This is a genomic window from candidate division TA06 bacterium, from assembly GCA_016235665.1.
In the GTDB taxonomy this organism is placed as follows: domain Bacteria; phylum Edwardsbacteria; class AC1; order AC1; family EtOH8; genus UBA5202.
This window is the reverse complement of sequence record JACRJI010000008.1, coordinates 1-115343: the sequence shown is the minus strand read 5'-3', so window position 1 is coordinate 115343 and position 115343 is coordinate 1. Positions and strand designations below refer to the sequence as shown.

The 115343-nt window shown below is 53.2% G+C and carries 101 protein-coding genes, 4 tRNA genes and 1 pseudogene (1 of these 106 running past the window's edge); 18 read left to right on the top strand and 88 right to left on the bottom strand.

What is annotated here, in order from left to right; translation table 11 throughout:
* The 69 genes and pseudogenes from HZA73_03215 to purF form a co-directional block, all read right to left on the bottom strand.
* A protein-coding gene (locus tag HZA73_03215) for a CehA/McbA family metallohydrolase (GenBank protein ID MBI5805035.1) crosses the window boundary here: on the bottom strand, positions 1-1049 show its 5' portion. The gene continues 313 nt to the left of window position 1, outside the view; the window shows 1049 of its 1362 coding nt (coding positions 1-1049); its start codon is at positions 1047-1049; its stop codon lies beyond the left edge, outside the window.
* Entirely contained in the window at positions 1046-2596 is a 1551-nt protein-coding gene (locus tag HZA73_03210; GenBank protein MBI5805034.1) for a 5'-nucleotidase C-terminal domain-containing protein, read from the bottom strand. The genes HZA73_03215 and HZA73_03210 overlap by 4 nt, the downstream gene beginning before the upstream one ends.
* A 4-nt stretch (positions 2597-2600) precedes the next feature.
* On the bottom strand, positions 2601-3818 hold the full coding sequence (locus tag HZA73_03205; GenBank protein ID MBI5805033.1) for a hypothetical protein: 1218 nt from the start codon (positions 3816-3818) through the stop codon (positions 2601-2603).
* A 31-nt stretch (positions 3819-3849) separates the two neighbouring features.
* Positions 3850-6384, bottom strand: a complete 2535-nt coding sequence (locus tag HZA73_03200; protein ID MBI5805032.1) for a helix-hairpin-helix domain-containing protein — start codon at positions 6382-6384, stop codon at positions 3850-3852.
* Positions 6385-6389: 5 nt separating this feature from the next.
* Complete coding sequence (locus HZA73_03195; GenBank protein MBI5805031.1) at positions 6390-7220, bottom strand: hypothetical protein; 831 nt, start codon at positions 7218-7220, stop codon at positions 6390-6392.
* A gap of 12 nt (positions 7221-7232) precedes the next feature.
* Complete coding sequence (locus HZA73_03190; protein ID MBI5805030.1) at positions 7233-10529, bottom strand: Ig-like domain-containing protein; 3297 nt, start codon at positions 10527-10529, stop codon at positions 7233-7235.
* 70 nt (positions 10530-10599) lie between these two features.
* Positions 10600-11964 (bottom strand): ABC transporter substrate-binding protein, encoded by a 1365-nt coding sequence (locus HZA73_03185; GenBank protein ID MBI5805029.1) that lies wholly within the window; start codon positions 11962-11964, stop codon positions 10600-10602.
* Positions 11965-12088: 124 nt separating this feature from the next.
* A complete protein-coding gene (locus HZA73_03180) occupies positions 12089-12910 on the bottom strand; it encodes a carbohydrate ABC transporter permease (protein MBI5805028.1) in 822 nt (273 codons plus the stop codon).
* A 64-nt stretch (positions 12911-12974) separates the two neighbouring features.
* On the bottom strand, positions 12975-13928 hold the full coding sequence (locus tag HZA73_03175; protein ID MBI5805027.1) for a sugar ABC transporter permease: 954 nt from the start codon (positions 13926-13928) through the stop codon (positions 12975-12977).
* Positions 13929-14056: 128 nt separating this feature from the next.
* Positions 14057-15532 (bottom strand): lamin tail domain-containing protein, encoded by a 1476-nt coding sequence (locus tag HZA73_03170; GenBank protein MBI5805026.1) that lies wholly within the window; start codon positions 15530-15532, stop codon positions 14057-14059.
* Positions 15533-15590: 58 nt separating this feature from the next.
* Positions 15591-15667, bottom strand: a tRNA-Arg gene (locus HZA73_03165).
* A gap of 60 nt (positions 15668-15727) precedes the next feature.
* The gene (locus HZA73_03160) at positions 15728-19900 is read right to left on the bottom strand and encodes an Ig-like domain-containing protein (protein MBI5805025.1); all 4173 of its coding nucleotides are present in this window, start codon (positions 19898-19900) and stop codon (positions 15728-15730) included.
* A 289-nt stretch (positions 19901-20189) separates the two neighbouring features.
* Positions 20190-21875, bottom strand: coding sequence for a BamA/TamA family outer membrane protein (locus tag HZA73_03155; protein ID MBI5805024.1), 1686 nt, complete (start codon positions 21873-21875; stop codon positions 20190-20192).
* Between the two features lies 1 nt (position 21876).
* A complete protein-coding gene (locus HZA73_03150) occupies positions 21877-25236 on the bottom strand; it encodes a hypothetical protein (protein ID MBI5805023.1) in 3360 nt (1119 codons plus the stop codon).
* A 35-nt stretch (positions 25237-25271) separates the two neighbouring features.
* A complete protein-coding gene (locus HZA73_03145) occupies positions 25272-26129 on the bottom strand; it encodes a hypothetical protein (protein ID MBI5805022.1) in 858 nt (285 codons plus the stop codon).
* A gap of 103 nt (positions 26130-26232) precedes the next feature.
* Complete coding sequence (locus tag HZA73_03140) at positions 26233-26892, bottom strand: hypothetical protein (GenBank protein MBI5805021.1); 660 nt, start codon at positions 26890-26892, stop codon at positions 26233-26235.
* 140 nt (positions 26893-27032) lie between these two features.
* A complete protein-coding gene (locus HZA73_03135) occupies positions 27033-30389 on the bottom strand; it encodes a VCBS repeat-containing protein (GenBank protein MBI5805020.1) in 3357 nt (1118 codons plus the stop codon).
* Entirely contained in the window at positions 30283-32796 is a 2514-nt protein-coding gene (locus HZA73_03130) for a PorV/PorQ family protein (protein ID MBI5805019.1), read from the bottom strand. Before HZA73_03130 ends, HZA73_03135 begins: the two co-directional genes overlap by 107 nt.
* A 31-nt stretch (positions 32797-32827) precedes the next feature.
* On the bottom strand, positions 32828-36829 hold the full coding sequence (gene porU, locus HZA73_03125; protein ID MBI5805018.1) for a type IX secretion system sortase PorU: 4002 nt from the start codon (positions 36827-36829) through the stop codon (positions 32828-32830).
* Between the two features lie 215 nt (positions 36830-37044).
* Positions 37045-37905 (bottom strand): prepilin peptidase, encoded by an 861-nt coding sequence (locus HZA73_03120; GenBank protein MBI5805017.1) that lies wholly within the window; start codon positions 37903-37905, stop codon positions 37045-37047.
* Positions 37899-39290 carry a 30S ribosomal protein S12 methylthiotransferase RimO gene (gene rimO, locus HZA73_03115; GenBank protein MBI5805016.1) on the bottom strand — a complete coding sequence of 464 codons (1392 nt, stop codon included), beginning with the start codon at positions 39288-39290 and terminating at the stop codon, positions 37899-37901. The genes HZA73_03120 and rimO overlap by 7 nt, the downstream gene beginning before the upstream one ends.
* Before the next feature lie 6 nt (positions 39291-39296).
* Positions 39297-39824 (bottom strand): phospholipase, encoded by a 528-nt coding sequence (locus tag HZA73_03110; GenBank protein MBI5805015.1) that lies wholly within the window; start codon positions 39822-39824, stop codon positions 39297-39299.
* Complete coding sequence (locus HZA73_03105; protein MBI5805014.1) at positions 39821-40186, bottom strand: DUF3795 domain-containing protein; 366 nt, start codon at positions 40184-40186, stop codon at positions 39821-39823. Before HZA73_03105 ends, HZA73_03110 begins: the two co-directional genes overlap by 4 nt.
* A gap of 18 nt (positions 40187-40204) precedes the next feature.
* On the bottom strand, positions 40205-40627 hold the full coding sequence (locus tag HZA73_03100) for a PaaI family thioesterase (GenBank protein ID MBI5805013.1): 423 nt from the start codon (positions 40625-40627) through the stop codon (positions 40205-40207).
* A gap of 8 nt (positions 40628-40635) precedes the next feature.
* Positions 40636-40893: a hypothetical protein gene (locus HZA73_03095; protein MBI5805012.1), complete on the bottom strand. Its 258-nt coding sequence runs from the start codon at positions 40891-40893 to the stop codon at positions 40636-40638.
* 29 nt (positions 40894-40922) lie between these two features.
* Entirely contained in the window at positions 40923-42716 is a 1794-nt protein-coding gene (locus HZA73_03090) for a type II/IV secretion system protein (GenBank protein ID MBI5805011.1), read from the bottom strand.
* Positions 42717-42736: 20 nt separating this feature from the next.
* Entirely contained in the window at positions 42737-43861 is a 1125-nt protein-coding gene (locus HZA73_03085) for an HD domain-containing protein (GenBank protein ID MBI5805010.1), read from the bottom strand.
* Between the two features lie 29 nt (positions 43862-43890).
* Positions 43891-44784, bottom strand: coding sequence for a lysophospholipid acyltransferase family protein (locus HZA73_03080; protein MBI5805009.1), 894 nt, complete (start codon positions 44782-44784; stop codon positions 43891-43893).
* A gap of 430 nt (positions 44785-45214) precedes the next feature.
* Complete coding sequence (locus HZA73_03075) at positions 45215-46330, bottom strand: DUF362 domain-containing protein (protein MBI5805008.1); 1116 nt, start codon at positions 46328-46330, stop codon at positions 45215-45217.
* 28 nt (positions 46331-46358) lie between these two features.
* On the bottom strand, positions 46359-47123 hold the full coding sequence (locus HZA73_03070) for a GGDEF domain-containing protein (GenBank protein MBI5805007.1): 765 nt from the start codon (positions 47121-47123) through the stop codon (positions 46359-46361).
* A gap of 16 nt (positions 47124-47139) precedes the next feature.
* Positions 47140-48252, bottom strand: coding sequence for a DNA-protecting protein DprA (dprA, locus tag HZA73_03065; GenBank protein MBI5805006.1), 1113 nt, complete (start codon positions 48250-48252; stop codon positions 47140-47142).
* Positions 48242-48874: a hypothetical protein gene (locus HZA73_03060; GenBank protein ID MBI5805005.1), complete on the bottom strand. Its 633-nt coding sequence runs from the start codon at positions 48872-48874 to the stop codon at positions 48242-48244. Before HZA73_03060 ends, dprA begins: the two co-directional genes overlap by 11 nt.
* Entirely contained in the window at positions 48871-49839 is a 969-nt protein-coding gene (obgE, locus tag HZA73_03055) for a GTPase ObgE (GenBank protein ID MBI5805004.1), read from the bottom strand. The genes HZA73_03060 and obgE overlap by 4 nt, the downstream gene beginning before the upstream one ends.
* 3 nt (positions 49840-49842) lie before the next feature.
* Positions 49843-50343 carry a pantetheine-phosphate adenylyltransferase gene (gene coaD / locus HZA73_03050; protein MBI5805003.1) on the bottom strand — a complete coding sequence of 167 codons (501 nt, stop codon included), beginning with the start codon at positions 50341-50343 and terminating at the stop codon, positions 49843-49845.
* Positions 50344-50374: 31 nt separating this feature from the next.
* The gene (rsmD, locus tag HZA73_03045) at positions 50375-50944 is read right to left on the bottom strand and encodes a 16S rRNA (guanine(966)-N(2))-methyltransferase RsmD (GenBank protein MBI5805002.1); all 570 of its coding nucleotides are present in this window, start codon (positions 50942-50944) and stop codon (positions 50375-50377) included.
* A 2-nt stretch (positions 50945-50946) separates the two neighbouring features.
* A complete protein-coding gene (locus tag HZA73_03040; GenBank protein ID MBI5805001.1) occupies positions 50947-53823 on the bottom strand; it encodes a PD40 domain-containing protein in 2877 nt (958 codons plus the stop codon).
* Positions 53824-53889: 66 nt separating this feature from the next.
* The gene (locus tag HZA73_03035; GenBank protein ID MBI5805000.1) at positions 53890-54255 is read right to left on the bottom strand and encodes a hypothetical protein; all 366 of its coding nucleotides are present in this window, start codon (positions 54253-54255) and stop codon (positions 53890-53892) included.
* Positions 54256-54292: 37 nt separating this feature from the next.
* Positions 54293-54820, bottom strand: coding sequence for an adenine phosphoribosyltransferase (locus HZA73_03030; GenBank protein ID MBI5804999.1), 528 nt, complete (start codon positions 54818-54820; stop codon positions 54293-54295).
* An 86-nt stretch (positions 54821-54906) separates the two neighbouring features.
* Entirely contained in the window at positions 54907-55737 is an 831-nt protein-coding gene (locus HZA73_03025) for a hypothetical protein (protein ID MBI5804998.1), read from the bottom strand.
* A 185-nt stretch (positions 55738-55922) separates the two neighbouring features.
* Positions 55923-56198 carry an acylphosphatase gene (locus HZA73_03020; GenBank protein ID MBI5804997.1) on the bottom strand — a complete coding sequence of 92 codons (276 nt, stop codon included), beginning with the start codon at positions 56196-56198 and terminating at the stop codon, positions 55923-55925.
* Positions 56199-56299: 101 nt separating this feature from the next.
* Complete coding sequence (locus HZA73_03015; protein ID MBI5804996.1) at positions 56300-56761, bottom strand: TIGR00725 family protein; 462 nt, start codon at positions 56759-56761, stop codon at positions 56300-56302.
* Positions 56751-57392 (bottom strand): protein-L-isoaspartate(D-aspartate) O-methyltransferase, encoded by a 642-nt coding sequence (locus tag HZA73_03010; protein ID MBI5804995.1) that lies wholly within the window; start codon positions 57390-57392, stop codon positions 56751-56753. The genes HZA73_03015 and HZA73_03010 overlap by 11 nt, the downstream gene beginning before the upstream one ends.
* A gap of 32 nt (positions 57393-57424) precedes the next feature.
* Positions 57425-58185: pseudogene (gene surE, locus HZA73_03005) on the bottom strand (5'/3'-nucleotidase SurE).
* A gap of 105 nt (positions 58186-58290) precedes the next feature.
* A complete protein-coding gene (locus HZA73_03000; protein MBI5804994.1) occupies positions 58291-58956 on the bottom strand; it encodes a glycosyltransferase family 2 protein in 666 nt (221 codons plus the stop codon).
* Between the two features lie 415 nt (positions 58957-59371).
* Positions 59372-59884 carry a methylated-DNA--[protein]-cysteine S-methyltransferase gene (locus HZA73_02995; GenBank protein ID MBI5804993.1) on the bottom strand — a complete coding sequence of 171 codons (513 nt, stop codon included), beginning with the start codon at positions 59882-59884 and terminating at the stop codon, positions 59372-59374.
* 65 nt (positions 59885-59949) lie between these two features.
* Positions 59950-61743 (bottom strand): excinuclease ABC subunit UvrC, encoded by a 1794-nt coding sequence (uvrC, locus tag HZA73_02990; GenBank protein MBI5804992.1) that lies wholly within the window; start codon positions 61741-61743, stop codon positions 59950-59952.
* 46 nt (positions 61744-61789) lie between these two features.
* On the bottom strand, positions 61790-62431 hold the full coding sequence (deoC, locus tag HZA73_02985; protein ID MBI5804991.1) for a deoxyribose-phosphate aldolase: 642 nt from the start codon (positions 62429-62431) through the stop codon (positions 61790-61792).
* Between the two features lie 279 nt (positions 62432-62710).
* Positions 62711-64516, bottom strand: coding sequence for a BamA/TamA family outer membrane protein (locus HZA73_02980; protein MBI5804990.1), 1806 nt, complete (start codon positions 64514-64516; stop codon positions 62711-62713).
* The gene (locus tag HZA73_02975) at positions 64513-67341 is read right to left on the bottom strand and encodes a PD40 domain-containing protein (GenBank protein ID MBI5804989.1); all 2829 of its coding nucleotides are present in this window, start codon (positions 67339-67341) and stop codon (positions 64513-64515) included. Before HZA73_02975 ends, HZA73_02980 begins: the two co-directional genes overlap by 4 nt.
* Positions 67342-67444: 103 nt before the next feature.
* Positions 67445-68545, bottom strand: a complete 1101-nt coding sequence (locus HZA73_02970; GenBank protein ID MBI5804988.1) for an aminopeptidase — start codon at positions 68543-68545, stop codon at positions 67445-67447.
* Between the two features lie 127 nt (positions 68546-68672).
* Entirely contained in the window at positions 68673-70655 is a 1983-nt protein-coding gene (locus HZA73_02965) for an amino acid permease (GenBank protein ID MBI5804987.1), read from the bottom strand.
* Between the two features lie 151 nt (positions 70656-70806).
* Positions 70807-70883: transfer RNA gene (locus tag HZA73_02960), tRNA-Pro, on the bottom strand.
* 109 nt (positions 70884-70992) lie between these two features.
* Positions 70993-71070: transfer RNA gene (locus tag HZA73_02955), tRNA-Pro, on the bottom strand.
* A 52-nt stretch (positions 71071-71122) separates the two neighbouring features.
* The gene (locus tag HZA73_02950) at positions 71123-71548 is read right to left on the bottom strand and encodes a MerR family transcriptional regulator (GenBank protein MBI5804986.1); all 426 of its coding nucleotides are present in this window, start codon (positions 71546-71548) and stop codon (positions 71123-71125) included.
* Between the two features lie 3 nt (positions 71549-71551).
* Positions 71552-72265, bottom strand: coding sequence for a peptidoglycan editing factor PgeF (gene pgeF / locus HZA73_02945; protein ID MBI5804985.1), 714 nt, complete (start codon positions 72263-72265; stop codon positions 71552-71554).
* Positions 72262-73272, bottom strand: a complete 1011-nt coding sequence (locus HZA73_02940) for an NAD(P)-dependent glycerol-3-phosphate dehydrogenase (GenBank protein MBI5804984.1) — start codon at positions 73270-73272, stop codon at positions 72262-72264. The genes pgeF and HZA73_02940 overlap by 4 nt, the downstream gene beginning before the upstream one ends.
* A gap of 95 nt (positions 73273-73367) precedes the next feature.
* The gene (gene plsY / locus HZA73_02935; GenBank protein MBI5804983.1) at positions 73368-74009 is read right to left on the bottom strand and encodes a glycerol-3-phosphate 1-O-acyltransferase PlsY; all 642 of its coding nucleotides are present in this window, start codon (positions 74007-74009) and stop codon (positions 73368-73370) included.
* 525 nt (positions 74010-74534) lie between these two features.
* Entirely contained in the window at positions 74535-75923 is a 1389-nt protein-coding gene (gene der, locus HZA73_02930; GenBank protein ID MBI5804982.1) for a ribosome biogenesis GTPase Der, read from the bottom strand.
* Between the two features lie 167 nt (positions 75924-76090).
* Positions 76091-76513 carry an acyl-CoA thioesterase gene (locus HZA73_02925; GenBank protein ID MBI5804981.1) on the bottom strand — a complete coding sequence of 141 codons (423 nt, stop codon included), beginning with the start codon at positions 76511-76513 and terminating at the stop codon, positions 76091-76093.
* 56 nt (positions 76514-76569) lie between these two features.
* The gene (locus HZA73_02920; GenBank protein ID MBI5804980.1) at positions 76570-77097 is read right to left on the bottom strand and encodes a DUF4337 domain-containing protein; all 528 of its coding nucleotides are present in this window, start codon (positions 77095-77097) and stop codon (positions 76570-76572) included.
* Positions 77098-77110: 13 nt separating this feature from the next.
* The gene (locus HZA73_02915) at positions 77111-77755 is read right to left on the bottom strand and encodes a DedA family protein (protein MBI5804979.1); all 645 of its coding nucleotides are present in this window, start codon (positions 77753-77755) and stop codon (positions 77111-77113) included.
* Complete coding sequence (locus HZA73_02910) at positions 77752-78519, bottom strand: YdcF family protein (GenBank protein MBI5804978.1); 768 nt, start codon at positions 78517-78519, stop codon at positions 77752-77754. The genes HZA73_02915 and HZA73_02910 overlap by 4 nt, the downstream gene beginning before the upstream one ends.
* Before the next feature lie 165 nt (positions 78520-78684).
* Positions 78685-79686 (bottom strand): tetratricopeptide repeat protein, encoded by a 1002-nt coding sequence (locus HZA73_02905; GenBank protein ID MBI5804977.1) that lies wholly within the window; start codon positions 79684-79686, stop codon positions 78685-78687.
* 87 nt (positions 79687-79773) lie between these two features.
* Complete coding sequence (locus HZA73_02900; protein ID MBI5804976.1) at positions 79774-80550, bottom strand: FecR domain-containing protein; 777 nt, start codon at positions 80548-80550, stop codon at positions 79774-79776.
* Positions 80551-80562: 12 nt separating this feature from the next.
* On the bottom strand, positions 80563-81738 hold the full coding sequence (locus HZA73_02895) for a flagellar assembly protein T N-terminal domain-containing protein (GenBank protein ID MBI5804975.1): 1176 nt from the start codon (positions 81736-81738) through the stop codon (positions 80563-80565).
* 156 nt (positions 81739-81894) lie between these two features.
* Positions 81895-82728: an LPP20 family lipoprotein gene (locus tag HZA73_02890; GenBank protein ID MBI5804974.1), complete on the bottom strand. Its 834-nt coding sequence runs from the start codon at positions 82726-82728 to the stop codon at positions 81895-81897.
* 124 nt (positions 82729-82852) lie between these two features.
* The gene (locus tag HZA73_02885) at positions 82853-84133 is read right to left on the bottom strand and encodes an outer membrane protein transport protein (GenBank protein MBI5804973.1); all 1281 of its coding nucleotides are present in this window, start codon (positions 84131-84133) and stop codon (positions 82853-82855) included.
* 83 nt (positions 84134-84216) lie between these two features.
* A complete protein-coding gene (locus HZA73_02880) occupies positions 84217-85551 on the bottom strand; it encodes a hypothetical protein (protein MBI5804972.1) in 1335 nt (444 codons plus the stop codon).
* Between the two features lie 295 nt (positions 85552-85846).
* Positions 85847-87199 (bottom strand): amidophosphoribosyltransferase, encoded by a 1353-nt coding sequence (gene purF, locus HZA73_02875; protein ID MBI5804971.1) that lies wholly within the window; start codon positions 87197-87199, stop codon positions 85847-85849.
* 176 nt (positions 87200-87375) lie between these two features.
* Between purF and HZA73_02870 the strand changes: the two genes are divergently transcribed.
* Positions 87376-88218, top strand: a complete 843-nt coding sequence (locus HZA73_02870) for a class I SAM-dependent methyltransferase (protein MBI5804970.1) — start codon at positions 87376-87378, stop codon at positions 88216-88218.
* Positions 88219-88303: 85 nt separating this feature from the next.
* Here HZA73_02870 and HZA73_02865 read toward each other — a convergent pair whose 3' ends face one another.
* The 14 genes from HZA73_02865 to HZA73_02800 all read right to left on the bottom strand — a co-directional run bounded on the left by HZA73_02865 (position 88304) and on the right by HZA73_02800 (position 100195).
* Positions 88304-88561, bottom strand: a complete 258-nt coding sequence (locus tag HZA73_02865) for a type II toxin-antitoxin system RelE/ParE family toxin (protein ID MBI5804969.1) — start codon at positions 88559-88561, stop codon at positions 88304-88306.
* A 2-nt stretch (positions 88562-88563) separates the two neighbouring features.
* Positions 88564-88788, bottom strand: a complete 225-nt coding sequence (locus tag HZA73_02860; protein ID MBI5804968.1) for a hypothetical protein — start codon at positions 88786-88788, stop codon at positions 88564-88566.
* A 44-nt stretch (positions 88789-88832) separates the two neighbouring features.
* The gene (gene purL / locus HZA73_02855) at positions 88833-91085 is read right to left on the bottom strand and encodes a phosphoribosylformylglycinamidine synthase subunit PurL (protein MBI5804967.1); all 2253 of its coding nucleotides are present in this window, start codon (positions 91083-91085) and stop codon (positions 88833-88835) included.
* A gap of 177 nt (positions 91086-91262) precedes the next feature.
* Positions 91263-92003 carry an HD domain-containing protein gene (locus HZA73_02850; GenBank protein ID MBI5804966.1) on the bottom strand — a complete coding sequence of 247 codons (741 nt, stop codon included), beginning with the start codon at positions 92001-92003 and terminating at the stop codon, positions 91263-91265.
* Positions 92000-92698: a phosphoribosylformylglycinamidine synthase subunit PurQ gene (purQ, locus tag HZA73_02845; GenBank protein ID MBI5804965.1), complete on the bottom strand. Its 699-nt coding sequence runs from the start codon at positions 92696-92698 to the stop codon at positions 92000-92002. The genes HZA73_02850 and purQ overlap by 4 nt, the downstream gene beginning before the upstream one ends.
* Positions 92695-92943, bottom strand: a complete 249-nt coding sequence (gene purS, locus HZA73_02840; protein MBI5804964.1) for a phosphoribosylformylglycinamidine synthase subunit PurS — start codon at positions 92941-92943, stop codon at positions 92695-92697. The genes purQ and purS overlap by 4 nt, the downstream gene beginning before the upstream one ends.
* Positions 92944-93058: 115 nt before the next feature.
* Entirely contained in the window at positions 93059-93799 is a 741-nt protein-coding gene (pssA, locus tag HZA73_02835) for a CDP-diacylglycerol--serine O-phosphatidyltransferase (protein MBI5804963.1), read from the bottom strand.
* Positions 93800-93940: 141 nt separating this feature from the next.
* A complete protein-coding gene (locus tag HZA73_02830; GenBank protein ID MBI5804962.1) occupies positions 93941-94603 on the bottom strand; it encodes a phosphatidylserine decarboxylase family protein in 663 nt (220 codons plus the stop codon).
* A 106-nt stretch (positions 94604-94709) separates the two neighbouring features.
* Positions 94710-95927: a diguanylate cyclase gene (locus HZA73_02825; protein MBI5804961.1), complete on the bottom strand. Its 1218-nt coding sequence runs from the start codon at positions 95925-95927 to the stop codon at positions 94710-94712.
* A 25-nt stretch (positions 95928-95952) separates the two neighbouring features.
* Positions 95953-97248 (bottom strand): adenylosuccinate lyase, encoded by a 1296-nt coding sequence (locus HZA73_02820; protein MBI5804960.1) that lies wholly within the window; start codon positions 97246-97248, stop codon positions 95953-95955.
* Between the two features lie 18 nt (positions 97249-97266).
* On the bottom strand, positions 97267-98031 hold the full coding sequence (locus HZA73_02815; protein MBI5804959.1) for a DNRLRE domain-containing protein: 765 nt from the start codon (positions 98029-98031) through the stop codon (positions 97267-97269).
* A gap of 56 nt (positions 98032-98087) precedes the next feature.
* A complete protein-coding gene (locus HZA73_02810; protein ID MBI5804958.1) occupies positions 98088-98561 on the bottom strand; it encodes a dihydrofolate reductase in 474 nt (157 codons plus the stop codon).
* The gene (gene thyA / locus HZA73_02805) at positions 98558-99421 is read right to left on the bottom strand and encodes a thymidylate synthase (GenBank protein ID MBI5804957.1); all 864 of its coding nucleotides are present in this window, start codon (positions 99419-99421) and stop codon (positions 98558-98560) included. Before thyA ends, HZA73_02810 begins: the two co-directional genes overlap by 4 nt.
* Positions 99422-99559: 138 nt before the next feature.
* A complete protein-coding gene (locus tag HZA73_02800; GenBank protein ID MBI5804956.1) occupies positions 99560-100195 on the bottom strand; it encodes a Crp/Fnr family transcriptional regulator in 636 nt (211 codons plus the stop codon).
* A gap of 186 nt (positions 100196-100381) precedes the next feature.
* On the opposite strand from HZA73_02800, the gene ispE reads away from it, so the two are divergent.
* The 17 genes from ispE (at position 100382) to mltG (ending at position 109876) form a co-directional block, all read left to right on the top strand.
* Positions 100382-101359 carry a 4-(cytidine 5'-diphospho)-2-C-methyl-D-erythritol kinase gene (ispE, locus tag HZA73_02795; protein MBI5804955.1) on the top strand — a complete coding sequence of 326 codons (978 nt, stop codon included), beginning with the start codon at positions 100382-100384 and terminating at the stop codon, positions 101357-101359.
* A 72-nt stretch (positions 101360-101431) separates the two neighbouring features.
* Entirely contained in the window at positions 101432-101740 is a 309-nt protein-coding gene (locus HZA73_02790; GenBank protein MBI5804954.1) for a septation protein SpoVG family protein, read from the top strand.
* 329 nt (positions 101741-102069) lie between these two features.
* Positions 102070-102144: transfer RNA gene (locus tag HZA73_02785), tRNA-Gln, on the top strand.
* 251 nt (positions 102145-102395) lie between these two features.
* Complete coding sequence (locus HZA73_02780) at positions 102396-103337, top strand: ribose-phosphate pyrophosphokinase (protein ID MBI5804953.1); 942 nt, start codon at positions 102396-102398, stop codon at positions 103335-103337.
* Between the two features lie 72 nt (positions 103338-103409).
* Positions 103410-104081, top strand: a complete 672-nt coding sequence (locus tag HZA73_02775; GenBank protein MBI5804952.1) for a 50S ribosomal protein L25 — start codon at positions 103410-103412, stop codon at positions 104079-104081.
* 15 nt (positions 104082-104096) lie between these two features.
* Positions 104097-104693, top strand: coding sequence for an aminoacyl-tRNA hydrolase (locus HZA73_02770; GenBank protein MBI5804951.1), 597 nt, complete (start codon positions 104097-104099; stop codon positions 104691-104693).
* 26 nt (positions 104694-104719) lie between these two features.
* Complete coding sequence (rpsF, locus tag HZA73_02765) at positions 104720-105088, top strand: 30S ribosomal protein S6 (GenBank protein MBI5804950.1); 369 nt, start codon at positions 104720-104722, stop codon at positions 105086-105088.
* 68 nt (positions 105089-105156) lie between these two features.
* On the top strand, positions 105157-105609 hold the full coding sequence (locus HZA73_02760) for a single-stranded DNA-binding protein (GenBank protein MBI5804949.1): 453 nt from the start codon (positions 105157-105159) through the stop codon (positions 105607-105609).
* 41 nt (positions 105610-105650) lie between these two features.
* Positions 105651-106052 carry a single-stranded DNA-binding protein gene (locus tag HZA73_02755; protein MBI5804948.1) on the top strand — a complete coding sequence of 134 codons (402 nt, stop codon included), beginning with the start codon at positions 105651-105653 and terminating at the stop codon, positions 106050-106052.
* A gap of 41 nt (positions 106053-106093) precedes the next feature.
* Positions 106094-106354: a 30S ribosomal protein S18 gene (locus HZA73_02750; protein ID MBI5804947.1), complete on the top strand. Its 261-nt coding sequence runs from the start codon at positions 106094-106096 to the stop codon at positions 106352-106354.
* 26 nt (positions 106355-106380) lie between these two features.
* Complete coding sequence (locus HZA73_02745) at positions 106381-106824, top strand: 50S ribosomal protein L9 (GenBank protein ID MBI5804946.1); 444 nt, start codon at positions 106381-106383, stop codon at positions 106822-106824.
* A complete protein-coding gene (locus HZA73_02740; protein MBI5804945.1) occupies positions 106806-107279 on the top strand; it encodes a PTS sugar transporter subunit IIA in 474 nt (157 codons plus the stop codon). Before HZA73_02745 ends, HZA73_02740 begins: the two co-directional genes overlap by 19 nt.
* 18 nt (positions 107280-107297) lie before the next feature.
* Complete coding sequence (locus tag HZA73_02735) at positions 107298-107651, top strand: hypothetical protein (GenBank protein ID MBI5804944.1); 354 nt, start codon at positions 107298-107300, stop codon at positions 107649-107651.
* A gap of 35 nt (positions 107652-107686) precedes the next feature.
* Positions 107687-107881 carry a 50S ribosomal protein L28 gene (locus tag HZA73_02730; GenBank protein ID MBI5804943.1) on the top strand — a complete coding sequence of 65 codons (195 nt, stop codon included), beginning with the start codon at positions 107687-107689 and terminating at the stop codon, positions 107879-107881.
* A 79-nt stretch (positions 107882-107960) separates the two neighbouring features.
* Positions 107961-108467, top strand: a complete 507-nt coding sequence (locus HZA73_02725; GenBank protein ID MBI5804942.1) for an NUDIX hydrolase — start codon at positions 107961-107963, stop codon at positions 108465-108467.
* A complete protein-coding gene (gene ruvX, locus HZA73_02720) occupies positions 108448-108885 on the top strand; it encodes a Holliday junction resolvase RuvX (protein ID MBI5804941.1) in 438 nt (145 codons plus the stop codon). Before HZA73_02725 ends, ruvX begins: the two co-directional genes overlap by 20 nt.
* Positions 108872-109876, top strand: a complete 1005-nt coding sequence (mltG, locus tag HZA73_02715; GenBank protein ID MBI5804940.1) for an endolytic transglycosylase MltG — start codon at positions 108872-108874, stop codon at positions 109874-109876. Before ruvX ends, mltG begins: the two co-directional genes overlap by 14 nt.
* A 46-nt stretch (positions 109877-109922) precedes the next feature.
* Here the strand turns inward: mltG and era are convergent, their stop codons facing one another.
* The 5 genes from era to HZA73_02690 all read right to left on the bottom strand — a co-directional run bounded on the left by era (position 109923) and on the right by HZA73_02690 (position 115181).
* Positions 109923-110801, bottom strand: a complete 879-nt coding sequence (gene era, locus HZA73_02710) for a GTPase Era (protein ID MBI5804939.1) — start codon at positions 110799-110801, stop codon at positions 109923-109925.
* A 164-nt stretch (positions 110802-110965) separates the two neighbouring features.
* The gene (locus HZA73_02705; GenBank protein MBI5804938.1) at positions 110966-111472 is read right to left on the bottom strand and encodes a DUF4833 domain-containing protein; all 507 of its coding nucleotides are present in this window, start codon (positions 111470-111472) and stop codon (positions 110966-110968) included.
* Positions 111469-112548: a 4Fe-4S binding protein gene (locus HZA73_02700; protein MBI5804937.1), complete on the bottom strand. Its 1080-nt coding sequence runs from the start codon at positions 112546-112548 to the stop codon at positions 111469-111471. The genes HZA73_02705 and HZA73_02700 overlap by 4 nt, the downstream gene beginning before the upstream one ends.
* A gap of 43 nt (positions 112549-112591) precedes the next feature.
* Complete coding sequence (locus tag HZA73_02695; protein ID MBI5804936.1) at positions 112592-114448, bottom strand: tetratricopeptide repeat protein; 1857 nt, start codon at positions 114446-114448, stop codon at positions 112592-112594.
* A gap of 19 nt (positions 114449-114467) precedes the next feature.
* The gene (locus tag HZA73_02690; GenBank protein MBI5804935.1) at positions 114468-115181 is read right to left on the bottom strand and encodes a hypothetical protein; all 714 of its coding nucleotides are present in this window, start codon (positions 115179-115181) and stop codon (positions 114468-114470) included.
* Between the last annotated feature and the right edge of the window lie 162 nt (positions 115182-115343).

Here is a 115343-nt window from a genome sequence, read left to right as displayed (position 1 = left end):
TCCACGAATACCGGGCTGGTCCAGGCCTGGTCAAGGTCGGCCTGCACCGCCTTCACGAAAAGGCGGTTGGTTCCCAATCCCAGGGTTTTGCTGAACTGCCAGGTCAATTGGTTGCCGGTTGAAAGTACATTCAACGAATCGCTGACAGCGCCGTTGGTGTAAAGGTACAGTTTTTTCAACGGACTGGAAGCCTGGTACAAAACGCTGATATCGACGACGCCCTCGCGTTTGATATAGCGGTCTCCCTGATAATGGCCGTCCACCGACAACAGCAGCTGTATCCGGTCGCCGGCCGGGCTGACCTCCATGGCCGTGGTCCGCCTGGCCTGCAGAGCATCCAGGATCGAGGCTTTGGTAAGAGTGTCGGCCCAGATGCCGGTCAATGGTATGTTGCCCGAGCTGACCCGGCTGCCCCAGTCGCGGTCATGGTTGTCCTGGTTGGCCGATGCCCCCACGTGCCAGCCCTTTCCCAGCGCCCGCAGGTATGCGTCCTCATAGACCGTGCCGCCGTTGACGACCTCGATCAGGTCCATGGCCTGGTCGTAATCCTGATAATAATACAGGTCGTTGAAATTGCTGTTCCACGAAGAATCGGGATGGCAGAACATGGCCGGACGGTTCTGGCCCAGTATCCAGGAGTAACATCCGAAAAGATCGCTGTTGATGTAGGGCCAAAGCCCCGGAGCTTCCCAGACGCAGACATGGCCGAAACCCGAGCTTCCCAGGCTGCCCAGCTCCTGCCCTGCCAGGGCCACGAATGAACCGGCCCGGGTAATGGTGTCGGCCACCAGCATCAGGTTGGAATACTGGGCCGGAGTGACGGAGTATGTGACCCCGCCAAAACTGCCGCCGTTGTTGTGCTCGGTCAGGGCCTGGACATCGATGTTCGCCACATCCCGGGCGTAAGCAAAGGCCGTGTCTGGGGTGCTTTCCCCGTCGGAATAGCCGGTGTGTGCGTGAAGGTTGCCGTAAAAGCATTTGTACTGGGCCTGGGATCTTACAGCCAGCAGGGCTGACAGGCATAAAAACAATAAACTGATCTTTTTCATTGCAGCAAAGCCCCTCCTCCTTCAGTCTTTTTGATCCGGCCCTCTATCCGGGCTTCTATGGGCGTTTTTTTCTTTATGTAATCAGACATGGCCTGGCGCAGCTGGATGTAGGTGTCCGACCGGTTGGCCCCTTCCTGAAAGATTTTATAATTCCCTCCGCCTGCGCCCAGAAAATTATTGGTGACCACTTTATACACCTTGGCCGTATCAATGGGCTGACCGTTGAACTTGACGCTTATCACCCGTTTCCAGACCGGCTGCTTCGAGTCGTAGATCATCTGAATGCCCCCAACCTGGAAGATGGCGTGATAGCCCAGAACACTGGTCTCGCAGGTTTTAATCACCTGGCTCCCGGTCATGTCCATGGTCACCAGATAATTCCCGAAGGCATCGACCTTATAGATGGCGCGGTAGGTGATGTCGCCCTTCATGAGGTCCCCCTTGATGCCGGCGGAATTCTGAAAGGCTATCTCAGCGCCGGTGGCCTCCATCATGGCGTCGCAGATGAAATTGCCGATGGAGCTTTCCTTATCTCCACCCCCACGTTTGATGTCGGTCAGGGCCTGGCCCAGCTTTTCATCAAACCCCTTCTCGGCCTGGGAAACACCCAGATCCACAATATTTACTACATTCGTGTCCTGGGGCACCGCCTCGGTGAATAGCTCCTTGAGCCCGCTTTCGTACCCCACGATCTGTTTGGTGGCCGGATCAATCAGCAGATCCAGCTTGCCAATGCTGGAGAGGTTGCCGAAGGTTTGAACGATTATCGTATGATGTTTGGGATCTTCATAGGCCTGGCGCAGGCCGGTGTGGCTGTGGGCTCCTATTATCACGTCAATGCCGGGAACGGAATCGGCTATGGCCTTATCGTGCCGGAAACCTGTATGCAGCAGGCCTATTATCAGGTCAACTTTCTGCGCTTTCAGCGAGTCCACCATTTGACGGGCAGCGGCAGTCTCCCTGATTATATCCAGTCCCTGAATGTGCTCCGGTGTGGCCATCCCCCTCAAGTAATGGGTGATCAGGCCGAATATACCTATCTTTAAACCGGCCTTCTCGACGATCACGTAGGGTTTAAGATGCTCGGCCGTTTGGCCGCTGATAGAATCTATCAGATTGGCCCCCAGCACCGGGAACTTGGCGGAGGATATCAGATCCTTCAGCACCTCCTGGCCCTTGTCGTAATCGTGGTTGCCGACGGTCATGGCGTCGTAGCCCATCAGATTCATGAAATCGATCACTGCTTGTCCTTTGGTGAACTCTCCCAAAGGTGTGCCCTGGAAGATATCTCCTCCTTCCAGCAGCAGGAAACCCCAGCCGTTCTGTCCGGCCCGCTGACGCTCTTCCTTGATGATGGTGGCCACCGCAGCGGCATTGCCGATGGGCGGCGGGAAATTGGGATTTATCCACCAGGCCTCTTCCTGCGGCAGATGACCATGGATATCGTTGGTATGCATGATGACCAGGTGCTGCCACTCCGCCGCCAGACCGGTTCCCCAGGCAAGAAAGCTTAGGGCGGCTATGATTGTCAAAATCCGTTTGCGCATAGTCTTACTTCAGGGTAAAGGTTAACATCAGATCGGCCACGGTCTCGGAAACAGTCGTTCCGCTGGAGGTATTGAAAGCCTGGCCGTAATTATAGGTCCTTCGGCCCACGCCGGCCGAGATCCCGGTTTTCATCCTGGAAACTTTGACTTCGGTGCCGAAGCCGGCCCTGGCCAGTCCGATGGAAGCTGAACGATAGGAATTGGTGAACGAGACGCCAAAATTAAGGGGCAGGCCGTTCCTCATCCGGTGGGAGATGCCAAAGCTGTAACGGTTTACGGCCACCAGATAATCGCAGATAAAAGTGTTGTCCTCAAGATTCTGCCAGGGAGTATGCTCGTATTCCAGGTTCACCGTGGCCGGGAATTCGTTGGTGGGGCGGTAGTTCAGACCTATGGCAAAACTGCTGGGCAGGCCCACCTTTTGGTCCCGGTTAAACGTGGTGTCAATGTCGCTGTAAGTGAACGTGCCCTTCACCCTGGCGCTGCTTTTCCAGCTGATTCCCAGCTTCAGACGGGGGGCAGCTTGGCCCAAAACACCGGCCGTAAAACGGTTGCCCCGGTAATTGTGCCTGTAATCATAATTTATATCAGCATAGGTGGGATCCTCGAAATCATCCCTGATGGCAAGGCTGGGATTGCCCGATAGTCTGGTCAGGCCCAAACCGATGGATATGAAATTAAGCGGCTTGACCGCCAGCGCCCCGCTGTAACCATATACTGACCCTTGAAAAGTCTGCTCGTACCTTTCGGTCACGTAATAAAAGGCATCCCTTTCCTCATATTTAAGGCGGTAGTTGAAATCATACTCACGGCTGACCGCAAATCCCAAAGCGGCCTTGGAAAAGATCCAGAGCGGCTTGGCGTACGAAACTTCGGCGCTGGCCATGATATAATCGGTCTGTTCGTTGATGGCCATTGTCCTTAAGCCCACCGAATTGGCATAGGAATCAAATACCTCCACCGAACGGTACTCCCGCCTCCAGTTGATCCCCATCGTTATCTGGGCGCTTAGGCAGTCAGTTTCGGCTATCAAGGCTGGATTGGCCAGCAATCCCTGCCCCGCCAGGGCCACGCCCTTAAGGTTCAGCGCCATTCCGGTTGAGTTGTAGGAGGAGACCGGAGCGCCATAAGGCGTGTATTCCAGCAGCCCGGCCGGGGCCGTGTTAACTGCGGCCAACAGGCACATCAATAACGCCGGTCCCGCTTGGATGATCCTTTTCATTATATAGCTCCTTTAGAATTTTCTATTTATATTACCATCTGAAATCAAGCTGAAGATCTATCCTCCAGAGATCGCGGCGGTCGGTAAAGTCCTCTACCGGAGTGGAAGGCAGCGAAGAATAATAATAGTTAAACTCCGGGCCGTAAATCCCGCTGTAGTTATAGCGGGTGTCCTTGCCCCGGACCCTGATCCGGGCCTGCATGTTGTCTGACAGACGGTCCGAGACGCTGACATAGTATTTCATGCCGTCACCCTCCAGAAAGTCGATTCCGGCATCCTCAAAGATCCATTGGGACATGGCGTCGGTCTTCCAACTGGAAATGCCGGCCTTCATGTCCCAGTCGCTGGAAAAGTTATGCTGCCAATTGGAAGCCAGGTAAACACCGCTCATCAATACATTGCTGCCGTAAGAGGCTGAGGGTGTTAGCCGTACCTCGCCGTACCTCATTTCCACGTTGAAATAATCCCTATCGGTCAAAGTGCAAAATGCTCTCAGGGTTGTCTCCCTGGTGTTCGACTTGGTGGCCTCGGCGCTTTTGGGCAGGTATTTGGTCTGATATTTCTGCTTCAGCCGGAACCGGAGCGGGAACACCGGACGGTATTCCAATTCGCCCTGAAACCTGACGTTATCCAGTCCGTAAGCCAGGTTCCGCCAGAAATCTATATAGGCCCTGGTAAGGGTGAACTGGCGGCTGATCTGCCACCGGGTCTCAATGAAAGTGCCGTCCTCGGCCTTGGGAGCCGGGTAATTGACCAGCTGCTTGTATATCGGGTCCAGCAGGCGGTATTCTTTTTCCAGGATGGTGTCGTCGAACTTCGTCTGCTCGGAAAATCCACGCGAATAAGGATTGTCGTAGTCGACATCGTAGTGGCGGCGGGACACCAGCAGGTACATGGTCTCATACTGCAGGTGGGATTTCCATAAATAGGCCCAGCCTGCTCCGTTCAAATGCGCCAGCTCTCCTTCCACCGAAAGGTTGTCCACCACCGTTCTAAAGTTCCCGGATCTGATGTTCCGGGACGTCCCCGCCCAAAGCTGGGTGAAATTGGGATCGGACAGTTCGTTCTTGTCGCCCGGCAGATCCAGTTCTAAGGCGTCGGGACGGAATGGCTTGTCGTATTTGCATTCGAAAGCTGTGAAACCGACGCTGGTACCCACTGGAAGCGGCAACAGGCCGGCCAGCTCGCAGTTCAGATTCACGCCGTAGGTCTGTTCGTTGAAAACGTCGCGGTACCAGGCATATCTTGGGTGGGGCGCAAAATAAGTGTTGACGGTCCCGTCCCGGTTGAGTATACCGTCCCGGGCGTCTGAGGAATAGAACACGGTAGGCCTGATGCTTCCCAGGCTGGCCTGGACCGCCGCCCCCCGCAAGGCGAATTCCTCATTGGAGGTAATGTCACCGTAAAGGCCCGCTCCCTGACTGAATCTCCGGACCATGGACTCATCGCTGGCCCAGCGGTTGTCCATGGCCAATCCCTGCCCAAATGTCAGGCGGTAGTTCCCCACCACCAGCTTGTCAAGGGGTTTCATGTCGTAAAGGGCAAAATACGCCTTGGAAAATCCCTTTTCTTCGTAAGGTTCTTTCTGATAATAATATCCCAGTTTGAAATCGCCGCCCAGGTCCATCCTTAAGCGATGCTGAACGGCCAATTCATTTCTGGCATATCTCAGCTGGTCGTATTCGGACTGCAGACGCTCTTTCAACAGGGCGATCTGGGATTCCGACCAGCCATACTGGGACAATTTCTTGCCGGTGGTCAGAGTGTCATAGACTGCGGCGCCGGGGATGAAAGCCAGCAATGCCGAATTCAACGTGGCAGCTTGATACCGAAAATCATCCTGGGATCCGGGATCGATCCGGTCGTCGGATGTCAGCCGCACCCGGTAGTTCCCGTCATAATAGAACTTCTCGGCCCTGGGGTTTATGGTCACATAATTCCTGAGATTGGTGAAACCGTAGTGAGAAAGGCCTTCTATGTTGCGCTGCAGAGTCCGCCAGTCTGTGATCCTGCCCGAGGACCTGATGTGTCTGACGATGGCCGCCGCGTCCACCGGCGTGACGTACTGCAAAGTCAGCAGCTGATCCACGGTGGCCTGGTTGATATCCATGGGATGGAGCAGAAGTTCCTCCCATTCGTTGATGGCCCCGCTGCCGGGAGATTCCTCGGAGGCCAGCCGATCCTGCAGTTCGGCGATATAACGGTTGACCTCGGTGGTGCCTGTGTAAGGCAAGACCGCCAGCTGGTCTCTCAATTTATAAAGATGACCGGGAGTCATTCCCTTGACATTCATCAGTTGGTAAAAACTGGTGAAGGGGCCGTGCTCGAAACGGTAGGCCAAGATGTTCTCGGCCAGTTCCGGCGGTATGCCCTTCAGCCCCATGATCTCCTGGCGGCTGATGGTATTGACGTCCAGCTGGACCCCGATACCCACTGTCAGCGTGTCCGGCGTGACCGTGGCGGCCGGCGTTTCCTGATATAGATCCACCTGCTGGGCGTCAATCCTTCCCGCAGAAAGCACCAGGACCAGGAAGACGATGTTAAGTTTCGTTCTTTTATGTTTCATAAGGGTCACCATTTGTATCCCAATCCAATCTGATGCGTGCCCGGCAAGGCCTGATGCCCGCCTTCAAAGGCATAACCTACAAGTATGCCCCCGGCATTCACTCCAAAGCCCAGATCATAAAGGGTAAGCTGTCCTTCGCTAAGGATGCCGGCCCTCAGGGCCAATTTATCCTGCCATAGTCCGTATTCAGCGCCGAATTTATACCGGGTTAATTTGCCTACGTCCTTGCCCGCCTCGGCCGAAGCGGTCACGCCGCTGAAAGGGATGCAGGAGACTCCGGCCGAGACACCGCTGGGCAGGTCGTACTGATAGATCTTGCCCAGGCTGGGATGGTTAAGGTTGTGCCCAAAGCAGCCGATCTTCCAGGTCCGGTATACCTTGGCCATCATCCCCACATCTATTCCCAGGGTCATGGCCGATCCGAAGTCCTGCTGCCAGATCCGGTAAAAATTGAAATTATAGCCGAACGACAATTGGTCATTTAGACCGAAGCCGTGGGATAAGGTGACAGCCTGGTCCGATTCCAGGTCACAGCCTACCTGCTGGACCGAGACCGCCGCCCCTCCCCATTTGCCGAAACTCCGGCCCAGGCTGGCGGTCTGGTTGGTCAATCCGGCCACTCCCCACAAACGCTTGGCATAGGCTGAAGCCTGCCAGGAATCAAGCTGGGCCAGCCCGGCCGGGTTCCAGCGTACTGCTTCGATGTCATCAGCGATTGAGGTGTACGCCCCGGACATGGCGTTGGCCCGGATGCCTACCTGCCAATCCTCAAACGCCGCCCGGGCGTTTCCCGCTGCCAGCGACAGTGTGAATATGATCGTCAGTATCTTTTTCATTTTTCAAGTCCTTTACTGCAGTTTTGTGGCCAGAACGATTACCTTGGTCTTGTCGGTGATGGATCCCTCGGCCGTAACGGTCCTGAGATGCGCTATGTACATGCCGATGCAGACCCTTCTATGGGAGTCATCGGTGCCGTCCCAATAATAATATTGATGGCCGCCTGGCACATTGTTCAGGCAGTTCTTGACCAGCCGCCCTTTGAGATCGTATATCCTTAGTGTCAGATGATCTCCGGACGGAGCGTTAAGCTCAATGATGCCGGCCTGACCGTAATCAGGGGAGAACGGATTGGGGCTGACCGACACGATCGATCCCTCGACGGCCGCCGCTATGGTATCGGTCAATACAACCATGTCCGGCGGATAATTCACCCCGTCGTACGTATATGCGGTGCCGAACCGGGGCACCAGCTGATAGCCGCTGTTGTAGGGATATTCCTTGTCGTATTGAGATACGATCCCGGTGACTCTGACCTTGGCGCCGTAGACGAACGGATTCAGGTTAAAGCCGCTGGTTTCGCTGATCCTGACCGCGATGGTGGCGTTGCCGTTGCGGATCTCCATGTTGTATCCGCCTCCGGCGTAGGCCGGAATAGCGCTGACCGTGCCTTCCACCGATACCAGCAAACCTTCAATGGATTCTCCCAAAAGCTGGTTGTAGACCATGGTTTTTGGTTCGATCAGCTCTCTGGCATAAACCAAAACACTGATATCGGCAGCAGAGCTTGACAGTTCGGTGATCCCGTTATACTCGGTAACAATTCCGGTGACCACCACCCTTCTTCCCAAAAGAAATACATCTTTCGTTCCGCCGTAAACGTTCAATCCGCCGGTGTTGTCCTGAACGTACCAACTGGCGTTTGTGGCGGTGGAACTGGAGAAATACTTGTCGGGTCCGCTGACCATACCTTCGATTGTTACTGTATTACCTTCTACGCAGGAAGCAAAACCGTTAGCACCTGGTTTTTGGACATTGGCAATTGATAACAATAAAGAAGAATTTAAATATTTGCCCATATAATCATCAGAAGGAGATCCCTCTGAAATGCGGTTTGCATTACCGTCCAAAGTTATGCCAGATATATCCTGTATTGTCCCCTTTAATGTTAATGTAAGACTTTCACCAATGGCAAATGCTGGCTGAGGCCATAGTTTCAATTCACAAAGTAAAGTATCTTCAGTAATAGTAAAAGTACGGTATCCATTTTTATTGCCCTGCAATATGACAGTAGAATCGTTTACAAAAACAGTGTTTAGTGGTTTATTCGTAAATATCAATACCGCTGCATCAGTTACTAACACTTTTTTAATATATGGCGGGAAATTATCAATTATATCATCATCGCTACGTGGCTGTATTTTAAAACTGCTAAATGTATAATCCATAACTCCGGTAATGGATTTTAAGCTGTCGCCCACCTTAGCATCATAACTATAACCAGAGGCATCATCAAACCAGCAATTGCCGCTGCCATCAGATGCTGTCCACTCACCGTACGTATTGGGGGCAGCAGTAACACCCACGTTACGCACTCTGACTAAAACACCTTCATAAGCCTCGACGTCGACGGCACCAGTGGTATTTGTACTGTCTGGGGCAGGCAGCGGGACATATGAATCAAGCATTTCAAAAGATTGAATATTTCCAATTGTTGTACGTTCATAATATTCTTGTACCTGTCCTGTAAGACGAATCCGATTGCCAACGCTAAATGATACCCCAGGATCGTATACCCAAATTCCGTTCCATGGGCCATACTCATCCTGGATGCAGAAACTTTTATCAGTACTCATTTTTGTCAGCAATTGAGAAGTTACAATCCCCTCGATTGTAACTATACTGTCTTTATAGGGTGAATCGCCGCTGGGACTAATCGTATACTGGATATCGCGGATGCTCAGGCCGGGTCGTAATTTAGTTTTAAAAGTTATACTTGTGTCGCGAACAAGGTTGCCAGAAGGATCGCTGATGACCGGTTTGATGTGTACGGTGATTGTATCGCTGTAATACAGGCTGTCAGCAAGGGTGATGGTTGCCAGGGTATTCCCGTTGCTAAGCACAGGAGCAGATATAGGATATCGGCTTCGTTTGACCCCTAAAATCTCAAACGAGCCAGTATCAATAGTGGCCGGGACCAGTGCTTCGCTGAAAGTAAGAGCAATACTGGTGTTTACCCTTACCCATTCGGTTCCATTGGCAGGATTTGATGCCACTAGGTAAGGCTTAATTGTCTCAGGTACAAAAATATAAAATTTCCAGCTATAAGGTGCCAGCAGATGGTTTCCGTCGGTATCTGCTATTGCCGTGGACAAGGTTACTGTGATGGTATCGCTTTTGCGAAGGCTGTCCTGCACGTAAAAGGTATAAATAGCGTTATTAGATGATGGTCTGATCGAATCCGGATAATAACGGGATTGTTTGATCCCAGATACGGCGAAACTGGCAGTATCTATTGTTGCTGCATTCATCAGCCGGTCAAAAGTGACCGAGATCGCACTATTCGGGCTGATATTCGCGGCATTATTGGCCGGGCTGACGTAGACCACTAACGGGTTGACTGGCAGAACGCCCCGTATATTATCCCAGGTGGTTCCGGCGCGGATCCCGTCAATGCTTGCATTTGGAGTGCCGGCACTACCCTGGCGGATGGCAATACGCCCGATGCTGTCGGGTTCGGCGGTTGACGTCGAGATCTGGCTGATGTCAGGCGTTGGTTCTGCACCTGATAGTGAGGGGTCAATAAACAGGGCGGCGTCATCATTGGCGCTGCCAGAGATCATCTGGTAGCGGACCAGCACTAAATGGGTCGTGCCGGGCGCAAGATCGACGGCAGACCATACGGCCGTGGCATTGGTCGTTGATGCCCTAAGACCCAGATTGTAGGTGTTTGTTGCCGCGCCCTTCCGGATACTTACCCGGCCAAAGTATGAAATGCTGCCCGATGGGACAATTGTTGCGAAGTAATCTCCAGTCGTGCTGCTATTTGCAGACAAGCCGATAGTGTCGGCAACATTCAACAGGAATGCAAAATAGACAGTTGAACCGACCATCTGGCTCTGGCTGAATACCCGGCCGTCATCCTCGGCAGTCGCCGTGGTGCTGATGATGTCAATTTTATTGCCGATGCCTGATGATGGATAGCCGGTATACACCAGACTGCCGCTGGAGACCAATATCGGGTTGGACCCCAACCCGGAAAAGTTTATCCAACTTCCTCCACTAACCGACATCAGCTGGCCGGTGGAGTAACTGAAGTTCTCTTCCAGCAGCAACTGGGCCTGGGCTGAATACGCCTGAAGCAGCATCAACGGGACTCCAAAGCATACCAGTTTGAACAGCCTTCTCAACATTTTCCATTCCTTTATTTAATGATTGTCATTTTTTCATTGATAGTCTATGCTTCCTGATCGCCAGCAAAGCAAGTCCTGTCATTATAACCCCAAAAACCGTCCAATTCAACCAGGGGCTGTAACTATTCACCCCGCTCTGCTGGTTCACTCTTTTGGCTGCATGATGCAGGGCCTGGGCCGGGGTCATCACGCCCTTTAAAGCCGGCTGCAGGCCTTCCTCCTCCATTATGCTGCGCCCCAGGAACCAGGCCACCTGCCGTGGTTCGGGATAGGCGAATTCCAACTGAAGATAAGCTTGTTCCATCCCGGGATACTTGGCGAACTTGTTCCTTAATACTGGCTCTTTAAATGCCGAACGCCGCACCGGGAGATAACTGGTATTAGCCGACCACCTGGCGGTCTGGGCCGGGCTTAAGAACCAGTTCATAAAATCCCAGCAGCGTTCCATTGCCTTTTGCTCCGGCTGGCGGAACATGATGACATTGGTGCCGGAAAGCACTACCGCCTTCCTCTTTTTCCCAGGCAACGGGGCGATCCCCAGATTGAACGGGATCTTCTGCTGGGCCATATAGGCCAAAGAGGCCGAGGAACTCTGGATCATGGCCACCCGGCCCGATAAGAAATCGTTTTGATGTTCAAAGCCGGTTGTCAGGTAAGCCACTTTGTATTTGTAGAGCAGGTCCACCAGGTATTGCAGAGCCTCAATCCCCTGGGGGCTGTCAAAGGCAGCGGTCTGGCTGTCCGGGCCGAAGATGTCCCCCCCGTTCTGCAGCAGCAGGCACTGGAACATCCATGAGGCCCCGCTGGGAAAGGCAGTTCCCCATTGCTCGGGGATTCCGTTGCCGTCCCTGTCAATGGTCAGTTTCCGGGCGGCGGCTATGAACTGTTCCCAGTTCTCCGGGAATTTTTCCGGGTTCAGTCCGGCCTTGGCGAACAGGTCCTTGTTGTAATAGTAGATGGGCACGCTTTTATTAAACGGCAGCGAGACTAGTTTGCCGTCCCGGGAGCATTCCTCCAGCATCACCGGATAGATGTCGGATAGCAGCAGGGAATCATCGGCCTCACCAGGTTTGATGAAATCCCCGAAGGGCTTGATAGCCCCTTTTTCCAGCAGCTGGGTGGTCCAGGCTTCGTATGACTGGGACATCTCGGGCTGGTTGCCGGCGGCCACCGAGGCCATCAGCTTCTGGGAAAGCGCGGTGTAGCTTCCCATGCTGACGCCCTTGATCCTTTGCCCAGGGTGCTCCCGTCCAAAGCCGGTGATCAGGGAATCCAGAGTCTGCCCTAGCGGTCCGCCCATCACGTGCCACAGACTGATATCCTCCTGCCGTTTGGAACCGCACCCTCCCGTCAGGATCAGTAGTAGGATTATGGAAGAAAGTCGTTTCATCTGAAATAAATATTCAAAACCAGAGCTTAGTAAAAATGTTCCTTAAAATTAAAGCATTCTTCGCAAACATCGCGTCACTTCGATCAAACTCAGTGCATCGCTTAGCGGCTTTCCCATGCAAGAGCTACTCCTTGATGCCGCTGGAGACGAAGCTCTCAGTGATCTGTTTTTGGGCGAAGATGTAGAATACGATCAGCGGCATGATCACCATGGTGGAGGCCGACATCAGCGAAGGCCAGAGCGAGCCCTGCTCCTGGGAAAAATAGGCCAGACCCACCTGCAGAGGCCGCATCTTTTCGCTGTTGGTCACGATCAGGGGCCAAAGGAAGCTGTTCCAGCTGCCGATGACGGAGAACAGGCTGATGGTGATCAGCACCGGTTTGGATACGGGCAGCAGGATATGCCAGATGAACTGCAGGTCCCCCGCCCCGTCCATCTTCGATGCTTCGTACAGGCTCAGGGGGATGGTCTTGAAGTGCTGGCGCATCAGGAAGATCGACAGGATGTTTACCACCCAGGGGACGATCATGGCGTAAAATGTGTCCAGCCAATGAAGCTTGGCCAGTATCACGTAGGCCGGGACCAGGTATACCGGCTGGGGTATCATCATCATGGCCAGCAGCGCCATGAAACTGAGGTCCCTTCCCTTGAATTCCTTGAAGGAAAAGGCGAAGGCCGCCAGGGTGGAGGTGACGATCACCCCCAACAGCGTCAGCACAGTGACGATGACGGTGTTCATGAAATAGCGCAGCAGCGGGATCTGCCGCCAGACGTTGAGATAATTCACCCACTGGGGAACCGCCGGCAGAAGTTTCGGGGGTACGGTGATGGATTCGGCCTGGGTCTTGAGCGAGGTCAAGATCATCAAGCCGAAGGGGAACACCATCGCCAGCGAGATGGCCGTCAGCAGGAGATAAACTATTATTTTGGTACCGCTTGATCTCATATTACTATTAGGTGTTTACGATTCACAATTCACTTTTCACGGTTCACAGCCTTTGATACATTGCTTACTGGTAATGGACCCTCTTCTCCACCACTTTTCTCTGGATCAAAGTCAGCCCCAAAATTATCAGGAACAGCACAAAGGCGATGGCGTTGGCGTAACCCATTTGCCAGTCGGCAAAGCCCTTTTCGTAAAGATAGTATACCAGCACCCTGGTAGTCCCCAGCGGGTTCCCTCCCACCGGGCCCTGCATGGTATATATCTGGATGAACACCTGGAATGAGGTGATGGTGGTCATGATCAGCACGTAGAATGTTATAGGGGACAGCAGGGGCCAGGTGATGTTCCGGAAGGTGGCCCACCTTCCCGCCCCGTCCAGCTGGGCGGCCTCGTAATAATCGCGGGGTATTGATTGCAGCCCGGCCAGGAAAATGATCACATTGTAGCCGATGGAATGCCAGATGCTCATGATGATGATGGCGCACATGGCCAGGCTTGGTCCGGCCAGCAATGCAGGAAGCTTGACGTGCAACGGAGCTAAAATGACGTTGAGTATCCCGGCCGGTTCCTCCAGCCACAACGCAGGTTTCATACCCAGGGCCTTCAGCGCGAAATTGGCCAGACCCATCCTGGGGTTGAAGATCCATTTCCATACCAGGGAAACGGCCACCGTGGAAGTGATCACCGGGATGAACAGCGCGGTGCGGAATACCGGGGTAAGCCTGATCTTCTGATTCAGAAGAATGGCGATGAACAGTGCGATGAACAAAGACGCCGGGACCACACCCAGCACGTAATAAAAGGTGTTGAGCAGGCTCTTGTGGAATTTCGGGTCCAGGAAAAGGTTGAAATAATTGCCAAAGGCCACAAAACGCCGGGCCCCTGCCAGCCCCCAGTCGAAGAAACTCATGAACAGCGCGTAGAGCATGGGCGCCAGCCGGAAGACGGCCACGATCACGATGGTCGGCAGCAGTATCAGCCAGGGCCAAAATTTATTTTCCTTGTAATTATTAACCATAAAAATCAGGTTGATATCAATTTTTAATAATACCCTATTAACCCGGCCAAGTCAATAGACTGCAAGAAAAAAGGGAAAAGATAAATATTTCATCTTTTCCCTTTTTGTTCAAATTGCCTTTTGCTTTTTCAATTGAGAACAACTATCTTTTGGCTGACTGGACGGCCACCGGCCTTTAACTGGTAGAAATACACTCCGTTGGGAACATTTCCCGCCTTCCATTCTACTGAATGTGCGCCGGCTGTCATGCTGCCCTGAGCCAGAGTGGCCACCTTCTGCCCGGCAATGTTGAATATGGAAAGTTCCACCACTGAAGCCGTGGGTAGACTGAATGATATCCGGGAACTCAATCCGGCCGGATTGGGTGAAGCCTTGAGCGCGAAAGTTAGCGGCAGGCTGGTAATAACCGGTTGTCCTGTTACTCCATTCGGGCCGTAGTTAATTACATCGGCCGAATCCCGGGGCATCAATTTAAAATGTGAATATGTATAATTAAGAATACCTGTCACCATTACGCTGTCAACCCCGAAAACCGGTTTTGCATAATAGATACCGTTGCTAGTGCTGGAATTATCTATTCTCAGGGTGTCTACGCCTAGGCAAACTGCCCATTCGCCGTAGGTTGGGGTCATCCAGGTAGTATCAGTGCTGAGGGCTTTGGGAACTCTGACCAACACGCCTTCGTATGATTCGGCATTGACGGCGGAGGTTTTAATGTCTGATAACTGAACATCGGTAACTGCAGGAATGGTGCCGACCCCAAGGATTGTTACCAGGGCGGCGTTGATCTGGGTACGTTCAAAATTTTCCTGCACCGTACCGTTTATTGTAATAGAATCGCCGCGGGAAACGGCAGCATTTGAACTCACAATTATTCCGTGCCACGCACCAGCTGCGTCAGCAATTACAAATCCGGGGGAATCCACCAATTTAGGGGAAGTGACAATGCCGACCACCGTAACGGATGAATCGGTTAGACCACCTCCGTTCTGAATCTCATATATTGTGTGTGGAGTGTAAACTATAGCTCCACCGTTGGAAGCTCCTGGTGTGGGAACGCTAATGTCGGCCCAGTCGGCCGCTAGGTCAGTGTCAATTCCGTTTGGACTACGACCTATGGAATGTCCCTGAGCGACATCGGTTACGGCTGGATCCCAATAACCGTATTTCACATAACTTGCCTGGGTCCACGTTCCTGCACCCCAATTGACCCTATCAACCATTGTTCCGGACGAGTTTACAATGACAACGATGTCGGCCGTGTTAGACAATGCACCGCAAAGACTGCTATCTGGCCAGTTAATGGCCGGTACCCCCGGAAAATCAAGATGAAAACTGTCTACCAAAGCCGCCAGCACTAAATATTCCCCGGCCGCCAGAACTGTACTTGGAAATACTTCTCCTATACTGTCAGTATTATCGCAAAGCCTCCAACCTGAAAGATCTATGTCGTCGCCAGTTGGATTATAGAGTTCAATCCACTCAGTCTTAGTGTCAACACCTGCCCCGATGGGGTCGTATTGCACCTCGTTGATGATGATACTCTGAGCCTGAACAGATACCGCGGCCAGCAATACCAGCAAAGCGAACAGGTTTTTTTTCATTTTTCTCTCCTTTTTATTGTTTTATAAATATTCCATAGTTTTCTTAATCAACAAAAGATGGTACCCCTGGGCCGAGTTGAACGGCCGACACACGGTTTAGGAAACCGTTGCTCTATCCATCTGAGCTACAGGGGCATTCTTTCGCATTATAGCAAAAAAGCATACTTTTTGCAAGTCAAGAATGCCCCGGCGCTGTCAGCGGATCACTGTGATCTTTTTACAGGTGCTGCGGGTCCCCAAGCTCAGGCGGTAATAATAAATTCCGCTGGCAAGCTCTCGACCTTTGTTGTCCCTCCCATCCCATTTAACAGTGAAGGATCCCTGTTCATGCTGCCGGTCAAACAAGGTTTTGATTTCCTGCCCCAGGATGTTATAAATTTTAAGGGCCGCCCGGTCGCTTTTATCGAGTGAATAGGAGATGGCCAGGCTGCCTTTTCCAAAGGGATTTGGCCGGGATTGGCTTAAGGCAAAGGAACAAGCAGAGCCTTGAACATAGTCCACGCTTACCGGGCCGTAATAAGTTGATTTCCCAGAATTATCTATCTGGAGCAAACGGTAATAGTATGTCCCGCTGGGTAAGCCGGTATCTTCAAATTCGTACTGGCTGGGATAGCTTACTGTTCCGTGCCCCGGCACCGAACCTATCCCGGAAAAACCGCGTTCCGCCCGTACGGAGCGCTCGATCTTCCAAAGATAGCACTCGTTTTCGCTTTCGGTGCGCCAGCTGATCACTATTGAATTTGACTGGCTGACCATGGCCGCGAACTGCGAAAGTTCCACCGCCAGGGCGGGGAAGATCCGCCCGTCGTTCATGATCCGGAAAACAGTGGCTGCGTTGGGAGTTACCTCAATATGAATATTTTCCCAAAGAGCCGTATCCCTTCCGGCCACGCAGGCGGCTCCGCTGCCCAGCTCGGTGCGGTAAAGACGGTTGCTGTCGCCGGCGGCTTTGCTGGACTTGGGGTCGGCCAGCAGAGAATCACGGGCCTCGACATGGACGTGTCCGTATGAATTACCGTCGCCCACCGGGATCACGGTCACCATGGGATTCAGGTCGGTTACCCACTTTAATCCGTTGGAGGTATTGCTGCCGTGATGATTGGCCTTAAGTACCGAGATCCTTCCGCCCAGGTCCGGGGAAAGCAGGCGCTCCTGGTCCCGGAAGATGTCGCCGCACATCACCATTTTGAATTTGTTGGCGTAGTTGATCAGCAGCCCCAGCGAATAGTTATTCTCGTCAGTGGGATTCACCCCGTCGCCGGACAGGGTCTTCCCGTTGAAGCAGATGACCTTGATCGATGCCCCGTAGCCCAGGTCAAATTCCTGCCCCATGGTCACCGCGTGGCGTTTGGCCGACCAGCCCTTGGCGCTTAGGGAATCCAGATAATTGGTGTAGGTGGTGCCGGTGGCATCCAGGTCGCCCCGGTCATAAGCCCCCACCCTCAGAGAATCCAGCCGGAAGATCACCTGATCCAGGCCGCCGCCGTGGTCGGAATGAAAATGGCTCATGAAAGTGTAATCGAGGAACCTGGAGTTAGGTGTGCCCAGGCTGTCTTTGATGAAATTGAAAACCGTGGTGGCATCCTCTACGTCACCGGCGTCTATCAGCACTCTTTTGCCGGTCGGGGACTGTATCACGGCGGCATCGCCCTGGCCTACATTGATGATGGTGATATACATGGGCGGAGCGGCCGGGTCTACCGCAGTCCTAAAGCTGAAGGGATTGGCGCAGGGTCCGGCCACAAAATTAAATCCCTCCAGATCACGGGCCTGGGTCAGGGTAAAGGTATAATTCGTCCAGTAGGCGAAATTGCTGTGGGTCAGGGTCACAGTGTCGTTGCGGGGGCTGTTCCAGGAGGCCGACCAGCCGCCTGGGTTGGGACTGCAGGTGTAGGTTAATGAAGCGGTGTTCATGGTATCCGAAAAACCGATCTTTATGGGAGCGTTGACCGCCACGTCCAGGGCCGTGTCATAGGGCGAGGTGTAGATTATGCGGGGAATGGTCCGCCCGTTGAACGGAATTATCGAAATGTCGTCGATGGCCAGCCCGTCATCGTAGCTGAGGGCATTGGCGTCCAGCCAGCGGATCCGGAAATCGCCGCCGTTAGGTATGCTTAAGCCCGATAGGCTGGCCCAGCAATAGTCGCGGTAAAGCCAGTTGTTGCCGTCGCGAATCCCAAAGGCGCCGGTGGTCTCCGGGGTGACAAAATTAAGCTGGGGATAAGCCGTCCATATCCCGGCCGTGGTGCTCAGCTCGAATTTTAGGCTGTCATAACGCTGCAACCCCAGTCGCCACAGCTCGCCCCAATAGCCGATATCGATAGCCGAGAGTGTTCCCCCGCTGTTGTTGGTGAACACCGCGCTGACGGTCGGCACCAGGCTGCTGGTCTGCAGGCCGCCGAAGGCTCTATCCACGCTGTCTGTCATCCCGTAGCTGTAGATGTTCCCCGTGTTCAGCGCTCCATTGTTCTCGGCATAGATATAATTGGCCGTGCTTCCCTCCTCCCGGAAATTCCAGCCCTGAGGCAGCACATCGGGGTTCGGCACCGTATCCAGCGCGTTGAAGTTCTGGGAATAAGCCGTTCCCAACGTGATCACCGATATCTTACCCGAGGCTGAATTGGTTAGCTGAAAGTTCTGAGGATAGGCTGTAGTCAGGTAATTCTCGCAGCTATCTACGCCGTTGTATTCAAAAACAGCATAATGGTAAGCAGTAATTCCATAAAGTTTTTTAACCTTGACCGATGTTCCGGTCCCTTTGTAGACCACATAATGTCCGGTACCCACAGTGGAACCCTGTCCGAAGGAATCGGCTGCCGAATAAAAATAGCCGTCAAGAGGAACATTGGCCGTGGGACTTTCGCACCGGGCCACCACCAAACAACCGGTGCCATTGCCCCTAGTCCAGTTGACCGTCATGGTGTCCACATTGACGCGGGTAAAAATGATATTTGAGGCTTGAACCGTAGGTTCTATGGCCACGCCCCGGCCGGACACCAGCAGGTAACGGCTGACGGCTCCCAGGCTGGAATGCCGGATGCTGTCGATAAAGGTGCCGGAGGCGGCCGGTGCGAACCGCGCATAGACCGTGGTGTGGGCCACCGAATCGCCGTCTATCAATAGCAGTGCCGAACTGCCAAAACCCGAGCCAGAGGTCAAGGAAACCTGAAAATTAGCGGGGGCGGTGATGGTTACGTCTTCGGTCAGGTTTTTGCCGTAGACCATGTAGGTTTGTTCCGGGGAATAGCTGCCCGCCACCACCGCGCCGAAATTCAGCGGCGCCCCGGCAACGATAATCCGCGAACCGGTGCCGCTTACCGCCACGTTTTGGGTGACTGCCCCGGCGCTGGCGTTGGTGATGTTGCCGGACCTTAATCCTTCGGTAACAGCAGGTTTGAAAATAACATAGACCGCGGTCGGCGGTACCGTGCCTCCGGTATGGGGTATGGTGACGGTGTTGGTGTATCCGGAGCCGCTGGTCAGCGATACCCTAAAATCGGTTGATGGAGCGGTTACAGTAATGCCGGCGGTCAAGTTGGAGCCCGAGACGGTATAGCTCATCTCGTCCGAGGTATCGGTCAAGGCCGTAGTGCTAAAGTTTAGCGCAGAAGGATTGACGGAGATGAACGGCGTGCTGGTGGGCGGGCAGACGTCGGCCCAGGTGGTCCCCACCCGGATGCCGTCGACAAAGTATTTCTGGGTGGCGCTGTACTGACGCAGGCAGACTGCTCCGAGCTTTGTGGCCTCTGCGAAACCAGCGTTGGTATACGGGCCGATCGTGGGCGTCGCCGGTTCCGTCAGGGGAACGCCCGTTTCAAAAACGAACAAACTTACCGTGTCGTTTAGTGTACCGGCGGTGAGATTGTATTTCAGGACCGCCAGATAGGTGCGATTGAAGGCAAAATTTGAGCTTGAATAGTTGCCTGCAGTTTCAGTGGATTTGCTGATCCCCAATCTGAAACTATCCGCAACCGAATTCTGCCCCCACACCCTTCCCCAATAACTGGTTCCAACCGTGGGGGGACCAAGATGTAAGAAATATCCGGTGGGTGCTCCATTGGTTTCGACGTTAAGCATGAAGGAGGCATAGACCGTCCCGGTCATAACGGAGTCGCTGAATTTAAAGTTGTCATCATAGCCTGTGGTGTCAACATCAGCTGAATTGCCTATGCCGGATGAGATGTAGCCGGAATATGCAAGGCCCGGAGAGGTGACAAAAATGATCCCGGTGGTGCCGCTATGGTGGGTCCAACCGTGCGCGGTTATATCGTCCCCGGCCGGATAGTCAAAGTTATCCTCCACCAACAAAGTGCCCCGGGCAACACCTGTTATAAAAACCAAAGCAATGATCAGTATTGTTTTTTTCATGGTCTTTCTCTCGACCTTTCCTGCAAGCGGTTAGCTACCAAGTGATTTTATGACTGCAATAATGAAATAATTTGACTAAACAATTATAATAATGCAATATCTATTCCTCTAATAAAACACTTGAATATGTTATTTTAACTTATTGATATTAAAGCAAAGTTAAGTCGATGTCACTGTCCTGCAAAAAAGTAACACTTTGGATTAGAAACGCAAATATTTCATTTACAATCAGATAACACCAGTATAAGTGTTTAAACAATAACAAATTGGGTCTGTGAAATTATTACCTTTAAAACTCACTTTCCAACCCAAAATGCACCTTGCCATTCAAGATAGTGTCATCCTGGCCCAAACCATACACGATGTTTATCCATCCAATCCGCGTGTCCAATTTAAAACCTAATCCGTAACCGGCCCGGTATCCCCTCAAACTTCTTTCCCGGTCAAAGAAATAACCCAGATCAATAAAAGGGAACAGAATCAAATTTTTAACTGGCTGATACCTGTATTCCAGATTGCCCCAGGCGATCTGATTGGCTATGAACTGCTCCTGATAATATCCCCTGAGCGAAGCTGTTCCTCCCATGGCAAACTGATCATATCTGGGAACCGGCTTTTCTCCTGTTATTACCGCCCTGCTCCTTACGGCAAAATATATCTCCTGCCGGGCAAAGATCTCTTTGCTGACGGCCATATCACCGGTTACCTTGCTGACAGTAAGTGATTGTGAGGGCTGGTAATAGTTTTTTTTGCCGTAATCAGCTCCCAGCTTCAGAAGCATATCGTTGAAAAACATTCCATCTTCGGACCTCCGCCATTCCAAAAGCCATTTGGTCCCGTATTTGTTGCTTCTTTGATAGATCAATGACGCGCCGGGGACTATTCTTTCGTATTCAGCCCCCACTCCGGCATTAAATCCTTCACCCACCGGCATTTTTACCATCAGACTGGCCGAGGTCTTGACATAAGCAGAATCCTCCACCATATGCTTAAGACCCGCCTGGGCTGAAGCGTCAAAACCGGACAAAAACGGCTCGGAATAATCGATCTCCAGCCGGCTGTTTTCTTTTTGCGGACGTTCCCATTTTACTGAAGCGCTGCGGGCGGTTCCGGCAATGTTGCCCAGGTAAAGGTCAACCGAACCGGCCAGCCAGCCCGATTGCTCCGCTGAGGATTGATTGTATGAGGCTGCTCCGAATATCCGGTTGAACAAAGCTTCCTTGACATTGAAAACGACCTGTTGCCGCCCCGCCTCGTCACCCTTCAACAGAACCGGCGGACCAACCTCAGCAAACAAACCGGAAACTTTTAACCGTTCAAGCGCTTTTTGCAATACCGTCCGGCTGAATGGGAAACCGGGAGCAAGGCCGGATAATTTAAGCATGGTCTGATGTTTGGTGGCCAGATTCCCCTGAAATGTTATTTTGGACAGCAAGACCCTGGAATTTTCTTCTATGCCGTAAATTATCCGCAGACGGTCGTTTTCATATCTCACTTCTCTCAGTGATATTTCCGCCTGGGGAAAACCGTTATCGGCATAGGCCAGGCTTACGGCCTGCATATCCCGGATGATGGTAGCGCTGTCCAATGGTTCATTCCTGCCGGTGAACAGCAAACCCTGAAGGTAGGCGCTGCTGAGATAGCTGTTGCCTTCAAAAACAATATCCCCAGCCAGATAGCGGCGCCCGGAGTTTATCCGGACCAAGACGGAACTGCTGTCGCCGGTGTATTCCAAAAGATACTCCGCCTGATAAAAACCGGCCCGGCGAAAACGGTTTTGTATTACATTACAGCCGGAATCGATATCCGCCGGGGAAACAGAGCGTCCCTGGGCATTCCAGACTTCCAGCAGCTGCTCCCTGGTATAAATATCCTGGCCTTCAAAACGGATGTTGTCCCTAATAACGGACAGACCGCAGAGACTGGCAACCGGCAGCAGCAGGATTAATATGATATTTGCTGTTTTTCGTCTCATCTCAAAAATTGGCCCTGATCTCGGCCCGGGCGTTGTGTACCGCTTTTTTTTGCGGCTCTTTGCGGCCATCATAAGAAACTGATGATGTCAAATAATTATTCAGCTTGTAATCGCACTGTAGCTTCCAGCCTTGGCTTTGGCCGAGCGGCCGGCTGACCGAGAACTCCATCGGTATTACATTTCCGGATTGATCGGACCGGCGGTATGTTTGGCTGATTTCGATCAGAATGCTGCCCTTAAGCCCCAGTTGGTGCCTGATAAAAGGAGACAGCACCACATCACGGTAATTTATTCTGGGAATATTGACGTAATAACTCTGTCTAAATAGTTTCTCCCAAAGCATATTGGCTTTGATCCCCGGCTCGGTCCGGTTCTTATGGAAATAGCTGGCCTCGAAACCTGCCTTGGTTCCCCGGCTTTCGCTTTCCAGTCCTGATTCCAGCGAAGAACTGGCGTTGTAATTCTGTTCGCCGTAAAACAATGCCCTGACAACAGAACCAAGCTGGGTGTCAATTTCAGCCCGCCCTTCCCGGAAATTAACTGTTAGCCTGCGGTTAAGGTACTGGCTGTCGTCATTCCGTCTGGTACGGTAATGAACCTTTAGAAAATGACTGCCGGAAGGATAATACCAAAGGTCTCCGGCCAGGTCCAGATTGGCCGAAAGATTGGCAGACCTGTCCCATAGCGCATCTGGTTCAAAGACCATCATGGCTCCGGACAATTTGCGTCCGGTTTTAAGCCCGGCCGCTCCGTTCAGGTCCAACCTTACTTTTTGATGCCAATGTCCGGTGACAGAAAGCCCTGGGGAATAACTGATATAACTTTTGGCCGATAATTCAGAAGCGATTACACCGGACGCCGCCTCTTCAACTTTTTTCAGATAGTTTCCGGCCGTATCCGGATAATACGATAGAGTTGCCGGATCATAACTGTAATCTCCGGCCCGGTCAGGAACCCGGTAATATGTCTCGCTCTTCAAGCGGGTTTCGACGCTGCTGATGGAATATTCCAAACCGGCCTTCAGCGCCTGGGCCAAACCCTGATAATTGGTTCTGAGCACGGCCAGATGAGTGTTAAGGTTTTGTCCCGGTACACCAGGCCGGTAGACCAAGCGCCGGTATTGGTGTTCAAGGCCGCCGGAAAAAGCCCGTCCGGTTAGCAAGCCCAGCTTTGTGATAAGGTCGGTGGTATATGACCTGGATTTAAAAGTTTGGCCCAGAGAATCTTTCAGAAGATCCTCCCGCCGGGATAGCGTCAACCGGCCCTCGGTGATATCACCTTTCCTCCCCATCCCCAAACCGGCCAGATAATATTTTTTTCCGTAACTGTCAGCCGTTCCGCGTTCCACCTGATCTGCGCCCGAGGAAAGATCGGCCTGATAGTTCCATCGCATATATGAGACCCCGGCCCACGCCTGGTGGACGTCCCGTTTTCCCAGGGAGGCGGTCTCCGGCCATGCTTGTCCCAGTAAATTCCGGTTAAATCCGTACTTTAACAGATACCCGGGAACGGGGCGGAATTGCAGACCGGCCTTGTAACTGCGAGCCCAGACGGACTGTTCCATTTCCAGTCGCCCCCATCCGGCTTCGGCTTTAAGCATCTCCGGACCCAGCTTAATTCCGTATTCAGTGGTTCCCCTGAGCATTCCGAGGCTAAGGGCCTTTGTTCCATTCCAGTTGTACAGTTGCCAGCGATTGATGAAATCGGGATCGAACGGAACAACGCTTTTTTCAAAATTCGGGTTCACCGCCAGCGTCCGGCCGTTGACCTCGAAACCTCCTCCCCACAGCGTATCCCGTTTCCAGAAAATATTAGTCATGCCGGAGTAACCCCGGTTATTGCCGTCGTCCCGGCCAGAAAGCAGGTTCTTGTCCAGATCGCTTCCCGCTCCCTCAAAGTCAGCGTGACCGCCCGGCCAGGTAAGATAAGCCCCCATGGTGTACAGCTTTGTTTGAGACGGGGCTGCCAGTTTTTTTATGGCCAGATAATCCCCTAAATTCCTTCCGGTATATACTATGATGCCAATACTGTCGCGGTAATCACCCCGGCCGCTGTCCACTTTGGTGAAAGAGACCAAATAATTTCCGGAATCGGTGCCGGCATAAACATAGAACGAATCGCGGAACAAATAGTTTCCCTGGCCGGCCTCAACCAAAGTGCCGCCATCGGCCCAGTATCTGGAGGTATCATCTCCGGCCAGGACCAGGACGTTCTTGTCCTGCTGGCTTAACTCTTCGGCCAAAGGACGGCTGTAATCGTCGCCTTCCTGGCGGTAACCTCCTTTGATGCTGAGGTGTCTTCCCAGCCCGGCCTTAGCGGCCGCCGAATAAAAAGGCCTCTGATAGTTTTGTCCCGAGTACTCGAACTCGGCCATGATCCTGGATTCTGAGGATATCAGCCATTGAGGATTGAAGGTCAACAAACCTGTCTCGTAGTCAAGCTGGTAATCCTGATGTTCTCCTCTTTTCAGCAATTGTCCATTGAGCCATATTCTTTCGGTGTTGGCCAGTATTTTCAAAACGGATTCGCCGGAGACGGCTGTAAGCTGATATGGCCCCTGCTTTCCATCCTGTCCGGTAAAATCTGATCTGTTTTTTTTCCCTTTGGTGACGGCGGCGGCCAGGGCCAGGTTATTCTGTTTACTATCAATCGCGGCCTTTACGCCCTGCAACTGACGTTTCATCTGAAAGTATGAAGTCCCCTTGTGATCCAGTTCATAATCACCCAAAACCGCTTCCCAGGCGTTCCCCTGAGCTTTAATATATACTTTTTCGATCTGGCTCAGGTCTTCGGTGCTGCCCGATGCTGACAAAGGCATATTCTGGTCGGAAAGAAAAGCGTTTACCTTAAGGGAAGGATTCAATTGCCCGTCTATGCTCACCTGCAGGGCCTGTTCCAAAGAGAAATCCCGGCCCGTTCCGGCTGAGATTCCCAGAGACTTGCTTCCGCCGAAACTGACCTGCCCGCTTTTTTCATTAAGCCAGCTTTTATAGGTCTGGACGGCCGACTGGTCAAAACCGGCCACGGCACCGACAGTATCCGGTATATTGGCGGCTGAAGATAACAAAGGCATATAGATAATTTTTTCTGGCAGGCTGAAGGGCAATGTCCGGTAAAAGACCGTTACCGTATCTGATATCTTAAGCCCTACCGGGAAATATATTTTTCCGGTGCGGCAATCCAGGGCATAATCCCTGTTGTGAACCAGAGGGTTGCCGTTCAAAAGGACGGAGTCGCTGTCTTTGATTATATGCCGGTGCGGCAATTGATACGAATTGCCGTCAAACCCTCCCGGTATGACGGCTTTGGTCCTCCCTGTTGTTTCCCAACCGGTCAAAGATGAAGACCAGAGCGGGATCATGAGAATCATCAGAAAATATTTTATTGCAAATGTTCTCATTCTTCGCTGACATTAAACAAATATTGCCCCGAGACTACAAAGATACTGCCAAAAGAGCTGCAGGTCACGGACAAAGGAGCGGCAATGGCGCAGCCAGCACCGGTGTTGATCCCGGAGGGTTTGATCTCAAAAGAACTGATACGGCCTTTGTCCTTTTCGCAGACCCAGAGAACTGATGTCCCCGGCTCAAAACAGATTGAGGACGGTGAAGCCGAAGGTGCGGCGTCGATCTTCCCCAGATAACTGCCATAGATGTTAAAGATCGTAATCTTGCCGGCCCGGGCATCGGCCACAGCCATCACGGTGCCGGTTCCGTCCACCGTCAGGGCGGTGAGCCACTGAAAACCTGAATTGCCGGACATCAGCCGGAATCGCCTCATTTCCTGTCCCTGATTGTCCAATACCACCACTGAGTTGGCCAGATTGTCCAGAAGATACAGGCTTCCGTCCTTAAAAACCGCACCGGAGACAAAAGAACTTCCCGCATAAGAGATGATGCTTTGCTTTTGGCCCCAGCTGTCAAAGTACTGGATATGCTTATTCAGGTCATCCACCAAATAAACCCCGTTGGCCTGGCCGTTAAGCAAAAAACTCCGGGACGAGGACAAAGCAGACTCATAGATCAAACTGCCGTCGCTTTTGTAGCTTATGATGCGCCAGCCGCCGGCGTCGGACAAATAAATGTCTTCCCGGAGACCGGAACACATGGAAGGTCTATCATCATTGATGCTCAGTTGTGCTATCTTGAAGGCTTGCACAGTTTTGCCGCCGATGCCGCCGGGGGCCGGCCTTCTTTGCTCCACAATGGCCGTACAGGAAAATAAACCCAGACAACAAGCCAGAATGCAGATCATTTGTCTCATATATTTCATCCCTTTACATTATACAGAAAATCCTCCGGCCTGATCTATTTTCAGCTGACGGAGGATAATCTGGTTTTTTTTTAAAACACCTTTCCTAAAAACTGCGTGAAAAAGTCAGGGTAATTGTTTCCGGCTGGTAGGAATAGCATTCCATGCGCCAATCCGGCCCCTGAGTCAATTTAGTCCTCTGTTTGTTGAATCTTTTGGCCAGCCTGGCGGCATTGACCGCCGAAAGCATGTGGTTAAGAAAGGAAGCGCCCACCGAATAACTGATCCGGTGCAGGTAATTACGGCTTCTGACCCTTAGACCCCGGTAATAATACCATTGGTCGTAGTTTTGCCAGGCCCATGAATCTTCTGGCGAATACAATTTATCTGACACATAAGCCTGCTGAGCAGCCGGATCGTAAGGATACAGCTCCCTGGCCTGCCGCCATTGGTCCTCGTTGTACCAGTAACTGTTGGGCCATTCATAAACGTTCTGGTAATAAAAATCGTCATCCCTTCCGGAATTGGAACCGGCTTTCTGGGCAGCATATGCAATATAGTCACGGCGCCGCATATTGCCCTGGTAGTTGTTGTACCAGGCGGCCGACCAGATCACTGCTTCGGCGGCCACAAAACCTTTGGTGTATCCTTTCTGTCCCGCATAGTACTCACCAGAACCAGGAACCAGTAAAGAAAGGAAGAAGGCCTTGCGGGCTGATTTTCTTAGTTTCCTTGAAACAATACTTTTACTGGTGGTATCTGTCACCGCAGATACAGATGTATCATTGACTGTTTTATTGATAACGGGAGCAGCACCTGCTTTTGAGTTTGCAGAAGACAGCCCCGCCTGACCATATGCCTGACAGAAGCAAAGTGAAAGCAGACCTGTTATAAATAATGTGTTTTTCATTTTATCACCGCCGCTTTGCAGGTTTTTACTATTGCATTCGTTCCGTCATTGGCCTCCACCCTGATGATGTAAACGCCGGACGCTATTTGCTCCAGGCTCCAGACAACCTCGTTTTCGGTCATGGCCTGCCCCGGCTGGCTGTACTGGCGGACCAGCTCTCCGGCCAGATTGAATATCTTGACATCTACTTCCGCGTTATTTTCCAGGAAAAACCTGATCTTTGCGTGGTCGCCCCGGGCCGGGCTGGGATAAACGTAGGCGTTCTTTATCAGTTCCCCTGACTTGGCAGACAAAGCGCGCAGAGCCGGGTCCCAGTCAATAAACCCGGTATGGGCCTGATTGCCGCAGAACATAGGCCAATGAAGGCGGGTTACAGTTACAGGCGACCCGATGCTCCAGACATACAAATTGCCGTCATCGCAACCCACGGCCAGTTCGATATCAGAACTGTCTCCGTCAAGGTCTGTCAGCAGCGGGGTGGAAAGTACTTTGCCGCCAACTGTCAAAGGAAATCCTGGGGCATCGGTACCGTTGCCTTTGAAGGCATATATCCTTCCATCTGGCGAGCCGATGACTATCTCCTGCAGATCGTCGTTGTTCACATCGGCCAACACCGGAGAAGATTGGACATTCAGGGATTCGGATATCACTTTTGGGAAACCAGAGATCAGGGTCCCGTTATAATTATAGGCGTAAAGCTTGACTCCGATGGCTACCACTATTTCCAGATAACCGTCTCCGTCTAAATCGCCCAGGGCCGGAGTGGTTATTGCAGTCTGGTCGTGGGATACCGGCCAGCCGGAAACGGTACGGCCCAGTTTATCCAAAACAGTTATTTGATTTTTAGGACAGGCCACTATCTCGGGGTTTCCGTCCCGGTTGATGTCACCAACAGCGGTGGAAGCCGACGCCCAATCCACCCATGGCGACAATGCAGGGAAACCAGACAAATCTTTTCCGCTGTCAGCCAGAGCGAAAACCCGGCTATCCCCTGAAAGGATCATTACCTCAGAACCAGGAGAATTGGCATACAACTCGGCTGCCGAAGGGGTGGCCCTGGTCTCCATTGCCAGATCTTTTGGATAACCTGACACAAGGCTTCCGTTAAAGCGCCAGGCATAAAGTTTTTTGTCATCACACGCAACCATTATTTCCAAAGTATCATCACCGTCAATATCTGCCAAAGTGGGCGATGAAAATATCGGGCCCTTGGTAAAAACGGGAAAGCTATCAAGCAGATCCGCTCTATTTAAGGTATATGAATTGGCGTTTGGTGTAATTTCCGTTTCACTATGATAGTCAAAGCTAAAACCCCAAACAGAACCCTGGGTTAACGAATCAGCCGAGGACACAAATACTTCGGGCCGGCCGTCTTTATTGACGTCTCCTATTGCAGGAGAAGAATAAATATTGCCTGACACTCTGGCATATTCAGCTCTTACTTTGACAGTATCGCTACCCAACAATACCAATATTGTATCTCTATTGAACAAACCCTGGCCGTTGGACATCACGGCATATACCCTGCCATCGTTGCCGGGTATGATTAAAACCGTGGTATCACCCAAGACCGCATAATTGGCGCTGTTCCAGTCCACCGTCTGCCCCAGATCATAAGGAAAACCCGGCAGGCTCCATCCGACCTTGACCCTGGCGCTCATGCTCACGGATGGGACAGTAATACCGGATACGGAAATATGGGTATACGAACCGTCATTGGCTATCGTGGCCGGGTCGCTGCCGTCATCCAGCCGGTCGTTGTTGCCGGCATAATATGCGTCGTAGGGGCTGGCATAGGTGGAATAAGGAGATCCGCCCCAGCGCTGCAGATCCTGAACATGGTCAGCCTCCAGCAGATAGATGGCCTTAATGTCCCCCGTCTCCAGGCTGTTGTCATACCATCTTTGGCTGATGAGATTTTCGTCCACATGATATACCAATAATCCGCCGGCGTCCAGTTCAAACGGCAGGGACATGTCGTAGTCGTTTACTTTAATCAAGACTCCGTTACGCCATACCCTGGCTCCGTTGGAATCGGCCGAGGCAGAATCGGAGATGACGCTGTTGGGATCCACCCAGGCCCGCCGGTTCTCGATCAGATAATACTCGTGGGAATTAATGGGTATTTTCACGATGGCATCCGGGTCCTTGGCCACCCAGTCAAAGGCAACCGTAGCGTCCGCGCCTGGCTCCAAGGTCTTAGGCTCAGACCACCCCAAAAATACCTTGCACCAGGCCGAAAGATGCGGCGGCACATAGGCGTTCATGTTCCACGAACCCCAGGACATCAATTCCCATTCTCCCAAGCCCACCGAGTACATGGAATAATCATAGAGATCCGGCAGGCCCAACTGATGACCGAATTCGTGAGCTATTTCGCCCTGCGAACCGAGCACCATCCCGTCCTGGCTTTGTGTCTCGGCGTCAATGATTCCTTCGTAGATGGTATCAGCCCCGGCCTTGACAATGATGGGACTGGAACTATCCATCTGCAAGAACACTGACGGGATGTCTGCACCGTACGGATCGGTCTGCCAGCAAGATCCTGCATGGAATATCATCACTGCTTTGGGGACTTTGGCTGACCCGCTTCCGGTGCTAAAACTGCAACTGTCGCTGCCGGCTGCTTCCAATGCATCCCTCAGCAGGACATACAACCCCGCTCCCCAATTCGCTCCCCCGTTGTAAAAATCACTGTAAAATGACATTTGGTGGGGTAAGATGTACGCAGATGTATCGGCTTTTGGCCATTGTTCAAACTCTATGTACAATTGTCCATCGGATACAGCCAGGTAATAGTTGCGCAAGGCCAGCATCTGATTATGGATGTACAAGCTGTCATGTGGCGGCTCATAATCCAGGTTATGTCCGTTAAGGTAGTTGCCGCCGATGTACATCGGCTGACCGTTGCCGGTGTAATCGAAATGCCCGTTACCGGCGGTGTTGGCGTCATCATCCAGCTGGAACTGGGCTTTAATTGCCAGAACGCGAATGGTGTCCTGAACCGCATGTTTGTTCAGCCCTTTTAATTTGGCAAATGCCCGACCCCGGCCCAACAGGTTCATTTTTGACACGGCATCCCGGTACTGGCGGGGCTGCTGCTTGATCTTTTCCAAAATCGGCCGGGAGGTTTTCCATTGCTGTTTTATATCCTGCAGGTCTCCGGCACCCGCAGAGGTTAATGCCGTAAGGATCAATAGACACGATAGTTCCAGCCGGCGGCGTTTAAAAAGTGCAACCGTCATATTATAACTCGACAGAAAGTGAGAATTTTTTATTGTATTTCTGCAATTCGCCTCCGGGCTCCATTCCGAAATCAAACTGGATTTTCTTGTAGCCCACCCCAAAGCCATAGGTTGAGCCTTTGATCTTGCCTGCCTCGTCATACACATACCCGGCGCGCAGTCCCAGTTCTGCCGCTCCTGTGTACTGGTATTCTATGCCGGCATGCTGGACTGACTCCTTAAGTTCTTCCTTCCAGGGACGGTCATTAACCACCAGCATCTTGGTAATGTCATACGCCGCGGTAAGCTTGGCCCAGCGGCCGTCCAGTATCTTATAGGCGGTGCCGACCCGGATGTTCCGTGAAAGCGGGTCGGCCTGTTCGGCATCTATATAGACCAGCTTAGGCCCGATGTTCTGAAGATTGCTGCCAAAGGACAATCCCTTAAAAGGCCCATGGTACAGCAGGCCAAAATCCAAAGCCCAGGTGGTGGCCACGCCCTTGCCCTGGCTTCCTTCCGCCCCGAAGGGCGCCAGATGGGAATGGATCAGTTTCAGGTTAACTCCGCCGGCCAGGTCTTTAAAAATCTCATTGCCGTATGAAAGTATCGGGGAGAATTCGTAGCTGGAGAACTCGCCATAATCTTCCCCTAAACTTCCGGTATGCTGGCTGGTTCCCTCGGATATAAAGATGACACTGCCTCCGAATACTCCCCAATCCTTGTAGGGCTGAACATAAGAGATGTATTCATAGTACATGTCGCCAACATCGGACCAGATCTCGGAAAGCCAGGGCGAATGCATAAGTGAGGCATAGCTTTTATCCTGGCCGATCTTTACCAATTCAGAAGGGTATAATGCTTCCAGCATAGTCCGGTTCAGTTTGCGCAGATCGTTCAGGTTCAAATTCCCGGTGCCTTCTGCCAATAGATCCAGCACTAGTTCCTGGGCTTCGGCTGGTACCGGATAATCTGCCCACTGTTCCTTCTGGTAAAAATCTGGTCTGGATATAATCAGATTCAGGCCGGCCAATAATAACTGCCGGCCCTCACTGGAAACTCCCTGGCCACTAAAATGGTTGTCCAATTCGGCCAGGGCGCTCGGCTCCATCAAACTTTTGATGTACTGGAAAGGATTGGATTCATTTTTAGCGGCCCCAAACCATTCCGGGTAATACCCGGCCAGCAGGGCCCGGTTTAAAACGGCTGGATTTTTTGTTGGTCCGCGTTTAATCAGGTTTTGCAGGTATTGGCCGGATTTTCGCCCCCCCGGTGCCGGCTGGTTTACCAGTTGAGTGTCAGTCAGGACATTTTTGTTGATCTCATCCAGCCAAAGTCTTTGCTCTGCTTCGGCTATGGGGCCTTCGCCTTTGTATTGTAGAAAAATCTGGTCAATGGTCTCGCCAGTTTTCTCTCTGAGATAACCTGCCAGGGTATTATTTATATTTATGCTGGGATAAGACATAATGGCACCTTCAAACATACATTCCAAAGCTTTCCGGTTAAGCAGCCGGAGATCTTCCAATGAAAGTTCGGCAGTTTGGATATGTAACAAACTGGGATAAGCCTGAAGCAACAGGTCCTGATTCCAGGAGTAAAGTGCCCCGCCGCTGAGTTTTTTGCCGGATAAGGATAAAGTCCCTGGCTTTAATTTTACATTTTTAAATCTATTGTCATTGTAAAAATCAGCCTGCCGGCAGACATTGTTTAAAGCAGCGGCTAAGATTGACTTCAGGCTATCGGAATTCTTGTCCTGATATTTCCGGGATAAAATGATCTTGTCTTTTCCCGCCATCTTGCCGTAAATATACTGGGAAACCGGATCGGCCCGACCTTTGATCTTTTGGGCCAGTCCCTGGGGGTCTGAAATGTTTGAGACCAAAAATCCCAAGCTGTCCGGGATCATCCGGTATTTGGCCAGGATGCGTGACGCTGCTTCCGGGATGGCGGCATCACCACAGCCAGACTTCTTATAGGTGTCCTGATTATTTATCGCTTTATTCAGAGCATAAATAAAAATTGATTTTGCTTGGTTATCCAAAATATCGCCTGGCTGATGCCCTGAGATTATGGCTCTGGCATCTTCGGATAACTGAGGTAAAATATTTTTATTCACCATGCCCGAGGTATCAGCCAGCATGATCAAAAGTTTGTTCCAGTCCGCAATATCGCCTTGAGACAGCAGCGGTAAGCCGGAAAGCGTTATTATCATACCTTCAGGATCACTAAGATCAGCCCAGGCAAAAGCACTGCCCTCCGGTGAATCCTTGAAACTATTCAAGAACCTGTTCCAATCCTTAATATCCTGGTAATTCAGCAGAGGATCGTTCCTTTTTAAAAAAGCCAGGCCCGCCGGATTATAATAGGTAGCGGTGGCATCGTCGGCAATGGCGCAAAAGGCGCTGCCCATACCGCTGGGACGGGCGCCGGGCCGGATCATCAAAAATATGGCTCCTCCTTCTGATATGGCCCAGGCATAGGTGAACGACAGTAATATCACCGCTGCCAACATTAGTATTCTGTTTCTGGTGGGATGCATTTCTTTTCTCTCCTGTTGATTCTTAAACTGATTATTTCATTACTACTAATTTACCGATTTTGCTGGCCTCTCCGGCTGCCCCCCGGACCGATATTTTATAGAAATAAACGCCATTGGCCAAGGAACCGCCATCGGCATCGCGTCCGTCCCAGTATATTTGATTATAACCGAAGCTTCGGCCGGTTTGAACCAGGGTTTTTATCATCCTGCCGGCGATGGTATATATATTTATGGTTACATCGCCTTCTTGATACAAATTAAAAGTGAAACAAGTGTTTTGCTTGAAGGGGTTGGGATAATTATAAACACCGTCTATCTTATTTTCACCGGATGAAGATAGGACATTCAGTTTAATTTCCAAAACACCTTTATTTGATGCCAAATCGTAAACTGAGAATTTGAATTTGTGTAGACCGGCATTGGTCGCAACGGGCCAAACAGCCTGCCCTGAAACGGTACTGCCATTGTCAAAAACAAAATCTGCACCAAGACAATACACGGGAAGCTTATCGTCAACAACCAGCTGCAACTGATCTGTTTGGCTGGTTAAAAAGGAAATAATATTAAGCCCCCTGTCATCGCTTGCTTTAACAGTCAATTGTGATGATTTACCCACTATATCCCCATCGGTCAATTTGACGCCATTGTTCCACACTTCTATGACAGGTTTAGCGTTGCCGGAAGTATCCGGAGCCACCGCCCCTCCCAGCCAAAGATTACCGCCCAAAACGCCACTGGCATCAAAGCTTGTGTTCCATGCATAAACACTCACACGGGCGCTATCAACCACCAAGCTTTCCGCTCGAATCGAAGTCATATTAGGCAGAATAAAACTGGCATATAAGCTATCGTCTTGGACAGCAGATCCAAACCTGATTATTGGTTTGCCTGGTACCGTGAATGTCAACGTTGGTGTAAGTACTGAACAATCAGTCCGGGGGGCATCATAAATAGTAAGCAATGCCTGACCGTTAAAAGATCCTGGCAACCCGCTAATTATTCCATTTACCGAATAACGCCCCCGGCTTTTAAGGGTATCATCGCTTAAGGCCAGACTACAAACTCCGTTTGGTTTTGACAAGCACAGGGCCGGATCTCCCATTAGAGAGTAAAGTGAATTGCCACCAGTGGAAATTTTGCTGCTATAAAATGCTTGTCCCAGATCATATGAAGCTGTAAATATATTGTCATAAATTCCCCTGGATAGGTTAAAATTCCCGTCAGAATATGTCCCCCGGGTAGCGCCCACAGTAGCAATGGCTCCCCCGCCACTCTTAACAACCAGGGATGTACCGATTGACTCGCGACTGCCCATATCAAACCTGCTCGTTCCACAGGTACCCATAATTACAAAAGGAAGTTTATCACCGTTGGATAAGTTAGACACATCGGTATCCATAAAATAATGCTCATGTCCCCAGACCCAATAGGCACCGTGTCCAAAGAAGTTTATGATTGCGGCTCCCTGGTTCCAATAACCGATCAGGGCATTGCGAGCATCAGGTTTGAATCCATCCGAACCCCTGGGATATTCCCGCATTGCCCCATAAACTTTTGTTATATCGTAACTGCTCGGCAAAACATTTTTTGCCAGATATTCAGAATAAGCAGTATGATCCTCTTCATCGATGGCATATACTCCCCCGGCTTTAAATTCATCATCGGCCATTAATATCGCACGATTTCGCCACTGAAGATCACCGGTAGCTGCTTTATAACGGGAGGATTTGGCTAACACCGTCCAGGCTTCATCGGCATTTTTAGCAGGTATCCTGGCCAATATAAGCTGTGGAAGGTTTGCATTATTTAAACGTACATACCAATCGTCGTATGAATCAAATAGATATTCACCCAACTCCAGCCTTAATCCATCTTCCTGATGAGTGGGAATAAAATTATGCCGCCCCCAGGTTTTGTCTATCTCCCGGTAATCGTAACTGCCATCACCGAATAAAAGGCATCTTTGGGGACTGGTCTGCTCAGAGTTCAGGTAAATATAATCAAGGAATTTGCGTATGGCCGAGGGATCTTTTAAGCCAAAGCTGAATTCATTGTATATCCAGGAAAGTTTTACCGCCGCCATAGGCTGCAGTCTGGCCTCGCTGGAATGCATCGCCAGTAAAGCCCGGGCCTGGGACCAGAACTCATCTGCGGTTATCACCAGATAATTAACATTTAAATAATTTTGCCTTAGGCCCTGAGACGCATAAGGCTCAATTTTTGCCGGCCTCTTCCATCCGGGACCGGAGGCGGCCCAGTAAAGTCTCTCGTTATTCCAGAAATCTTCGAATTCAGAATATGATTGATAGATATTGTCGCTTGATATACTAATCGGCTTTTCGGGGTTGCTGATATCAAGGATCAACATACTATCGCTGGCAAAACCGGTCAAGTTGAACCGGTAAGGTTGTCCAATTAGTGAATCGGCCCGGAATTTTAAGTTATAGTTTAAAGCCACATAACTCCGCCGGTAATAAACTTCAAACCAGTTCAAATACACTATATCCAAGGTATCTGCAAAGTCTCGATCCAATTGCAGATTCAGAACATTGGAAGCGGCAGGGAGTCCTGGCAGGGTTAAAGAATCGGAATAAGATCCAGAAAATGGTCTGCCTGTCCATACCTTTTGGTTATAGATTATACCGTTAATCCCCCAGTTTACATGATGGTGAATATTGGAAGTGTCAGTTCCAGCCTGGAAGTTTAACTTTACCTTAAAAGTTCCCGGCATAGCATAAGATAAATCAAAAGGCAGACTATAGTTCCGGTATTCTTCCACCCGTAACCGCTTCATGTTTAACCAATACCATAGCTCTCCGGAGTTGAATGGATTAAAGACATCCTGTTCAAAATGCAAAGTATCGGTAAAACTTTGCGGAGTTAGGTAATTCGAGGATATTGGACGACAGTCACGCTCGGTCATCCTTAAGCCGGCAGCACCGCCCCAGCAAAGCCAGTAGCTGTTGGTGTCGCCATAAGGGTTGTAGTAATGGCCATTAAGCAGGGAGCTGTTCTTATCCCACCCGGCCAAGCTTTGCCCAAAAAAGAATATCTGGTCTCCGTCATCAAATTTGCCGTCCTGCTCCCCTTTAACCAAAATATTCATCTGTTTTAACGTATCCGTTGGCGGGCTGTATGATTTTGAAAAGGCTCGCGATCCACCGTTGAATATCTTTATAGTCCGGGGATCTATGATATCAGGATTGATTCCGTTACGTTTCAGGTAGTTGTAATCCAGCCGGTATATTCCCTGGTTAACTACCGATAATTTATACCAGACCGGGGTGGCGGCAAAAGAATCTTCGGCCTTGGTTCCGGCTTTGGATGATTCCGTCAGCCAGTTTTTTGACTGCTGATAATTGATTATCTGATCGACCAAGATCGGTCCATATACATCATCATCTATGTCAACTCCGGGATAACCCGTAATATCCCAGGTAACCAGTACTTGCATCCTGCTATAAACCCTTAATATTTTTGAGCTTGGATCATATTGAAGAGGATGCACTTTTATCAATGCAACTTGGTGGCGCCGCAGCATTTCAAGCGAATGAAGTGTTACATTCGTTTGCGGTGATAATCCCTTGGCTTGATATTCTTTCTCGTTCTTGCGATAAACATACCCACCCAGATCGTCCTTTCCCATTGCCTCTAAATACGGGACCGGAGCCAGATCGATGCCGGAATATTCTTCATATTCTCCGGAGATCATTTTAACTTCCACCCGGGCATTCGGGGGAACACCCACCATTATCTGCTGATACAAACTTATGGGTTGTCCCGGTTCCCCTTGTGTTTGACAGCCTTTGATTGATGGAATGGTTTGTCTCTGGTCATTCTGAACCAAGTTCGCAGGAGCGAACTGACATGAGATCAAAGCGTTTCGATCATCCGACTTTAAAAGTTTTATCTGGGCCACGGCCGTGGTGGACATGAGCCCAATGACAAGGATGATTATTTTTATTTGTTCGATCATAAAAAATAAAATAAAAAAAACCGGTATCAATTGATTGATACCGGCTAAATATGGCAAAATCCATTGCCAACAGAGATAATACCAAGCCGATATCAGGGTACGCTAAAAAGGGCTATTCTAAATATTCTCAATTCCCTGTTTAATCCCTGACGTTGAACGGCTCTAATACAAATATCTCCTTGTGGCTTCTTTTGTTAACTTAATAACTATAACCGAAATCAGGCGGTTTGTCAAGTGTCTGCCGTAAAGTTTTGAATATAATTTCTGTATGGCTATCTAACCAGCAAAGCCGCATAAAATCCCCAGATGGTTTTTCCAGCCAGCATTGTGATCACTGCTCCCATTGCCAAGAATGGACCGAAAGGAATCATGGCTTTGGCCGGCTGATCCTTGGAAACTCCTTCAAACATTTCAGTTGTTTTCTTCAGCTTATCCAGCAACATCAGGGGAACACCTGCCAGGGTGCCAAGCAGGAATGATAGGAACAAGACCATCAGTACTGCCTGCCAGCCCACAAAAGCTCCGATCATTGCCGCCAGTTTTATGTCCCCGCCTCCCATGGCCTCCTGCTTGAATATCTTTTCCCCGCCCCAGGCCGAAAGCCAGATCAATCCTCCTCCCATCAGCATCCCCATCATACTGTCCAGCCAGGCCCAAACAGCAAAAGGATCGTTATTCCCGAAAACAGAAAGATTAAAGTTAGGAATAAAAGTCCCTGCCAGTCCAAAAACCAGACCCAGACCCATCCCTGGAAGGCTCAGCAGATCAGGTATTATATAATGTCTGAGGTCTATGACCGAAATGACCAGCAGGGCCCACAAAAAAGGCAGATACCCGGCCAGGCGCCAGTCCAAACCGAATTTCAGGTAAGCGGCGGCAAAAAGGACTCCTCCCGCCAGCTCCGCCATCGGATACTGCAGGGAGATAGTTTTATGGCAATCACTGCACCGGCCCCGCAAAAGCAGGTAACTGGCAACCGGAATGTTCTGATACCATTTGATGGCGGCACCGCAATCGGGACAATGGGAGGGTTTTACCACCACTTCCTCCTTGCGGGGGATCCGCCAGATGCAGACATTGGCAAAAGAACCGAACAGCAGGCCAAAAAGAAAGAAGATCAGAGCAATTAGCATATAATCCAATCATGATCGTTGATTAACGTACCGCCAAGATCGTAGATCCAGGCCTTATTGATCCTGACTTTGACAAAATTTCCAGGAATCAGTTTTTTGTTTGTTTTGATGTATACCTTTCCGTCCACCTCCGGGGCCTCGGCATAACTGCGGCCGTAATAACTATACCCCGTTTTGTAAGGAACGGGGGATCCTTTTATCACCGGCCCCTCCACCAATACCCTGTATCCCTGGCCGATCCGGGACCTGTTGCAGAGGCCTGAGATATTCCTCTGCAAAGCCATCAGTTCATGAAGCCTGCTTTGCTTGAACGGGCGGCTCACTTGTTTGCTCAACATGGATGCTTTGGTTCCCGGTTCCGGAGAAAAGGCAAAGGCGCCAAGTTTTTCAAATTTTTGCCGGGAAACAAAATCCAACAGGGCATTAAAATCGGTTTCGGTCTCGCCCGGAAAGCCGGTCATGAAGGTCGTTCTTATTGCCAGCTTGGGGATTTCCTGGCGCAGTTCAGAGATCAGTGATCCTGTTATTTTTTGATCCATTCCGCGGTTCATGGCCTTTAAAACTTTGCTCTGGCTGTGCTGCAGGGGGATATCCAGATATTTTACTGTCTTGGAACTTTGTTTAAGGACCCGGATCAGCTTTTGATCATAATGGGCCGGATGGGTATACAGCAACCTGATCCATTCCAAACCCTTGACCTTGTCCAGCCTCAGCAGCAGATCCCCCAACATTCTTTCACCGTACAGATCTAAGCCGTAATTGGTGGTGTCCTGGGCGATCAGGTTGATCTCCTTGACGCCTTTGCCTGCCAAAATATTAGCCTCAGCGATGATCTCCCCCATCTTCCGGCTGCGGAACCTTCCCCGTATCTTGGGGATCAGGCAGTAGGAACAATTGTTGTCGCAGCCGTCGGCAATGCGGAGATAGGCCCAGCCCGGACCGGTGGTCATAATGCGATTACGGTAGAATGACGAGGAATGATCACAAGCGATTTTGGAGACGGACAATTTCTTTTTTCCGGTTACGGCGGAAACGATGTCCTTGTAGCCATGCACACCGACCAAGGCGTCGATCTCAGGAACTTCGCGCAACAGTTCCTTTTCCATCCTCTGCACCAGACAGCCTGTGGCCACCAGCCGGAAGCCGGACTTTTTCTTGTGCCCTGCCAGGGCCGCCAGTTCGGCCAGGGCCTCGTTCACGGACTCCTGCAGGAAGCCGCAGGTATTGACGATGACTGCGTCGGCTTGGTTCAGCATTCCGGTGATCTGATACCCGGCCCGAATGAGCTGGCCGATCATGATCTCGGTGTCCACCCGGTTCTTGGAACAGCCCAGCGAAACGATATATGCCCTGGGGACAGGCAATGACCCGCCAGATTTACTCATGATTCTTCACTGGTCCAGGATGTCCTTGTACTCTGTGCAATAGGCTTTGCGCTGGCAGGCTTCACAGTGTTTTCCCATCCATAATTCATCATACTGTTTCATTATACTGTTCACCAGGTCTTTCTCCGCAGTAACAAAACCCGATTCAAAATTCCTTCTGCCATCTGACTTGGCGCCCATCCCGGCCCCGGTCAGGTTGGCGCTGCCGGAGTAGGCAAACTTTCCGTCCACTATCACCGTTTTAAAATGGACCCTGGGGCAAAGCAGTCTCTCCAACCCCTCTATCAGCGGGGGATAGCGGTCGAAATCCTTGCGGAAGTTCGGCCCCGGCTCCTTGGCGTGGATCAGCCTCAGTTCCACACCGCTTTGGCAAAGTCCGGACAGCACTTTTAAAAAAGGCACCATCCGCCTGCCTTCGGCCACATAAAGGTCTTTCAGGTCCGAGGTGGCCAGCCACAGGAATTTTCGGGCCTTGGGGATCTCCTCCTGTATCACCTTTTGGTATATCTGTCCGTCGGTGATGAATTCCGTCATCGGCTTTTTGCCTGCTTTGTATTCTTTTGCCTGATGCTTTCCAGATTGGCTTTGGCCTCGGGCACCATTTCCAGGAATGGCTTCAGTTTCTCGCAAGCATAATCGGGGCAATGGGCGCAGTTCTTCAGCTTGAGATTCTTTCCGCATTGCCTCATCAGGCAGACCCGGCAGTGGTTGAAAAGCCTTTCCCCGTCAGAATGACAGCCCTGGCAGAATACATCCTCGGGTTTGATGTCTGACTGGTAAAGTTTTGACCAATGGGCGGCTGTGTTGGCCCGCAATTCGGGATCGTCCTTTTGAGCAGCTATATAAGCCGGGCAGGCCGAGCAATCCAATCCACAATATGAAATTATTTTTACCATTTGCGCTCCTCTTTATTTTTATCCGGCCTTAACTGCCGGCCTGACCAATTTTCCCCTGGCGCTGGCCAGCACCAAACCTGTTTCATCCGTGATCTCAGAACTGGCTTCTACTATTTTCCCGTTGTCTTTGTCCACCTTGCCAGTAAGAACTATTTTGTTGTCTATTCTTACCGGCTTTTTGAACCTGACCGTCAGTTCGGCGGTCACCGCTTCGGAGGCCCCGCCTCCCCCTTCCGCCTCGCCCACGGCATGGGCCAGGGCCTCGTCCAAAAGCGTGGAGATGATGCCACCGTGCAAAATGCCACTCCAGCCCTGGTATTTCTGCTCCGGTACGAATTCGGCCCGGCAGGTTCCCGGCTGAGGGTAGGTGAACTTCAGCTGCAGGCCGTCGGAATTTTTATGGCCGCAAGCGAAGCAGAAATGATCGTCGTTGAGTTTCATTTACTTCCTCAATTACCCATTAGAACTCTTTCATAAATCCCATAGGCAAAAAGAGCATATACAATAACTTGTATAATAATGATAATTAAATTATCAGCCTTTCGTTTTAGAACTAATATTCTATTAGCAATAAATAGAATAACGCTTAAAAATGAAAATGATAACTTCTCCGAAATATCAGAAGGAACCGTTGGAATAACTACCAATAAGGCCCCAGCAAGAAGTACATTTTCAAATATACGCAACAAGATGACTTTAATCTTCATATAACTATTTTTTTAAGTTCTAATACTTTTTATCCGCTTACCGAGATCACTTCTTCATAAGTCGTCAATCCCTCCAGCATTTTCTGCAAAGCCACCTGCTTTAGGGAGACCATGCCGTCGGCAGCGGCCGTCTTGTATATCTCGCTGAGGTTGGCGTTGTTGGAGGTCAACACGGCCTTCAGGTTGTCGGTCATCTCCATCACCTCGAATATCCCGATCCGGCCCTTGTAGCCCGTTCCCCGGCAGTCCACGCAGCCCTCGCCGTAGTATATCTTGGCCGGGCGCTCCCCGGCGGGGAACCCTTCAAAATCCTCGGGGCTGGCCGTCCGCTCCCGGCGGCAATTGGGGCAGATCCTCCGCACCAGGCGCTGGGCCATCACGCCGATCACGGTGGAGGATATCAGGTAATAGGGTATCCCTATGTCCAGCAGCCGGACCATGGCCGAAGGGGCATCGTTGGTATGCAGAGTGGTAAGCACCAGGTGCCCGGTCAGGGCCGCCTGAATGGCGTGTTCGGCCGTCTCCCGGTCGCGGATCTCTCCCACCATGATGATATCCGGGTCCTGGCGCAGGATGCTGGGCAGGATGGTGGAGAACGTGACCCCGGCCGCCGGCTGGACCCCGATCTGGTTGAATTCCTCGATCACCATTTCGATGGGGTCCTCCACCGAGATGATGTTGACCTCGGGCGAGGACAGGGCTTTTAGCGAGGAATATAAAGTCGTGGTCTTGCCCGAGCCGGTGGGTCCGGTCACCAGGATGATGCCGTTGGGCCGCCGGATGAAGGCGTTGTATGTCTGGTATTCCCGGGGATAGAATCCCAGCTGGTCAAGGTCCTGCATCAGGATCTCGGGGTCGAAGATCCGGATCACCACCTTTTCCCCGAAGGTCACCGGGACGGTGGAGACCCTGAGCTCGATATCCTTGCCGGCGAAATTGGTCTTGATCCTGCCGTCCTGGGGCCGCCGCTTGTCGGCGATGTTCATCCTGGACATGATCTTGATCCGGGAGATGATGGGAGCGTGAAGGTTGCGGGGGATAGTGTATATGTAATGCAGCACACCGTCTATCCGGAGCCGGATGTATGATTTGTCCCGCTTGGGCTCGATGTGAATGTCACTGGCCCGCTGTTCAAAGGCGTAATGGAGCAGGTATTCCACCGCGCTGGTGACATGCTGATCGTTGGCCTCGATCTCCTCCTGCCCCTTCAGTTTGACGAACTGCTCCAGGTTGTTGAGCTCTTCCGAGGATATCCGGTCCACTTCGGCCGCCCGGACCGAGGCCCGGAATCCGTAGAACTCTCGGACGATCTTCAGAATGTCGGTCTTGGAACTGAGAACCAGCTTGATCTTGATGTTCCGGGCGGTTTCCAAAGATTCCAGGATCTCCAGATTGGACGGGTCGGCCACCGCCATGGTCACGGTGCCGGACTCTTCTTCCAGCGGCACGATCAGATGGCGGATGGCATAGGGCCGGGCTACGTGTGAAGTGACCACGTCCAGCTGCAGTTTCAACGGGTCTATCTTGCGATATGGCATGTTCAGTTCCTGGGCCACGGTCTGGGTGATCATGTCCTCGGTCAGGAACCTGCCCGGATGCCCCTGAATCTGGATATTCAGCGAAGAGATGACCTCGGCCGGTGTGATGATATTGGCGGCCTGGTGCAGCCTGCGGCTGTACGCCGACTCCTGGTATTTCTGGAGCTTGGCCCGTTGGACCGGGACTTTGATCAATATCTCCCGGTGCTGGTCCGGGGAGATCCGGCCGCATTTCAGCAGCATCTGGGCCACTTGTTCTATGGTCAAGTGTGTGGAGACAGTCATTTCTTCTCTGATTTTGTTTTTCAGTTTGATGACCGGGGCAGGTCGAATTTTATTGGTTCGGGAATGAATACCTCATGGACGCAGGCCAGAGCGTAGTTGTCGGTCATTCCAGCTATGTAATCGCTGACTATCACCGCGGCCGGGGTCTGCTCCTGATTGTAAACTCCGGCCAGCTTCTGGACGTGGCGCCCGAAGCGGCGGAACAGCGGCACCGGATCATTATCGTATTTGGGATATTCCCGGCCGTACTTCTGATACACCTGGATAAGTTCCGCGAACAGGGTCCTCAGTATCTTTTCGCAGAACATCCCGTATTCCTCCAACGGAGCCGAGGTGTAGATGTTGGCCATGTTGAAATCATACAAAGCCCGCATCAATTGATGATTCCGATCGGAGAAGGAGATGTACCCGGTCTTCTGGGATTCATCAATCAGGTCGTTGACCAGGGTGTCAATGATCTCGCCGTTCTTGCGCCCCAATATCTGTTTGATGTTACCCGGCACCTCGTCCTCGTTGATTATCCCGGCCCGGATCCCGTCCTCGATGTCCCTGCCCAGATAGCTTATCTTGTCGGACATCCGTACGATGCATCCCTCGTAGGTGCTGGGATAAATTCCCAGTTTCCTGATTTCGTTGAGATTGATCTGCTCTTTCCGGGGCTGGATCTGCTTTTCGTATTTTTCCCCGCAATGGCAGATGATCCCGTCCCTCACCCCGTAGGTCAGGTTGAGTCCGGCCCCGTCGTTGGCCAGCTTGTCCACCACCCTTAAGGCGTAAAGCTCGTGGTTGAACCCGCCGTGGTCTTTCAACAGATCGTCCAGCACCTCCTCGCCCCGGTGGCCAAAAGGCGCGTGTCCCAGATCGTGCCCCAGCGAGATGGCCTGGGCCAGGTCCACGTCCAGACCCAGCACCCGGCAGATGGCGGCGGCGATGGTGGCCACGTGCAGGGTGTGCTCCATCCGGGTACAGACGTGGTCGTTGTCGGGGGAAAAGAACACCTGTGTCTTATGCTTCAGCCGCCGGAAAGGCATGGAATGGATGACGGCCGTCTGATCCCGGAAATACGGCCCCCGGATGTCCTCCTCCCTTGGTCTCAGGCGCTGGACATAGGTTTCCGGCGGTAATGGATTTTTCATATCTTTCATCTTATCCCTCGTCTGTAAGCCGTGATGTTTTATATGCAGGCTGCCGGTTGTTTGGTCTTCCATCTTTTGTGCACCCAGTACCAGTGATCGGGATAACGCCTCACAAATTCCTCTAATTGGGAAGTGAAAAGATTTGTCAGGCGCAGGATCTCTGTCTGCTTTTCGTTTTTGGGATCGGCGTAAAATGGCGGATTGAGATACCCGGTGTGCCTTCCACCCTGCTGTCTGACCAGGGCCCCGGTGATGATGGGCGCACCGGTCTTAAGGGCGAAGACCGCCGGGCCCTTGGTGGTGGAGGCTTTTTGGCCCAGGAAATCGACAAAAACCCCGTCACTGCCGGCATCCTGGTCCGAAAGCATGGCCACAAAACGGTTTTGCCGCAAGACGGTCAGCACTTCCCGGGCAGCGTCTTTTTTGTATATGATGTTGACCTTCTTTGACCGGCGCAGCGAATTCAGCATCTCATCCACATATTTGTTGTGCTGGGGATAGACCACCACCGAAAAAGGATATCCCTTGCAGGCGATGGCGGCGGCCAGCAATTCCCAGTTCCCGTAATGACTGCTGACCAGTATCCCGCCCCGGCCGTTTTTTAGTACCCGGTCAAAGTACTCGGTATCCCTGAGGTCCACCATGTTTTCGATATCTTGACAACTGGCCTTTTTGAATCGCAACAACTCCACCAAATTCCTTCCCAGATTTTGGTAGAGACTGAAAATTATCCGGTGGTTTTCTGCAGTATTGTTATCCGGAAAGGACTGCTTTAAATTATCCAGGGCTATTTTCCGGCGCACCCCCAGGCCAAGGGCCAGTTTCCCCAAAGAGGAGCCAAAATGCAAAGCATCTCTCTCAGACAAATAATTGACCCACCAGCCCAGAGAGATCAGCATCCAATATTGAAGTATGTAACCGAAGGTTTTCATTTGGTTTGTTATTTTGAACTATCTACTTGCTATGGAAAAAGAAATGAACCGCATGATTTACCAAAAGAAAATACTCATTCAACCTGCATAGCAGGCTGCAATATAAAAGCTACTTCGGCGAAGTGGGCTCGCTTAAAACTCTCCGGGCCACGCTTACGCACTGCCTACGTAAAACTTCGGCAGACAGGCAAGGCTTCAGCGAACCCGCGTTGCGCTTCTCGTTGTCGGCGGGCTTGTCTGAACTCGGGCTTTGGCCAAGCCCTCAAACATGCAGACAAGCTTTTTCCGCCATCAACTGCGATGCTCACTGATCGTTTTAACGCGACATACCGGGGTTGGCACTGTGTGACCAACCAATTTCTGGAGATGATTGAATAAGCATTTGGTACTTAATCAGCGTGTATCCGCGTAAATCTGCGTCCCATTGGGTTCATCTTCCCAGCAGTTTGGCCACCGGGCTGCGTTTCTGGTAAACGGCGTGCCGGGGGCAGACCTCGCTGCAGCACAGGCAGTTGATGCATAGCTTATAGTTGAACTCGGGCACGGCGCCTATGGAGGCCAAAGCGCTGACCGGACAGCTCTCCACGCAATAGCCGCAGTTGATGCACAGCTTGGGGTCGATGGCCGGACGGACCCAGAACAGCCGGGCGGCGTATTTGGCCAGAAAGTTGGGGATCAGGGAATAGAACCAGTTGGGCGGCCACGTGAAATCTTTCAACGGAAGTATCCGGTCGCCCAAAGCTTCGATCTGTTTAAGGTCAGCGGTCCCAACTTTCTGCTGTGCGGCGATCCTGGTGGTGGGTATGTCCAGCGGTTTTTTGCCCAGCAGATGGGCCGCATAGCTGTCCATGGCCACCCCGTCCTGCCCGGCCATGATGAAGCCCAGATCCCTGGGGTTCCCGGCCGAAGGCCCCATCCCCTCCATTCCCACCACGGCGTCCATGATGGTCAAATGCGGTTTGGCCAGGGCGTAGATGTCAACCACCAGTTTGGAAAAATCCCAGGGTTTGGGGGCCTGCTTGTGGTACATGGACTTTTTGAGGCCGGGGATCACCCCGTACATGTTCTTGACCGCGCCGGTCATCATGGTCAGGCCGTGGGTCTTCAGTTTGGGAAGGTTGATGATGACATCGGCGTCCAGCACCGGACTGGCGATGTGATACTTTTTGCCGCTGCGTTCTTTCTGATGAACTCCGGATCTTTCAAGGCTTATCAATTCAACCGAATGCCTGCGGCAGACCTCCAGCATCCCGGTGGTGTCCCAGAATTCCTCCAGGCTCTTGAAGGCCCCGGCCGGGCTGTCGCCCACTATGGGAATGCCTCCGGCTTCCTTCACCAGAATGATCACCGTCTCTACCACCGCCGGATGGGTAGTGATGGCCCGGTCCGGGGTCTTGGCCGAAAGCAGATTGGGCTTAAGCAGAACTTTATGGCCGGGCTTGACGAAGAACGAGATGCCTCCCAGCAGATCCACCGCCCGGATAACCGCCTCCAGGATATTTCTGGGGTCGTAAGAATCGCATTTTACAAGGGAAACTTTGGTCATTATCCGGTCCATTTATTAAAATTGACTTTTATCCTGCGACAACCTTGTTCCGGCCCATATCTTTGGCCAGGTACAGGGCCACATCCGCCTTGCCCACCAACTCATCGGCATCGCTCCCGCCTTCCGGGAACTCCGCTACACCTATGCTGACAGTGATCCGCCCATTGGGCTGGCTCTCCTTCATCTTAAAGGGATATTCTTCAATGGCCGTTTTTATCTTTTCGGCCAATTTAACCCCCTGTTCCTTGTCGGTCTCCGGGGCCACCACCACGAATTCCTCTCCTCCATAACGGGCAGCAAAATCCTGCTGCCTGATGGATCTGGTCAAAAGCTGGGCCAGCTCTTTTAAAGGATAATCTCCCAGCTGGTGTCCGTGGTTATCGTTATAATTTTTGAAATGATCAATATCCAGCATCAGCAACGCCAGCTTCCTCTGATAACGGGATGACCGGCTCAACTCTTCGGCTAGTTTTTCAAACAAATACCTCCGGTTATAGATTCCGGTAAGGTAATCGGTAACGGAAAGTACTTGTATCCTGCCCATCAAACTGGCAATGATCTGGGGATAGATACCGAAAAGAATCCCTATCAGGCTTCCCAGCACTACAAAATACAAGGCCATGGGCAGGTGAGCCCGGGAAAAAGCCATCACCAGAAAGGTCAGGTCTCTGTTCTGGGTCCGGTAATACTGGTGAATGAACATCGAGGCCGGATGCAGGATCAGATATCCGGTCAGAGCCCCGGCCATGCCGTAGATAAGGGTCAATTTGCCAAAAAGGATTTTTTTATCCATGGTTTGACTGAAAATATTAGGTTCTGATGAACATCTTGCCCGGCAGCTGCTTTACCATTCCCTTCAATTCCAGGGATAAGAGGATTTTTATAAGTTCCGGACTGCTTAAATTAGCCATCCCAGGCAGGTCATCGATGTGCGTTGGTTCAGGCGTGAGAGTGTTATAAAGTTTTTCCTCGGTCTCATCCAGTTTCGGAGCGGGTGTAGCCTGTGTGCTTTTATTGACCTGTGCCTTAGTGGAAGTTCTTTGTTCCAGTTTCAGTTCTTCCAGAATGTCCCTGGCATTACTGACCAGTTTGGCCCCCTGCTTGATCAGCTGGTTGGTGCCCTGACTGGTGGCCGAATTTACCGGCCCCGGCACGGCAAACACGTCCCGGCCCTGGTCGGCAGCCCAGCGCACGCTGGAGAAGACACCGCTGTCGGTCCGGGCCTCCACCGCCACTACTCCCAGGGAAAGCCCGGTGATGATACGGTTGCGGCTGGGGAAAAATCCCGGCTCCGGTTCGGTGCCTAAAGGAAATTCCGAGATCACCGCGCCCTGAGCCGCTACCCGGTCCCGCAGTTTTTGGTTTTCTTTGGGATATGGTATGTCCACCCCGCAGCCCAGCACCGCGATGGTGCGGGCTGGCGCGGCCAAAGCCCCCAGGTGGGCCGAGGTGTCTATGCCCCGGGCCATCCCGCTGACTATGGTCAAACCGGCCTTGCCCAGTTCCAGCGCCAGGTTGCCGGCAATGTTGCGGCCGTAGGGGCTGGGATCGCGGGATCCGATCACCGCCACGGCCTTTTGGTCCCTGGGTTCAAAATTACCTTTGACATAGAGCAGGGCCGGGGCGTCGCCGAAATATTTCAGGTTCTCCGGAAATTCCGGATCGCCGGAGGTGATGATGCTGACGCCGTGCTTATGGGCCAGTTCCAGCTGGGTATCTGCGAAACTATTGTCGTTCTTGGAACGAATGATGGCCTCGGCAATGGCTTCAACCACCCCTTCCACCCGGCACAAGCCGGCAATGCTTTGTTCAAATACATTTTGGGGGCTGCCGAATTCCTTCAACAGCAGCCGGTATTTGATCGGCCCCACCCGGGGAACGCCTTTGAGCCTTAGCCACCACAGTAATTCATCAGAATTCATCATACTCAACATCGCTGCTTTGTTTGAGGGCGGCCTTGACGGCTTTGCGCAGTTGCTGCAGGCTGGTGCCGGCATCGGTCTGGGAACCATCTTCTGTGCCGGAGAAGGTCGAAGGTTCTTTATCCCGGATCCGGGATATTTTTTGAGGCTGGTTAGGAAGCTCCTTTTTCAGGTAACCCAGATAATGTTCCCGCTGTGATTTTGAAAGACCATCAGCCTGTTCCCATAATAGTTCTGGGTCGGTCCGCTGCACTATGTTCTTTAAGGCCTTTTGAGCCTCCTCTGCCACGCTTTTATTGCTGTCAGATAATAACAGGAATAAGGGAACCGCAGCCCGGTGATCACCGGTGGAATGAAGCACCTTGGCCAAAGCCGCCCGGGTGTACCAGACACCCGAGGTTAGATGCCTTAAAATCGGAACGATGGCCTGCGGACCCTTGGCGATTATCTTGGGGATAGCGTGGTCCCGCAGGGTCCAGCTCTGGTCGTGAAGGGCCTTTAACAGCAAGGCCAGGGCCTCGCGTCCCTCCAGGTGCTGGGCCAGGTCCAGGGCGGTCATCCGTTTTTTAAGGTCGCGGGATTTTAACAACTCCACCGCTTCGGTGACCCTGGGATCGTTCATTTTTTCTTCAAAGACTTGCGATAGACTACGGCTATTTTCTTTTGCAGTTCCTCCAGACCATCCCCGTTCAGGGCCGATACATATAGACCGTCAACTTTGGGTTTTTTCTTGAGCAGATCGATCTTGTTGTATACCACTATCTGCGGTTTGCCGGCCAGGCCCGGATTGTAGGAGATCAGCTCGCTCTTCAGTACCTTCAGTTCCTGTTTGGCATTTTCGGCCGAGGCGTCTATCACAAAGATCAGCACCCTGGTCCGCTCGATGTGCCTCAGGAACTGGGTCCCCAGCCCCTTGCCCAGGTGGGCCCCCTCTATCAGCCCCGGCAGGTCGGCGATGGTGCAGGTGGAGTTCTCGTCCAGATACATGGCACCCAGGTTGGGCATCAGTGTGGTGAAGGGATAACCGGCGATCTTGGGACGGGCCTGGGTCAGCTTGGAGAGCAGGGTGGATTTCCCGGCGTTGGGAAAGCCCACCAGCCCCACGTCGGCCAGCATCTTCAGCTCCAACCGCAGGGTTTTGGTCTCGCCGATCTCCCCCTTTTCGGCCACCCGGGGGGTCTGGTTGGTGGAGGTGGCAAAATGGAAGTTGCCCTTGCCCCCCTTGCCGCCGGTGGCGGCGGTCACCGAGGTGCCCGGGACTATCAGGTCGGCCAGCACTTTTCCGCTTTCAGCGTCATAGATCAGAGTTCCCGGAGGCACCGGGATCACGCAGTCCGGGCCGGCCCTGCCGGACATCTTCCGGTAGGCGCCGTTCTGTCCGTGTTCGGCCTTGAAGTAATGGCGGTAACGGAAATCGCGCAGGGTCACCAGATTGGGATCCACCAGGAAGACCACCGAGCCGCCCCGGCCCCCGTCCCCGCCGTCGGGGCCGCCCTTGGGAATGTATTTTTCGCGGTAAAAGCTGACCGATCCGTTCCCCCCGTTTCCGGCCGTGACCTTTATTTCCGCCAGATCGACTATAGGCATTAATTAGTATCCGTTCTTTTTTAGGAGCTGATATTTCCGTTTGAGCTTCTGGGATACCAAGGCCGGCACCAGGCCGTCCAGCCTGCCCCCCATCCTGGCCACCTCCTTGACCAGTCCGGAATTGAGACAGGTATATTGTTCCGAGGGCATCAGGTAAATGGTTTCGATGTTCTTGTCCAGTTTGCGGTTCATCAGGGCCATCTGGAACTCGTATTCAAAGTCGGACACCGCCCGCAAGCCCCGTACCAGAGCGGTAGCCTTCTGGCGCCGGGCATAATCCACCAACAGTCCGTCAAAGCTGGTAATCTTGAGCTTGGCCGAGCGGGGGGCGCATTTTTTCAGCAGCTCCACCCTTTCCTCCAGGGTGAACAGCGGGGACTTGCGGTCATTGACGGCCACGACCACTATCAGCCTGTCGAATATCTTCAAAGCCCTCACCATCAGGTCGATATGCCCGTTGGTGACCGGATCGAAAGTGCCTGGATAGATGGCGGTTTTAAGCATTTTAAGGTCTCCGTAAGGTATTCAGTATTCTCTATTCAGTATTGCCAGATCGTTCATCATTCACCGTATAAAACTCCACGCTGCTTTTGCCGTGTTTCTTGCATTTCCACAAGGCCAGGTACTGATTTTGGGCATCGATCATTTCGGCCCGGTGGTGCTGAATCACCAGTATCCCGCCGGGGGCCAGCAGGCCGTGTTTGGAGACCATGTCCAGTATCTGGGAGGAAACATTGGCCTGATAAGGGGGATCTGCCAGCACGATGTCATATTTTTCGCCGGTGGAAGAAACAAAGTCCAGAGCATCCTGGATGACCACCCTGGCTTGATCCTGGGCCTTCAGCATTTCCAGGTTCTGGCGGATAAGACCCGCCGTTGAGCGGTCGGCCTCCACCATGGTGGCCATGGCCGCCCCCCGGGACAAGGCCTCGATTCCCAAGGCCCCGCTGCCGGAGTAGATGTCCAGCACATTTTTACCGGACACAAGATCGCCAAGGACATTGAATATCACGCCCCGCAACAAGCCGCTGGAAGGACGGACCTGTTTCCCTTCCGGGGTTTTCAATATCCGGCCCCGGTATTCTCCGGCGATGATCTTAAGCATATTTAAAACTCGCTGCCCAGGGTAAAAGAGACCACCGGGTTCCTGGCGATGACCGAAAGATCGGTGGGCCAGGCCACGTCCACCCGGATCAGGAAGGGATAAAGGTTGATCCGGCCTCCGGTTCCGATGGATGCTTTAAGGTCGTCAAGTTTGACCAATGCCAGGTCGGTACTTTCCAAAGCCCTGAATGATCCGGCGTCGGTCCAGGCCGCTCCCACGTCAAAAAAGAATGCGCCCCTGATCCCGTAGAATGAAAGCGGCGGGAAGGCCATCTCCAGACGGTCGATCAGGGGGAACCTCATCTCAAAATTGGCCAGAACCGTTTTGGTGCCGTAGAATTTGTCGTAATCATAGCCATGCAGGGAATTTGGTCCTCCCAGATAAAACCTCTGGGCGTCCGGACCCTGGGACATTCCCCCCATCAGCCTCAGGGCGACCTGATATCGCCGGGAGATCCTCCAGTAATTGCGGATGTCGGCGTACCCGGTATTAAAGCTCAGGTCGCTGCCGAAAGCTTTCCGGCTGGTCTCTGTCACCAGCATGGCCCGCTGGCCGCTGATGGGTCCCATGTAGCCCCACAGAGTGTTGTCGTGGACAAAGCTCAACCCCGGCACGATCACATCCATGCTGGCCTCGGGGTACGAGTAATTATAATAGGCCTGCTTATAGTGGTTCCAGCTGGCCATCAGGTCAAAGCGTTGGTAGCGGTTCAGGGGATAGGACACTATCCCCTGAACCCCGTTGACCTTTTCGATCACGATGTCGTCGTTGGGGGCCAGATAATAATTGTGATACTGATAATAGCTGACGCCGTAATCGAAGCGTTTTGGAAGATAATAGTAGGCCAGCTGATAATCGGAATTTTCAAAATCGACCATCAGATCGGACTGCAGATAGAACAAGTGGTTTCCCAGGATGTCGGTGACCAGTATCTGGGCCTGCCCCCCCAGCCCGCTTAGGGTATTGTAGCCTACCGTGCCCCGGGCCATATCCATGGAGAATTTTGCCCGGGCCAAAACCGGATCCGCCAGTGTGTCTCCGGCCGACAGGCTGAAAGTCTTGGGATATTGCCATAGCTTGTTTCGGGAACTATCGGTATCGGTCGTATCGGGTATCACGGACTTAATGTCCGGTTTCTTTTCCAATGGATTTTTAATGGTGTATATGTTCCAGCCGGTCTGATGGTATCCGACAAAAACTATCTTGTCCCCTTCAACCGACCACCTGGGCTGAAGGCATCCGGTCAAAACGTCGGTCAGGGGGACCGAGGCGCTGTCCGGGCCGGCCCGATAGAGGATATTGGCTACTCCCTGTTGGTAGGTATTGTATATTATTCCGGATTTTCCCCAGCTGGGGCTGACCGCGTAAAGTTCATCCGGAGTATAGCAGGCCAGGGATTCTCCATCCGGGTTTACCGTGAACAGCCGGTACCTTCCGAAATGCAGGCTGTCGGAAACAACCGAATCTCCGGGGATTGGCCTGTCCGAGGCAAATACCAGGGCCGACCCGTCCAGGGCCCAGGCCGGTTCCCGGTCGTCATAGATATCGCTGGTGATCTGTTTGATGCTGCCGTCCACGTTGTTCAGCAGGTACAGATCGGCGTGTCCGTTCTTGAGGCCGCAAAAGACAATCCGCTCATCGGTGGGCGACCAGGAGGGATAATATATCCCATCAAGGTCAAATTTGTATTTCCTGATCAGTTTGCCGTTGCCGGCATCGACGATATACAGCCTGTCCCCGGTGGTGGATTTGGCGGCGAACACCAAACGATTGCCCTCCGGCGACCAGGACAGACCACCCCGGAACCAGGCCAGGTGCATGGCTTCAAACAGAGAGTTCTTCTCCCCTTTGACCAGGTGGCTGATCTTCCGGCCGTCGATGCTGGATATCACGTAGATCCCGGAATAGCCTCCCTGATCGGATATGTATGCTATCTTGTCGCCCCGGGGCGACAGGACCGGGCTGAGATTGAAGTAGGATTCGTTCTTATCGTGTTCGGTCAGCTGTTTGCCGATGTCGGAGGCCTCCTTCTTTTCGGCCAGATAAGGCCAGTATTCCTTTTTGACCGACTTGACCCAGTCCTCGGAAAGTTTTTCCACCCCCTGGCCCAGCACCATCTGGCAGGCCTTGTCCACATTGCGGTTGGCCCGCACCAAATGAAGCAGCTCGCCCACCTTGGCCTGGCCGTAATGCCGGGCGATGTATCTCATCACTGCCTGGCCTTCCTTGTAGACAAGGTAGCTGCCGCCGTAGTTGTCCAGTTCGTTGATGGGGATCAGGCGCTGGTTGATGGCCAGATCCTTGATGATCATCTCGGATTCCGGGTCCCAGCCCCGGGACTCGTATTCGGCCAGGCCCTCTATGAACCACAGCGAGACCTGGTTGAAGTTCTGGCCGGAAAGCACCGATTCCATTCCCCCGCCAAAGAACAGGTCGAACATGTAGGCGTGGACCATCTCGTGGGCCAGCACATGCTGAAAATCGGCGTAGGAGCCGGTATAGGGCACCACCACCCGGTTCTTGAACTGGGTGGTGAATCCTCCTACCGATTCCTCCAGGATCTCCTGGGTGATATTGGTCTGCTCAAAATCGTTGTGTGAGGAATATACCAGCACCGGGATCCTGGCGTTGAGCTTGTGGGAAAAGTCCCGTGAAAGCTTTTCCCCCTCGATCTCTGCGATCCGGGCGGCAATGGCGGCCAGTGTGTTCTGGCCCTGGTAGAAATAGATGTCGAAGTTCTTGGTGGCGATCTTTTGCCAATTGAAATTCTTATAATTAACCTTATTCTTGCCGAAATACCCGTCCTGAGCCTGCGTCAGCCGCGGAGTGAGCAGCAACAAGGCCGTCAGACACAAAAGGGAAAGTTTGAAATGTTTCATAAAGCGATCCTGACAATTAGAATGAGATGAACAAGAGCAAAGATAGCAATAACGGTAAAATAATGACTAGTATTCTGCTTTAAAGATGATATCCAGCCAGGCATCGTTTTTTGAAAGCTGGCGGGATACTTCTCCCTTTAACTGCAGGGTTGGGTTTATTCTGTATTCCATTATCAGAACCTGTGATTGGCGGGCCGATGAGAGCCCCAGCGAAAGGCTCAATGAAAAGCGCTCCTCCCAAAAGGCCCGGTTCAGGCCCATTTCCCGGCCGCCGGCCACATTGACATTCCACTGCTGGGCGAACTCCACCACCTTCTCCATCCGCCATTCTTCCATCAATTGCATGAAATACTCCTGGTAATACGCTGACAGAGAATCCGTCGTTTCTTTATCCTGCTTCTGAGCCAAAGCACCTGCAGGAAATGACAACATTCCAAGTAACAAAACAAAAAAGAATATGCGTATCTTGTCAGTCGTCATCGTAATGGACCAGCGAGATCACTTTGTATTTTTTTAGTTTTTCTTTGCCTTTTAAGATATCCAGCTCCACTACAAACGCAATGGCCGCCACCTTGCCGCCAAGCTTCTCCACCAGCTTGGCCACCGCCAGCGCGGTTCCGCCAGTTGCTAAAAGATCATCCACAATCAGGATATTTTGCCCCTTTTTAACCGCATCGGCATGCATCTCCAGCGAGTCGGTGCCGTATTCCAGGGAGTAGGTCTGCTTGATGGTCCTGGCCGGCAGTTTGTTCGGCTTACGCACCAGGATCACCCCAGCTCCCATTTTGTATGCCAGGGCCGAGCCAAAGGGAAATCCCCGGGATTCTATCACCGCGATGGCGTCAACTTTCAGTTTTTTAGCCTGCAGGTGCAGCTGATCCACCGCCTGTTTAAAGGCTTTTTTGTCCCGCAGCAAAGTAGTGATGTCCTTGAAATTGATCCCCGGCTTGGGAAAACCCGGCACTTCGCGGATGTGTTTTTTAAGATTTACCGCCATTGGGCAGACTCCTGTAATAATTCTGTTTACTGTTTATTGTTGGTGTGTTATAGCAGTTAATAATCACAAAGAATGCTGGGTTGGCATTACAGATGCAGCAGTATCTTCTGATTTAGTTTTTGGGTTGATGCCCTCATACCCGGATCCCGGCCTCCGTTTGGCGGACTGGGCATTTCGCCATCCATACCGCCGGGCCGATGGTTCCCTCCGCCCATCCCGCCTGGTCCGCCGCCAGCCGGCCGGTCTTGACCGTTGTTCCCCCTCATGGCCATCGGCTCTAATCCGTCGCTTTCCAGCAAGATCTCAATGCCGGTATCTTCACCCCTTTGGTACCAGACCGCGAAAAGATGGTTGTCGCTCTGGACCAGCGGCACTTTCAGTTCGTACACAAACTTACCGCTGCCGTCAAGGCTGACCTTGGCCCCCAGGCCGTAGGAAGCCGCCAGACCGAACAATATCCTCTGTTTAAGGGCCTTGCTTGGGACCAGCACTTCAAAATCCTGCGGAACCATTGCGAAATTCTGTTTTCCCTGCTCGGGATCGATTTTCCCGGAGCGTTCCGTCATTCCCGGCCCCGTCTGCGGCCGGCCCATGGGAAAATGAATGCCCATTTTGGAAGCGCTGCCGTCCCGGGCCTGGAACCAAACGGTAAAACCCTGCATTACCTGGGGAACTATCTCCTGGTTGGTGCTTCTTAGTGCTACAAAAAGAAATGAATCGTTGTGGCAAAAGCCGATGGAAACATCCTTCTTTTTAAAGTAATGAAAAGCCGAGTCCGGCCAGTCGGAATCGCTGCCGTCAACCGTCATGGCATTTACGCAGGGATAGCTTTTCAGGCTCAGTTTTTGGCAACCGGCCAATGAGGTCAGGGCCAAAATGGCGGCGATCAAAGTAACGGGCCAAAAGTTCTTTTTCACAGTCTTTCTCCGGAATTGGTTGGTTGATGAACGGGCTTGCCGAAAACCTGCAACGGGAGATAAGAAACCATGGTATGGCAAACTCCGCCGGTTAACCAATATTAGACTGTTATTTCTGATAAATGGTTTAACTTTCAGCTTTAAAAAAAGCGCCAAGTTGATATAGGCAGGAATGTTAGAGGAGCTCAGAACATAATTTCAAAACTGGAGAAACCCCCGGTATAAAGCTGCCACTGCGTTTCCATTTTTTCCACTATCGCCCCGACCGGACCCTCCTTTAATTCCTCCAAAATGGTTTTCAACGCCTGCTCCTCTCCCTCTGCCACCACTTCCACCCGGCCGTCCCTTAAGTTTCGGACATAGCCGGTCAGTCCCAGGCTTTGGGCCCTATGAAGAACAAAATAGCGGTAACCTACGCCCTGCACCCTGCCGGAGATATGAACTATGAGTTTTTGGTTCATTTAAGCTAACAGCAAAACTGAGTAAAAATAAGATGGGTCATAACTTGAAGATTATATCCACAAAATCTGCGTCAATCCGCGTCCTAATAAATAAACTTAGCTCAGTATCCTATCAGCTTGAACGCCAGTTTCACCGCCTCCTCCGGGGTCTTGACGTGCCTGATGACTGACGCTATCTTCCAGGTGTTCAGGCCTACAAGCGGTATCTTGTATTGTATGGCATAGGCAATCTCGGAAAGCGTGCCGTACCGGCCGCCGATGGCGATGACCGCTTGGGACGAGAGCACCACCAGGGAGTTCCGGGTGTACCCCATCCCGGTGATTATGGGCACGTCCACAAAGCGGTTGGCGTCGCGGGCCGAGGCCCCGGGCAGGATGCCCACCGTCAGGCCGCCGGCCCCGGAGGCGCCCCGGCAGGCCGCTTCCATCACCCCGCCCATGCCTCCGCAGACCAGGATGCCGCCGGACTTTGCTATGAGCTTGCCGGTCTGATAGGCCGTTTCAGTCAAGGCCTTGCCGCATTGCGAGGCGCCGATGACGCCGATCCGCGGTTTACTGGCCATTGGCCTGCCATCCGTATTTTCCGATCAGCGGAACGAACATACAGCCGCTCAGTTCCTTCTTTACCTCCCTGCCGTTGACCTTGTCTATCAGCAGGAGTTTCTGGACGTTCATATCTCCCACCGGTATCACCATCCGCCCGCCTTCGGCCAGCTGCTCCCAGCAGGCCTTGGGAACCTCCGGGGCCCCGGCCGTGACGATGATCCGGTCGTAAGGGGCGAACTTGGGCCAGCCCAAGGTTCCGTCGCCGATATGGAATAATATGTTATGGTATTTAAGGTTCCTGATCACCTCTTCGGCCCCGCGGGAAAGCTTGTCAATCCGCTCCACGGTAAAGACCCGGGCGGCCAGCTCGGCCAGCACCGCCGCCTGGTAGCCGGACCCGGTGCCCAGTTCCAGCACCTTCTCGCTGCCCTTCAGCTCCAGGGCCTGGCTCATCAGGGCCACGATGTATGGCTGGGAGATGGTCTGCCCCTCGCCAATGGCCTGGGCGTTGTCCTCGTAAGCCCTGAACTTGAAGGCTTCGGGCATGAACATCTGGCGGGGCACTTTTTTGAGGGCGGCAATCACCCTGGGGTCCTTGATCTTCTGATGGTCTTTTTCAACCGGATAATTGACCAGGTATTCCACCATATTCAGCCGGGCCTGTACGAATTTATCCTGGATCATTTGAACAGCTTCTCCCACTTCTTCAACCGGGATAGCTCGCAGTGGTTGGTCCAGTCCAGGTGGAACGGGGTTACCGAGACCATCTTCTGTTCTATGGCCTCAAAGTCGGTGCCCGTCTCCCGTTTCCAGTCCGGGTCCAGGCCGTCGATCATGAAATATTTCTTGCCGCCCGGCTTTTTGTGCTCCACTATCATGTCGCGGTAGATCCGCTTGCCCAGCCTGGTAACTTTAAGGCCTGTGATCTTACCTATCGGCAGGCTGGGGACGTTGACGTTGAGCAATGTATTTTTGGGCAGGCCCTTTTTGAGCACCACCTCCGTCACCCGCCGGGCGTAAACGGCCGAGGCCCGGAAATCGCACTTGTTCCAGGATACGCAGGAGACCGCGATGGACGGGATGTCCAGCAGGGTTCCCTCATGGCCCCGGCCACCGTGCCGGAATAGGTGACGTCGTCGCCCAGGTTGGGTCCGTGGTTGATGCCGGAGACCACCAGGTCGGGCCTCACCTTCAGCAGGCCTCGCACCGCCAGCATTATGCAGTCGGTGGGGGTCCCGTCCACCGCCGCGGTGCGGTCATCGCGCCATTCCACCTCCAGCGGCTTGCGCAGGGAAAAGGAATGGCTGGCCCCGCTCTTCTCGGACATGGGTGCGAAGACGTAGGTGGTTCCCAGCTTATCCAGCGAGCGTCGCAGGTGCTTGATGCCCTCGGCGTTGATGCCGTCGTCGTTGGTGATGAGGATTACAGATTTTTTGGTCATTTAATTTTGCCACAGAGTGTGCCCTGAGCTGCCCGGCCATATTTACCGGACTGTTTGTCGAAGGGCACAGAGACCTCCGGGGATTCCTTAATTATTGTTTAAATATTAAATCCACAGCGCTTGCATCGCCATTTTTACGAAGCGCAGGGTATCCTTAAGATGACTGATATGGCTGGTGCTGCCGGGGATGTTGGTGATGTCCACAGACCCTATCTTGAACCCCTGCCGGGCGGCCTTGATCAGCAGTTCGGATTCCATCTGGTAGCGCGAGGCCTTAAGTTTCACATTTTTCAGCACGCTGGTCCTGATGATGCGGTAACCTGACTGGCTGTCGGTTATTCTCGTTCCGGCTAATATTGAGACCACCGTAGTGGTGATGCTGTTGCTCAAGTAGCGGGCAAAAGACATTCTGCCAAACTCATTCCTGCGGGAACCAACCACAATGTCCCAATGTCCAGTGTCCATAGTATCCGCCAGGGCTGGAATGTACTTCGGATCGTGTTGTCCGTCTGCGTCAATGGTGATGACCGCCTCGCAGCCTTTGTTCAAAGCCAGTTCGAACCCGCTTCTTAAGGCCGCGCCCTTGCCCCGGTTATGTTGGTGGATTATAAGCTCCACCCCCGACAATTTGGCGGCCTCCGCTGTGCCATCGCTGGAACCGTCGTCGATGATTATTATATCATGCTTTGGCGCGAATTCCAGCAGTCGGGCTAAAAGCAAATTCAGCGTGCTGGCTGCGTTGTAGGCAGGTATGATGATGGCGGTTTTCATGAGAACGTTATCTATTGTAAAACAAAAGTAATATTAATCCGAACCCACCTAAAACAATTAAAAAATAACCAACAAAAGCTATTACGCGATAAAATATTGACGTTGGTTTTTTACAAAATAACACATGGAAGTCTTTTCTTACAATCGCTATTTTAGAAACCGCAAGTAATATTAAGCCATCGCCTATTAATATGATATAAAATTGAAATAACTCACTTAATTTCGACAGTATATACGGTATCGTGAGTGCTGTAACAAAACCAATAACCATTAACAGTAAAGGGTGCCCGTCAAATATAACTGTTGATTTTGATACTTGATCTTCTTCAATCATACCCTCTTGCAACATAGCTCAACCTTTTAATTAATTCCTTTTTTTGCTTTTGTGCTTTTTGTGGCAAAATAAAAATACTGTTTACAATATCCTCAACTCTCCCCGTTCCTGCATCAACAGCTTCTCCTTCCACCCGGCCCCGGCCGAGAACCCGCCCAGCGACATGTCGTGCATTATCACCCTGTGGCAGGGAATTACTATGGGCAGAGGGTTCATGCCCAGCGCCCGGCCCACCGCCTTGGAGGCATTTGGGTTGTGCACCTGGGCCGCCATCCACTTGTAGCTGCGCACCTGGCCGTAGGGTATCTGCCGGGCCTTTTCCCAGATTGAGCGTTCAAAGGGCGAGGCCCCCCGCAGGTCCAGCGGGTAGTTGAAGTCGGTGGGCAGTCCGGCGAAATAACCGGCCAGGTCCACCAGCAGGTCCTCGAACCGGTCCGGGTCCTCTATGAAAGTGAAATCGGACTTAAAGCTGAGATTGGCGAAATTAAGCGCCAGGTCGTGCTGGCCCAGCGCCAGGTTGAACAGCCCGGAATCGGTGGCGGAGATGAATATCTTGCCTATGGGGAATTCGTATTGTCCGTAGTATATGTTCATTGTTGCGCTGATTGATTATTTCTTTACCACCAAGGCACAAAGACACAAAGGAATGCTAATCTAATTCACTTTTCTTTCTTGAGATGCTCAACGATCTTGACCGCGGTTTTGGGCCCCAATACTTCGGCCAGGTTATCCTGGCTGGCCTCCTTAACTTTGGCCACCGATCCAAATGTTTTAAGCAAAAGACTGACCTTTTGGGGCCCGATGCCCGGTATCTTGTTCAGTTCGGAATCTATGCCCTTCTGTCTTAATTTGTGATGGTAGCTCTGGGCAAAACGATGCGACTCGTCCCGCAGTCTTTGCAGCAGATGCAGGCCTGAGGAATTCTTGGCCAAACTGACCACCTCGCCCCCGGTCAAGTATATCTCTTCCAACCGCTTGGCCAGCCCGGCCACCATTACATTATAACCCTTTTCATCAACCAATTGCAAGGCCGCATTCAGCTGGGGCAGTCCGCCGTCCACCAGCAGGAAATCGGGGTGCGGCTCGCTCTTTTCCTCCTGGCTGGCCCAATATCGTTCGATGGTCTCGCGCATCATGGCCGGGTCGTTGATGCCCTCCACCGTCTTGATCTTGAACTTGCGGTAGCCGGTCTTGTAGGGCCGGCCGTCCTTGAAACTGACCGCCGAGCCCACCGCATCGGTGCCCGAGATGTGCGAGATGTCGAAGGCCGTGATGCTGCGGGGCAATGTTGCCAGGTCCAGCGCCTGCTGCAGCTCCAGCAGCGGCTTGACAGTCTTGGAATTGAGCTCCTCCTTCTGGGCCACCGTCTCGTCCAGCTTGAACCCGATCTGCTTTTGGGCCAGGTTCAGGAACTTCTTTTCCAAGTTTGTGGAAGGCCGGGCGATGCTTACTTTCTGGTCATTTAAGCGGCTCAGCCAGTCCTGCAGCAGGTCCCGGTCCTCGGGCAATGCTTCGACCACGATTTTTTCCGGGATGGTCAGGGCCCTCAGGTAATGCTGTTCCAAAAAGCCCGGCCACAGCCTGCTTTCCTCCAGTTCCAGCGGGTTGTCCAGCACCCGGTCCAGCCGGGCCACCAGCCGGCCCTCCCGGAACTGGAGCACGGTGACAAAGGCCTGGGCCTTAAGCCGCCCCATGGCCATCACGTCGCAGTCGGCCTCATCGGGTAAAACGGTCTTCCGGTGGGCGGTAACTTTCTGGAGATTTTGCAGGTGATCGCGCCAGCGTGCGGCCTCCTCAAAATCCAGCTTCTGGGCGGATTCATCCCGCAGCCTTATCAGCTCCCGCTCCAGTTCCTTGCTGCGTCCGGTCAAAAAGCTCACCGCCGATTTTATCATGGCCTGGTATTCCTGTTCCGAGATGTAACCCTGGCAGGGCCCGTAGCATTTTCCGATATGGTAGTTCAGGCAGGGCCGGGCAGGCCCTTTGCCCGGCAGCTGGTGGGTGCAAGAACGCAGGGGAAAGATGGTCTTCAGCAGTTTCAGTGTCCGCTTGACCGCCGTGGCGTCGATATACGGCCCGAATAGTTTTGCCCCATCGTCGTCCAGGTCGCGGGTGGAATAGATCCGGGGAAAGGCTTCCCTGGTCACCTTGATCCAGGGGAATTTCTTGTCGTCTTTCAGATTGATGTTGTACTTGGGCTGGTGCTTCTTCACCAGCTGGGCCTCCAGGATCAGGGCCTCGATCTCGGAGTCGGTCAGGATGTACTCGATGTCCGCGGCCAAAGACACCATCCGCATTTCCTTGGGGTCGGTGTTGTTGCGCAGATGGTCCAGCACCCGGTCCTTTACGCTCTTGGCCTTGCCGATGTAGATGAATTCTCCGGCCGTATCCTTGAACAGATAGACACCGGGCTGTTGGGGGAAGTTTTGTATTTTGTTTACGATATCGGACACTGAAAGACACTGTTCCGTTTTGAATGAGGTGTATCTTACCGGATACCTATTTCAAGCTCCCTATGATCTTCACGCCCGACGAAGTTCCGATCCGGCTGGCCCCGGCCAGGATCATCTGGTTGGCATCCTCAAGGCTGCGCACCCCGCCTGAGGCCTTGACCCCCATCTGCTGTCCGACCGTCAGCCGCATCAGAGCTATGTCTGCGGCCGTGGCCCCGCCGCTGGAAAAACCGGTGGAGGTCTTCACATAATGGGCTCCAGCTGACTTTGAGATCAGGCAGGCCAGTATCTTCTCCTCTTCGGTCAGCAGACAGGTCTCTATGATCACCTTGACCAGCGCCCCGGAAGAAGCTTTGACCACGGAAGAGATGTCCTGGTGCACTGTTTTAAGGTCTTGTGACTTCAGCTCACCGATGTTCACCACCATGTCAACCTCGGCGGCCCCCTGTTTTACCGCCAGGCGGGCTTCATTGGACTTTGTTTCCGTGGCATTGGCCCCCAGCGGAAAACCGCAGACCGTGCAGACCTTGACCCGGCTGCCCTTCAACGAGTGGACGGCCAAAGGCACCCAGACAGGGTTTATGCAGACCGAGTAGAAACCATACTGCCTGGCCTCGGCGCACAGTTTTTCGATGTCCGCACTTTTGGCATCGGGTTTAAGGATGGTATGATCAATGAACCCGGCCATCTCTGTATTGGAACCCTGGATCTTTCCTGTTTTTGCGGTCTGATGTTTTACTTCTTGCCATATGGGATCATCAGGCAACTGGCCTGGAATAATTACGCCTGAGTTCTCCAATAACTGCCGGACTTGTTCTATCTGGTCTTGCATGGCATCTCCAATGTTCTTATCCTTAATATATTAAATCCCGTTAATCATGTAAATTCGCTTACGCTTTTATATTACTACCGCGTGCGCCTAAGCTGCTGCGGTGGCGCAAGGCAATCCTGTCATCCCCCGGAACGTTCAGAACGCCTCGCCCCAGGCAATCACCGCTCGCCAATATTTGATATGATCGATTTTGTCAAACGGAAAAGCAATGTCGGCCCGTCCGGTTCCGAATGGAAAGACGTACCTGGCCCCGAATCCCGGCGTTCCGTGCCACTGGGCCAGGGAGAGTTTAGCAAGCATGCAGTTTTCCAGCAAACCGGCATCAGTAAATATTACACCCACCCAGTGATTGGGGAAAAATATTTTTAGTTCCAAGTTAGTCAGTCCCATCTTGTCGCCGCCGATGTTGTTTCCTGATGCATCCGCCTGGCCCATTCGGCCATTGCTGAATCCCCTGACCGTGTTTGGCCCGCCTATAAAATACTTCTCATAAAGAGGCACCTGGGCGTGCAGAGCCCAATCTCCAATAATCCCGTATTTAATCCGGGCGGAGATCCCTATATGTTTGTACGGATTTAGATGGCATATCCACTCGTGCACCAGGCGCTGATATGTCTCGGCCCCTCCCAACAATCCTCCGGTGTAATCGGTCTGCCATTCAAACCCGAAACCCGAACGGGGATTCACCGGATCATCAAACCGGCGGTATTCGCCGAACAACTGCATCGAACGCCGCCCCCGGTAGCTGACGGTGTCGGCCGCGCTGCCCTGCCTGCTCCAGTCGGGTGATAGTTTAAGCCATTCCTGCTTCCAGCGGGCACCCAGATTGGAATACCGGCCCACGATTTTTGACAGCATCAGATCCAGCCCGATGGTCTGCAGACGGTAATCGGTATAGGGCGGCCGGAAATCGTCGTAATACAGCGAAACCTCGGACTGGGTGCGGCCGCCCCACAGCCATGGTTCCAGATAAGAAACCCTGGCCTGGCGTCTCACCGTGTTGAATCCGCTCCAGACCTGAAAGGCTGTCAGGGCCTTGAACTCCAGGGTTCTCCCCATTCCGCTGATGTTGCGGTCAGCCCAGCCGGCCGATATCCGGAAGGCATCGCCGCTGCCGTAACCAAAACCCGTGGCAAACACATGGCGGGTCTTCTCCTTCACTTCAATATCGATGTCTATCAATGACTGGTCGGGGTTGGTAGCGCCGGGAGAGACCCGGACCTCTTTGAACAAGCCGGTAGACAACAGTTGGAGTTGTGATTTTAACAGCGCCCGCCGGGAAAAGATGTCTCCCGGCTTCATCGTCAGTTCACGTTCTATTGCCTGGGTCTTGGTCAGCTCACTGCCGTGGATGTTGATTCGGCCTATCCTGGCTATCGGGCCTTCAATTACAGTAAATACCAGTTCCACCAGATAAGAATTCTTGTAATTCAACTCATGCTCCACCTCGGCAAAGATATAACCCAAGTCGGCATAGAGCAGCATCAGGTTGAAATCATCCTCTCCCAAGGCGGACAGATCAAGCCCGGCGCCAGGCTTTGACCTTAAGACCATAGCCAGCTGTTCACTTGCCAGAACTGTGTTGCCCTTGAAGACTATTTCCCCCACTATGCAGCGCCGGCCTTCTTCAATCGTGACCTCAACCAGGCCCGGGAGTTCCCCCATTGGATCTGAATATTTATGGCTGATGACGGCATCCAAATGACCCTGGCGGCTGTAGAATGACCTTAACCTTCCCGTTGCCGTCTCCAAGCTCTCGGGAATGATCTTTCCTTCAACCGGCCTGAACTTCAGTTGCTTTTTCAGCACCGCCGAAGAATAGGTTTTGTTGCCGTCAAAGGTTATCTCCAACCGGCCCGCCCCCGCGGCCCGGGCCGGGACAACGGCTGTGGCCCCCAGAAATAGTAATATCAGCAACTTATGCCAAAGGTGATTTCTCATATTCCCAAAATATCCCGGGTAAGTGAAAGATAAAGCATTAATTCCTTTGAACTTTGCAGGGGCCCGGCCAGACCAATTTTCATGGAAACAGGCAGGGCATAAAACACGGTCCAATCGGTGATCAGTTCCGCGCCCAGGCTTTGTTTGAAAGGTTTGTCCTTTAAACCGGAAAAGCTGGCGGCCCCGGCTCCTCCCTCCCAGAAGGCCGCGGCATGAATGTTCTTAAAGTAGACCGGCCAGGTGGAGTGCCCCCTGTTGATGTCTAACAGGGGGAAACGGTATTCCAGGGTAGCGGCCACCCGGCGCGGGGACTGGGGGATCCCGTCATCATAGCCCCGCAGGTGGAACCGGTCGTTGCTCTCGGGATAGGCCTGGCCCTCCGCCAGGCAAACATCGGAACGGAAGCTGGCGTACAGCACCTGGCGGTCGAACGGCAGGCTGAAGTATTCGTTCCACATCCCGAACAGGCAGGTCTGGTCGACGTCGCTTCCGAAGGCTTCGCTGTAAAAACCGGTCCTGAAGTAAAGCAGCCTTCCGCCCGTGGGGCTGATTGAATTCCGGTATACCCGGTAACTGGCGAACTGCAGGGACGGGCTGATGTCGCAGAGGTTCCCGGTCCAGTACCACGCGTCCAGATCTCCCGAACTCCGCAGCCGCTGATGCCTGAAACGAACATACGGCGTGATGCTGTAGTCGGACCGCTTGAATGGCAGACGTAAGGTCAAACTCTGTTGCTGCTCCCTCTGCCAGTATACCCTGTCCACACAGGTCTTTGATAAATGGCGGACATATCTGACCGGGTAATCCCTCAGCATCAGGCTCCAGGGTACAATCGAGCTCTGATCGTTGTACTCCAAAGCATAGTATAATCTTTTGCTGGCCGGACCGACCCCGGCCGACAGGTAATAATCCCTTTGCAGCAAGGCGTCCCATCCCATAAAGCTGAAGCCCATTGCTGTGTCCTGCTCGTCGGCAAAAGCGGCGGGGAACCACAGCACCGGGAGCATGGTCGTGATAGGATGGTATTTTTTGACCTGGGGGCCAGCCACCACTTGGACGCCGGAGGACTGGAGCGTTTCGGCATCAAGGAACACCCCTTGGGGAACAGGATAGTCACCGGTTTTTGACTTGACCAGGTCATATCCCCGGGCCGAAAGGTCGAGATACACGACGGTGCTGTCATCAATGATCCTGGAGCTGAAAGAACCGCCCACCGCATTGGTCAACCGGGAGATCGTTCTTAGACCAAGATCATAGCTGTACGCATTCCAGATGCCGGAGCGGTCGGATGAGAAATACAAGGTTTTCCCGTCCTTTGACCAGCCGGGCCACAGCTCCTGGGCCTGGTCGCAGAACAGCGGCTGGAATTCTGCCCCGGAGAGGTCATAGACGTAGATGTCGTTGAAACCCTCTCCGGTCCAGGCTGACAGGGCCAGCCTGTTGCCGTCGGGCGACATTTTCAGGTGGCTGTAGGTGCAGGAATCCGAAAACTCGGTAAGGAATTTGACCCGACGGGAGGCGATGTCGATCAGGCCCAGGGCATAACCTCCCCCGTTCTCGGTGGAGAAATAAAGGGTATTCCCGTCGGCGGACCAGGCAGGATCTTTGGCCCGGAGGCCTTGGCTTAGCCTGGCGGTCTTGCCGGAGGCGATCTCCAGCACATACAGGTCGTTGTATCGCTGATTCCCCGTTCCCAGATATTCCGCCTTGGCGAAAGCCAACCGGGTGCCGTCGGGGCTGAAGCACAGGCTGCCCTGGAAATCGCCCCGTGCCAGGATGCGGGAAGCTTTGGCGGCCAGATCATAGAGCACCAACCGGGCGCGGTCCCGGCTGTCGCTCTGCAAATAGGCGGCATGCCTGCCGTCCGGGGAAACGTCCAGCCCCTCCTTTTTAAATCCGTCGGAGGTCAGTTTTTCACCCAGGAGCGGGCCGGATGCTTTTATTGAATCTATCTGTGCCCGGTAGAATTGCCGGCTCCAAAGCCTCCATTCATCCCACATCAGGGGCAGGCTTTTACCGTATGTCCTCTTGGCCGGACGGTTCTGCATGAACGGCAGCACCAGGCCGCTGTGCCTTCTTTGATATTCGGCCAGCTTGGATTCCCCGTAGGTATCCGCCAGATATTCGGTGAATTTACCGCCCAACAGATAAGGGGCATCGGCCGGCCAGTCCGGGCCGAAGACGGCCGCCTGATCTATGGCCGCCCACCTGCCTTCATTTACCGCCGACCTCAGCACCCCGTTGTACAAAGCCCCGTTGTTTCGACCGAACCTGGTGTAGCGGCTTTCGGCGTAGACCGCCAAACCTTCGATCTGGCTCCAGGGCTGGACGGCGTTGGGCAGAAAAAGCCTTCCGAAAACAGAACACAGGAATCCGGGAAACCCGCTGACCATGTCCATATCCAGCAGGTGGGCGTATTCGTGAACTATCAGCTCTTCCATCCAGTCGTCATAGTTGCCTGGCTGCCCGGCCGGCTGGCTCAGGTAAATGACGATGGTCCTCCGGGGAAAGGCCGTGGTGATGGCGTTGGCCTGGTCCAGATGATCGGTGATTATGATCTCGGTCCGGCCTTCCGGTCTCCATTTTAAGAACGGGACCAACCGGTCATGGGTCTGTTCGGCCAGCCGGGCGCATTTTTCCGCCTGAGCCCGGTGGGCGGGCTGGAACAGGATTTTGAAATGGAGTGTTTCCAGTTGCAGCCAGGAATGGCCCGGAGGAACCAGATCTATACCATAGGTTTGGGCTGCCAGCTTTGGGCTATAAATTGGCAAGATAAATATTACGGCCAGCGCCAGCCAAACCAATGATTTAAAACGGATTTGCATGATTTTATTATAACCAATTTACCGGCTTTTGTCCATATTAAAACGGCATACCGATCAAATCGATATGCCGTTGTTAAAAACCGTAAATTACCGGGATAAGCTATCAAATAATGAATTTCCCGTTCTCATAGACCAATTCATCATCGGCAAATATCTTCCCGCCTTCCTTCATATCGCAGAGCATGTCCCAATGAACGGAAGAAACATTCTTGCCCCCGGATTCATGGAGCGAGCGCCCTATGGCCAAATGCACCGTGCCGCCGATCTTCTCGTCAAACAACATGTTGCGGGTGAATTTCTTGATGTTATAATTAGTTCCCACCGCTATCTCGCCTACGAATCTTGCGCCGGGATCGGTCTCCAGTATCTGGTTCAGCAGTTCTCCGCCCTTGCCGGCCGAGGCCTTGACTACCTTCCCCTTCTCAAAGGTCAACCGGATGTCCTCCACCTCCCGGCCCATGAAGATGCCGGGATAGCTGAAGCGGATTGTGCCCTCCACTGTGTCCTCCACCGGCCCGGTGAACACCTCGCCGTCCGGGAAATTCTGATGGCCCGAACAGTTAACCCACTTGCGCCCGGCTATGGACATCTTCAGGTCGGTGTCCCTGGAGATGATGCGCAGGGTCTTCTTTTTATCCAAGAGATCGCAGAGGCGCTGTTGCTCCGAGTGGATCTGTTTCCACCTGGCCACCGGGTCGGCCTCACTCAGATAGCATGAGCCGTAGACGAAATCCTGATAATCGGCCAGCGACATGCTGGCTTCCTGGGCATTGGCCCAGTTGGGATGCATGGTTCCGCACCAGCGAGCCTCTCCCTTGGCCATCCGCTCCATCATAATCTGCATCACCGGGGCCCCGGATTGCGAGGCCAGCCTGGACTTTGCCGGGTCTACGTTGGACATCAGCCTGGTGTTGATGGTGCCCATCAGGGTCAAAAAGACATCGAAGGTCTTGTAGGCGGTCAGGTCGTTCTCGTGGATGAACTTTATCTGGTCCTCGCTGCCCTGCTGGAGCATGATCTCGCTCAGTTCCTCGTTGGAGATCCTGACCTGGGGATGGGCGCCCAGTTCCAAGGCGGCTCTGAAGCACTCTTTCATCAAGGGATAAGTGACATAAGCGCCCTGGATCAGGACCTTCTCGCCCTTTTTCAGGTCCAGGCAATACCGGGTTATAACCTGGGCGTGCTTTTGGATCAATAATTCCATGTGAAATACCCTCCTTTGACAGGATTTACATGATCTATTCAGTTCATCCCAAACTCAACTCCGATCCCCTTTTCTTGCTTGAATGAATGCCATAATATATCCAAGAGAAGGGGCCAAGGGGATAAGTTCAGATCGTGGTCCTGATCGGCAGCACCACGGTGGTGATGCCCAGCCACTGCAGGCGCTGCTGCAGGGCGAACGGGGTCTCGTTGTGCAGGAACCGGTGGAAGATGCTTTCCCGGGTGAATATCAGCTTGCTGGCGAAGACTGTGGACCGTGGATATTCCTTGGCTACCTCCTGGCAAAGCTGGCTGGCGGTCTCAATCACCTCGGTGCCCACATCCATCCGGTAATCGGCCGGGAAGCCGAAACGCCGGGCTATATCCACGTATTTTTTAAGCGATTCCTCCACCGATATTTTCAGGGCATCAACTTCCTGGGCCCCCTTGAAGGATCCGGAATCAACCACCGCCACTGAGATAAAGATGAAATTTTTGTATAGTTTCGGGAAATTTCTGATCACTGAAAGCAGAGTATGAACCCCGAACCCGTTGTATTCGTTTACCAGCACCACCGCCGTCATCTCCTTGGGATTGAGCGGTTCCACGTTCTTGGATCCGTGGGTTGGCAGATCCAGCAGCATCTCGTCCAGCTCCCGGGAACCCTTCTTGACCGTCTCGTAATGGTTGCGGATGCGGTAGCACAAAACAACCAATACAAAGGTGATCACCAGTGTCAGCCATCCGCCGTGCAGGAATTTTTCATAAACCGCGATGCCCAGGATGGTCAGGCACAGGATCAGGCCGGTGATATGCACCGGGATATGCTTCTTCCAGTCTTTTTCCCGTTTGCGGTGGGTGATGAAATACCTGATCATCCCCGTTTCCGAAAGGGAAAAGGTCAGAAAAACGTTGATGGAATACATGATCACCAGCATGGTGATCGATCCCTTGGTGTAGAATAGCAGGGCCATAGACGCGATCCCCATCAGCAGCACGCCGTTCTGCATCGAAAGCCGGTCCGACAGGGCCGCAAAGCGGTGGGGGAACCAGGAGTCGATGGCCATGTTGGCCATCACCCGCGGCCCGTCGATGAAACCGGTCTGGGCGGCCACAAACAGCAATGCCCCTTCCGATGCCAGCGTCACCAGGGCCAGCGCCGATCCCAGCGGCCAGCTGCCGAACAACGCTTCGGCCAGCACCGCATTCATGGTCTTTCCCGCCATCGGCTGCACCCGGAGCAGCATATAGCAAATCAGCAGTCCGCCGGCGGTGAAGGCCAGCGAGGTGGCCATCAGGGCCATGGTCCGTTTGCCGGTCTTCACCCGGGGCTCGCGCATCACCTGCAGGCCGTTGGAGACCGCCTCGATCCCGGTGTAGGTGCCGGCGCCCATTGAATAGGCCCGCATGAATATGGCCAGCACTCCCCACATTCCGATGGCCGCAATATCAGTTTTGAGGCTGTTTCGGACCTCTACGGCTACCGGGACAAATTGTCCCGTATGGCTCAGGATGCCGTAACCGATCATGATGATATGGGTCAGAAAAAATACGACAAAGATCGGGGCCAGAAAGGTGACCGACTCCTTGACGCCCCTCAGGTTCAGCAGGATTAGCACCAGGATCAGTAAGGCGCACAGCGGGATCTTGTAAACATGGTAATGCAGCGGCAGGAAGCTGAACAGGGCGTCGCCGCAGGAAACGATGGAAACGGTGATGGTCAGGATGTAATCCACCAGCAGGGCCGCGCCGGAAATCACCCCGGCCTTCTCCCCCAGGGTATGGGTGGCCACTATATAACCGCCTCCGCCGTGGGGGAAATGCTCGATGATCCGGGAGTAGGCGTAGGAGATGATAAAGACCGTCAGGGCCGTGGCCAGGGCGATGAACACCAACAGGTAGGTGTGGGTCCCCAGAGTCCGAAAAGCTTCATCCGGACCGTAGGAAGACGACGAAAGCCCGTCCGCTCCCAGACCGATCCAGGCCATCAGGGCCACCAGCGAGATCTTGTGGAATATCTTAGGATCATCCACGTCCTTGGGGCCGCCGATGACTGTGCGGCGGAACTTGTTGACTAACTTGGTGATGAATTCCGACTCGGAAAACGGCATATCATTCCTGTAATAGTGTTGATGACGGTATTTTCTCTGGTCTTGACCCTTAAAACTAAAGCCTTTTATTTTTTACAATAAAAGGCAGGGAAAAAGGCACTCCCTGGTCCGGATCCAAGGTCATGCCGTATTTTATTTAGTTTTATAAAAGTGGTCGGGGTGAGAGGATTCGAACCTCCGACTTCTTGGTCCCGAACCAAGCGCGCTACCGGGCTGCGCTACACCCCGTTTGATTGAGTTAGAGTTTAATTGACAGGATTAACATGATTATGGGATCACAACTTGAGAACTGGCAAAGTATCCCGGGTAATCTGTCTATCCTGTTTGATTTTTTAAATGGTCGGGGTGAGTGGATTCGAACCACCGGCCCCTTGACCCCCAGTCAAGTGCGCTAACCGGACTGCGCTACACCCCGACACAAACTCTAATTATACGAAAAAATCAGTTTTAATGCAAGCAGTATTTATTTATTTTAAAGAGGGCGGCTTCCGGTTTAGAATATCCAGCACCTGCCTCAGTTCTCCGGCGATGGCCTTGACCCCCGACCGGCTGCGCCATTGGTTGAAAGGGATCTCCAGCTGGTCCCGCTCCTTTTCCTTGATCTCCTTCAGGCGGTTGCGGGCCCCGGCTATAGTGTAGCCGTCCTGGTACAGCAGCTTCTTGATCAGCAGCACCATCTTGATGTCCTCCACCTGGTACTGGCGGCGGCCGCCCCGGGTGGTCTTGGGCTTGAGCGCCGAAAACTCGCTCTCCCAGAATCTCAGGATATACGGCTCCAGCTCCGCCATCTGGGAAACCTCCCGGATGTTGTGGTAGACCTTCATCCGGTCGGATCTGTCCATCTTGGGTCTGCTTTGTGGCTGTTCCGCAACCGGGGCTGTTTGTTCGTCCATTTCCTAAGCCTCCATAAATGAGATCATTTGGCTTTTAAGCTTTTTTTCTCTCCGGTATGAATGAAGCAGGCGGTGCTGGCAGAAGGTGCAGAGTTCCGAGACATGAATGTCTTCAGGTGAAAGCCAGGCTTGAACTATCTGGCTCCGGTTCTCTGCCTTCAGGTCCAACCGCCATTTGCCGCCGCCCTCTGATATTTTGACCGGCGGACCGAACTTGTCAGCCACTTCTGCCCCGACCTGATAGCAGTTCTGTTCGATGGCCGGACCGATCACCGCCGCAATGCTTCCCGGTTTAAGGCCGTATGCCGCCATGAACTGCTGCAGTCCCTTTTGGGCGATGCCCAGGGCGGTACCCTTCCATCCGGCATGGATCAGGCAGACCGCTTTGTTTTCCTTGTCCGCCAGGAATATGGGGACGCAGTCGGCGGTGTGGATGGTGATCACCGCGCCGGGAACCTGGGTCATCAGCCCGTCAGCTTCGATCTTTTTTGGGTAGTACCCGGAATATTCCGGCGGGATCGTTTCTATGTGCGCTCCGTGGACATGGTGGGTCACCGCCAGCCTGCCCCCGGTTCCCAGTTTCTGGTAAACCTGCTCCTTGTCTATTTCCCGTCCGTTTGACTTGATGACCATCCCGTGCTTTATGCCATACCGGTTCAGGATATCAAAGCTCAGGATGCTCAGGCCGTTCTGTTCCGAGATCAGTTCTGCGGTCATTTTTCGGACTTGGGATCGCGGGTCATCAGGGCCTCCACCGCCAGGCGGGGAGATTTGTCATGGAAAAGCACCAGGTACATCTGCTCGGTGATGGGCATCTCTATTCGATATTCTTTTGACAATTCGTAGGCCGCCTTGGCGGTATTCACCCCCTCGGCCACCATCACCATTTCCTTTAAGATGTCGTCCAGTCTTTGTCCCTGGCCGATCCTGCTTCCCACGATATGGTTGCGGCTTTGCGGGCTGGAACAGGTGGTGATCAGGTCCCCCATTCCGGTAAGGCCGGCGAAAGTGGCCGGATCGGCTCCCAGAGCTGTTCCCAGCCGGGTGATCTCGGCCAGTCCCCGGGTCAGAAGCGCCCCCTTGGTGTTGGCCCCCAGTTCCATCCCGTCTATGATCCCGGCCGCGATGGCGATAACGTTCTTCAGACTCCCGCCCAGCTCGGCCCCCGCCACATCGCTGCCGGTGTAGACCCGCAGATACCGGGACATCAGGGCAGACTGTACTTCCTGGGCGGCCGGCAGATCGGCGGAAGATGCGACAGTGGTGGCAGGCAGATGGCGGGCGATCTCGGAAGCGATATTGGGGCCGGACAATACCGTCAGCCGCCCGGCCTTTTCCTTCAGTGTCTGTTCTATGACCTGCGACATCCGCAGGCGGGTCTTGTCCTCCAAGCCTTTGATGGCGCTGACGATCACTGTGTCCGAAGACAGCAATGGATAGGCCTGTTCGCAGACCTTCCTGAGCACTGAGGATGGCAGCGCCAGGAAACAGATATCAGCCCTCTGCAATGAAAGGCCCAGATCGGAACTTACGGCCACGCCTTGGGGAATGGTTACCCCCGGCAGGAACTGCCTGTTCTGGCGGATACGCTGGATCTCTTCCGCTGCCTGGGGCAGATATTCCCAAAGCCGCACCCGGTGGCCCTGCTCGGCCAGGATCACGGCCAGGGTGGTGCCCCAGTTGCCTGCGCCTAGGATGGATATGTTCTTGGTTTTATGTGACATTGATCAATACCTATTCCCCACCAAAGAGCACGAAAAAATAACGATAAATATTTTAGATCATTTCGTGTGTTTCGTGGGAAGGTTTCCAAAGAATATTATTTTGTTGGCTGGGCCTTCTTGAAACTGATCCTGTTCTCATTGCCATGCATCAACCGCACGATGTTGGCCTTGTGGGTCACCAGTATCAGCAGCACCACGAACCAGCCCACCGCCAGCATCGGAGCAAAAGGATCTTCGCCCTTCAGTATCAACTGAACGGCCACCCCGATGGGAAAGGTTATCGAGGCGCAGATGGAGCCCAGCGAAACATAGCGGGTAAGGCCAAAGACCAGGGCAAAGACCAGCAAGGCGGCCAGCAGCGGCAGCGGCGCCAGCCCCAGCATGGCCCCGGAGGCCGTGGCCACGCCCTTGCCGCCTTTGAATTTGAGATACGGGGTGAAGACGTGGCCCAGAATGGCGGCCAGGGCGACTGCAATGTGGAACCATTGCTGCTGGGGCGTGGCGGCCGGCCAGAGCATTTGGGCCAATAGAACCGGCAGCAGGCCCTTTACGGCGTCCAGCAGGTAGACCGCTATCCCCGGACCTTTACCGATGACCCGAAGAACATTGGTGGCCCCCACGTTCTTGCTGCCATGCTCCCGGATGTCAATGCCTTTAAGCATTTTCCCGGCCAGGTAGCCGAAGGGAATGCCTCCGGTCAGGTAAGCTCCTATGATGAATAGTATACGATACAACATAAAGTTCTCTTTTTACCCTTGACGTTAAACACAAATTCGTTAAAACAAATCAAGTAATTAATTTCCCCGAATAATTAGTAGTATAACGTTTTCTAAAGTAACTACAGAAAAACAAAAACAATAAAATAATTGGCAAATAGAATAATAATCCGTAAAGATAGTTTATTATAAATGACAGAAACGATTCTGATTGTCCTGCCATATCTATTAAACTATAAACTAGTAACAAGACTAACGACAAACAATTTAAATTAAACCAAAAAAATGGTTTTTTGTATTTTTCCCATACTACTACAATGCCGGAGGATATTAAACAAGTCAAATTGAAGCTAAATAAAATAGTAAAAGATACTATTCTAAATAAGTTATTAATCCTGTTGTAGCTACTAACTAATTCAGGGATTGAAATCAATATGTAAATAAGTGCGAATAATATTGCCACAAGACCAATTACGATTTCGATTATTCTCGAAAAAGATGCTTTGCTCATATTGCACCCGGCTTCCTTATATAATGTAATTTACCTTACTTGCTGTTTTCCAGTTCCGCCCGGAACTTGGGCCTCTTCCCGAAATCCAGCATCTGCCGCTTCTTCCAGCCCGAGGGCGCCTTGGACCTTTGGAACATCAGCCTGATGGGCGTGCCGGTGATGGCCAGCCGGGTGTGCAGGCTACTCTGGAGATAACGCAGATAGTTGGTGGGTATCAGATTGGGCAGGTTGCTCTCGATCACGAACCGGGGCGGGGCCTGGCCCTCCTGCCTGATGGAGTAAAGGGTAATCTCCTTGCCCCTCACCGCCGGCGGGTGCAGTTTCTTGATGGTATCCTCAAAGGCCTGGACCACCACCGCCGGTTCAAAGACCTTGTTCCAGTGGTGATAGGCATTGAGTATCTTCTGCAGCAGGTTAAAGACCCCGTCATTGTTCAGGGCCGAGGTAAAGACGAATTCGGCGAAGTTGACGAAGGCCAGCTGCTGTTTAAGCCAGCCCAGGTAATTGGCCTTGTTCTCCTCGGTCATCAGGTCCCATTTGTTGATCACCACCACCAGGGCCTTGTTGGAGGTCTCCAGCATGGCCACCAAAGTGGTGTCCAGGTGGGAAAGCCCCTGGGAGCTGTCCAGCACCAGCACCCCCACCTGGCAGCGCTCCACCGCCCGTTCGGTCCGCAGCCGGGTGTAGAACTCCACATCGTCGTGGGCGCTGGTCTTGCGCCTTAAGCCGGCGGTGTCTATCAGCACGAATTCCTGGTCGTTCCAGCTGAAGATGGTGTCCACCGAATCCCTGGTGGTGCCCGGCACCGAATCCACTATCACCCGCTCCCGGCCCACGATGGCGTTGACCAGGGATGATTTCCCCACGTTGGGCTTGCCCACGATGGCCACCTGGACCGCCTTGTCGTTAAGGGGCTGCTCCGGGCTCTTGGGCAGTTTTTTGACCACCTCGTCCAGCAGGTCGCCTATGGACAGGCCCGGCCCGGCCGCTATCAGCAGGGGCTCGCCCAGCCCCAGCCGCATGAATTCATATGACTCGGCCTCGTCCTTGGGCTTGTCCACCTTGTTGACCGCCAGGATGATCGGCTTTCCCTGCTTGCGGACTGTCTTGGCTATCTGGGCGTCGGCGTCGGTCATGCCGCTCTTGCGGTCCACCAGGAACAAAAGCAGATCCGCCTCTTCCATGGCCGCATCCACCTGGCGCTTGATGGAGTTCTCCATCCGGTCCTTGGTGTTGGGCACCAGCCCGCCGGTGTCTATCAGGTAAAAGTATTTTCCGTTCCAGTCGGCGATGGCGTAGTTGCGGTCCCGGGTCACCCCGGGCATGTCGTCGACGATGGCGGCCTTGGATTTGAGGATCCGGTTGAACAGGGTGGACTTGCCCACGTTGGGGCGTCCGATGATGGCTACGATGGGATAATTCATTTATTTCCAGTCGGCTTTTAAGCGGTATGCAAATCCTATATTTTATAGGACGCTGATTAACGCAGATTTATAAAATAACCTATTAGACGGTGATTTGGAAGAATGGGAAACTGAAATACGATTCCTGCTTTCATGGTTTCCTGATAATAATACCCCCGGCTTGGTCCCTATTTTCTCAGTTCCCTGGCCTTTTGGTGTATGGCCTGGTTCTGCTGGATGTATTCCGGGGTCAGGGTCAGGCCGTGGGCGTAGGGCTTGCCCTGCTGGTCGATGGTGACGAAGGTGGCGAAGCTGGTGACGTACGGTTCGGCATCCTGATTAGCGAAGACCCGGCCGTAGACCGTGATGCTCTTCTGCCCCAGGTAGGCCAGTTGGGATTCCACCCGGATGATGTCGCCCCGCCTGGCCGGCTTGATGAAGCTCATCCCGTGGACCTGGACGCAGACCACGTCCTCCGGCCTCTTCACCGCCCGGGCCGCGCAGATGAAGCAGGCCTCCACCATCCACTCGGACATTCTTCCGGCGAACAAAGTGCCGTGGTGGTTCAGGTCCTCGTATTTTACCAGATGCGATATTTGAACCGGGTTCATAATGATATCCGTATTTTATGTTTGGTTTGCAATGTGCCTGAGCCAGCAATCCGATGTCAGATGAAAAGAAAGAAACCGTTAAGCATATTGAATATGCCCCACAGGCCAAATCCAAGCCCCAGAAACCAAAGCAGCTGCCGTTTAAGCAATGCGCCCATGGAGGACAGCATGATGGCTATCTGCAGCAGTATCACCGCCAGGCCGAAGGATGCCCCGTGCTTTTTGAAAATATCCTGCTGTTTGGCAAATTGCTCAGCCTCGGTCTTTATCTGGTTCTTCTCCTGATCGTACCGGACAATGTCAGCCTGGTATATTTTCAGCTTATTCTCAAGGTATTCCCTGCTTTTGGCGCTGGTGGCGGCCAGCAGATTGGCCTGCATCACATCGTGCATGGTTTCGCAGGTATGCTGTTTGATGCTTTTTGACTGAAAATAGGCCCAGCTGCTGGCTTCCTTGGTGTTGGTCAGCTGCACTTTGGTGGAATAGCTGCTGGCCCGAAGCGAGCTGATGGCCGCGCAAACCGCCAGTATGGTGGTGGTCAGAGAGATCCAGGCCATCCACTTTTCTTTGTTGGATTCAGACATGGTATCTTTGGTTTTATTTACTGTTATTTGTTCTTTGCCTGCGTTTAAAGTACTCGATCACCGCCGGCATCACCGAGATCACCACTATGGCCAGGATCACCAGGCTGAAGTTCTTTTTGATGTATGGCAGGTTGCCGAAATAGTACCCCATCCAGCCGAAGATGTTGATCCAAAGGATCCCCCCGACCACGTTGTAGGACATGAAGCGCCAGTAGGACATGGTGCCGATGCCGGCCACGAACGGGGCAAAGGTGCGGACGAAGGGCATGAAACGGGCCAGGATGATGGTGATCCCGCCGTACTTCTCGTAAAAGGCATGGGCCTCCATCAGGTGTTTTTTATTAAGCAGTCTCACGTTCTCCTTCTGAAAGATCTTGGGCCCAACCCACCAGCCGATCCAGTAGTTGACCGTGTCGCCGGCCACCGCCGCCAGGCACATCAGTATGATCAGCCATTTGATGTCCAGCGCCCCCAGAGCGGCCAGGGCCCCGGCGGCGAAGATCAGGGAATCACCCGGCAGGAAAGGCAGCACCACCAGCCCGGTCTCGCAGAAGATGATGGCAAAAAGTATCAGATAGGTCCAGGTCCCGTAGTTCTGAATGATGGTGGTCAGGTATTTGTCCAGATGGATGAAAACATCGACGAATTGCAATATCATATCCTTCCTCTGAGTTTGGACCAGGCCAGTCCCAGGTATTCGTGGAACAGGGTTTCGGCCGCTATGATGTTTCCGGAATTGGGAAACAACCGATTGGGTTTGAACTTTGGCTCCTCTTTGATCAAATAATGAGTGGGGGCCGGGATCACCGCCACTCCCTGTTTTTTGAACAAGGAAACAGAGCGGTGCATATGAGCAGCCGAGGTCACCAGCACCACGGTATCCCCTTTAACCATTACTTTTATCAATCGGGCCTGATCGTCTGTATCCAACGATTTATCCTCCAGACTGACCGCAGTATCAGGAATACCAAATTGTCTGGCCAGCCCGGCCATGCCATAGGCCTCGGACTGGATGTTGAACACCGCTCCGCCGGAAAAGAGGAGTTTGGAGTTTTTCAGCTGACGCCATAATCTGATGCCTTCGATAGTGCGAATGGCCGATCCTTCGCTTAACTGCGAGGTTAAGGGAACTTTGGAATCACTGGTCATTCCCGCCCCCAGCACCACCACCCACTTGGCCCCCACAGCCCTGGAGGCATCAAGCAATGGCGGGTATTTATTCTCCAGCCGCTTGAGCAGTCTGTTTCCAATCAACCCAAAACCGGCAAAAACATAGGCCACGATACCCAAAACAATCAGCCATTGACCTGCTTTTTTGTATTTTTTCTGCCATGACAATAACAACCCTGCGGCAAAAAGCATCAGGATAATGGTCATCGGGTTAAGCGTGTAGCTTACTAATTTCTTAAGCAGGAACAGCATAGATAGTATTTTTACTTTAAGAGATATTTTAATTAATGTGCCTAACTGTATTTAAGCAAGGGGGTTATGTTACCATAAATAATTATGGAAGTCAAGTCAAATCTAACGCAAAAGGGAGCGTAAAACGCTCCCTTTTGCCGGAAAATCGTGATTGAACTGCCCCTTTTATTGCACCAGCCCTCTTCGGTATGCATTCCGCACTCCGGCCTGGTCCTGAATATAGGTCTCATTGGCCGGATCCAGGTCAGAGGCTTTCTTGTATGATTCCAGGGCCTTGTCATAACTGCCCAATGCTTCGTAGGCTACTCCGATATTGTGCCACAGGCCGGGATCACCGGGCAGGGATGAGGCCGAGCGCTCCCATATCTCCGCCGCCCTCTGCCATTCACCGGCCTTGGCATACTTGCTGCCGATGTCGTTGGGATCGGCCTTGCTCTTCATCAGCCTTTTGGCAACGTTGACATAGTGGGGAGAGATGTCGCCCACAAAAGCATCGGTGACCTCGTTCAGCAGGCCGCTTAAGATCTGGTCATCGCCGGGAACATTGTCCTTGAACCATTTGTTGTAGCTGGCCGACTGGGACTTGCTGGCCACCACCTTGCCGGAAACGATGTCTATCAGGCGGTAGTTGATGGATACCGTGCCGCTTTTGGTGGTCCGTTCCTCGTCCACCAGCACCGTCTTCATTATCTCTTCCTTGACCTTGTATTTCTTCTTGTTAAAGGGGTTGGTCTTCTCCACCTCCTCGTAGCGGCCGGTGCCCTCCTTGCGCTCCACCTTCTCTGTCCGTTTGGAGGTTTCCACCTTGTAGGCCAGTATCTCGCCGGTGATGATAGCGTCTACCCCCAGCAGACCGCCCAATAGCTTAACCGTATTGGGGTCCACCGCCCCGGTCAGGTTGAACTTGTGCTCGGACATCACCGAATTGATCTTCTCCCGCTCCATCATCTCGTAATATCCCTGTTCGGCCAGCTTGGAGACCAGCACATTGCCCACTCCCGGACCCAGGTTGCGGTTGTAGGGGTCGACAAAATCGACCACCGCCACCCGCTTGATGGCCGGGATCTCCAGCCGGGGTTTTTCCGTCCGGCGGATTAACACGATTACCGGACCGCAGGAAACCACAGCCAGAACAATGACTGCAGCCAATGCCAGAAATTTCTTCATTAAGCTCTCCGATATTATTTAACCGCTAAGACGCAAAGAACGCAAAGGATTGAAAAGCTCTGTGTCTCCGTGTCTTTGTGGCTAAGTTTACTGTTTGCGGCCCAGTTTCATGTCCCGTTCCTGGTTCCACTTCACCCACTCATCCTGACTGTCGATGATGGGATTGAAGTTGACTATGCCATAGGTGCCGTCGGCGTTGATGGTGATCTCCATCTGGGCCTTGACGATCTGGATCCACTGCTCCAGCTTTACCTCACGCGGCCCGGCTATCTCCTGCGGGCCCTCGATCTCGCCCTCCCGGCCTCCTTGTTTCTTCTTCTGGTTGGCAAAGAAGTCTGGATTGACCTCCACCTTTACCTCGCCCTGGTAAACAGCCACCTTGGTGCTGCTGTCCGGCATAACCGTCATCCGGTAGACAGTGCCCCGGACCGCGGCCACCGCGGTGGGGGACTCCAGCTCGAATTTGCTCTTCTTGCTGACCTTGTTGACGTTGGCCCAGACCTTGCCGCTCCAGACCTTGCCCGAGGCCGACAGACCCTTCTTGGGGCTTTTGCTCAGTTCTTCTATGGCCAGCTGAGTGTTGGCATCCACCCGGATGATGCTGCCGTCCGAGAAGGCTATCTCGGCCCGGGCATCCTCGGTGCTTTTTACCTTTTCCCCGGCCGCCAGCGGCTGGTCAAAGGTCACCTTTTTCCAGTCGTTCTTTTCCGGTTTCTGGGTCTTGACATCGCCAACCACGAAGGAAACCTTGGCTACTGGGGTGGCTTTGGCGGTAAGCTGCACCGTGGTAACCGTCAGGCTGACCAGCAGAACCGCGGCCAGCAGCCATAGCAGACCGGCGTTGTTCTTATTGATTCCGGACATCTTTATTCTCCCTTATTGTGAGGTTGCTTGTCTTGTCTTCTTGGCCGTCAGCCGTAGATTGATGCGGTTGGCGGTCCGGCTTAATATCTTGACCGAGAACTTTGTAAAATTCTTGTAAAGCAGTTCCTGGGCCAGCTGGCTGCTGTTGAATTTGGTCTCCACCTCCACCAGCCCGGTGTTGCCGGTGATCTCCCGGTCGTTGACCGCCTTGACCCCCCGGACCTCGTATTTTAGAATGTTGATCAGCTCCTGGTACAGATCGTAATTGGAGGCTCCGGTGACGTTGAGGGTGACGGTGTTCCCGCCCCGGGCGAATTTTTTGACGATCTCCTCGGCCAGGTAATCGGCCAGTTTGGCGGAGGCCTGCTCTATGGCTTTGGTGCCGCCGGTGATCTCCTCGATATGGACCGCCCGCCCGGTCTCCACCTTGGACACCAGGATCCGTCCGTCATCGGTGTTGAAGGCCTTGACCGAGACCGTGGCCTGGATGGACTTCATCCCTCCCAGCATGTCGTTGGCCGCCGTGGCTTCCTTGGCGAAGGATTTGCCGGTGATGATCACCTCGGCTCCGGCCCGTTCCCCGATGAAGGCCGCCGCCTGGGCGTCCCCGTCCAGGGCCGCCAGGGCCTTGTCCCGCCGGATGCTCTTCTCGGCGGTCTCGGGATCCACAAAGTCAAACCCCTTGTTGCGCATGGCTTCGATGATGGTGTTCTCGGCCGTGCCCAGCTGGGCGTCGATCCCTCCGATGGCCGAGCTCCCCACGTTGCTTTCGGTGATCAGCACCATCAGCTTGGGGTTGCCGGCGCCGCGAATGATGTCGGCCATATCTTCCTTGATGGCGCCGGACCGCACCAGTGCCTTGACCGTGACGTTGTAGCTTAAGCCCCCGTCGGCCTCGCCCTCGCTGACAATGGAGTAGTTCTTGACGTAGCCCTTGGCCTTGGAATAGATGTTGTCCTCCACCACCATTGCGTTCTCCACTATGGTACTGGAACTGATAACAGCCCCGGTCACCTGCTCCACCGCATTGCGCAGGGCATCCTGGGTGGCCACGTCCCGGGCCTGGGCCTTATCGCCATTCAGGACCGAGGCAGTGCCATCGGTGGTAATTGTTTGCATTGCTTCCTGGGCAAACGCCATACCGAAGAACATCAGAAGAGATAGAATTGAGTATAATATTTTTTTCATTTTGCCTGGATATTCCTTTTTATAGTGTTAGGATCAAAATCCGGTTTGATCAACTTGGGCCGTCAAGCCGGCAGTCAAAAGGGAGAACGGCGTTTTAAAAATTTTCCTTTTAAAAGGCTCGCTCTCCCTTTTATGTTTGTTCCCGTGACCGGCCAGTTACTGTTTCAGGACTATGATCACCCGGCAGTTATCATAGATGTCTGTGTTGTCGGCTATCACGGCCACGTTCTCCACATCGTTGTCGGCAATGATCAGATCGGCCTTGTTGAGTCCCGAGGATTTGACGGCCTTGATCACCAGCGGATTGCTGCCAACCCGGGCGGCATTGGCCCTGGCTTCTTCCATGGTCTTGGCGTAGATCACCACGCCGTTCTTGACCGCAGCTTCACGGGGAACGAAATCTTCCCCGTAGATTCCCTCGCCCGATTCATCAAGGACGTTGGGCACCATGGCCGGCATGGCATCGGTGGCGCTGGCGTCGATGATCAGGCCGGTGTAAGTCTGGGGCTCCTGGGCGTTAAAGCTGGAAGGCAGATTCTGGTAGGTGGGGGTCTTGCCGCCCATCTGTTCTGGATAAAGCACGTCGCCCACCTTGCCGGTCAGCAGCATTTCCATGTCCACTTCCACCGAACCATCCGACATGTAACGGGGCTTGGAGGTAAAGCGGAAGTTCTTGACAATGCCGTCCACCCGGGTCTTGATGATATCGGAGCTCATCATGGCGTTCTCCACCGTGGTCTCGGAGGTCAGCAGCACGCCGTTGAGGGTCTCGATCATGTTGCGCATGGCGTCAAGCTGGGCGGCCCGCAGGGCGTTCTTGCGCTGGGCCGAAGGCGGAAGCTTGGGGTTCAAGGCTCCGATGCCAGTGGATTTAACCGACTGGTCGGTCCAGTCAATCATGCCGGCGCCCTGGATGTTCTGTTCCACCTGGGCCAAAGCCAGAGAGGCAAAGCCGAGTATGGCCAGCAAGGCCAAAGTTTTCTTAAACATTTAAATTATGCTCCTTATATTTGATTTACCAAAAATTGCTAAAGCAAAATATTCAGTGTCTACCGCGGTTTAACGTCACCACCTCCTGCCGGGTTAATGTTGAATTTCGTTATTTTATTTGCGGTTAGAAATGAACGATGCAAGAAGCCAGCAAATTCAGGGAATTTTCCTTGGTTTCATCCTTGTATATTGTGTTATCCCAATAGGTATGCTCATAACTATAAACCGTGGTGATTCCGTATTCCGCGGCCAGATCCAGCCAGATATTGCCGAATTTCATGCCAAAACCGCCGGTAAAGACCATGCCGTTCATCCCGGTGGAATCGTCAGTGTCAATCCAACTGGCATCGGTAAAACGCTGAATAGCGTATTCAACCTGGGGGTTTGTCCTGAAGCCCAGTCGAATTGGGAAAACAGCATTCGGACCCACAAACAAGTATTCCATGCCAACCCGGAACTGATTGACATTATTCCAGCCCATTTCAACAGAAGGAGATGGGCCATAGGTATACTCTGTACTGCTAAAGTTTCTGCGTTCGTAATCAAAAGCCAAGGTCATATTTTCGGAAGGCCTGAAGGCCAAACCGACACCCAACATCCAGGGCATGGTCCATGTTTGTTCATACAAATCCTCGCCATCGCCGGTGGTGGTCCCGATTCCCGGAATTGTTTCTGACCACTCCCATGAACTTTCGCGGGTCAACTCAAAAGGCATCCGGTAGGCTAAGCCTAAGCTTAGTTGCTTATTAACCTGGGCCAGCATTCCCATATGCATGTTGAAACCAGAAAAATCCATGGTTTCTTCATATTCATAATTATAACCGTCTGTACCGCTCTCTTCTTCAGTATAAGTTGAACCGTTGACAATAATATTAGCTGTTAAGCCCAATGAAACCTTTGGTGTTAGTTGGAAAGCGATGGCCGGAGATATGGCATCAATTCCACCGGTTTGTTTGTAGCTCGATTCGTATTTAATCCCGCCAATCAGTGTATCCTCTGACTTAGCTTCGCCAAAATCGATCATCCGGTTGTAAGCAACTGCTATAACCAGATTACGGTCAGCAGCCTTGAATGGCACCGCCAGACTGAAAAAGTTAGGGGCAATGTGGCTGACGCTGTTCTCCGCGGTTCCTGCTGTGTCATATGGTATGGTAGGATCGTTGTATGACCACTCATTCTTAAAGGTTTTCATATTGAACAAGCCGACCGCTGAGGCCTCAGGCCTGTCCAGGTTGGCTATGCCGGCCGGGTTCCAGGAAATCGCGGTGGCGTCATCTGCGATAGCGATAAAGGCCCCGCCCATACCGTGTGCCCTGGCGCCGGCACCCATGATGTTCATATCCTGGGCCATCGCCGGCAATGCAACCAAAGCCAAAATGGCCAATACCAGACCAATTTTACGCATGTTTTTCTCCTTTTGAAATTAGGTTTGTGTTTTTCTTTTTATGCCAGTTAATACGATTTCAAAATCGTGATTTTTAAGCCCGATTACTTGGCCACCACCTTCTGGCCGACGGTCAGGGTCTGCCCGGCTTCCTTTTCCAGTATCTGAGCCTCGGACATTTTTTCCTGAACCTCGTTCAAAAGCAGCTCGGCCACTTTGGTCACCTGCTTGCCCAGGATCTCGCCGGTAACCGGATGCTTGATCTCCTCGCCTTCCTTGTAAACCACCACCTTCATTCCCTTGCGCATGCCCTTGGCGGTGCCGATATCCAAAAACACCTCGCCGGTGGGATTGGACTTGATGACATAGCCTTCCACCAGCGGAATGTCGTTGTATATCTGGATGGAGATGTCGGTGGCCATGGTCTTGATGTCCTGGAGGGTGTTCTGGCCGCTGTAAGCGTCCTTGGCGGTGATCACGCCGCTGCTTTCGGTGTCAATCAGCCGGGCGTCCATGCCGATCCCTGTGGCGGTGGAGGAAATGGAGCCCATCAGGATTGCGTCCACCCCTATGATCTTGCCCACTTTGACGGCCTTGGCCGGATCCAGGGCCCCGGTCATGCCCAGCTTCTGCTCGCTTAAGACCTTGTCGATCTGGGAACGCTCGATGATCTTGAACCGTTTAAGGCTGTAAAGCGAGGTGATCATCTTGTCCTGGACGGTGTTGGTGACCTCGGCATTGCCGCTCCGGTTGTCGAACGGCAGAACAGCTATGGACAGCCGGGAGCCGACCTGGGTGACCCTGGAAGGATCATAAGTTAAGGCGCCCACCGGCAGTTTGCCCTTGTCCAGGGCCACTGCCTGGTGCTGACGTTCTGCCCGTTCTATACTGTCGCGCTGGGCAGCCAGCTTCAGTTCCTCCTGAGCCGCTTTGCGGGCGGCTTCGGCGCTCATATCCCGTTTGCGGGCATCCAGGGCTGCCTGCTCTTCGGCTATGCGTTTTTTCTCGGCATCCAACCGGGCCCTTTCCCTGGCCAGGTTCTCATCTTCGGCCCGGGAAACCACTGTGGTTGGCGGGGCTTCGCCCTTGCTGATCCTGGCCCAGTAATCCTTGGAGCGGCCGGTGGATTTGAAAGCCATGGACAGCTCCATTTCCTTTTTGGCCTTGTCCAGATCGCCCAGATTGTAGTAGCAGATGGCCATCTCCCGGTGGGGGAAATAGTCTATGAAATGCATTCCGTATGTCTTAAAATTGGGCCGGTCGGTGAATTCCAGGGAAACAGCGCTCTTGAACTCGTCAATGGCCCGGTCCCACTGGGCTTTCTTCATGTATTCCAGCCCGTTCTCGTAGTAATTATAGCTCTGTCCGCCCGCCCACAGCAGGGCCGGTACAAAAGCGACCGATAGAACCAGGATTATAAGACTTTTAAATTTTGACATTTGGACCTTTCTCCTTCTTTTTATTATATAACCACATTTTTATTTTAAAGTCAATAGTTTTAAAAAATTATTTTGCAATATTTTATTTTTATCTGGCACGGATGGTGAAAAATGAAATACTTGGCCCGTTTTATGCATAAATTGCGGCAAAATGGTTATCCTATCATTGGTAAATAGCAGTAATACCATTATTGGACGCGGATAAACGCAGATCATTCTTTTAAATATCAGCGTCAATCGAAATCAATCGGCGGGTAGCGTTCGACTGAGCTCACGCCGAAGTCTGCGTTCCAGGTTACTTGGTTGACGGCGGCTCTATAGGGTATTTCCCGTCCAGGCAGGCGAAACAGAAGTCCTGGGGCCTTTCTAGACAGGATTTAAGCCCGGCCAATGTCAGGTAATTAAGGCTCTCCACCCCCACAAACTCCCGGATCTCCTCCACCGACTTGGTAGAGGCTATCAGTTCGCTGATCCGGGGTGTATCCACCCCATAAAAACAGGGATGTTTGATGGGCGGAGAAGCGATCCTCAGATGTACCTGGCCGGCCCCGGCCTCCCGGATCATCCCCATAATCTTCTTGGAGGTGGTCCCCCTGACTATGGAATCGTCCACTACCGCTGCCTTCTTGCCGGCCACGATGCTTTTGACCGGGTTGAACTTCAGCCTGACGGCAAAATCCCGGATTTCCTGAGTGGAGCCTATGAAAGTGCGCCCGATGTAGTGGCTTCGGATAAGGGCCAGCTTGTATGGTATGCCGTTCTCCTCGGCAAAGCCCAGGGCGGCGTTGTTTGATGAATCGGGCACCGGCATCACGAAATCGGCCCCGGTGTACTGCTCGCTGGCCAGGCGCTGGCCCATCATGAACCTCTTTTTGGCCACGCTTTCGCCGAAGATCACGCTGTCGGGCCGGGAGAAGTAAATATGCTCAAAAACGCAGTGTTTATATGGTTTTTTGTCCACCAATATCCGGCTTTCCAGCCCCTGGTCAGTGACTGTCAGCAGTTCGCCCGGTGCCACCTCGCGCTCAAAAATGCCTCCGATGGTGTCGATGGCGCAGCTTTCGGAGGCGAATATCCTGGTCGCCCCCTTGTGCCCCATGGCCAAAGGACGTATGCCCAGCGGGTCGCGGAAGACGTACATGGTGCCTTTGAACATCAAAATGGCCGAATAACTGCCCAGCACCGTCTCCATCATCCTTTTGACGGCCTTGGCCATGTCGCGCTCCTGCTCATAGTAGCAGGCGATGCTGGCCACGATCACCTCGGCGTCGTTGGATCCGTAGGGGGTGAATCCCTGGGACTTAAGGTAGCGGGTCTGCTCCAGCATGTTGGTGATGTCGCCGTTGGATACTATCACCATCCGGCCTTCCCTGGTTTCGGCATAATGGGGCTGGGCGTTGGCGATGGAGCTGTCCCCGGCGGTGGGATACCGGGTATGGCCGATGCCCATCCTTCCCTTGAGCTCCGCCAGCACCCCGGGCTTGAAGATGTCGAACACCAGCCCCTTGTCCTTGACGATCATGGACTGCTGGCCGTCCCACACCGCCATCCCGGCGTTATCCTGCCCCCGGTGCTGCAGGGCAAAAAGCCCCAGGTAAAGCACCTCGGAGGCCTTTTCATGGTTGAATATTCCGCAGACTCCGCACATCTTGGTAAATTGAAAAATATGAAATGGTTAACGGGCCGTTTGTATGAGAATTATATCATAAATATATATCTTGTCAACAAAAACAACGCAACTTCTAAACATAGGGGTCAGCGTACAGCTTATAGCTTGTAGAATATTTGTTGACTGCCCCGCCCTTTTTATAGTATCATCATTTCATGAATATCTTCCATCCTGCAAATCTTAAAGATCATCAGCTGCTGGACAGCGGCCGGGGGCAAAAGCTGGAGCGCTTTTCCGGGCGGCTCATCTCGCGGCCAGAACCCAATGCCGTCTGGGAGCAGAAGCTGGATGACTCGGCATGGCGCAAAGCGGATGCACGATTCGTTAATGGTAATTGGGAATTAAATAACTGGGCGGATAAACCGTGGATCTTCAGCTACGGGAATTTAAAGTTCGAACTGAAGCTTTCGCCTTACAAACACACCGGCATCTTTCCCGAGCAGGCGGTCAACTGGGACTGGTGCGGAAAGCTGATCAGAGAATGCGGATACCGGCCCAATGTCCTGAATTTATTCGGTTATACCGGGGCGGCTACTGTGGCCGCCGCCGCGGCCGGGGCCAGGGTGACCCAAGTGGATTCCTCCAAGCCGGCCACCCTGTGGGCCAGGCACAACGCCGCCCTCTCGGGAATGGAAGAAACATCCTTCCGCTGGATAGTGGACGATTGCTCAAAGTTCGTGGAACGGGAGGTAAAACGAAAGGCCCGGTACGACGCGGTGATCATGGATCCGCCTTCGTTCGGCCGGGACCACAAGGGAAAGATCTTCCGTTTTGGGGACGACGTGCCGGAACTGATACATAACTGCGGCAAAATATTGTCCGATCAGCCCTTGTTCTTTTTGGTCAACGCCTATTCCACTAATTTCTCGTCCCAGGCGCTGAAAAATCTGTTGGCGGATATTCTGCCGTTGAAAAAGATCGAATGCGGGGAGCTGCATTTGGAGGTAAAGGATACCGGTAGAAGCCTGCCCTGCAGTATTTTTGTGCGGTATGGATGACCCCTAAAGATAAATAGCCCAGGCCTTCCGACTACGTTTTACAACTTCGTCAGATAAATAAGGCCTGGGCTATTTTGTTTTTATTTCATCTTCCCCGGTATATTTCCCTTCTGTGGCCCACCCGTAAAATCACGATATCCGTCCCTTCAATGTCAAATATCACCCTATAATTACCCATACGCATCCGGTAACTGCCCAGAGGAGAGTTACGCAGGGCTTCTATGTTATGCCGGGGATCTAAAGCCAGCCTTTCCAAAACCTGTTTCAACCTTGCTTTAACCGAGTAATCCAGCTTATCAATATCCCGGCAAGAGGTATTGGTGTATACCAGATTATAGGCCATAGTTACGAGCCAAAAACATCCTTGTGACTTTTTACCCGGCCGTGCCGGTAATCAGCCCGGGCTTCCTTGATGCTTGCCAAATATTCGGAATTGGTGGCGGCCAGCAGGTCCTCAATAAAGGCGCTCCTTTGTTTGGCGTTAAGGCCGTTCAGCGCCTTTACTACTTGTTCAACGGTTATGGCAATGTTTAAATTGTTGGCCGCAGCAGAAATGTTTTTTGTCGGCATTGTTAACTCCCTTTTACCTTGGTTTGCAGATTTTCTCAGGAAAGTTACTTCATCTTATCCGGTATCGCCTCTTCCCAGGCCTTCCTCAACTCGCTTACCGGCAGGTCAACCACCCCCTTGATGACAAATCTGTTGCTTCCCACCTTCCCTAACTTCATAACTTCAACTCCAAGGCGTTTGGCTTCGGCTTCCAGCTTCTCGGCATCCGCAGCCCGGCAGGACACAATGGCCCGGGACTGGTTCTCGGCAAACAGTTTGTGATCATTCCGTCCGGTCAGCCCGCTGATATCAACGTCCAGACCCAGCTCCCCTCGCCTCTCGGGAGAGGGGTTGGGGGAGAGGTCACTGATGCAGCACTCGGCCAAAGCCACCGCCAGCCCGCCCTCGGAACAGTCATGCGCCGATCGCAGCAGTTTGGAGCTTATGGCTGACAGCAAAAAGCTGTGCAGGGCCTTTTCCTTTTCCAGGTTCAGTTCCGGGCATTTCCCGGTCACCTGGTGGTGAATAGTTTTGAGATATTCAGAACCTCCGATGTCCGGTTTGGAACTCAGATTCCCGGCCAGATAAACAATGTCCCCCTCCTGCTTGAACCACTGGGTGGTGATGTTCGCCAGATCCTCTATCAGGCCCACCATGCCGATCAGCGGCGTGGGATAGACGCTGTGGGTCAGGCTTTCGTTGTAAAAACTGACGTTGCCGGAGATCACCGGTATCTGCAAGGCATTGCATGCGTCAATGATGCCTTCCACCGAGCGCTTGAACTGGTAGAAGACCTCCGGCTTGTAGGGATTGCCGAAATTGAGGCAGTCGGTCAGGCCCAGCGGCTTGGCCCCGGAGCAGGCCAGGTTACGGGCGGCCTCGGCCACCGCGATGGCGGCCCCGGTGAACGGCTCCAGGTAGACATAGCGCCCGTTGCAGTCGGTGGTCAGGGCAATGGCCTTCTTGGTGCCCCGCACCCGCAAAACAGCCGCATCCGAGCCCGGCAGCACCGCGGTGTTGGTGCGGACCTGGTGGTCGTATTGCCGGTAGACCCAGCGCTTGCTGGCGATGGTGGGCGCCGCCAGCAGTTGAAGAAGCGTTTTATTCAGATCCTTGGGCTGTTCCACGGTTGCCTGGTCGAACCTGTGCAGGCCGGCCAGGTATTCCGGCTCCCGGCTTTCCCGGTGGTAGACCGGGGCGTCGTCCACCAGGGCGTTGACCGGGATGTCGGCGAAGACCTCGTCCTGCCATTTTATCCGGACCTTTCCGTCGGCCGTCACCCTGCCGATCACCGCGCAGTGCAGCTCCCACTTGTCGAAGATGGCCTTGATCTTGTCCGCGTTCTCCGGCGGGGCCACCACCACCATCCGCTCCTGGGATTCTGAAAGCATGATCTCGTAAGGGGTCATCCCGGTCTCGCGCAGCGGTATTTTGGAGACGTCCATCTCGATGCCGGTCTTGGCCCGGGAGGCCATTTCTATGGAGGAGCTGGTCAGCCCGGCCGCCCCCATGTCCTGGATGCCCACCGCCAGGCCGGAGTCTATCAGCTCCAGGGTGGCCTCTAAAAGAAGTTTCTTGGTAAAGGGATCGCCTATCTGGACCGAGGGCCGCTTGGCCGCCGACTGCTCGCTCAGCTCCTCCGAGGCAAAAGTGGCTCCGTGGATGCCGTCGCGGCCGGTGGTGGCCCCCACCGCCAGAATGATGTTGCCCACCCCCTTGGCGATGCCCTTCATGATCTTCTTGTTCTCCACCAGGCCCAGGGCCAGCACGTTGACCAGCGGGTTGGTGGTGTAGGATTCGTCGAAGAAGACCGAGCCGCCGATGGTGGGCACTCCCACACAGTTTCCGTAGTCGGCGATTCCGGAGACCACCCCCCCGAACAGATGGCGGACATGGGCGTCGTCCAGCGAACCGAAGTACAGCGGGTCCATCAGGGCGATGGGTCTGGCCCCCATGGTAAAGATGTCGCGCAGGATCCCTCCTATGCCGGTGGCCGCGCCCTGGTAGGGCTCGATGGCCGAGGGATGGTTGTGGCTCTCCACCTTCATGGCCACGCCCAGACCGTCGCCGATGTTCACTATGCCGGCGTTCTCGCCCGGCCCCTGCAGTACCTGGGCGGCCCGGGTGGGAAAGAGTTTGAGCATGGCCTTGGAGTTCTTGTAGGAGCAGTGCTCGGACCACAGCACCGAAAATATGCCCAGTTCGGTATAGCTGGGTGTCCGGCCCATGATCTTTAGGATGCTCTGGTATTCCTCGGGGTTTAGTCCGAAACTTTCGGCCAGCTTCAGGTTGACCTGGGGTTCTTGCGTCTTGCTCATGTAAATATTATATATCCTTGTGGTTTAATTACTGTTTGAGGGGTAAACCGATTAACTTTTATCACTGAAGCACAGAAATCATGAAAAGAGGAACATTCCTTCGTGTATGTTTTGTATTAATAATTCCGTGCCTTCCGGCTTTCTGGATTTCTGTGGTTGGCTCCCGGTGGTGCTGGTTCAGTAGTAATTATAGAAGACCGGCAGGTACTCGGTGAACTGGTTCTTGCCCGAGGAAATGGAACCCTTGCTCTTTTTGCGTTTGAGCCTGGGTTTCTTGTTCTTAATATGGTTTACAAAATAATCCACCACCTGGGGATCGAATTGCTTGCCGGCGTGGGCCAGCAGTTCGGCCTCGGCTTCCTTTTGGGACAGGCCTTTTCTATAGGGCCGGTCGGCGGTCATGGCATCGTAGGCGTCGGCCACTGCTATGATCCTGGCCAAAAGCGAGATGTCGGGGCCCTTTTTGTGGGCGGGATAACCGCTGCCGTCGTATTTCTCGTGATGGTCCCGGATGATCACCGCCGCCTGCTCCAGTTTGGCGAAGCCCGAAAGGATGTGAAAGCCCCGCTCGGCGTGGTGATGAATCTCCACCACTTCGTCCTCGCTGAGCTGGTCCTCTTTTTCCAAAGTATACTCGTCCACCCCCAGCTTGCCGAAATCATGCAGCAGGGCCGCCACCTCCAGTGTCAGCAGGTCCTCCCGGGCAAGTTCCATCTTCAGCCCGATGGCCAGGGAATAAAAGGTGACCCGCACCATGTGCCCGTCATAATAGGGCACCAGCTGGTCCACTTCCCTGGCCAGTTTGCGGATGCTGGGCAAAAGGCCGTCTTTGGAGCCAGCCAGGATCCGGTCCAGCCGGACCAGCAGCGAAGTGATGGCGGCTACGTCGGTTTTTTTATGAACTGGTTTGTTTTTCATCCGGTTTTTTGCAGATGGGCTTTGATCGAGTCGAATATCAGCCTGCCCTGGTCCGAGCCCAGCAGTTCTTCCATGGCCCGCTCTGGATGGGGCATCATCCCCAGCACATTGCCCTTTTTGTTGACGATGCCGGCGATGTTGTTTAGCGACCCGTTGGGGTTGTCAGCGTCTGAGATCTGGCCGTTCCGGTCGCAGTAGCGGAACACCACCTGCTTGTTGTCCTCCAGTTCCTTCAGCGACTTTTGGTCGATATAGTAGTTTCCCTCTTTATGGGCGATGGGTATCCGTATCACCTGCTTTTTGGCCAGTTTATTGGTGAAAGCCAGGTCGTTGCGCTCCACTGAGAGGTTGACCGTTTTGCAGACGAACTGCAGGCCCCGGTTGACCATCATGGCCCCCGGCAGCAGGCCGGATTCCAAAAGTATCTGAAAGCCGTTGCAGATGCCGATCACCAGCCCGCCCCGTTCGGCATGGTCCTTGACTTTCTGCATGACCGGGGAGAACCGGGCGATGGCTCCGGTCCGCAGGTAATCGCCGTAGGAGAACCCACCGGGCAGGATGATGCAGTCGCAGCCCTGCAGGTCTGTCTCCCGGTGCCATATCCGGACGGGCTTTAAGCCCAGCCCTTCTTCCACCGCCTGGTGGCAGTCGTAATCGCAGTTGGAGCCGGGAAAGGTGATGATGCCGAACTTCATTTGCTCTCCCCGATGGTGAATTGGTATTGTTCTATCACCGGGTTGGTCAGCACCTTCTGGCACAGTTCTTCCACCAGCTTCTGGGCCTGAGCCCGGTCGTTCAGGTCCAGGGTCAGCTGGATAAGCTTGCCCATCCGGACGTCCTTCAGCCCCTTATAACCGATATTCTCCAGGGAGCGGTTGAGCGTGGTTCCCTGGGGGTCCAGCACGCCATCCCTCAAGGTAACGCGGATCTCTGCCGTCAGCAATTTTTGTCCTCCAAATTTATATTTTCATTTATTCTGCCACAAAGGCACTAAGACACCAATTTAACTTAAATTTAAGAATAGAAAAACGTAAATCGTTTTGTGCCTTGGTGTCTTAGTGGCTGGGTATAGGTGTCTTTCTTCTTTTGCTGGCGATCTTTACCACCAGCCTCCGGATCAGTCCGAACAGTATGTACAGGAACAGCACCGGGAAGATCACCAGTTGGGGCCGGATAACCAGGCCGATCATGGCCAGCACCAGCAGGCTGTAGATGAAATAGGATTTTACGTTCCTGGATGCCAGCTTGGGAAAAGGCGGATATTCCACCGGGCTGACCATCAGCAGGGCCAGCAGGGCTAAAAAGAACGGCATCAGCACCGGGGCGATCAGGTCGATCTGCAGGTAGTTGGAGAATATCAGATATCCGGCCACGGCCCCGCCGGCGGCCGGAGTGGGCAGGCCGATGAACCCGCCCTTCTCCAGCAGGTTCTTCTGCTCCACGTTAAAACGGGCCAGCCGGATGGCTCCGGAGACCACGAAGGCAAATCCGGCCAGAACCCCGGCCAGGTTCAGGTCCATCAGGCACAGCGGGTAGATCAGCATCACCGGGGCCAGCACAAAGGAGACCATGTCCGAAAGCGAGTCCAGCTCCACCCCAAAGCGGCTGGTCTGGTGGGTCAGCCGGGCCACCATCCCGTCGGTGGAATCGAAGAAGGCCGCCAGGATGATCAGCCAGGCCCCCCGGTTGCTGTTGCCCCTAAAGGCTTCCATCACGGCCAGCATCCCGCAGAACAGGTTGCCACTGGTGAAGATGCTGGGAAGGAAGGACGGGGTTTTGATTTTGTGTGGAGACATGGCAGATCAGCTATTTGTTAAATTTAATTTTGGGTATTTCGGAACCTATAGAAGCAGAATAAATCTCATTTCGTGCTACGAATATATAAATTGTGCTACGAAGGACAAGATAGTGGGTTTATAATTTTTTGTTTATGTTCGTTAAATATTATTCTGGTGGACCAATTCACCAATTAACGTCACTCCGCCCTTGACCTTATCCCCCACCTTGACATTGACCTTGGTCCCCAGCGGCAGCATCAGATCAATCCGGGAGCCGAACTTCATCAGCCCCATCCTCTGCCCGACGGTTACAGAGTCCCCGAGCTTCGGATAGCAGACCACCCGGCGGGCCAGGATCCCGGCGATCTGCTTCATCAGTATTTTCCCGTAAGGTGTCTCGATCCCCAAATGCATCTGCTCGTTGTTCAAAGATGCCTTTTCCTCAAAAGCCGGCAGGAACTTTCCCGGATGGTACTGCTGGTATATCACTTTGCCGGTGACCGGTATCCGGTTGATGTGGACGTCCATCGGCGACAAAAAGATGCTGACCTGCAAGACCTTTTGTTTGTGGAGAAATGCATCCTCGGTCTCCCGGACGATCACCACCCGGCCGTCGGCCGGCGAGGCTATCTGCCCCGGCCCAAAACTGCCGCTGCGGGCCGGGTCGCGGAAGAAGTAGACCATGAAAAGGAAAACAATAGAAAAACCCAGGGTAAGGTACAGCAGCAACGGTCCCCGCCAGAACATCCAGGCAAAAAGGGCGGCGGCGGCCAGCAAAAAGGCTATGGCTATGGTGGCAAAACCCTCGGGCGCGATTCTCATAAACTTATCATACCTAAATTAATTAGGAAAACAGGAAACCAAGAATCATTCCTGTCCTTCATGGTTTCATTATAAATATTTCCCAAGGTACCGTTTTTAGGTATCCTTAGACAGTTTCCTCGGTGATGTTCTTGATCACCCGGCTGCCCCCTTTGGCCTGAGCATCCTTGATCTTCAGGGCGGCCGCATCGAACATCTCGGCCATGGTGAACCCGTCGTCGGGGAAGGTCATCACCGCCAGGGTCACGGTCAGGCTCTGGGAGGCGAAGGCCTGGTCGATGTTGACCAGCGATTCCTCGATGATCTTCTTGATCTTCTCGGCGAACTGCACCGCCTGCACCCGCTCGGTCTCCAGCAGGGCCACGGCAAAGGAATCCTCGGACATCCGGCAGGAGACATCGATCTTGCGGACGTACTCGTTAAGCAGGGCCCCCACCTTGGCCAGCACCTTCTCGGAGGCCTGGGTGCCGTTGGCCTGGATGAAGGGAGTGAAGTTGTCCAGGTCCAGCAGGGTGAAGGAAAGTTTGTGCCCGAACCGCTTGGACCGCGACAGCTCGGCCTGGGCCCGTTCCTCAAAATAGCGCCAGTTGAACAGGTCGGTCATCCGGTCCTTGGTATACAGCTGGTCGAACATCCTGGCGTTCTCCATGGCCATGGACCCCAGGCTCTGGTAGATCATCAGCATGTTGCGCTCCTCCTTGGCCCGGTGGGTTATTTTGCCGATGGACACCAGCCCCAAAAGGACATTATGCTGCACCAAAGGCAGGCATAATACCGGGGCGATCCCGCTTTCCCTGGTGTTCTCGATATGCTGTTTGATCAGGTTGCTTTCGGTGGCAAAATCCTCCTTGGTCATCACCAGTTTCTTGGCCGCGCAATGCCCCACATAGCCGTCGCCGACCTTGATGTTCAATGTTTTGGCCGTTCTTTCGTCCAGCCCTATCTGGGCGGCGGGAGCCAGCACATGGCCGTCCTTCACCGGCCGGAAGAAAATCAATTCTTCGGCGTCAAACAGCTGCTGGGCGATCCGTAGCAGCAGCGGCGGCAGTTTTTCCTGCTCGATGTTCCCGCTTAAGGTCCGGGCCAGCTCCAGCAGCACCATGAACACCCGGCCCCGCTCGTTCTTTTCCTTTTCCAGGTTGGCCATGTTGGACTTCAGGTTCTGGATAAGCTCGCTCTGGCGCCTGTCCTCCATTTTAAGCCTGGCCAGCTGCTCCTGTGCGTCCTTGACTTCAGCCGCTTTCTTCCCGGCCCCGCCGATGCATACCAGCCATAGCACCCCAAACAGGGCGGCCAGACCAAAGGCTATTATGGTCACTGACATGGTGCGTCCTCCTGAAGAATGGAACTCAGCCGAGCTCTATTCTTTGGTAAATATGATCGGCGTTGCGCAGGAATTTTTTAATGTTGAATATCTCTTCAATTTCAGCCCTGCTTATCTTTTGGTTGATTTCATTGTCCTGCATGGCCAGTTCCTTAAGCGACCCGCCCTGCTCCCAGACCTGCATGGCGTTCCTCTGGACGGCGGCATAGGCCTGTTCCCGGGTAAAACCCTTGTCCACCAGGGCTAAAAGCAGGGCCTGGGAAAAGATCAGTCCGCCCGAGGACTCTATGTTCTTCAGCATCCTTTGGGGGAACACCGTCAGGCCCTCTATCAGCCAGACCGCCTTATTAAGCATGTAATCCAGGGCAATGGTGCTGTCGGGGATTATCACCCGCTCGGCCGAGGAGTGCGAGATGTCGCGCTCGTGCCACAGGGCCACGTTCTCCAGCCCCACCATGGCATTGCCCCGGACCAGCCGGGCCAGGCCGCAGATCCGTTCGCAGATGATGGGGTTCTTTTTGTGGGGCATGGCCGAAGATCCCTTCTGACCCTTGGCGAAAGGTTCCTCGGCCTCCCGGACCTCGGTTCTCTGCAGGTGGCGGATCTCCAGGGCTATCTTCTCCAGGCTGGCGGCGATCACGGCCAGGGTGCACAGATACTCGGCGTGGCGGTCGCGCTGGACCACCTGAGTGGATACCGGCTCCGGCTCCAGCCCCAGCTCCCGGCAGACGAATTCCTCCACCTTGGGGTCGATGTGGGCGAAGGTGCCCACCGCTCCGGATATCTTCCCGCAGGCCGCCGAGCTGACTGCCCTCTCCATCCGGCCGATGTTACGCTGGTTCTCCTGCCACCACAGGGCGAACTTCAGCCCCATGGTGGTGGGTTCGGCGTGGATCCCGTGGCTCCGCCCCATCATGATGGTGCCCTTGTGCTCCAGCGCCTTCCGCCGGAGGGCCGCCGAAAGCTTCTGCAGGCCGTCGATGATCACTCCTCCGGCCTCCTTCATCAGCACCCCCCAGGCGGTGTCCAGCACGTCGGACGAGGTCATCCCCATGTGGACAAAGCGCGATGACGGGCCGATATTCTCCGACAGGTTGGTTAAAAAAGCGATCACATCGTGATGGACCTCGGCCTCGATCTGGTTGATCCTCTCCACCTGAAAACGGGCGTTGGCCTGGATGTTCTTGAGATCATCTTCCGGGATGTTTCCCAGCTGGGCCTGGGCCTGGCAGGCCAAAAGCTCCACCTCCAGCCATTTCTGGAACTTGTTCTCTTCGCTCCAGATGGCCTTCATCTTGGGAAGGGTGTAACGTTCGATCATCAGCTAAAAAAGCAAAAGTTATTGTTTGGAATCTTTGGAAACCGGCTTCTTGGCCGGGGATTCTTTTACGTAAGTCACTTCCAGCACTGGATAGAACTGCTCCTTGCCATGATATTCCCGGCATATAAAATCGCGGTCCACTCCCGACTCTCCTTCCGGCACCAAAGCCAGCCCGTAATTGATTTTACCTTTGGAAACCCATTGGTTTAACAGCTTCAAGGCATCCCAGGTATACCATTTCCCTCCTTGGCCGTAATTAATTTCCCCCTTAAGGGTTTGGGTGGAAAATATCATGGAGGTCCATTTGGGTCTATTCCGCCAGGTGACCTTCATCTCCTCCCATGGTGCTGTTATCATCTTGGCGGTTACTCTGGTTTCGGCTGCAGACCCGGCAATATCATTATAAAGTTTTATTTCCGCTTTCACCGGCGTCTTATCCTTGGGAAGTTTTGACAGATCGAACTGCAGAAGTATCACCTTGATGTCGGCGCCGCCGAATCCCAGAAACATTTTGGGGACGGTCAAGTCCTTATCTTTGGCAGTGCGGTCCTTCCAGCCGTATCCGTTGCCGTAATTGGAATCTGGACGGAAAGCATATACCCAGGTATCCTTGACCAACGGACAGGTAATGGTCTGGGCCTGTGGTTCCGGTTTGGCTTTGGATTCCACGGCATCTTTTAAGGTCTGACCTTGAGGCTGGGAAATGTTCTTGTCTGGCATTTGGGCCGACACTATGACCGGAATGATCATAACGGCCAGCAATAGCATAATGACCTTTTTCATCTCCTGACCTCCCTAATATAATTTGGGTTGGTTATTATATGAAACTAAAGATGTTTTTATTTACGCTGGTAGAGTACGTGGGTAAATTCAGGATATTCATTCTTTTCCTTTTCCTGCCAGAGGTCCGGGTTAAATTCCGGGAAATGAGTATCGCCTGCATATTCCTGATTGACCCAGGAGATGTGCATGGCATCTGCAAGAGGCAGTGCTTGTTTATAGATGCTGGCTCCGCCGATAAAAAATATTTTGGATCCAAGGGCTTCGGCCTTTTTAACCGCTTTTTCGAAGCCCTGGCAGACTGTTGCTCCCGGTATCTCCTTGACCGTGGCGCTGACCACTATGTTGTTCCGTCCCGGCAGCGGCTTGCCGATGGATTCAAAAGTGGTGCGGCCCATGATCACCGTGCCGCCCAGGGTTATCTTTTTAAAGAGCTTCAGGTCATCGGAAATGTGCCAGGGCATCCTGCCGTTCAGGCCGATCACCCGGTCCCTGGTCATGGCCACAACGATTATTTTTTCAGGAATGGTCATACCGCAACGGAAAATTTTATTCCTGGATGCGGATCGTACCCTTCCAATATAATGTCAGAAGTGTTTAATTCAAAGAACGGCTTGGCTGCTATGTTTACGCTGGGCAGTTCTTTCGGACCGCGGGTCAGCTGCTGTTTAAGCCCTTCTATGTGATTGGCGTAGATATGGGCGTCGATGATGGTATGAGCAAAACTGCCCGGCTTGAATCCGGTCTCCTGGGCCAGCATCATGGTCAGCAGCGAATAGCAGGCCAGATTGAAAGGTATGCCCAGGGCAATGTCCCCGGAGCGCTGGGTCAGGTGGCAGTTCAGCCGGCCACCGATCACACTGAAACAGAAGGTGTAATGACAGGGCGGCAGTTTGCTCTCGGCGGCGTTCCCGGGATGCCAGGCCGTCACCACCATCCGCCGCCGGTTGGAAGCGGCCGGATTCTGTCTGATTTCTTTTAAGATATCTATGATGTACCGGATCTGATCGAAGGTCCTGTCCCCGGTCTCGGGATCGGTGGTGACCCAGCGGCTGCCCCACTTCTCACCCTCAGCGCCTTTGGAGGGAACGGGAAACCTGCGCCAGAACCTGCCATAAGCGGTCTCCAGTCGGCCTTCGCCGTCGGCCCAGTCGTCCCAGATCTTGGTCTTGGCTCTAAGATCGCGGATATGGGCCTGCCCGCTGAGGTACCAGAAAAGCTCATGCAGCATGGCGTCGAAATTCACTTTTTTTGTGGTCAGCAGGGGAAAGCCTTTCTGCAGATCGACCTGGTAGAAACAGGCGAAGCAGCTCAAGGTATCGACTCCGGTACGGTTCTTCTGCGCCGTCCCGTTGTCCAGTACGTATTTTACCAGATCAAGATATTCGCGCATTAACCCTGTCTCTACAAATGTTGCATCTTACCGGGGAAATTACCCTACCACTGAAACACAGGAAATGGGAATTTAATAACCTTTCCGTGTTCTCATCCGTTCAGTGTTTCCGTGGTAAGCCCGGGTGGGTGACCTTGATCATGAGGAGAATTTTTCCTTGAGGGTGATGTATCTGAGGTATTCGTCGATATCGTTGAGGCTGGGCATGATCAGCTTGCGGTCCTCTATCTTGATCAGGTTCAGGCTCAAAAGCTTCTTGATGATCTCCTCGGTCTTGTGGGCCTCCATTCCCACCATCCCGCCCAGGGTGGCGTAATCGTAGGGAAAATCTATCACCACGCCGTCCGGGGTGCTGGCTCCCCGTTCCTTGGCCATGGAGACCAGCATGGCCACCACCCTCCGCATCTCGTCGCGGATCAGGAGGAATTCCACCTGCTTGTTGGTCTCCCTCAGGCGCCGGGACATGGTCTCCAGCACATAGGCTATCATGGGGTTGTTCTTAAGCTGTGAGTTGAAGGCCTCCCGGTCCACTATCATCAGCTTGGTCTCCTCGATGGCCGTGGCCGCAGCCGATCGCGGGCTGCCGTCGATCACCGCCATCTCGCCGAAGAAGTCACCCTCCTTGAGCACCGCCAGGGTTTTCTCCACGGACCCGGCCGAGCGGGTGATCTTGATCTTTCCGGAACGGATGAGGAACATCTCGTTGCCGGGGTCGCCCTGCTTGAATAGCAGTTCTCCGGCCTTAAGCGATCTTTCGAATTCCTGCCCAGCCATAACTCTCCTTTTACGAAATCCCTCAGCCGAAACCGGCCAAACAGTAAATCTTTCGGGATTTGGAATTTAGGTGATTTTTGGTGTACTGATATAAAGTCTAAATATACCATTATCAAAAAAATAATTCAAGACTAAAAGTGAAAAATAAATCTTTAAGTTTGAACCGGAATGTTGTATAATATTTTTATGGAAGCATCCATCAAACTAAAAGCCTATGCCAAGCTCAATCTTCACCTTGAAGTGCTGGGCAAACGCCCCGATGGGTATCACGACCTTTGGTCCATTTTCCATCTGGTCTCGCTTTACGACGAACTCAAATTCGAACCATTGGAGAACGGGCGGATAATTTTAACCTGCAATAACGACCACCTGCCCGTCAACGAAAAAAATTTGGTGGTCAAGGCCGCCCGGCTGCTGCAGGGTTATCTAAAGGACCATGTCATTCTGAGAAAGACTACCTGTTTACCCTCCGAAGAATCATTTGAAGATCCTTCGGCTTGTCAAGCAATAAGCCCTACACAGGGTGACACTCTGCAAGGTGACAGGTTGCCCGGCGCAAAAATAACCCTTACCAAGAACATCCCCATCGGAGCTGGCCTGGGCGGCGGATCTTCGGATGCCGCAGCCGCCCTGCAGGGTTTGCCAAAACTCTGGGGAATGGAGATCAGCAGTCCTGAATTGCACCGGATGGCGCTGGGACTGGGCTCGGACGTCCCATACTTTCTGCAGGGCGGCACGGCCCTGGTCACCGGAAGGGGCGAAAAGATCAAACCATTGGATTGGAAGCAGGCCTACCATTTCGTGATAGTCTATCCCGGGTTCGGGGTCTCCACTGCCTGGGCCTACAAAAACCTTAAAATACCATTGACAAAAGGGCCCGGATTTAGTAAAATGATTAATTATGGTCCGTCTTTGGGGCCGGAACCGGGACAATTGGCAATATCTCTATGCAACGATCTGGAAAAAGCGGTGATACCCTCCCATCCCCAGATAGATCAGATCAAACAAGAACTTGTCCAAAGCGGCGCCCTGGGCGCCCTGATGTCCGGCAGCGGTTCCTCGGTCTTCGGCATATTTCCCGATTCCGGTTCCGCCCGCCAGGCCGCATTAAAATTGAAATTGCAATGGCCCTGCTGCTTTTACGCCGGCAGTCAGAGATCCTAAAGAAGTTTATCCTAAATTAATACAAAGAATTTTCATCCACCAAGCTATTAACGGACGAAAAGGATAACTTGCATGAAGATCACCGAGATCAGGGTTTCGCTGCGGCAGAAGGACAACGACAAACTTTTGGCCTTTGCCAACGTCACGTTCGACAATGCGTTTGCGGTGCGCGGCATCAAGATCATCCAGGGAACCACCGGACCCTTCATTGCCATGCCCAGCCGCAAGATGGCCGACGGCACTTACAAGGACATCGCCCACCCCATCAACGCCGAGACCCGACTGATGCTGGAAAAATCCATTCTGGACGAATATCACAAGGTGCTTAAGGAAGGCCCCTCCAGGCTTGTCGAGACCGAGATCCCGGCTGACGAGAAATAACAGAAAAGAGTCCTTTCCCACGAAAAGGCACCAAAAGGTACAAAAAGCCCGATTATCCCTTTCGTGAGTTTAGCGGGCAAAAATATAGATTGACAGTAGGTCGCTGCGTCACTGGCCTTAATGGTCCAGAGACATCTCCGTGCGGCTTACCAAGCTTGACTTTTTCAAGCGGCCTGGTGTCAATTTTTTATTGTCCCGCATATAGCATAGCCGCAAAGACACTGCCACACTAAGCACATACTAAGAAGCGCCAAAATGGCAGGATTACTGCTTCCTCATTTTTTAATTGCCTATTTTTAGTCCTGTATCATTGCAGTATATAATAGTATTCGGGGGTCGTCCAATTGGTAGGACACCAGCCTTTGGAGCTGAGAACCAGGGTTCGAGTCCCTGCCCCCGAGCCAGACTACGCCATATAATACTCATAACAGGCAAGAGGCTTCGTCTGGCAGGCCATGACATTTTCTGCGATAGGTCACCATAATATCAAAAATACAGTCCCTTGTCCGCCGAAGTTTCCTTTCATCCAGACAGGTTATAACGCAGGCGGGCTGCCCCCGGGCCAGACTATGCCATATAATTGCACAGAATATAGGGTTACTATGGCAGGCCCGGATATAATAATGACGCCCAGCAATCAAACCATTCAATAGATATGCATAATGAAATGAAGGTATTCTCAGGAACTGCCAACCCCGAGCTGACCAAAGAGATCTGCAAGGTATTGCGCCAGCCTATGGGAGACTGCACCATCTGTCATTTTTCAGACGGTGAGCTCCGGGTCAAGATCAATGAAAACATCCGCGGGGCCGATGTTTTCATAGTCCAGCCCACCTTCTCCCCCGGCGATAACCTGATGGAACTGCTGATCATGATCGACGCCGCTAAAAGGGCTTCCGCCAAGCGGATCACCGCGGTCATTCCATACTTTGGCTACTCCCGCCAGGAGCGCAAGGACCAGCCCCGGGTTCCCATCACCGCCAAATTGGTGGCCAATCTGATCACCATTGCCGGAGCCAACCGGGTGCTGACGCTGGACCTCCACGCCGAACCCATTCAGGGGTTCTTCGACATCCCGGTGGATCATCTGTACGCCTCGCCGGTGCTGATCCGCCATTTCGTCAAACACAAGCTCAAGGACCTGGTGGTGGTGTCGCCCGACACCGGAGGAGTGCCCCGGGCCCGGGCTTTTGCCAAACGGCTGGGCAACGATACCCCCCTGGCCATCATCGATAAAAGGCGGCCAGGTCCCAACCGGGTGGAGATCCTTAACGTGGTGGGCGACGTGGACGGCAAGAACTGTCTGATAGTGGACGATATCATGGATACCGCCCGCACCATTAGCGAGGTGGCGGTCATCCTAAAAAAGAACGGCGCCCGGGAGATCTACGCCTGCGCCACCCACGGAGTGCTTTCCGGCAGCGCCATAGATTCGCTGGAACGATCCCCCATCAAGGAGCTGGTGCTTTCCAATACCATCCCGCTGACCGCCGACAAGAAGATCCCCAAGATCAAAGTGCTTTCCATCGCCTCGCTGCTGGCCGAGGCCATCCGTAGGATCCATCAGGAAAAATCGGTCAGCTCTCTGTTCGTTTGATTTTTCTCCGGAGTGAAGTTCCCAAATATGAATTAACCCCAAAACAATAGAACAAGGAAAGACAACCAAAACATGAACGAAGTGAATTTGACAGCCTACCGCCGGGAGGAGACCGGCAAGCAGCGGGCAAAAAAAATGCGCCGGGGCGGAAAGATCCCGGCAGTGCTTTACGGCCACGGCCAGCCGGCCCTCTCCATTTTCATCAACTCGGCAGACCTGCTGCCCCTGTTCAAGCTGGCCTCCCACGACAACGTGATCATCAACCTGGAAATGGCTGACGACAAAAAACAGATGAAGGCCCTGCTGCGCCAGGTACAGACCGAACCCCTGAGGAACACCCTGTTGCACATGGATTTTCAGGAGATCCTGCTGACGGAGAAGATCAGGATCAACGTTCCCGTCGTCCTGACCGGCGAGCCAACCGGCGTCAAGAATGAGGGCGGCAGCTTGGAGCAGACCCTGCATTCGATAGAGCTTTCCTGCCTGCCCACCGACATCCCTGAAAAGATCGTGGTCGACGTTTCGGGGCTGAAACTGGGACAGACCCTGCATATCTCCGACATCAAGCTGGAAAAGGCCGAACTGCACGGATCCCCCACCCAGCCGGTGGCCAGCGTACTGGCTCCCAGGGCCGAAGCCGAACCGGTAGCGGCCGAAGGAGCTGTAGCCGCAGTGGCCGAAACCGCTCCCAAGGAACCCGAGCTGGTGGCCAAGAAAAAGAAGGAGGCCGAGGAAGAGGTCTAGGCCTGTTCCTCCCTTATGCTTCCTTCAGCTTCAGGCAAAAAATCCAACATCTGGTGTCTGGCCGGACTGGGCAATCCCGGCCGGGAATACAGCCAAACCCGCCACAATTTGGGATTCATGGTCCTGGACCTGCTGGCGGAACAGCTTAAGCTCAGCTGGAAAAGGCGGGCTTTGTATTCTTGCGCCGGCGACAATAAGCGCGGGCTGTTCCTGCTAAAACCACTGACCTTCATGAACCAAAGCGGCCTGGCCGTGGCCAAAGCCCTCAGCTATCAAAAGATCCCAGCCTCGCAGCTGCTGGTGATCTGCGATGACGTAAACCTGCCGCTGGGAAAGATCCGTTTACGGCCCAAGGGCTCCGATGGAGGTCATAACGGCCTCAAGTCCATCATCAAACACTTAAACAGCCAGGATTTCGCAAGGCTGCGGCTGGGGATGGGACCGGTGCCAGACTCCCAGGAAATGGCCGATTTTGTGCTTTCCAGTTTTGCCAAGGCGGAAAGATCTGAAGTCGGGGCAATGACCGGGCAGGCGGCCAAGACGGCGTCTGAAGTGGTCAGAACCGGGGTGGACAAAGCCATCATAAACTTAAATCAGCAAAATATATCCTAAACCAATACAAGGGAGTTTAAACGAAATTGAACGCTTACGAAACAGTACTGATCATCGATCCGGCGGTTGATGAGGCCGGAGTCGACAAACAGGTGGAAAAATACTCCGCCCTGATCAAAAGCCATCAGGGAGAGATCGCCCTGGTGGAGAAATGGGGCCGCCGCAAAATGACCTACCCCATCAACAGCCGGCGTGAGGGTTTTTACGTCTGCCTCCAGTTTAATTCTCCGGCCTCCCTTCCGGCCGAGCTCAACCGGAACATCCGGCTGGACGAAAGCATCATCCGCCACATGACAATAAAGGGCCACGTGCCCAGCGTAGTTGTGGCTGCCCCACTATCCCCTGGGTCTCCCGATGCGGTACCAGAAGCCGCTCCCGAGACCGCCAACCTCTGATCCGGATGTCCTTTAGTTTTGTAAAATAACCTGATATTTAGATTACAATCATTTAAGGATCAAGCAACATGTCAGAATTGCGTTTAGCCGATTTAAACCGCGTTTTCATGGTGGGCCGCCTTACCAAGGACCCCGAGCTCAGACAGACCACCAACGGAACCAGCGTGGCCAATTTTACCATCGCCCTTAACCGGCGATATAAAAGCGCCACTGGCGAGTGGAAGGATGAGGCCACTTATGTGGGTGTGGTAGCCTGGCAAAAACTGGCCGAACTTTGCAAACAGTATCTGGCCAAGGGCCGGGCGGTGTTAGTGGAAGGAAAACTTCAGAACCGCAACTGGGAGACAGAGGACGGGCAAAAGCGCAGCACCATCGAGATCAGGGCCGACCGGATCGAGTTTTTGGACCGGGAAGGACGGCCGTCCATTGGAACAGGGGCCTCCGGACAGGAATCCAGCCCCGAGCCGGTTCACGGCGAAGAACCTGCCTTCAGCAAAAGCGATGACGACCTTCCCTTTTAGATCATTTAATAGAACCGTACCAATAACCGGAGCATCATTATATGACCGAGCTTAAGATACCCAATCTGAACCGGGTGCTGCTGGCCGGCCGGCTGACCCGGGACCCCGAGTTAAGATTTACCCCCAATGGCACTGCGGTCTGCAATTTTTCCATGGCCCTCAACCGCCGCTTTAAGGACCAGGCCGGCAACTGGCAGGACGAGCCCACTTTCGTCAACGTGGTGGCTTGGCAGAGCGCGGCCGAGAACATCGGCAAACATCTGCACAAGGGCAGCCCGGTGCTGGTGGAAGGCCGGCTGGAAAGCAGGTCCTGGGAGACCGAGACCGGGCAAAAAAGGAATTCTTTGGAGGTCCGGGCCGATAACGTTAGGTTTTTGGAGCGTTTTGAATCAACCGCCGCCGCCCCGGGCCCCGAAGAGCCGTCTGAATCACCCGATATCTGAAATAACAATAAATATACCATAAACCACCTTAAAGGATATTCATGAGAGAAACCAGAGAAAGACGAGACCCCAACGCTCCTCCGCGGATCATGCGCCGCAAGGAATGCAAATTCTGCCAGGATAAGTCCGAATTGATAAACTACAAAGACGATAAGAAACTGCGTCATTTCATGACCGAGCGCGGTAAGATCGTGCCCCGCCGCATCTCCGGCAACTGCGCCAAACATCAGCGCCTATTGAACGACGCCATCAAAAGGGCCCGCCACCTGGCGCTGCTGCCCTTCATCTCGGAACACCGTTAATATAATCTTGCAGGAGTAAAACAATAATGAAAGTCATTTTGACCCAGGATATACCTTCTTTGGGAACCAAGACCCAGGTGGTCGAGGTCAAGCCGGGCTACGCCCGCAATTACCTTCTTCCCCAGGGCAAAGCCATGCTGGCCGGCGCCGGAAACCTGAAACAGCTGGAACGGAAGATCCAGACCGAGGCCCTCAGCCTGTCCCGGAAGAAAGCGGAAGCCGAAGAGCAGGCCAAGAAGCTCAATGAGGTTTCCTGCACCGCCGCTGTTCAGGCCGGAGAGGATGACAAGCTCTTCGGATCGGTGACCGCCGCCGACATCTCCGCACTTCTGGCGGCCCAAGGCGTCAAGCTGGACAAGCGCAAACTGATCCTGGAACAGCCCATCAAGGTGCTGGGCGTCTATAACATCCCCATCAAACTTCATCCGGAAGTGGAGGCCAATATAAAACTATGGGTAGTGCGCCAATAAACTTAAGCGGCATCATAAAGCCCGGACAGATCAGCCTGAATTTAAAGGCCCAAAGCCGCGACGGAATACTTAAGGAACTGGTAGGCCTGACCTCTTTGAACGAAAAGGCCCAGCATATGCTGCTGGTCAATTTAAAACAGCGGGAAGAACTGGGATCCACCGGCATCGGCAAGGGAGTGGCCATCCCCCACTGCCGGTCCCTGCTGTTGAACTCCCTGTCGCTGATAGTGGGCCGGTCCAAGAACGGCGTGGACTTCGACGCCATCGACAAGAAGCCCTCCCGGCTGTTCTTTCTGATCATCGCCCCGCCCCACGACCCCCAGAACCAGTACCTGATAGTCTTGGGTAAGATCGCCCAGCTGGCTAAGGGGCTGACCGCCAACGACGCCCTGTTCACAGCGGATACCCCCGAAGATTTCACACTCCGAATGGTCGAACTGGAAAAGAAACTTTAAAACACGGAAGCTGATAAAATGATACACCCTCAACTGGAGCTGCTGGTAACCCTGCACGACCTGGAACTGATGATCAAGGAATCCACCGAAGAGGCCAACAAACAGGAAGCTATGGGTTTTAAGATCGAGGCCAGCCAGGAGCACCTTAATAAAGCGCTGTCCGAGGTTGAAAAACAGGTGGATCCCGAGATCCTGAACCGCTATAAAAAGCTCAAACAGAAATACGGACGCCCGGTGGTGCCGGTCATCAACGGGGTTTGTTGCGGCTGTTACATCATGATGCCCACTTCCCAGGCCACCAATGTCAAAAGGAATCAGACCATCACCAACTGCGGCAACTGCGGACGGTTTTTATACTGGCCGGCAGTATAGTTTTCATCGTAATTTTTTAAACAAGGAGAGATACATTGGGTAACATTTGCGAGATCTGCGGCAAGGGAGTCAGCTTCGGCCATACCGTCAGCCATGCCCACAACGTGGGACCCAGGCGCTGGAACCCCAACCTGCATACCGTTCACGCTTCGGTGGACGGCAAGACCAAAAAAATAGAGGTCTGCACCCGCTGCCTGCGCTCCGGTAAAGTTCAAAAGAAAGCAAAATAGACCTTGCCCCTACCTTTAAAAGGCTGCCGGAAAAAATACCGCAGCCTTTTTTTACAATACTATCCATTATTAAGAAAATATGATCTATAAGCATTGCCCCGGCTGCGGCGGAACGCTAAAGAAGACCAAGATTGACGGGCACCAGCGCCAAAACTGCCCGGCCTGCGGCTTTGTCTATTACCGCAACCCGGCTCCGGCGGCCGGATGCATAATATTGATCAAAGGCAGACTGCTGCTGGTCCGGCGCAAATATGAACCCTACCGCGGAGACTGGTGCCTGCCGGCCGGTTTCATGGAATACGGGGAATCGCCCAAGGCCTGCGCCCGGCGGGAGATCCTGGAAGAGACCGGGCTTAGGATCAAGGCGGGCGAATTGATCGGGGTGTACAGCGGGACCGACGACCCCCGCACCCATGCCGTCCTGATAGTCTACCTGGGGCTTCCCTCCGGTGATGAATGCCGGGCCGGGGATGATGCCAGCGCCATAAAACTCTTCCCCTTGGACAAGCTGCCCAAGAATATCGCCTTCAAAGCCCATACCCAAGCCATCAAGGATTTTTGCCGATATGCCGGTATCAAAACCTAAGGGCCGGGTGCTGGCCCTGGACCTGGGCAAGCGCCGGGTGGGCTCCGCCGTCAGCGACGAACTGGGCATCACAGCCCAGGGGCTGGAATGCTTTGAGATCCGGGGACGGCAGGACCTGCTTGCTAAAATAAAAGATTATCAGCAGCGGTTCCCCATCACCGCCATCGTGCTGGGCAAACCGTCCCACCTGGACGGCTCCCCTACCGACCTCAGTAAAATGGTAGACGAGACCAGGACTTTCTTGGAGAAATACCTGGGGATACCCATTCATCTGTATGATGAAAGGTTCACCAGCAAGATCGCACAGCAAAGCCTGCACCAGTCCGGGATAAAGTTTAAGAACAACAAACAACTTCTTGACAAAACGGCCGCCACCATAATTCTTACCGATTTTTTGAAAGACCATGCCGTCAGCTAAAAAACACATCACCGGACTGTCCCTTTTTCTGGCCGTCGTCGTGCTGGGAACCGCCGGCTATCTGCTGTTCTTCGTCTCCCCAGCCGGCGATACCGGCTGGGAAGCCCGGATAATAACCATCACCAAGGGGCAATCCACCACCCGCATCGCCTATAACCTGCACCAGGAAGGCGTGATCAGCAGCCCCCGCAGCTTCAAACTTTTGTCCTATGTCCTGGGGTTGAACCAGCACCTTAAGGCCGGAAGATATAAGTTTGAATGGCCGATGTCTTCCTGGGAGGCCCTGCAACAGCTGAACCGGGGAGCGAACATCTACAACATGCTGACCATCCCCGAAGGGTTGACCATGGCTCAGATCGCCGGCCTGCTGCAATCCGCCACCGGCAACGACAGTTCCGCCCTGCTGGAAAAGTTCAATGACACCGCCTTCTGCCACGGTCAGGGGATCCCGGCCCGAAACATGGAAGGATATCTTTTCCCCGACACCTACTCCTTTGAATGGGAGACCCCGGCGGATAAGATCGCTTCCCTGATGCTGGAACAATTCCGCCGTCAGATCCCCCCGGAATGGGAACAGGAGCTTAAAAAACAGCGGCGCACCCTGCACCAGGCGGTGATCATGGCTTCGATGGTTGAGGCTGAGGCCCGGGTGGACTCGGAACGGGCGGTGGTGGCCTCGGTCTTTTACAACCGTTTGAGACTGAGAAGACCTTTGGAATCCTGCGCCAGCATTGAATACATCCTTCCCCGGCGGAAAAAGACCCGGCTGACCTACGCCGACCTGGAGATCAAGTCGCCTTACAACACCTACCGCCGGATCGGTCTCCCTCCCGGCCCCATCTGCAACCCCGGACGAAAATCGCTGGAAGCGGCCGTTTTCCCTGCTAAGACGGAATATCTGTACTTCGTGGCCAAGGGGGACGGCAGTCATGTTTTCAGCAAGAGTTTGAGGGAGCATATAAACGCCAAGAACAGGATACAGATAAAATAGCATAAAGTAAATAAAAAAGCCCCGCAAACTGCGGGGCTTTTCTATTTTAAGAGAGACCCAGCTCCCTGATGTCAGACTCGTTGTTCCTCCATTTCTCCTTGACCTTGACAAACAGCTCCAAGAACACCGGACGGTCCAAAAACTCCTCTATCTCCCTCCTGGAATTGATCCCGATGGCCTTGACCTTATGGCCGCCCTGGCCTATCAGGATCGGCTTTTGAGACTGCTTCTCCACCCAGATGGTGGCCTTGATCACGTCCTTACGTCCCTCCTGCTCCTTGAATTCGTCAATTATCACCGCGGTGGCATACGGCACTTCGGCTCCGCACAGTTCAAAGATCTTTTCCCGGATGATCTCGGCCACGAAGAACTTCTCCGGCTGGTCGGACACCATTTCATCGGGATAGAACGGCTTGCCTTCCGGCAGCAGTTCTATCAGACCGGCTTCCAGTTCCTTAAGTCCGAATTGCCTGAGGGCCGAGATGGGATATATCCGGTCCAGCCCGGTGGCCTGGTTCACCTGCGCGATCAGTTCCAGCACTCCCTCCTTTGGCACCGCGTCGATCTTGTTCAGCACCACGATAGTGTTCTTGCGCCGGTATTTTTGCAGATAATTCCAATCCTCGTCATGCCAGCCCTTTTGGGCATCCACCAGAAAGGCCAGGACATCCGACTGGGAAATGGAATTGACCGCGATCTTCAGCAGAGCGTCCTGCATAGCATAGCGGGGATCCAGCAGGCCCGGAGTGTCCATCAGGACAACCTGGTGCTGGCCGCTGGAAATGATCCCCAGCACCCTCTGACGGGTGGTCTGGGGACGGCGGCTGACCGCCGCCAGCTTCTGGCCCAGCAGGGCGTTGAGCAGGGTTGATTTTCCCACATTGGGCCGCCCGGCCAGGGCCACGTAACCGGATTTAAAGGTCATTTAAACGCTTTCTGAACTTTCAACAAATTCATAATATTACTAGGACTAAAACTAATGACGTTTTTAATTAGGAATCCATGAAACCATGAAGATTAAGTTTTGAAAGCCACAATAGTTTCCTGTATTCCTGGCTTCCTTATAAGTTCGGTATGTAACTTAGATCATCATTTCTTGGGAATCACCAGTTCGTACTTCCTGGCACCGGACTCTATCTCAGTACCGTAAAGCTTTATGGAATCCGGCTTGGAATCTCCCTTGGAATAGATGTACATCTTTTCGAAGACCGTTGGCTGGCCGTTGATCAGCATCTCGGCCCGGGCGGTCCCGTTCAGCAGGGATATCTTGATCAGTCTTTCCTTAAAAGGCTTGAGTGTCATATTGTAATGTTTGCCCGAGGGATCCGGTTCCACATTGTAGCCGTAGGCCATCTTCTTTTCGATGAAGGACAGCGGTTCGGTGGTCTTCCCGGTGGAATCCTTGGCCCACATTATCCAGAAGGCCTTGATCGGTTCCTTGGCATTGATCTCGCCGTTCTTGGCTATGTTGGCCTCGTAATACAGCTTGTTGACGTTCTTGGTCCGCTCTATCAGGAACAGCGGCTGGGTGGTTTGGGCCAGGGTCAGGCCGAACAGGGCCAGGCACAATGAAAGGATCAGGATCGCTCTTTTCATTTCAACTCCTTGCGGCTGGATTGATGTTTCCAGTTTATTACTTTAGCCGGGCACTGGCTGATGCACACACCGCAGGCAAAACAATCGGCCCGGAACTTTTTATCGTGATAGATCCCCTTCATGGCCTGGGTGGGACAGACCTGAATGCATTTCTGGCACTTAAGGCACCCCTGACGGTCTATCCGGGGGTGCAGGAGGCTGATCTGCTCCACCAGCCAGCCGGCCAGTCCAAAGGGGCAGAACAGCTGGCACCAGGGGCGGTAGAAGAAAAGGCTGAGCAGCAGGATCGCTGCCGTGAATATCAGCCCGGCCAGACCCATGTCCCATGTGCGGATGTTGAATATCTTGAAAGGATCAATTTCTCCCACCCAATCCAGACCCCAGGCAAAGGCCAGCAGAATGACCGAGCCGAACACCGCCAACCTGATGCTGTTGGTAAGCCAGAACGGCAGTTTGAACTTCTTGAAAGGAGTGAAGTGCAAAAGGTCCTGCAGGGCCCCGAAATGACAGCCCCAACCACAGATGGCCTTGTTGGAGGTGAATACCATCAGCAGAAAAACAACAGCCGCAACCATCCGGGGCGGAAAGACCACGCCCTCCTTCCCCAGCAGAAGGATGGTGTCCTTGATGGTTCCCATGGGATTGGGATCGCTGCCGTATATGAAGCCGAACAACAAGGCGGTCCCGGCCAGCCATGACAATTGGAGTTTAGAGGATACTTTATTTCTGACCAGCAATGCAGTGGCGCCAATGAGCGCCAGTATCCACAGCCCGAATTTGGATACGATCTGTTTCCAGTCCTTGGCCTTCTCGGTGGCCTGCAGTACCTTCAATTTGCGGACCGCTTTTTGAACTTTATCCAAGGGAATCCCGGCCTGGGCCATGGTTTGCTGCGACTGGTCCGGCCTTAGCTTAAGTCCCTTTAACAGCTTTTCCGGGGTAAGACCATTGTCCAAAGCGATCTTGGCGATTGTGCCGGTAGTATCGATCTGAAGAATGATTTTGTCCTGGTTCTCAGCGTTTACATTCAGACAGACAATGACCGTCAGAAACAGCAGCAATATCAGTTTTTTCATAATTTCAGGCATTGATCAATATTTTAACAAGGTTTTACTGTCTTCACCGGTATGGTTTCAGTATTTCCAGTATCCTGGGATCAGCTTTTTGCCCCAATTCCACCGCCCGGTCGTAATATTTGACAGCTGCTGAATAATCTTTTTCCCGGAAACTCAGCAGGGCCAGGTATCCAGCTATGGCGGGATCCTTTGGACTTGCCAGATAGGCTTTGGTCAGTGTTGTTTTGGCCTCGGCCGGCCTGCCGCCCTTGAAATACAAGGTTCCCAGCTCTTTCAATAATTGGAAAGACCCGGGTTGATGCCCCAACGCTTCCTGATAGACCGCGATCGCGCTGTCGGCATATCCGGCCTGTAAACACAACCGCCCGGCGTTTATGGCATAGTTCTCATCATCGGGTGCCAGATAAAAAGCCTGGATCTGATATTTCAGGGCAGAATCCATCCGGGCCTTGCCGGCGTAAAGAATCCCCAGGTTGGATGCGGCCTCGGCATAACCGGGGTCAATGGACAGGGCCTTTTTAAAATGCATTTCAGCTTCGGCAACATTGCCCAGCGAGTACAGGGCCATCCCCATGTTGTTATAGGCATGCTGATAATCAGGCTTCAGCCGGGCGGCTTCCCGGAACGATTCCAGCGCTGAGGCATATTCGCCATTCTGGAACCGGACCTTGCCCTGCATGTCATGGGCATAGAACAGCCTGGGCGAAGTTTTTACGGCATACTCCCAGAATGTTTTGCCGTCCTGATATTTGCGGTTGTGCGCCAGCGACAGGGCCGCCAGCAATAAGATCAGCCCGGCAGCCAGATACTTTTGCACCGTTTTCCCAAGATCGAGGCTGGCCAGTGTCTTTGACTGCCCCAGCATCAGCATCAGGCCGGCCATCGGCAGATACAGCCTCTGCTCCAGAAAATTGGCATAACCGGAGGAGCTTACTATATACGGCAGCAGGAACATCAGGTACCAGGCCAGACCCAGAATGAATAATGGTTTGTTATTTATGCCCTTCCAGCCAAAAAGCGCGATTATCATGATCACCGACGCAATCCCCAAAGCGATGTTGGTATCAACGGGGACGGGTATGGCCGCCAGGTTGAAGGGAAAGAATATTTTGCCGAAATATCCCAGCATCCCGTTAACATTCTCGTAAAACCCGTTGAAGGTCATTCCAGACACTTGGACATTCCCGGGCATAGCCATGTTCCGTAAATAATACCAAAAAGCCAAAATGGCCAGCCAGCCCAAAAGCAAAGGCATGAGCTTGATGAAACTATCTCCTTTTTGCTTCAGAACATATCCATAGACCGGGATGAATACCAGCGGCAGCAGTACCGCGCTTTCCTTGGTTAAAAGAGCCGCCAGGCTTAGTGTAAGATAAGCCCCCAGCCATTGCCAGTTTCTGTTTTCAACATATCTGATGAAAGCCAGCGCCGAGGACAGTACAAACAATGCCAGCAGACTGTCGTTCCTCCCCGGGATCCAGGCCACGGCCTGGTTCAACGCCGGGTGCACGGCAAAGATCAAAGAGAACAGGGCGGCAATACCTGCCCGTGACAGCAAAATCTTTAGCAATTTGCACAACAGCAGGCAGCAGGCCATATGCAGCAATATGTTGGTCAGATGGTATCCCCAGGGCCGGACCCCGCTCCACACCGCATCCAGCATAAAGGAAACAGTCAACAGCGGACGGTAGATCGTCCCCTTGCCGCCGAAAGCGTCCTGGGTGAAGGCCTGAAGAATGTTTTTGATGTCCCCGGTAAATTTAAAATTCTCGACTATCAGTCCGTAATCATCCATGTAAGTATATTGATGCCGCAAGGCGGGGGCATACAAGATCAAGATGACCAGGGCGATCAGCCAGGGAATGTGCTTCTCTTTTATTTTAGCAAAGGTATCAGGCATTTTAAAAGTTTGCAGTCTTTCAGTTGCCGCTGAAATGTTTGGCGGCCGCCGCCATCTTGTCCAGCACCGCCGAACATTTCATGTGATCGTCAACAAAACCCCGGACGCTGACGGTGATCCCCTGGTCGTCCACCGCGGCGGCGGGATGGGCGGAGAAGAGGTCCAGCAGGGACCGCTGGTTTTCCAGGGTCATCAGGTACTTTATCTTCAGAGGATCGCTGCCGGTGACCTGGATCTTCTTGTCGAACGGTTCGTTGCCGGACTGCACCTCTTTGCCCTTCTGTCCCAGGATGAATTGTTTCAGCAGCAGGCTGTTGGCGTTGATCTTAAGCCCCAGGCCCAGCGGCCGGGGAAAAGCGGTTTTGAATTCGGTGTAGGTGGTCTTGTCCCGCTTGACCACGGTGATCCGGACATCGTAGCCCTTATATTTTCCGGTCAGGGACAAAGGGGATGCCAGGGCCAGCAGATCCCTTAGGAAACTGTTTCCGGCCAGTTTCTGGGAAGCCTGGTAAGTATTGAAGTCCCGGGCGTTGTGAATGCCCTGGGTCTGCCGGTTCATTTGCTGGAAGAGCTGGCCCTCGCTTAACTGCAGGCCTAGCTTCATGGCGATGTCCTTCATCTTGGCCTTCTGCTTCTGCCGGCCCAAATAGCCCAAGTAGAGCATCAGGGGGAAAACCCCGATGAATATCAGGAACGGAAGATTGGGCATTATGAATGAAAGTATGTTATCCATTATTTACCTGCTGATTTATATTAATGACTATCTAACTTGATCAGGAAAAGTAGAAAGAATATAGTGGATTTGGTAAAATGCAGATTTTACCCGGTTATGTTCTTTTCTTTTTGTACCGCCAACAAGAAAAGAACCAAAAGAAAAAGCTCGTCGCTTAAAACT

Bases quoted from the DNA above. Each gene is read 5' to 3' on its own strand.
- thyA (MBI5804957.1), bottom strand. From the start codon at position 99,421: ATGCGCGAATATCTTGATCTGGTAAAATACGTACTGGACAACGGGACG.
- HZA73_03185 (MBI5805029.1), bottom strand. From the start codon at position 11,964: ATGAAACGACTTTCTTCCATAATCCTACTACTGATCCTGACGGGAGGG.
- obgE (MBI5805004.1), bottom strand. From the start codon at position 49,839: ATGCCTATAGTCGATCTGGCGGAAATAAAGGTCACGGCCGGAAACGGG.
- HZA73_02900 (MBI5804976.1), bottom strand. From the start codon at position 80,550: ATGTCCGGAATCAATAAGAACAACGCCGGTCTGCTATGGCTGCTGGCC.
- HZA73_02970 (MBI5804988.1), bottom strand. From the start codon at position 68,545: ATGGAATTATTGATCCAAAAGCACGCCCAGGTTATAACCCGGTATTGC.
- HZA73_02770 (MBI5804951.1), top strand. From the start codon at position 104,097: ATGCTTCCTTCAGCTTCAGGCAAAAAATCCAACATCTGGTGTCTGGCC.
- HZA73_02705 (MBI5804938.1), bottom strand. From the start codon at position 111,472: ATGAAAAGAGCGATCCTGATCCTTTCATTGTGCCTGGCCCTGTTCGGC.
- deoC (MBI5804991.1), bottom strand. From the start codon at position 62,431: ATGGCCGGGTTCATTGATCATACCATCCTTAAACCCGATGCCAAAAGT.
- ruvX (MBI5804941.1), top strand. From the start codon at position 108,448: ATGCCGGTATCAAAACCTAAGGGCCGGGTGCTGGCCCTGGACCTGGGC.
- HZA73_02950 (MBI5804986.1), bottom strand. From the start codon at position 71,548: ATGGACGAACAAACAGCCCCGGTTGCGGAACAGCCACAAAGCAGACCC.
- HZA73_02975 (MBI5804989.1), bottom strand. From the start codon at position 67,341: ATGCAAATCCGTTTTAAATCATTGGTTTGGCTGGCGCTGGCCGTAATA.
- HZA73_02790 (MBI5804954.1), top strand. From the start codon at position 101,432: ATGAAGATCACCGAGATCAGGGTTTCGCTGCGGCAGAAGGACAACGAC.
- HZA73_03060 (MBI5805005.1), bottom strand. From the start codon at position 48,874: ATGAACGATCCCAGGGTCACCGAAGCGGTGGAGTTGTTAAAATCCCGC.
- HZA73_03030 (MBI5804999.1), bottom strand. From the start codon at position 54,820: ATGGCGGTAAATCTTAAAAAACACATCCGCGAAGTGCCGGGTTTTCCC.
- HZA73_03000 (MBI5804994.1), bottom strand. From the start codon at position 58,956: ATGAAAACCGCCATCATCATACCTGCCTACAACGCAGCCAGCACGCTG.
- HZA73_02825 (MBI5804961.1), bottom strand. From the start codon at position 95,927: ATGTCAGTGACCATAATAGCCTTTGGTCTGGCCGCCCTGTTTGGGGTG.
- HZA73_03110 (MBI5805015.1), bottom strand. From the start codon at position 39,824: ATGACGGAATTCATCACCGACGGACAGATATACCAAAAGGTGATACAG.
- HZA73_02870 (MBI5804970.1), top strand. From the start codon at position 87,376: ATGAATATCTTCCATCCTGCAAATCTTAAAGATCATCAGCTGCTGGAC.
- HZA73_02735 (MBI5804944.1), top strand. From the start codon at position 107,298: ATGATACACCCTCAACTGGAGCTGCTGGTAACCCTGCACGACCTGGAA.
- HZA73_02740 (MBI5804945.1), top strand. From the start codon at position 106,806: ATGGGTAGTGCGCCAATAAACTTAAGCGGCATCATAAAGCCCGGACAG.
- HZA73_02820 (MBI5804960.1), bottom strand. From the start codon at position 97,248: ATGATCGAACGTTACACCCTTCCCAAGATGAAGGCCATCTGGAGCGAA.
- HZA73_03035 (MBI5805000.1), bottom strand. From the start codon at position 54,255: ATGTTGTCATTTCCTGCAGGTGCTTTGGCTCAGAAGCAGGATAAAGAA.
- HZA73_03145 (MBI5805022.1), bottom strand. From the start codon at position 26,129: ATGATCTGCATTCTGGCTTGTTGTCTGGGTTTATTTTCCTGTACGGCC.
- HZA73_02915 (MBI5804979.1), bottom strand. From the start codon at position 77,755: ATGATATTGCAATTCGTCGATGTTTTCATCCATCTGGACAAATACCTG.
- HZA73_03195 (MBI5805031.1), bottom strand. From the start codon at position 7,220: ATGAAAAAGATACTGACGATCATATTCACACTGTCGCTGGCAGCGGGA.
- HZA73_03020 (MBI5804997.1), bottom strand. From the start codon at position 56,198: ATGAACCAAAAACTCATAGTTCATATCTCCGGCAGGGTGCAGGGCGTA.
- HZA73_03190 (MBI5805030.1), bottom strand. From the start codon at position 10,529: ATGCTGCTTCAGGCGTATTCAGCCCAGGCCCAGTTGCTGCTGGAAGAG.
- HZA73_02905 (MBI5804977.1), bottom strand. From the start codon at position 79,686: ATGAAGAAATTTCTGGCATTGGCTGCAGTCATTGTTCTGGCTGTGGTT.
- HZA73_02830 (MBI5804962.1), bottom strand. From the start codon at position 94,603: ATGAGAATCGCGCCCGAGGGTTTTGCCACCATAGCCATAGCCTTTTTG.
- HZA73_03010 (MBI5804995.1), bottom strand. From the start codon at position 57,392: ATGGTGGAATACCTGGTCAATTATCCGGTTGAAAAAGACCATCAGAAG.
- HZA73_02775 (MBI5804952.1), top strand. From the start codon at position 103,410: ATGAACGAAGTGAATTTGACAGCCTACCGCCGGGAGGAGACCGGCAAG.
- HZA73_02995 (MBI5804993.1), bottom strand. From the start codon at position 59,884: ATGAACATATACTACGGACAATACGAATTCCCCATAGGCAAGATATTC.
- HZA73_02980 (MBI5804990.1), bottom strand. From the start codon at position 64,516: ATGAGAAATCACCTTTGGCATAAGTTGCTGATATTACTATTTCTGGGG.
- era (MBI5804939.1), bottom strand. From the start codon at position 110,801: ATGACCTTTAAATCCGGTTACGTGGCCCTGGCCGGGCGGCCCAATGTG.
- ispE (MBI5804955.1), top strand. From the start codon at position 100,382: ATGGAAGCATCCATCAAACTAAAAGCCTATGCCAAGCTCAATCTTCAC.
- HZA73_02755 (MBI5804948.1), top strand. From the start codon at position 105,651: ATGACCGAGCTTAAGATACCCAATCTGAACCGGGTGCTGCTGGCCGGC.
- HZA73_03150 (MBI5805023.1), bottom strand. From the start codon at position 25,236: ATGATCCCGCTCTGGTCTTCATCTTTGACCGGTTGGGAAACAACAGGG.
- purL (MBI5804967.1), bottom strand. From the start codon at position 91,085: ATGAGCAAGACGCAAGAACCCCAGGTCAACCTGAAGCTGGCCGAAAGT.
- pgeF (MBI5804985.1), bottom strand. From the start codon at position 72,265: ATGACCGCAGAACTGATCTCGGAACAGAACGGCCTGAGCATCCTGAGC.
- HZA73_03040 (MBI5805001.1), bottom strand. From the start codon at position 53,823: ATGAAACATTTCAAACTTTCCCTTTTGTGTCTGACGGCCTTGTTGCTG.
- HZA73_02940 (MBI5804984.1), bottom strand. From the start codon at position 73,272: ATGTCACATAAAACCAAGAACATATCCATCCTAGGCGCAGGCAACTGG.
- pssA (MBI5804963.1), bottom strand. From the start codon at position 93,799: ATGTCTCCACACAAAATCAAAACCCCGTCCTTCCTTCCCAGCATCTTC.
- plsY (MBI5804983.1), bottom strand. From the start codon at position 74,009: ATGTTGTATCGTATACTATTCATCATAGGAGCTTACCTGACCGGAGGC.
- HZA73_03155 (MBI5805024.1), bottom strand. From the start codon at position 21,875: ATGAGACGAAAAACAGCAAATATCATATTAATCCTGCTGCTGCCGGTT.
- der (MBI5804982.1), bottom strand. From the start codon at position 75,923: ATGAATTATCCCATCGTAGCCATCATCGGACGCCCCAACGTGGGCAAG.
- rsmD (MBI5805002.1), bottom strand. From the start codon at position 50,944: ATGCTTAAGATCATCGCCGGAGAATACCGGGGCCGGATATTGAAAACC.
- rimO (MBI5805016.1), bottom strand. From the start codon at position 39,290: ATGAGTAAATCTGGCGGGTCATTGCCTGTCCCCAGGGCATATATCGTT.
- HZA73_02800 (MBI5804956.1), bottom strand. From the start codon at position 100,195: ATGGCTGGGCAGGAATTCGAAAGATCGCTTAAGGCCGGAGAACTGCTA.
- HZA73_02725 (MBI5804942.1), top strand. From the start codon at position 107,961: ATGATCTATAAGCATTGCCCCGGCTGCGGCGGAACGCTAAAGAAGACC.
- HZA73_02910 (MBI5804978.1), bottom strand. From the start codon at position 78,519: ATGCTGTTCCTGCTTAAGAAATTAGTAAGCTACACGCTTAACCCGATG.
- HZA73_03180 (MBI5805028.1), bottom strand. From the start codon at position 12,910: ATGAGATCAAGCGGTACCAAAATAATAGTTTATCTCCTGCTGACGGCC.
- HZA73_03130 (MBI5805019.1), bottom strand. From the start codon at position 32,796: ATGCATCCCACCAGAAACAGAATACTAATGTTGGCAGCGGTGATATTA.
- purF (MBI5804971.1), bottom strand. From the start codon at position 87,199: ATGTGCGGAGTCTGCGGAATATTCAACCATGAAAAGGCCTCCGAGGTG.
- HZA73_02815 (MBI5804959.1), bottom strand. From the start codon at position 98,031: ATGAAAAAGGTCATTATGCTATTGCTGGCCGTTATGATCATTCCGGTC.
- HZA73_02890 (MBI5804974.1), bottom strand. From the start codon at position 82,728: ATGTTTAAGAAAACTTTGGCCTTGCTGGCCATACTCGGCTTTGCCTCT.
- HZA73_02760 (MBI5804949.1), top strand. From the start codon at position 105,157: ATGTCAGAATTGCGTTTAGCCGATTTAAACCGCGTTTTCATGGTGGGC.
- HZA73_03070 (MBI5805007.1), bottom strand. From the start codon at position 47,123: ATGGATAAAAAAATCCTTTTTGGCAAATTGACCCTTATCTACGGCATG.
- mltG (MBI5804940.1), top strand. From the start codon at position 108,872: ATGCCGTCAGCTAAAAAACACATCACCGGACTGTCCCTTTTTCTGGCC.
- HZA73_03160 (MBI5805025.1), bottom strand. From the start codon at position 19,900: ATGAAAAAAACAATACTGATCATTGCTTTGGTTTTTATAACAGGTGTT.
- HZA73_03090 (MBI5805011.1), bottom strand. From the start codon at position 42,716: ATGACTGTCTCCACACACTTGACCATAGAACAAGTGGCCCAGATGCTG.
- HZA73_02920 (MBI5804980.1), bottom strand. From the start codon at position 77,097: ATGTCTGAATCCAACAAAGAAAAGTGGATGGCCTGGATCTCTCTGACC.
- HZA73_02690 (MBI5804935.1), bottom strand. From the start codon at position 115,181: ATGGATAACATACTTTCATTCATAATGCCCAATCTTCCGTTCCTGATA.
- HZA73_03105 (MBI5805014.1), bottom strand. From the start codon at position 40,186: ATGGTAAAAATAATTTCATATTGTGGATTGGATTGCTCGGCCTGCCCG.
- HZA73_02850 (MBI5804966.1), bottom strand. From the start codon at position 92,003: ATGAAAAACAAACCAGTTCATAAAAAAACCGACGTAGCCGCCATCACT.
- HZA73_02965 (MBI5804987.1), bottom strand. From the start codon at position 70,655: ATGCCGTTTTCCGAGTCGGAATTCATCACCAAGTTAGTCAACAAGTTC.
- coaD (MBI5805003.1), bottom strand. From the start codon at position 50,343: ATGCTTAAAACCGCCATCTATCCAGGCACTTTCGATCCGGTCACCAAC.
- HZA73_02895 (MBI5804975.1), bottom strand. From the start codon at position 81,738: ATGAAAAAAATATTATACTCAATTCTATCTCTTCTGATGTTCTTCGGT.
- HZA73_02810 (MBI5804958.1), bottom strand. From the start codon at position 98,561: ATGACCATTCCTGAAAAAATAATCGTTGTGGCCATGACCAGGGACCGG.
- HZA73_02750 (MBI5804947.1), top strand. From the start codon at position 106,094: ATGAGAGAAACCAGAGAAAGACGAGACCCCAACGCTCCTCCGCGGATC.
- HZA73_03175 (MBI5805027.1), bottom strand. From the start codon at position 13,928: ATGGTTAATAATTACAAGGAAAATAAATTTTGGCCCTGGCTGATACTG.
- HZA73_03015 (MBI5804996.1), bottom strand. From the start codon at position 56,761: ATGGCCAGTAAACCGCGGATCGGCGTCATCGGCGCCTCGCAATGCGGC.
- HZA73_03170 (MBI5805026.1), bottom strand. From the start codon at position 15,532: ATGAAAAAAAACCTGTTCGCTTTGCTGGTATTGCTGGCCGCGGTATCT.
- HZA73_02780 (MBI5804953.1), top strand. From the start codon at position 102,396: ATGCATAATGAAATGAAGGTATTCTCAGGAACTGCCAACCCCGAGCTG.
- HZA73_03135 (MBI5805020.1), bottom strand. From the start codon at position 30,389: ATGGCTTTGGGGTGGGCTACAAGAAAATCCAGTTTGATTTCGGAATGG.
- purQ (MBI5804965.1), bottom strand. From the start codon at position 92,698: ATGAAGTTCGGCATCATCACCTTTCCCGGCTCCAACTGCGATTACGAC.
- HZA73_03085 (MBI5805010.1), bottom strand. From the start codon at position 43,861: ATGAAAGATATGAAAAATCCATTACCGCCGGAAACCTATGTCCAGCGC.
- HZA73_02925 (MBI5804981.1), bottom strand. From the start codon at position 76,513: ATGAACCCGGTTCAAATATCGCATCTGGTAAAATACGAGGACCTGAAC.
- HZA73_02885 (MBI5804973.1), bottom strand. From the start codon at position 84,133: ATGCGTAAAATTGGTCTGGTATTGGCCATTTTGGCTTTGGTTGCATTG.
- HZA73_02700 (MBI5804937.1), bottom strand. From the start codon at position 112,548: ATGAAAAAACTGATATTGCTGCTGTTTCTGACGGTCATTGTCTGTCTG.
- HZA73_03210 (MBI5805034.1), bottom strand. From the start codon at position 2,596: ATGCGCAAACGGATTTTGACAATCATAGCCGCCCTAAGCTTTCTTGCC.
- HZA73_02695 (MBI5804936.1), bottom strand. From the start codon at position 114,448: ATGCCTGATACCTTTGCTAAAATAAAAGAGAAGCACATTCCCTGGCTG.
- HZA73_02745 (MBI5804946.1), top strand. From the start codon at position 106,381: ATGAAAGTCATTTTGACCCAGGATATACCTTCTTTGGGAACCAAGACC.
- HZA73_03100 (MBI5805013.1), bottom strand. From the start codon at position 40,627: ATGAAACTCAACGACGATCATTTCTGCTTCGCTTGCGGCCATAAAAAT.
- HZA73_03120 (MBI5805017.1), bottom strand. From the start codon at position 37,905: ATGCTAATTGCTCTGATCTTCTTTCTTTTTGGCCTGCTGTTCGGTTCT.
- HZA73_03080 (MBI5805009.1), bottom strand. From the start codon at position 44,784: ATGAAAACCTTCGGTTACATACTTCAATATTGGATGCTGATCTCTCTG.
- HZA73_03075 (MBI5805008.1), bottom strand. From the start codon at position 46,330: ATGACCAAAGTTTCCCTTGTAAAATGCGATTCTTACGACCCCAGAAAT.
- HZA73_03205 (MBI5805033.1), bottom strand. From the start codon at position 3,818: ATGAAAAGGATCATCCAAGCGGGACCGGCGTTATTGATGTGCCTGTTG.
- HZA73_03095 (MBI5805012.1), bottom strand. From the start codon at position 40,893: ATGAAGATTAAAGTCATCTTGTTGCGTATATTTGAAAATGTACTTCTT.
- HZA73_02860 (MBI5804968.1), bottom strand. From the start codon at position 88,788: ATGCCGACAAAAAACATTTCTGCTGCGGCCAACAATTTAAACATTGCC.
- HZA73_02880 (MBI5804972.1), bottom strand. From the start codon at position 85,551: ATGTCAAAATTTAAAAGTCTTATAATCCTGGTTCTATCGGTCGCTTTT.
- HZA73_02865 (MBI5804969.1), bottom strand. From the start codon at position 88,561: ATGGCCTATAATCTGGTATACACCAATACCTCTTGCCGGGATATTGAT.
- dprA (MBI5805006.1), bottom strand. From the start codon at position 48,252: ATGAATTCTGATGAATTACTGTGGTGGCTAAGGCTCAAAGGCGTTCCC.
- HZA73_03200 (MBI5805032.1), bottom strand. From the start codon at position 6,384: ATGAAACATAAAAGAACGAAACTTAACATCGTCTTCCTGGTCCTGGTG.